Annotated in this window: 109 protein-coding genes and 7 tRNA genes (2 of these 116 cut by a window edge); 76 read left to right on the plus strand and 40 right to left on the minus strand. The window is 52.7% G+C overall.

Annotation, left to right across the window (positions count from 1 at the left end):
- A protein-coding gene (gene mutS / locus ADINL_RS05460) for a DNA mismatch repair protein MutS (RefSeq protein WP_051632586.1) crosses the window boundary here: on the minus strand, nt 1–1,766 show its 5' portion. It extends 796 nt beyond the left edge of the window; the window shows 1,766 of its 2,562 coding nt (coding positions 1–1,766); its start codon is at nt 1,764–1,766; its stop codon lies off the left edge, out of view.
- Between the two features lie 151 nt (nt 1,767–1,917).
- Between mutS and pncC the strand changes: the two genes are divergently transcribed.
- The 12 genes from pncC to ADINL_RS05520 all read left to right on the plus strand — a co-directional run bounded on the left by pncC (nt 1,918) and on the right by ADINL_RS05520 (nt 12,441).
- Nucleotides 1,918–2,412: a nicotinamide-nucleotide amidase gene (gene pncC / locus ADINL_RS05465; protein ID WP_036544690.1), complete on the plus strand. Its 495-nt coding sequence runs from the start codon at nt 1,918–1,920 to the stop codon at nt 2,410–2,412.
- A gap of 74 nt (nt 2,413–2,486) precedes the next feature.
- Nucleotides 2,487–3,530 (plus strand): recombinase RecA, encoded by a 1,044-nt coding sequence (gene recA / locus ADINL_RS05470; RefSeq protein ID WP_036544692.1) that lies wholly within the window; start codon nt 2,487–2,489, stop codon nt 3,528–3,530.
- Nucleotides 3,531–3,641: 111 nt separating this feature from the next.
- Nucleotides 3,642–4,100: a regulatory protein RecX gene (locus tag ADINL_RS05475; protein ID WP_036544695.1), complete on the plus strand. Its 459-nt coding sequence runs from the start codon at nt 3,642–3,644 to the stop codon at nt 4,098–4,100.
- 99 nt (nt 4,101–4,199) lie between these two features.
- The gene (alaS, locus tag ADINL_RS05480; RefSeq protein ID WP_036545531.1) at nt 4,200–6,788 is read left to right on the plus strand and encodes an alanine--tRNA ligase; all 2,589 of its coding nucleotides are present in this window, start codon (nt 4,200–4,202) and stop codon (nt 6,786–6,788) included.
- Between the two features lie 56 nt (nt 6,789–6,844).
- Entirely contained in the window at nt 6,845–8,080 is a 1,236-nt protein-coding gene (locus ADINL_RS05485; protein WP_036544697.1) for an aspartate kinase, read from the plus strand.
- A gap of 76 nt (nt 8,081–8,156) precedes the next feature.
- A complete protein-coding gene (gene csrA / locus ADINL_RS05490) occupies nt 8,157–8,345 on the plus strand; it encodes a carbon storage regulator CsrA (protein ID WP_036544699.1) in 189 nt (62 codons plus the stop codon).
- 59 nt (nt 8,346–8,404) lie between these two features.
- Nucleotides 8,405–8,494 (plus strand) — tRNA-Ser (locus tag ADINL_RS05495).
- A 12-nt stretch (nt 8,495–8,506) separates the two neighbouring features.
- Nucleotides 8,507–8,583 (plus strand) — tRNA-Arg (locus ADINL_RS05500).
- Between the two features lie 38 nt (nt 8,584–8,621).
- Nucleotides 8,622–8,698 (plus strand) — tRNA-Arg (locus ADINL_RS05505).
- Nucleotides 8,699–9,025: 327 nt separating this feature from the next.
- The gene (locus ADINL_RS05510; RefSeq protein WP_036544701.1) at nt 9,026–9,286 is read left to right on the plus strand and encodes an OadG family protein; all 261 of its coding nucleotides are present in this window, start codon (nt 9,026–9,028) and stop codon (nt 9,284–9,286) included.
- A 38-nt stretch (nt 9,287–9,324) separates the two neighbouring features.
- A complete protein-coding gene (gene oadA, locus ADINL_RS05515) occupies nt 9,325–11,127 on the plus strand; it encodes a sodium-extruding oxaloacetate decarboxylase subunit alpha (RefSeq protein ID WP_036544703.1) in 1,803 nt (600 codons plus the stop codon).
- Between the two features lie 12 nt (nt 11,128–11,139).
- Nucleotides 11,140–12,441, plus strand: a complete 1,302-nt coding sequence (locus tag ADINL_RS05520) for a sodium ion-translocating decarboxylase subunit beta (RefSeq protein ID WP_036544705.1) — start codon at nt 11,140–11,142, stop codon at nt 12,439–12,441.
- Between the two features lie 57 nt (nt 12,442–12,498).
- Here ADINL_RS05520 and ADINL_RS05525 read toward each other — a convergent pair whose 3' ends face one another.
- The gene (locus ADINL_RS05525) at nt 12,499–13,593 is read right to left on the minus strand and encodes a TRAP transporter substrate-binding protein (RefSeq protein ID WP_036544706.1); all 1,095 of its coding nucleotides are present in this window, start codon (nt 13,591–13,593) and stop codon (nt 12,499–12,501) included.
- Between the two features lie 86 nt (nt 13,594–13,679).
- Complete coding sequence (locus ADINL_RS05530) at nt 13,680–14,603, minus strand: DMT family transporter (RefSeq protein ID WP_051632587.1); 924 nt, start codon at nt 14,601–14,603, stop codon at nt 13,680–13,682.
- Nucleotides 14,604–14,772: 169 nt separating this feature from the next.
- Here ADINL_RS05530 and ADINL_RS05535 point away from each other — a divergent pair, with 169 nt between their 5' ends.
- From ADINL_RS05535 to ADINL_RS05545, 3 genes are read left to right on the plus strand one after another with little or no spacing between them, the layout of a single operon-like run.
- Nucleotides 14,773–15,513, plus strand: coding sequence for a sulfite exporter TauE/SafE family protein (locus ADINL_RS05535; RefSeq protein WP_036544708.1), 741 nt, complete (start codon nt 14,773–14,775; stop codon nt 15,511–15,513).
- Nucleotides 15,514–15,544: 31 nt separating this feature from the next.
- On the plus strand, nt 15,545–16,093 hold the full coding sequence (locus tag ADINL_RS05540) for a TRAP transporter small permease subunit (protein ID WP_036544710.1): 549 nt from the start codon (nt 15,545–15,547) through the stop codon (nt 16,091–16,093).
- 2 nt (nt 16,094–16,095) lie between these two features.
- The gene (locus ADINL_RS05545; RefSeq protein WP_036544713.1) at nt 16,096–17,490 is read left to right on the plus strand and encodes a TRAP transporter large permease; all 1,395 of its coding nucleotides are present in this window, start codon (nt 16,096–16,098) and stop codon (nt 17,488–17,490) included.
- A gap of 59 nt (nt 17,491–17,549) precedes the next feature.
- Here ADINL_RS05545 and ADINL_RS05550 read toward each other — a convergent pair whose 3' ends face one another.
- On the minus strand, nt 17,550–18,473 hold the full coding sequence (locus tag ADINL_RS05550) for a histone deacetylase family protein (protein ID WP_036544715.1): 924 nt from the start codon (nt 18,471–18,473) through the stop codon (nt 17,550–17,552).
- Between the two features lie 231 nt (nt 18,474–18,704).
- Nucleotides 18,705–20,045: a DEAD/DEAH box helicase gene (locus ADINL_RS05555; protein ID WP_036544717.1), complete on the minus strand. Its 1,341-nt coding sequence runs from the start codon at nt 20,043–20,045 to the stop codon at nt 18,705–18,707.
- A gap of 183 nt (nt 20,046–20,228) precedes the next feature.
- Between ADINL_RS05555 and ADINL_RS05560 the strand changes: the two genes are divergently transcribed.
- Nucleotides 20,229–20,735 carry an NlpC/P60 family protein gene (locus tag ADINL_RS05560; protein ID WP_036545535.1) on the plus strand — a complete coding sequence of 169 codons (507 nt, stop codon included), beginning with the start codon at nt 20,229–20,231 and terminating at the stop codon, nt 20,733–20,735.
- 46 nt (nt 20,736–20,781) lie between these two features.
- Here ADINL_RS05560 and ADINL_RS05565 read toward each other — a convergent pair whose 3' ends face one another.
- Together ADINL_RS05565 and ADINL_RS05570 are read right to left on the minus strand one after the other, a co-directional pair.
- Complete coding sequence (locus tag ADINL_RS05565; RefSeq protein WP_036544719.1) at nt 20,782–22,119, minus strand: DUF1329 domain-containing protein; 1,338 nt, start codon at nt 22,117–22,119, stop codon at nt 20,782–20,784.
- Between the two features lie 15 nt (nt 22,120–22,134).
- Nucleotides 22,135–24,081 carry a DUF1302 domain-containing protein gene (locus tag ADINL_RS05570; protein ID WP_036544721.1) on the minus strand — a complete coding sequence of 649 codons (1,947 nt, stop codon included), beginning with the start codon at nt 24,079–24,081 and terminating at the stop codon, nt 22,135–22,137.
- 228 nt (nt 24,082–24,309) lie between these two features.
- Here ADINL_RS05570 and ADINL_RS05575 point away from each other — a divergent pair, with 228 nt between their 5' ends.
- From ADINL_RS05575 to ADINL_RS05600, 6 genes are all read left to right on the plus strand, one after another.
- Nucleotides 24,310–25,365, plus strand: coding sequence for an AraC family transcriptional regulator (locus ADINL_RS05575; protein ID WP_036544723.1), 1,056 nt, complete (start codon nt 24,310–24,312; stop codon nt 25,363–25,365).
- Between the two features lie 105 nt (nt 25,366–25,470).
- A complete protein-coding gene (locus ADINL_RS15915; RefSeq protein ID WP_051632588.1) occupies nt 25,471–28,254 on the plus strand; it encodes a bifunctional diguanylate cyclase/phosphodiesterase in 2,784 nt (927 codons plus the stop codon).
- A gap of 39 nt (nt 28,255–28,293) precedes the next feature.
- A tRNA-Ser gene (locus ADINL_RS05585) sits at nt 28,294–28,381 on the plus strand.
- A gap of 22 nt (nt 28,382–28,403) precedes the next feature.
- Nucleotides 28,404–28,479 (plus strand) — tRNA-Asn (locus tag ADINL_RS05590).
- Nucleotides 28,480–28,498: 19 nt separating this feature from the next.
- Nucleotides 28,499–28,574, plus strand: a tRNA-Lys gene (locus tag ADINL_RS05595).
- Between the two features lie 18 nt (nt 28,575–28,592).
- Nucleotides 28,593–28,668: transfer RNA gene (locus ADINL_RS05600), tRNA-Lys, on the plus strand.
- 40 nt (nt 28,669–28,708) lie between these two features.
- Here the strand turns inward: ADINL_RS05600 and greB are convergent.
- The 3 genes from greB to ADINL_RS16635 are packed head-to-tail and all read right to left on the minus strand — an operon-like array spanning nt 28,709 to nt 30,795.
- Nucleotides 28,709–29,185 carry a transcription elongation factor GreB gene (gene greB, locus ADINL_RS05605; protein WP_036544725.1) on the minus strand — a complete coding sequence of 159 codons (477 nt, stop codon included), beginning with the start codon at nt 29,183–29,185 and terminating at the stop codon, nt 28,709–28,711.
- Between the two features lie 30 nt (nt 29,186–29,215).
- On the minus strand, nt 29,216–30,328 hold the full coding sequence (locus ADINL_RS05610; protein ID WP_036544727.1) for a GGDEF domain-containing protein: 1,113 nt from the start codon (nt 30,326–30,328) through the stop codon (nt 29,216–29,218).
- Nucleotides 30,325–30,795, minus strand: a complete 471-nt coding sequence (locus tag ADINL_RS16635; RefSeq protein ID WP_239644337.1) for a hypothetical protein — start codon at nt 30,793–30,795, stop codon at nt 30,325–30,327. The genes ADINL_RS05610 and ADINL_RS16635 overlap by 4 nt, the downstream gene beginning before the upstream one ends.
- Nucleotides 30,796–31,009: 214 nt before the next feature.
- Between ADINL_RS16635 and ADINL_RS05620 the strand changes: the two genes are divergently transcribed.
- A complete protein-coding gene (locus ADINL_RS05620) occupies nt 31,010–31,435 on the plus strand; it encodes a hypothetical protein (RefSeq protein ID WP_036544729.1) in 426 nt (141 codons plus the stop codon).
- A 16-nt stretch (nt 31,436–31,451) separates the two neighbouring features.
- Here the strand turns inward: ADINL_RS05620 and ADINL_RS05625 are convergent, their stop codons facing one another.
- From ADINL_RS05625 to ADINL_RS05660, 8 genes are all read right to left on the minus strand, one after another.
- Nucleotides 31,452–31,832 carry a hypothetical protein gene (locus ADINL_RS05625; protein ID WP_152547615.1) on the minus strand — a complete coding sequence of 127 codons (381 nt, stop codon included), beginning with the start codon at nt 31,830–31,832 and terminating at the stop codon, nt 31,452–31,454.
- Entirely contained in the window at nt 31,810–32,112 is a 303-nt protein-coding gene (locus ADINL_RS05630) for a hypothetical protein (protein WP_036544733.1), read from the minus strand. The genes ADINL_RS05625 and ADINL_RS05630 overlap by 23 nt, the downstream gene beginning before the upstream one ends.
- Entirely contained in the window at nt 32,109–32,945 is an 837-nt protein-coding gene (locus ADINL_RS05635; protein ID WP_036544735.1) for a putative RNA methyltransferase, read from the minus strand. The genes ADINL_RS05630 and ADINL_RS05635 overlap by 4 nt, the downstream gene beginning before the upstream one ends.
- On the minus strand, nt 32,942–34,081 hold the full coding sequence (dapE, locus tag ADINL_RS05640) for a succinyl-diaminopimelate desuccinylase (protein ID WP_036544737.1): 1,140 nt from the start codon (nt 34,079–34,081) through the stop codon (nt 32,942–32,944). Before dapE ends, ADINL_RS05635 begins: the two co-directional genes overlap by 4 nt.
- 16 nt (nt 34,082–34,097) lie before the next feature.
- Nucleotides 34,098–35,129, minus strand: coding sequence for a 2,3,4,5-tetrahydropyridine-2,6-dicarboxylate N-succinyltransferase (dapD, locus tag ADINL_RS05645; protein WP_036544738.1), 1,032 nt, complete (start codon nt 35,127–35,129; stop codon nt 34,098–34,100).
- The gene (locus ADINL_RS05650; protein ID WP_036544740.1) at nt 35,122–35,478 is read right to left on the minus strand and encodes an ArsC family reductase; all 357 of its coding nucleotides are present in this window, start codon (nt 35,476–35,478) and stop codon (nt 35,122–35,124) included. The genes dapD and ADINL_RS05650 overlap by 8 nt, the downstream gene beginning before the upstream one ends.
- Nucleotides 35,479–35,493: 15 nt before the next feature.
- Nucleotides 35,494–36,690 carry a succinyldiaminopimelate transaminase gene (gene dapC, locus ADINL_RS05655; RefSeq protein ID WP_036544742.1) on the minus strand — a complete coding sequence of 399 codons (1,197 nt, stop codon included), beginning with the start codon at nt 36,688–36,690 and terminating at the stop codon, nt 35,494–35,496.
- Nucleotides 36,691–36,790: 100 nt separating this feature from the next.
- Entirely contained in the window at nt 36,791–38,164 is a 1,374-nt protein-coding gene (locus ADINL_RS05660; protein WP_036544744.1) for a class II fumarate hydratase, read from the minus strand.
- A gap of 144 nt (nt 38,165–38,308) precedes the next feature.
- On the opposite strand from ADINL_RS05660, the gene ADINL_RS05665 reads away from it, so the two are divergent.
- On the plus strand, nt 38,309–39,295 hold the full coding sequence (locus ADINL_RS05665) for a hypothetical protein (RefSeq protein ID WP_036544746.1): 987 nt from the start codon (nt 38,309–38,311) through the stop codon (nt 39,293–39,295).
- Between the two features lie 10 nt (nt 39,296–39,305).
- Here the strand turns inward: ADINL_RS05665 and ADINL_RS05670 are convergent, their stop codons facing one another.
- Complete coding sequence (locus ADINL_RS05670) at nt 39,306–40,007, minus strand: hypothetical protein (protein WP_036544749.1); 702 nt, start codon at nt 40,005–40,007, stop codon at nt 39,306–39,308.
- Nucleotides 40,008–40,107: 100 nt separating this feature from the next.
- Here ADINL_RS05670 and pdxH point away from each other — a divergent pair, with 100 nt between their 5' ends.
- Nucleotides 40,108–40,761 (plus strand): pyridoxamine 5'-phosphate oxidase, encoded by a 654-nt coding sequence (gene pdxH / locus ADINL_RS05675; protein ID WP_036544751.1) that lies wholly within the window; start codon nt 40,108–40,110, stop codon nt 40,759–40,761.
- A 53-nt stretch (nt 40,762–40,814) separates the two neighbouring features.
- Here pdxH and ADINL_RS05680 read toward each other — a convergent pair whose 3' ends face one another.
- Together ADINL_RS05680 and ADINL_RS05685 are read right to left on the minus strand one after the other, a co-directional pair.
- The gene (locus ADINL_RS05680; protein ID WP_036544753.1) at nt 40,815–41,075 is read right to left on the minus strand and encodes a hypothetical protein; all 261 of its coding nucleotides are present in this window, start codon (nt 41,073–41,075) and stop codon (nt 40,815–40,817) included.
- Nucleotides 41,076–41,481: 406 nt separating this feature from the next.
- The gene (locus tag ADINL_RS05685) at nt 41,482–41,682 is read right to left on the minus strand and encodes a hypothetical protein (protein ID WP_036544755.1); all 201 of its coding nucleotides are present in this window, start codon (nt 41,680–41,682) and stop codon (nt 41,482–41,484) included.
- A gap of 190 nt (nt 41,683–41,872) precedes the next feature.
- Here ADINL_RS05685 and ADINL_RS16765 point away from each other — a divergent pair, with 190 nt between their 5' ends.
- Nucleotides 41,873–42,004: a hypothetical protein gene (locus ADINL_RS16765; protein WP_275574401.1), complete on the plus strand. Its 132-nt coding sequence runs from the start codon at nt 41,873–41,875 to the stop codon at nt 42,002–42,004.
- A gap of 106 nt (nt 42,005–42,110) precedes the next feature.
- Here the strand turns inward: ADINL_RS16765 and ADINL_RS05690 are convergent, their stop codons facing one another.
- Entirely contained in the window at nt 42,111–44,948 is a 2,838-nt protein-coding gene (locus ADINL_RS05690; protein ID WP_036544757.1) for a valine--tRNA ligase, read from the minus strand.
- A 180-nt stretch (nt 44,949–45,128) separates the two neighbouring features.
- Between ADINL_RS05690 and ADINL_RS05695 the strand changes: the two genes are divergently transcribed.
- Nucleotides 45,129–47,069: a methyl-accepting chemotaxis protein gene (locus ADINL_RS05695; protein ID WP_036544760.1), complete on the plus strand. Its 1,941-nt coding sequence runs from the start codon at nt 45,129–45,131 to the stop codon at nt 47,067–47,069.
- Between the two features lie 17 nt (nt 47,070–47,086).
- Here the strand turns inward: ADINL_RS05695 and ADINL_RS05700 are convergent, their stop codons facing one another.
- Both ADINL_RS05700 and ADINL_RS05705 read right to left on the minus strand, forming a co-directional pair.
- A complete protein-coding gene (locus ADINL_RS05700) occupies nt 47,087–47,524 on the minus strand; it encodes a DNA polymerase III subunit chi (protein WP_036544762.1) in 438 nt (145 codons plus the stop codon).
- Complete coding sequence (locus ADINL_RS05705) at nt 47,524–49,053, minus strand: leucyl aminopeptidase (RefSeq protein WP_036544764.1); 1,530 nt, start codon at nt 49,051–49,053, stop codon at nt 47,524–47,526. The genes ADINL_RS05700 and ADINL_RS05705 overlap by 1 nt, the downstream gene beginning before the upstream one ends.
- 97 nt (nt 49,054–49,150) lie before the next feature.
- On the opposite strand from ADINL_RS05705, the gene lptF reads away from it, so the two are divergent.
- Complete coding sequence (gene lptF / locus ADINL_RS05710; protein WP_051632589.1) at nt 49,151–50,260, plus strand: LPS export ABC transporter permease LptF; 1,110 nt, start codon at nt 49,151–49,153, stop codon at nt 50,258–50,260.
- Complete coding sequence (lptG, locus tag ADINL_RS05715; protein ID WP_239644338.1) at nt 50,257–51,318, plus strand: LPS export ABC transporter permease LptG; 1,062 nt, start codon at nt 50,257–50,259, stop codon at nt 51,316–51,318. The genes lptF and lptG overlap by 4 nt, the downstream gene beginning before the upstream one ends.
- 1 nt (nt 51,319) lies before the next feature.
- On the opposite strand, the gene ADINL_RS05720 is transcribed toward lptG, so the two are convergent.
- Both ADINL_RS05720 and ADINL_RS05725 read right to left on the minus strand, forming a co-directional pair.
- Nucleotides 51,320–51,781 carry an RDD family protein gene (locus tag ADINL_RS05720; protein WP_051632590.1) on the minus strand — a complete coding sequence of 154 codons (462 nt, stop codon included), beginning with the start codon at nt 51,779–51,781 and terminating at the stop codon, nt 51,320–51,322.
- A gap of 63 nt (nt 51,782–51,844) precedes the next feature.
- A complete protein-coding gene (locus ADINL_RS05725) occupies nt 51,845–52,645 on the minus strand; it encodes a tetratricopeptide repeat protein (protein WP_036544766.1) in 801 nt (266 codons plus the stop codon).
- A gap of 288 nt (nt 52,646–52,933) precedes the next feature.
- On the opposite strand from ADINL_RS05725, the gene ADINL_RS05730 reads away from it, so the two are divergent.
- The 6 genes from ADINL_RS05730 (at nt 52,934) to ung (ending at nt 57,787) form a co-directional block, all read left to right on the plus strand.
- Complete coding sequence (locus tag ADINL_RS05730) at nt 52,934–53,263, plus strand: phasin family protein (protein ID WP_036544768.1); 330 nt, start codon at nt 52,934–52,936, stop codon at nt 53,261–53,263.
- Nucleotides 53,260–53,790: a flavodoxin FldB gene (fldB, locus tag ADINL_RS05735; protein ID WP_239644339.1), complete on the plus strand. Its 531-nt coding sequence runs from the start codon at nt 53,260–53,262 to the stop codon at nt 53,788–53,790. The genes ADINL_RS05730 and fldB overlap by 4 nt, the downstream gene beginning before the upstream one ends.
- A 70-nt stretch (nt 53,791–53,860) precedes the next feature.
- On the plus strand, nt 53,861–54,295 hold the full coding sequence (locus ADINL_RS05740) for a c-type cytochrome (RefSeq protein ID WP_051632591.1): 435 nt from the start codon (nt 53,861–53,863) through the stop codon (nt 54,293–54,295).
- A 138-nt stretch (nt 54,296–54,433) separates the two neighbouring features.
- Nucleotides 54,434–55,528, plus strand: a complete 1,095-nt coding sequence (gene prfB, locus ADINL_RS05745; RefSeq protein WP_036544769.1) for a peptide chain release factor 2 — start codon at nt 54,434–54,436, stop codon at nt 55,526–55,528.
- Between the two features lie 42 nt (nt 55,529–55,570).
- On the plus strand, nt 55,571–57,073 hold the full coding sequence (gene lysS, locus ADINL_RS05750) for a lysine--tRNA ligase (protein ID WP_036544771.1): 1,503 nt from the start codon (nt 55,571–55,573) through the stop codon (nt 57,071–57,073).
- Between the two features lie 24 nt (nt 57,074–57,097).
- Nucleotides 57,098–57,787, plus strand: a complete 690-nt coding sequence (gene ung / locus ADINL_RS05755) for a uracil-DNA glycosylase (RefSeq protein WP_036544773.1) — start codon at nt 57,098–57,100, stop codon at nt 57,785–57,787.
- Between the two features lie 4 nt (nt 57,788–57,791).
- Here ung and ygfZ read toward each other — a convergent pair whose 3' ends face one another.
- From ygfZ to rsgA, 4 genes are read right to left on the minus strand one after another with little or no spacing between them, the layout of a single operon-like run.
- Entirely contained in the window at nt 57,792–58,835 is a 1,044-nt protein-coding gene (ygfZ, locus tag ADINL_RS05760; RefSeq protein WP_051632592.1) for a CAF17-like 4Fe-4S cluster assembly/insertion protein YgfZ, read from the minus strand.
- A 30-nt stretch (nt 58,836–58,865) separates the two neighbouring features.
- Complete coding sequence (asd, locus tag ADINL_RS05765) at nt 58,866–59,729, minus strand: archaetidylserine decarboxylase (protein ID WP_036544775.1); 864 nt, start codon at nt 59,727–59,729, stop codon at nt 58,866–58,868.
- Nucleotides 59,726–61,354, minus strand: a complete 1,629-nt coding sequence (locus ADINL_RS05770) for an HDOD domain-containing protein (protein WP_036544777.1) — start codon at nt 61,352–61,354, stop codon at nt 59,726–59,728. Before ADINL_RS05770 ends, asd begins: the two co-directional genes overlap by 4 nt.
- A 34-nt stretch (nt 61,355–61,388) precedes the next feature.
- Nucleotides 61,389–62,414, minus strand: a complete 1,026-nt coding sequence (gene rsgA, locus ADINL_RS05775; protein ID WP_036544780.1) for a small ribosomal subunit biogenesis GTPase RsgA — start codon at nt 62,412–62,414, stop codon at nt 61,389–61,391.
- Between the two features lie 134 nt (nt 62,415–62,548).
- On the opposite strand from rsgA, the gene orn reads away from it, so the two are divergent.
- Complete coding sequence (orn, locus tag ADINL_RS05780; RefSeq protein ID WP_036544782.1) at nt 62,549–63,091, plus strand: oligoribonuclease; 543 nt, start codon at nt 62,549–62,551, stop codon at nt 63,089–63,091.
- Here the strand turns inward: orn and queG are convergent.
- Entirely contained in the window at nt 63,045–64,181 is a 1,137-nt protein-coding gene (gene queG / locus ADINL_RS05785; protein WP_051632593.1) for a tRNA epoxyqueuosine(34) reductase QueG, read from the minus strand. The genes orn and queG overlap by 47 nt on opposite strands.
- Before the next feature lie 35 nt (nt 64,182–64,216).
- Between queG and ADINL_RS05790 the strand changes: the two genes are divergently transcribed.
- The 11 genes from ADINL_RS05790 (at nt 64,217) to ADINL_RS05840 (ending at nt 76,888) form a co-directional block, all read left to right on the plus strand.
- Nucleotides 64,217–65,734: an NAD(P)H-hydrate dehydratase gene (locus ADINL_RS05790; protein WP_338036391.1), complete on the plus strand. Its 1,518-nt coding sequence runs from the start codon at nt 64,217–64,219 to the stop codon at nt 65,732–65,734.
- Nucleotides 65,706–66,200 (plus strand): tRNA (adenosine(37)-N6)-threonylcarbamoyltransferase complex ATPase subunit type 1 TsaE, encoded by a 495-nt coding sequence (tsaE, locus tag ADINL_RS05795; RefSeq protein WP_036544784.1) that lies wholly within the window; start codon nt 65,706–65,708, stop codon nt 66,198–66,200. Before ADINL_RS05790 ends, tsaE begins: the two co-directional genes overlap by 29 nt.
- Before the next feature lie 9 nt (nt 66,201–66,209).
- Nucleotides 66,210–67,619 carry an N-acetylmuramoyl-L-alanine amidase gene (locus tag ADINL_RS05800; RefSeq protein WP_036544786.1) on the plus strand — a complete coding sequence of 470 codons (1,410 nt, stop codon included), beginning with the start codon at nt 66,210–66,212 and terminating at the stop codon, nt 67,617–67,619.
- The gene (gene mutL, locus ADINL_RS05805; protein WP_036544790.1) at nt 67,619–69,478 is read left to right on the plus strand and encodes a DNA mismatch repair endonuclease MutL; all 1,860 of its coding nucleotides are present in this window, start codon (nt 67,619–67,621) and stop codon (nt 69,476–69,478) included. The genes ADINL_RS05800 and mutL overlap by 1 nt, the downstream gene beginning before the upstream one ends.
- Nucleotides 69,468–70,409: a tRNA (adenosine(37)-N6)-dimethylallyltransferase MiaA gene (gene miaA, locus ADINL_RS05810; RefSeq protein ID WP_338036392.1), complete on the plus strand. Its 942-nt coding sequence runs from the start codon at nt 69,468–69,470 to the stop codon at nt 70,407–70,409. Before mutL ends, miaA begins: the two co-directional genes overlap by 11 nt.
- Nucleotides 70,410–70,526: 117 nt before the next feature.
- On the plus strand, nt 70,527–70,766 hold the full coding sequence (gene hfq, locus ADINL_RS05815) for an RNA chaperone Hfq (protein WP_036544792.1): 240 nt from the start codon (nt 70,527–70,529) through the stop codon (nt 70,764–70,766).
- A 9-nt stretch (nt 70,767–70,775) separates the two neighbouring features.
- Complete coding sequence (hflX, locus tag ADINL_RS05820; RefSeq protein WP_036544794.1) at nt 70,776–72,080, plus strand: ribosome rescue GTPase HflX; 1,305 nt, start codon at nt 70,776–70,778, stop codon at nt 72,078–72,080.
- Between the two features lie 72 nt (nt 72,081–72,152).
- The gene (gene hflK, locus ADINL_RS05825; RefSeq protein WP_036544796.1) at nt 72,153–73,373 is read left to right on the plus strand and encodes an FtsH protease activity modulator HflK; all 1,221 of its coding nucleotides are present in this window, start codon (nt 72,153–72,155) and stop codon (nt 73,371–73,373) included.
- A gap of 1 nt (nt 73,374) precedes the next feature.
- On the plus strand, nt 73,375–74,247 hold the full coding sequence (gene hflC / locus ADINL_RS05830; RefSeq protein ID WP_036544798.1) for a protease modulator HflC: 873 nt from the start codon (nt 73,375–73,377) through the stop codon (nt 74,245–74,247).
- Between the two features lie 142 nt (nt 74,248–74,389).
- Nucleotides 74,390–75,562, plus strand: a complete 1,173-nt coding sequence (locus ADINL_RS05835; protein WP_036544801.1) for an ATP phosphoribosyltransferase regulatory subunit — start codon at nt 74,390–74,392, stop codon at nt 75,560–75,562.
- A gap of 33 nt (nt 75,563–75,595) precedes the next feature.
- Nucleotides 75,596–76,888, plus strand: coding sequence for an adenylosuccinate synthase (locus ADINL_RS05840; RefSeq protein ID WP_036544803.1), 1,293 nt, complete (start codon nt 75,596–75,598; stop codon nt 76,886–76,888).
- Nucleotides 76,889–76,963: 75 nt separating this feature from the next.
- Here ADINL_RS05840 and ADINL_RS05845 read toward each other — a convergent pair whose 3' ends face one another.
- Nucleotides 76,964–77,764: an inositol monophosphatase family protein gene (locus ADINL_RS05845; protein WP_036544806.1), complete on the minus strand. Its 801-nt coding sequence runs from the start codon at nt 77,762–77,764 to the stop codon at nt 76,964–76,966.
- A 242-nt stretch (nt 77,765–78,006) separates the two neighbouring features.
- Between ADINL_RS05845 and ADINL_RS05850 the strand changes: the two genes are divergently transcribed.
- The 13 genes from ADINL_RS05850 (at nt 78,007) to ADINL_RS05910 (ending at nt 89,002) form a co-directional block, all read left to right on the plus strand.
- Nucleotides 78,007–78,705: a class I SAM-dependent methyltransferase gene (locus tag ADINL_RS05850; RefSeq protein WP_036544807.1), complete on the plus strand. Its 699-nt coding sequence runs from the start codon at nt 78,007–78,009 to the stop codon at nt 78,703–78,705.
- The gene (locus tag ADINL_RS05855) at nt 78,702–79,295 is read left to right on the plus strand and encodes a class I SAM-dependent methyltransferase (RefSeq protein WP_036544809.1); all 594 of its coding nucleotides are present in this window, start codon (nt 78,702–78,704) and stop codon (nt 79,293–79,295) included. Before ADINL_RS05850 ends, ADINL_RS05855 begins: the two co-directional genes overlap by 4 nt.
- Nucleotides 79,296–79,439: 144 nt before the next feature.
- On the plus strand, nt 79,440–80,249 hold the full coding sequence (locus ADINL_RS05860; protein WP_084154409.1) for an RNA methyltransferase: 810 nt from the start codon (nt 79,440–79,442) through the stop codon (nt 80,247–80,249).
- Complete coding sequence (gene cysE / locus ADINL_RS05865; protein ID WP_036544811.1) at nt 80,242–81,018, plus strand: serine O-acetyltransferase; 777 nt, start codon at nt 80,242–80,244, stop codon at nt 81,016–81,018. The genes ADINL_RS05860 and cysE overlap by 8 nt, the downstream gene beginning before the upstream one ends.
- Nucleotides 81,019–81,132: 114 nt before the next feature.
- The gene (iscR, locus tag ADINL_RS05870; RefSeq protein WP_036544813.1) at nt 81,133–81,618 is read left to right on the plus strand and encodes a Fe-S cluster assembly transcriptional regulator IscR; all 486 of its coding nucleotides are present in this window, start codon (nt 81,133–81,135) and stop codon (nt 81,616–81,618) included.
- 35 nt (nt 81,619–81,653) lie between these two features.
- Nucleotides 81,654–82,811, plus strand: coding sequence for an IscS subfamily cysteine desulfurase (locus tag ADINL_RS05875; RefSeq protein WP_051632595.1), 1,158 nt, complete (start codon nt 81,654–81,656; stop codon nt 82,809–82,811).
- Between the two features lie 29 nt (nt 82,812–82,840).
- Nucleotides 82,841–84,277 carry a Fe-S cluster assembly protein SufB gene (gene sufB / locus ADINL_RS05880; protein WP_036544815.1) on the plus strand — a complete coding sequence of 479 codons (1,437 nt, stop codon included), beginning with the start codon at nt 82,841–82,843 and terminating at the stop codon, nt 84,275–84,277.
- A 39-nt stretch (nt 84,278–84,316) separates the two neighbouring features.
- Nucleotides 84,317–85,066: a Fe-S cluster assembly ATPase SufC gene (gene sufC / locus ADINL_RS05885; RefSeq protein WP_036544817.1), complete on the plus strand. Its 750-nt coding sequence runs from the start codon at nt 84,317–84,319 to the stop codon at nt 85,064–85,066.
- Nucleotides 85,066–86,364 (plus strand): Fe-S cluster assembly protein SufD, encoded by a 1,299-nt coding sequence (gene sufD, locus ADINL_RS05890; protein ID WP_036544820.1) that lies wholly within the window; start codon nt 85,066–85,068, stop codon nt 86,362–86,364. Before sufC ends, sufD begins: the two co-directional genes overlap by 1 nt.
- Entirely contained in the window at nt 86,357–87,610 is a 1,254-nt protein-coding gene (locus ADINL_RS05895) for an aminotransferase class V-fold PLP-dependent enzyme (RefSeq protein WP_036544822.1), read from the plus strand. The genes sufD and ADINL_RS05895 overlap by 8 nt, the downstream gene beginning before the upstream one ends.
- 21 nt (nt 87,611–87,631) lie before the next feature.
- Nucleotides 87,632–87,991, plus strand: coding sequence for a HesB/IscA family protein (locus ADINL_RS05900; RefSeq protein ID WP_036544824.1), 360 nt, complete (start codon nt 87,632–87,634; stop codon nt 87,989–87,991).
- The gene (gene sufT, locus ADINL_RS05905; protein WP_204368199.1) at nt 87,991–88,524 is read left to right on the plus strand and encodes a putative Fe-S cluster assembly protein SufT; all 534 of its coding nucleotides are present in this window, start codon (nt 87,991–87,993) and stop codon (nt 88,522–88,524) included. Before ADINL_RS05900 ends, sufT begins: the two co-directional genes overlap by 1 nt.
- A 46-nt stretch (nt 88,525–88,570) precedes the next feature.
- The gene (locus tag ADINL_RS05910; protein ID WP_036544825.1) at nt 88,571–89,002 is read left to right on the plus strand and encodes a SufE family protein; all 432 of its coding nucleotides are present in this window, start codon (nt 88,571–88,573) and stop codon (nt 89,000–89,002) included.
- A 10-nt stretch (nt 89,003–89,012) separates the two neighbouring features.
- Here the strand turns inward: ADINL_RS05910 and ADINL_RS05915 are convergent, their stop codons facing one another.
- Together ADINL_RS05915 and ADINL_RS16340 are read right to left on the minus strand one after the other, a co-directional pair.
- Nucleotides 89,013–89,285 carry an EscU/YscU/HrcU family type III secretion system export apparatus switch protein gene (locus ADINL_RS05915; protein ID WP_036544828.1) on the minus strand — a complete coding sequence of 91 codons (273 nt, stop codon included), beginning with the start codon at nt 89,283–89,285 and terminating at the stop codon, nt 89,013–89,015.
- Nucleotides 89,282–90,421, minus strand: coding sequence for a flagellar hook-length control protein FliK (locus tag ADINL_RS16340; RefSeq protein ID WP_152547617.1), 1,140 nt, complete (start codon nt 90,419–90,421; stop codon nt 89,282–89,284). The genes ADINL_RS05915 and ADINL_RS16340 overlap by 4 nt, the downstream gene beginning before the upstream one ends.
- Here ADINL_RS16340 and ADINL_RS16345 point away from each other — a divergent pair.
- The 12 genes from ADINL_RS16345 to ligA all read left to right on the plus strand — a co-directional run bounded on the left by ADINL_RS16345 (nt 90,405) and on the right by ligA (nt 102,864).
- On the plus strand, nt 90,405–90,932 hold the full coding sequence (locus ADINL_RS16345; protein WP_152547618.1) for a hypothetical protein: 528 nt from the start codon (nt 90,405–90,407) through the stop codon (nt 90,930–90,932). The genes ADINL_RS16340 and ADINL_RS16345 overlap by 17 nt on opposite strands.
- Before the next feature lie 514 nt (nt 90,933–91,446).
- Nucleotides 91,447–92,082 carry a cytochrome c biogenesis heme-transporting ATPase CcmA gene (ccmA, locus tag ADINL_RS05925; protein WP_036544832.1) on the plus strand — a complete coding sequence of 212 codons (636 nt, stop codon included), beginning with the start codon at nt 91,447–91,449 and terminating at the stop codon, nt 92,080–92,082.
- 5 nt (nt 92,083–92,087) lie between these two features.
- Nucleotides 92,088–92,822, plus strand: a complete 735-nt coding sequence (gene ccmB / locus ADINL_RS05930) for a heme exporter protein CcmB (RefSeq protein WP_051632626.1) — start codon at nt 92,088–92,090, stop codon at nt 92,820–92,822.
- A 28-nt stretch (nt 92,823–92,850) separates the two neighbouring features.
- Complete coding sequence (locus tag ADINL_RS05935; protein ID WP_036544834.1) at nt 92,851–93,594, plus strand: heme ABC transporter permease; 744 nt, start codon at nt 92,851–92,853, stop codon at nt 93,592–93,594.
- Nucleotide 93,595: 1 nt separating this feature from the next.
- On the plus strand, nt 93,596–93,775 hold the full coding sequence (ccmD, locus tag ADINL_RS05940; protein ID WP_036544835.1) for a heme exporter protein CcmD: 180 nt from the start codon (nt 93,596–93,598) through the stop codon (nt 93,773–93,775).
- Nucleotides 93,772–94,236: a cytochrome c maturation protein CcmE gene (gene ccmE, locus ADINL_RS05945; RefSeq protein ID WP_036544837.1), complete on the plus strand. Its 465-nt coding sequence runs from the start codon at nt 93,772–93,774 to the stop codon at nt 94,234–94,236. Before ccmD ends, ccmE begins: the two co-directional genes overlap by 4 nt.
- A gap of 2 nt (nt 94,237–94,238) precedes the next feature.
- Nucleotides 94,239–96,206, plus strand: a complete 1,968-nt coding sequence (locus ADINL_RS05950; protein ID WP_036544839.1) for a heme lyase CcmF/NrfE family subunit — start codon at nt 94,239–94,241, stop codon at nt 96,204–96,206.
- Nucleotides 96,199–96,738 carry a DsbE family thiol:disulfide interchange protein gene (locus ADINL_RS05955; RefSeq protein ID WP_036544841.1) on the plus strand — a complete coding sequence of 180 codons (540 nt, stop codon included), beginning with the start codon at nt 96,199–96,201 and terminating at the stop codon, nt 96,736–96,738. The genes ADINL_RS05950 and ADINL_RS05955 overlap by 8 nt, the downstream gene beginning before the upstream one ends.
- Nucleotides 96,735–97,247 carry a cytochrome c-type biogenesis protein gene (locus ADINL_RS05960; protein ID WP_036544843.1) on the plus strand — a complete coding sequence of 171 codons (513 nt, stop codon included), beginning with the start codon at nt 96,735–96,737 and terminating at the stop codon, nt 97,245–97,247. Before ADINL_RS05955 ends, ADINL_RS05960 begins: the two co-directional genes overlap by 4 nt.
- A complete protein-coding gene (gene ccmI, locus ADINL_RS05965; RefSeq protein WP_036544845.1) occupies nt 97,244–98,488 on the plus strand; it encodes a c-type cytochrome biogenesis protein CcmI in 1,245 nt (414 codons plus the stop codon). Before ADINL_RS05960 ends, ccmI begins: the two co-directional genes overlap by 4 nt.
- A gap of 51 nt (nt 98,489–98,539) precedes the next feature.
- Nucleotides 98,540–100,483, plus strand: coding sequence for a cell division protein ZipA (gene zipA, locus ADINL_RS05970; protein ID WP_036544847.1), 1,944 nt, complete (start codon nt 98,540–98,542; stop codon nt 100,481–100,483).
- Nucleotides 100,484–100,503: 20 nt separating this feature from the next.
- Nucleotides 100,504–102,864, plus strand: coding sequence for an NAD-dependent DNA ligase LigA (ligA, locus tag ADINL_RS05975; RefSeq protein ID WP_036544849.1), 2,361 nt, complete (start codon nt 100,504–100,506; stop codon nt 102,862–102,864).
- A gap of 6 nt (nt 102,865–102,870) precedes the next feature.
- Here the strand turns inward: ligA and ADINL_RS05980 are convergent, their stop codons facing one another.
- The 3 genes from ADINL_RS05980 to ampD are packed head-to-tail and all read right to left on the minus strand — an operon-like array spanning nt 102,871 to nt 106,060.
- The gene (locus ADINL_RS05980; protein WP_036544852.1) at nt 102,871–103,518 is read right to left on the minus strand and encodes a CBS domain-containing protein; all 648 of its coding nucleotides are present in this window, start codon (nt 103,516–103,518) and stop codon (nt 102,871–102,873) included.
- Nucleotides 103,519–103,572: 54 nt separating this feature from the next.
- Nucleotides 103,573–105,501: a bifunctional tRNA (5-methylaminomethyl-2-thiouridine)(34)-methyltransferase MnmC2/FAD-dependent 5-carboxymethylaminomethyl-2-thiouridine(34) oxidoreductase MnmC1 gene (mnmC, locus tag ADINL_RS05985; protein ID WP_036544854.1), complete on the minus strand. Its 1,929-nt coding sequence runs from the start codon at nt 105,499–105,501 to the stop codon at nt 103,573–103,575.
- Complete coding sequence (gene ampD, locus ADINL_RS05990) at nt 105,488–106,060, minus strand: 1,6-anhydro-N-acetylmuramyl-L-alanine amidase AmpD (RefSeq protein ID WP_036544856.1); 573 nt, start codon at nt 106,058–106,060, stop codon at nt 105,488–105,490. The genes mnmC and ampD overlap by 14 nt, the downstream gene beginning before the upstream one ends.
- Before the next feature lie 76 nt (nt 106,061–106,136).
- Here ampD and nadC point away from each other — a divergent pair, with 76 nt between their 5' ends.
- Nucleotides 106,137–106,979 carry a carboxylating nicotinate-nucleotide diphosphorylase gene (gene nadC, locus ADINL_RS05995; RefSeq protein ID WP_036544858.1) on the plus strand — a complete coding sequence of 281 codons (843 nt, stop codon included), beginning with the start codon at nt 106,137–106,139 and terminating at the stop codon, nt 106,977–106,979.
- A gap of 17 nt (nt 106,980–106,996) precedes the next feature.
- Here the strand turns inward: nadC and ADINL_RS06000 are convergent, their stop codons facing one another.
- Nucleotides 106,997–108,097 (minus strand): malate dehydrogenase, encoded by a 1,101-nt coding sequence (locus ADINL_RS06000; RefSeq protein ID WP_036544860.1) that lies wholly within the window; start codon nt 108,095–108,097, stop codon nt 106,997–106,999.
- Nucleotides 108,098–108,288: 191 nt separating this feature from the next.
- On the opposite strand from ADINL_RS06000, the gene ubiU reads away from it, so the two are divergent.
- Together ubiU and ADINL_RS06010 are read left to right on the plus strand one after the other, a co-directional pair.
- Nucleotides 108,289–109,284 carry a ubiquinone anaerobic biosynthesis protein UbiU gene (gene ubiU / locus ADINL_RS06005; protein ID WP_036544862.1) on the plus strand — a complete coding sequence of 332 codons (996 nt, stop codon included), beginning with the start codon at nt 108,289–108,291 and terminating at the stop codon, nt 109,282–109,284.
- 9 nt (nt 109,285–109,293) lie between these two features.
- Complete coding sequence (locus tag ADINL_RS06010; RefSeq protein WP_204368200.1) at nt 109,294–110,202, plus strand: U32 family peptidase; 909 nt, start codon at nt 109,294–109,296, stop codon at nt 110,200–110,202.
- Here ADINL_RS06010 and ubiT read toward each other — a convergent pair.
- Nucleotides 110,183–110,689: a ubiquinone anaerobic biosynthesis accessory factor UbiT gene (gene ubiT / locus ADINL_RS06015; RefSeq protein WP_051632597.1), complete on the minus strand. Its 507-nt coding sequence runs from the start codon at nt 110,687–110,689 to the stop codon at nt 110,183–110,185. The two genes, ADINL_RS06010 and ubiT, sit on opposite strands and share 20 nt — an antisense overlap.
- A gap of 83 nt (nt 110,690–110,772) precedes the next feature.
- Complete coding sequence (locus ADINL_RS06020) at nt 110,773–111,369, minus strand: helix-turn-helix domain-containing protein (protein ID WP_036544866.1); 597 nt, start codon at nt 111,367–111,369, stop codon at nt 110,773–110,775.
- A 392-nt stretch (nt 111,370–111,761) separates the two neighbouring features.
- Here ADINL_RS06020 and ADINL_RS06025 point away from each other — a divergent pair, with 392 nt between their 5' ends.
- Nucleotides 111,762–112,940, plus strand: the 5' portion of a protein-coding gene (locus tag ADINL_RS06025) for an FAD-dependent oxidoreductase (protein ID WP_036544868.1). 63 nt of this gene lie beyond the right edge of the window; 1,179 of the gene's 1,242 nt are visible here — the first part of the coding sequence; the start codon lies at nt 111,762–111,764; its stop codon lies off the right edge, out of view.

A 112,940-nucleotide genomic window follows, 5' to 3' on the forward strand; every position in this document is an offset into this window, starting at 1 on the left:
TTTGATACAAAGGGCGTGTCGTTGACCTGTTCTACGACCGGGTGTCGGCCACCACGTATCTCAAGCAATGCATCCTGCACCAACAGTGGACGACAATATTGCAGGGTTTCCGCACGTTCAGCCAGGCAGCAGAGCAGATCCAGTTCAGCCAGGGATGCAGCGGATACTTGCAGATCGGCAAGTTGTTCTGCCAGTTTTTCCAGCAGCTCGTCGTAGAGCAGTTTTTCCCGCGCCAGGGCCCGGCCTCTTGCACTGAGAGCCTTGTCTTCAAAGGTTTTCAGTTCCGGTGTGATAAAACGCTCGGCATTTTTCAGTGTTTGCCTGCGAATATAGTCTGCGGGTACAGTTTCAGCCTGGCTACGACTCAGTTCAATATAGTAGCCATGTACCCGGTTATAGCCAACCTTGAGGGTGGCAATGCCGCTGCGTTCGCGTTCACGTTGTTCCAGTTGCAGCAGGTACTCACCAGCATTTTCACTGATGCCGCGCAGTTCATCCAGCTCGGTGTCATAACCTTCGGCGATTACACCTCCGTCGCGAATCACTACCGGTGGTGAGTCGATGATGGCGCGTTGCAACAGCTCGGCCAGCTCTGGAAAGGTATTGATTTCACTGGCCAGCATCAGGATGCGTTCGGCATCTGTGCCCGCTAGGAGCGATTGAATACCGGGCAGGGCCTGTAGTGCATCACGTAAGCGCTCCAGGTCCCGAGGACGGGCAGATCGCAGTGCAACACGGGACAGAATACGTTCACAGTCACCGACGGGGCGCAGTGTCTCTGCCAGGGTTTCATGGCGGTAATCTTCCAGCAACCAGCGAATCGCATCCTGGCGCAGTTGCAGGCGGTTGAGATCGCGTAGTGGTCGGTGCAGCCAGCGCTTCAGCAGACGACTGCCCATGGCGGTTTGGGTGCGATCCAGCACCGACGCCAGAGTGTTGTCTCGTCCGCCATTCAGATTCAGATCCAGTTCCAGGTTACGGCGGGTGGCGGCATCCATTAATAGTGCTTCGCTGCGATCTTCAACCTGCAGACGTCGAATGTGAGGCAGGCTGCTGCGCTGGGTATCTCGCGCGTATTGCAGCAGGCAGCCAGCGGCAGCAATTGCCAGTGGTAAATGTGTACAGCCAAACCCTTCCAGATTGCTGACACTGAACTGCTGGCACAACAGTCGTTCAGCTGTATCAGGTTCAAAATACCAGGGTGGCTGGGCATGCAGGCCTTTTCGTTGTTGCAGTGCGGGTGGTAGCCCGTGGCTGTCATTATAAAGAATTTCAGCAGGTTGCAGTCGCTCGACTTCGGCGATCAGGTCTGCTTCACTGTCCAGCTGTAGCAGACTGAAACGCCCTGAGCTCAGATCCAGCTGTGCCAGCCCAGCCTGATGCTGGTGGCGACACAGGGCGACTAACAGGTTATCAGTACGTGCTTCAAGAAACGCCTCATCTGTCAGTGTACCCGGCGTGACAATGCGTGCGACCTGGCGCTCAACGGGACCTTTGCTGGTCGCCGGATCACCCACTTGCTCACAGATAACGACCGACTCTCCCTGACGAACCAGTCGTGCGATATAGCCTTCAGCGGCATGGTAAGGCACACCTGCCATGGGGATCGGTTGACCGCCGGACTTTCCACGAGCCGTTAAGGAAATATCCAGCAGCTGTGCTGCGCGTTTGGCATCATCAAAGAACAGCTCATAAAAGTCTCCCATGCGGTAGAACAGCATTTGGTGTGGGTGCTCTGCCTTGATGCGAAAGTACTGCTGCATCATGGGGGTGTGCTTGTCGAGAGAGGATTCGCTGGCGCTAGCAGTGCTGGAAGACACAGAAACTCCGTAATGATTGCAACTGAATGGACACTGGTTTTTAATGCCTTCTATTCTACGTTAAATACAATAGGCTCCGAAACGGGGAAAACAGAGAATGAGAGATCTGGCAGCAGAAGTGGGGCAGGCGTTGTTGAAACGTCAGGCACGTATGGTCACTGCTGAGTCGTGCACTGGTGGCTGGGTAGCCGAGCTGCTCACTCAGATACCAGGTTCCTCTGCCTGGTTTGATGCAGGGTATGTCACTTATTCCAATGCCGCCAAGCAACGAATGTTAGGCGTCAGCGCAGAGGTGCTTGAGGACCGGGGGGCTGTGTCTGAAGCTGTGGTGGTGCAGATGGCTGAAGGTGCCTTGCGTCATGCGGGGGTAGATATTGCCGTGGCAATCAGCGGTGTCGCCGGGCCGGATGGTGGCACACCTCGTAAGCCGGTAGGTACTGTATGGTTCGCCTGGGCCATACGCGATCATGCCACCGTGACCTGTCTGAGTTTTTTCAGTGGTGACCGTCAGTCAGTTCGTGCTCAGGCTGTTGAGCAGGCCCTGGAGGGTATCTTGGCCTACCTGCCTCAGGAGACTTGCATTTCAGTGTAAATGTGAAATAATACTGTTCAGATATACAGTATTTCGGTCGGTGTACTATCGCCAAAACCAGAGGTCACGAGTCAATGGATGAAAACAGGAAGAAAGCGCTGGATGCGGCGCTGTCACAGATAGAGCGTCAGTTTGGTAAGGGTGCAGTCATGCGTATGGGGGATCAGCCGCGAGAGGCTATTCCTTCTGTATCGACAGGCTCTTTGGGGCTGGATATTGCGTTGGGTCTGGGTGGTCTGCCGTATGGTCGTGTAGTGGAAATCTATGGCCCTGAGTCATCCGGTAAAACCACTTTGACACTACAGGTTATCGCTCAGGCACAAAAGCAGGGTAAAACCTGTGCGTTTGTCGACGCCGAGCATGCGCTGGACCCGATTTATGCGGAAAAACTGGGTGTTGATGTTGATGCTTTATTGGTCTCTCAGCCGGATACCGGGGAGCAGGCGCTGGAAATTACCGATATGCTGGTGCGCTCCAACGCGGTTGATGTGATCGTCGTGGACTCGGTTGCTGCGTTGACGCCTAAAGCAGAAATTGAAGGTGAAATGGGTGACTCTCATGTCGGTTTGCAGGCGCGTTTGATGTCTCAGGCGCTGCGAAAACTGACCTCAAGTGTCAAAAATGCCAATACCCTGTTGGTCTTCATTAACCAGATTCGTATGAAGATCGGGGTGATGTTTGGTTCACCTGAAACCACTACCGGTGGTAATGCATTGAAATTCTATGCGTCTGTGCGACTGGATATTCGCCGGATCGGGTCGGTTAAGCAGGGTGACGAAGTGGTCGGTAACGAGACTCGCGTCAAGGTTGTCAAAAACAAGGTTTCCCCACCCTTCAAACAGGCCGAGTTCCAGATCATGTACGGTAGTGGTATTTACCATATGGGTGAGGTGATTGATCTGGGTGTGAAAGAAGGGCTGGTGGATAAATCCGGTGCCTGGTATGCCTACAAGGGCGATAAGATTGGTCAGGGCAAGGCTAATGCAGCCAAGTACCTTGAAGAGCACCCGGATGTTGCGGAAGAAATTGAGCTGGAAATTCGCCGTCGCCTGCTTTCTACGCCGGTCAAGCCTTCGGCTGATGATGTGACTGAGGAGCCTCAACTGGATTTGTCCTGAGGCTTTGCTACACTGCATTCAAGGATGAATGCAGTTCGGTCTTCACGCTTCGCAAGTTTATCATTTGTGTGAGTATGATACCTTCACCCAATAACAGGACGTTGATACTTCATGAAAACTCCTCTGGATGCTGCTGCATTGAAAAACCGGGTGATCGGTTTGCTGGCGCGTCGCGAATACTCCCGTCTTGAGTTAATTCAGCGTCTCAGGCAGCAGGCTGCATCTGTCTCAATATTAAATAATGTTCTGGATGCACTGGAGCAGGATGGTTATCTCAGCGATCAGCGTTGTGCGGAAAGTTTTATCCGTCAGCGCCTGGGTCAGTACTGGGGTCCAAAACGTATCCGCTATGAACTGCAGCAGAAAGGCATTCCTGCCAGTCTGATTAACCGGCTGCTTGAAGAGGCAGATCCTGACTGGGATGCGTTGGCACTGAATCTGGCGACTAAGCGTTTTGATCTGAGTGGCCGAGCTGATCTGAAAGAACAAGCAAAGCGCTTGCGTTACCTGGTGAATTACGGCTTTAGTTACGATCAGGCACAGCGTGCGCTTAAAACGGATTTGATGTGAAATTGCAAGGAAAAATATCGTACATTTTAGAGTTATTCTATATAATCTTCGGTCATTTTTGGACCCGTAGCAGGTAGCAGAAGGTTAACTATGCAATATATGACCAGCGCAGAGATACGTCAGGCGTTTCTTGAATACTTCAAGGAGCAGGGGCATACCATCGTCAGCTCCAGTTCGTTGATTCCGGGCAATGATCCGACCTTGCTGTTTACCAATGCCGGTATGGTTCAGTTCAAAGACGTCTTTCTGGGTACGGAAAAACGTGATTATCTGCGCGCTACGACTTCGCAGCGCTGTGTGCGCGCGGGTGGTAAGCATAATGACCTTGAAAACGTGGGCTATACTGCGCGTCATCATACGTTTTTCGAGATGCTGGGTAACTTCAGTTTTGGTGACTATTTCAAACAGGATGCCATCCGTTTTGCCTGGACTTTTTTAACCGAAGTGCTTCAGTTACCCGCTGAGCGCTTATGGGTAACAGTCCATCACAGTGATGATGAAGCAGAAAAAATCTGGAAAGAAGGTATTGGCGTTGATCCTCAGCGCTTCTCCAAGCTGGATGAGGATAACTTCTGGTCGATGGGGGATACGGGTCCATGTGGTCCGTGCACGGAAATCTTTTTTGATCATGGTCCTGATGTTGCCGGTGGGCCACCAGGCAGTCCGGATGAAGATGGTGATCGCTATATAGAGATCTGGAACATCGTGTTCATGCAGTATAATCGCTCGGCAGATGGTTCCATGACGCCGCTGCCCAAGCCTTCTGTCGATACTGGTATGGGGCTGGAGCGTGTTGCTGCAGTGATGCAAAACGTTCACAGTAACTATGAAATTGACCTGTTTCAACGTCTGTTGGCTGCTGCTGCTACTGCAGTCGGTTGCGAAGAAGCCGGTCAACAGTCCCTGCGTGTCATTGCAGACCATATCCGCTCCAGCTGCTTCCTGATTACGGATGGCGTGGTGCCCTCGAATGAAGGGCGTGGCTATGTGTTGCGGCGCATCGTGCGTCGTGCAATACGCCATGGGAACAAGTTAGGTGCCAAGGGCGTATTCTTCCATCAGCTGGTACAGGCTATGGCTGATGTCATGGGCGAAGCCTATCCCGAACTGCGTAGTCAGCAGTCCCAGATTGAAAAAATTCTGCTTAAAGAAGAGCAGCAGTTCGCGCGTACGCTTGATAATGGCATGAGTATTCTGCAACAGGCGATTGAGTCCTTGCAGGGGGATGTGCTGTCGGGCGACACGGTATTTCGCTTGTACGATACCTATGGCTTCCCGGTTGACCTGACCGCGGATGTAGCGCGTGAGCATGGGTTGACACTGGATATGGATGGCTTTGAGGCGGCCATGGAAGCTCAGCGCGAGCGTGCCCGTTCCGCCGGACAGTTCAATGTCGACTACAACGATCAGATTCAGCTTGAGGGTGCAACCTGCTTCAATGGCTACAGTGCATTGCAGGATCGCAGTCGTGTTGTGTTGTTGTTGAAAGACGGTGAATCCGTGAAACAGCTGGCAGCAGGTGAGAAGGGTGTTGTGATTCTGGAGAACACGTCTTTTTATGCTGAGTCCGGTGGTCAGGTCGGTGATGCCGGCGTACTGCGCTGGGATCGTGGACAGTTTCAGGTAGTGGATTGCACCAAAGAAGGCAAGCATCACCTGCATCATGGTGAGGTGACCGAAGGTGTACTGTTGCTGGATGATCAAGTAGTGACTGAAGTTGATGCGCAGCGTCGTCAGGCAACAGCATTGAACCATTCTGCAACACACCTGCTGCATGCCGCATTACGCAATATTCTCGGTGACCATGTGCAACAGAAAGGTTCTCTGGTCGATGCTGAGCGGCTGCGTTTTGACTTTTCTCATTTTGAGGCGGTGACACCTGAGCAGCTGGAGCAGATTGAGCAGCAGGTGAATGATCAGATACGCGCCAATATGGCCGTTGAGACAGAATTAATGTCACTGGATGCGGCCAAGGCCAAGGGGGCTATGGCGCTGTTTGGTGAAAAGTATGATGCCGATGTCCGGGTGCTGAGCATGGGTGATTATTCACTTGAACTGTGTGGTGGCACACATGCCGGTCGTACGGGCGATATCGGTGTGTTCCGGATTGTCAGTGAGGCCGGTATTGCTGCGGGCGTGCGTCGAATTGAGGCGGTTACAGGTCGCCAGGCGCTGGCGTACATCGCAGAGAATGATGCCTTGGTATCTGAAATAGCAGCACTGGTTAAAGGTTCGCGTGTCAATTTGCTGGATAAGGTGCGCCAGGTTGCAGAGCGTAACCGCCAGCTTGAAAAAGAGTTGGAGCGTCTGACTGCCAAACTGGCTACAGCTCAGAGCGGTGATCTGTTATCCCAGGTTCAGCAGATCAATGGCATTGCGGTTCTGGCAACAGAGATTGAAGGTGCAGATCCGAAATCCTTGCGTGATTTGATGGACCAATTAAAAAACAAACTTGGCAGTGGTGTGGTGGTGCTGTTGGCGCGGACTGATGACAAGGTCAGTGTGGTTGCAGGCGTCACCAAGGACTTGACTACGCGTGTAAAAGCGGGTGATCTGGTACGTGAGCTGGCTGTTGTGCTGGGCGGTAAAGGTGGTGGTCGCCCTGATATGGCTCAGGGCGGTGGTACCGATGCTACGGCAATCCCTGCAGCGTTGCAGCGTGTGCCGGAACTGTTAAATAACGCCTGATTTTGTGTAAATGACTGGTCGGGTGATGCTTTGCAGACCCCGCGCGGAGAGATGAAATGGCATTGTACGTACAAAAGTACGGCGGTACATCGGTCGGGTCAATCGAACGGATTGAAGCTGTAGCCGATAAAGTAAAGGGTTTTCGTGATCGTGGCGATGATGTCGTCGTGGTGCTGTCGGCAATGAGTGGTGAAACCAACCGTTTGATAGGTTTGGCTAAAGCAATCAGTCCCGATCCCAGTGCTCGTGAGCTGGATGTGTTGGTGTCTACCGGAGAGCAGGTCACCATTGCATTGTTGTGTATGGCGTTGCAAAAACGTGGCATTAGTGCACGTTCTTATACCGGCAGTCAGGTGAAAATTCTGACTGATAGTGCCTTTGGTAAGGCGCGTATTCAGGATATTGAAACTGGAAAGATGCGCCAGGATTTGTCTGCAGGCCGGGTGGTTGTGGTTGCCGGTTTTCAAGGGGTTGATGCCGAAGGCAATATTACCACGCTTGGACGTGGGGGCTCTGATACCACTGGTGTGGCACTGGCGGCTGCATTAAAAGCAGATGAGTGTCAGATCTATACTGATGTCGATGGTGTGTATACTACTGATCCTCGTGTTGTAGAAACCGCGCGGCGTCTGGAGAAGATAACCTTCGAAGAAATGCTGGAAATGGCGAGCCTGGGGTCTAAAGTATTACAGATACGCAGTGTTGAGTTTGCTGGCAAATATAAAGTACCCCTGCGTGTCCTGTCGAGTATGGTTGATGGGCCTGGTACATTGATTACAACAGAGGAAGACAGTATCGTGGAAAATCCGGTTATCTCAGGTATTGCATTTAATCGTGACGAAGCCAAACTCACTGTAGTGGGGGTGCCTGATATTCCAGGCGTGGCATCAAGAATTCTGGGGCCGGTCAGTCGCGCAAATATTGAAGTCGACATGATTGTTCAGAATGTGGCAGGAGATAAGACCACAGACTTTACCTTTACCGTGCATCGTAATGACTATGATAAAGCCAAAGCGATTCTGGAAAAGGTAGTTGTTGAGTTAGGTGCCAGAGAGTGCACAGGGAGCAATAAAATAGCCAAGGTATCCATCGTGGGTGTCGGGATGCGCTCACACGCCGGAGTGGCGAGTCGAATGTTTGATGCCTTGGCTAATGAAAATATAAACATTCAGATGATCTCAACTTCCGAGATTAAAGTATCAGTAGTGATAGCGGAAAAATATCTGGAGTTGGCCGTGCGTGCACTGCACTCTTCGTTTAATCTTGAAGCTACAGATACAGTATCTGAGTAACCATTAACTGCTGAGGACTCAAGGCCGTTATTGTAAGGGTCAGGATCTTATCAGCGACAAGGACCAGGAGATTCAAATGCTGATTTTAACTAGACGTGTTGGTGAAACCTTGATGGTAGGTGATGATGTCACCGTAACTGTTTTGGGTGTTAAGGGTAATCAGGTTCGCATCGGTGTCAATGCACCGAAGGATGTATCTGTTCATCGCGAAGAGATTTATCAGCGAATTCAGCGTGAAAAGGGTGAGGAAACAGGAAAAGAGTAATTTTTTTAAATTTCTCTTTTCATTGGGGATTTTCCCTTGTATTATATGCGCCGTTGTTAGGTGAGTTGGCCGAGTGGCTGAAGGCGCGCCCCTGCTAAGGGCGTATAGGGGAAACTCTATCGAGGGTTCGAATCCCTCACTCACCGCCATTTTGATGATATGCGCCCGTAGCTCAGCTGGATAGAGTACCTGGCTACGAACCAGGCGGTCAGAGGTTCGAATCCTCTCGGGCGCGCCATCATCAAATAGACAACGGCAGCATAAAAAGTAAGATGTGCGCCCGTAGCTCAGCTGGATAGAGTACCTGGCTACGAACCAGGCGGTCAGAGGTTCGAATCCTCTCGGGCGCGCCATTACTTCCTCTCTTGTTTTAAGACTTCTTGCTCCTCATTTGTTCTATCTCCCAAATCCTCATGTTCACGATGATTCTGGTCTTTTGCCTGTATCTGGTATCCAAATTTACGTAGTCTGGTCTATTCTTGTAAAAAAATTACATCTGTTACTGAGTATTGCTGCTCGGTATAAATTTAGTTTTAATGGGGTTATCTAAAAATTGGTACCTGTAGCGATGAGTCGTTCAGGTCAACTTAACCCGTTTGCCATCACATCCTTAAGAAGGGTGTCAGTCGTCAAAAGCACAATGGCAGATGTACCTGTTTTAACAGATGCAGGAGCGTTCGATGGATGACTTGTTAGCAGAAGGCCTGTCGCTGATGGTGTTCGGCATGGGCTTCGTTGTGGTGTTTCTCACTCTCTTGGTCATAGCTACCAGCTTGATGTCTCGTCTGGTTATGCGCTTTGAGCCAGCTCCCGTTCCCGTTACTGCAGCCAAAAAAGGCAGTGCGCCTGCTGCGCCATCAGGTCAGCCAGATGATCAGGTGTTGATTGCTGTGATGACAGCCGCCCTGAAAAAATTCCGCGCTGATCGTAACGATCAATAATTCATTTTAAATTACATTTAACAAGAAAGGTTAGCCCTATGTCAGACGCACAGAAAACGCTTGGCATCACGGAACTCGTGTTACGTGATGGCCATCAGTCTTTGTTGGCAACACGCATGCGCCTTGATGATATGCTCCCGATTGCCGCTAAAATGGATCAGGTGGGTTACTGGTCAGTTGAAAGTTGGGGCGGTGCTACATTTGATGCATGTATCCGTTACCTGGGTGAAGATCCCTGGGTGCGTATTCGTGAGCTCAAGGCTGCCATGCCGAATACGCAGCAGCAGATGCTGCTGCGTGGGCAGAATCTGCTGGGTTACCGTCACTATGCTGACGATGTCGTCAGTCGTTTTGTTGAGCGCGCTGCGACAAACGGTGTGGATGTCTTCCGCGTTTTCGATGCCATGAATGACCCGCGTAACCTGGAAGCAGCGATCAAGGCAGTGAAGGCTTGTGGCAAGCATGCGCAGGGCACAATGTCCTACACCACCAGTCGCGTCCATACGCTGGATATGTGGGTTGATTATGCGCGTACGCTTGAGGATATGGGAGCGGACTCGATTGCGATCAAGGATATGTCAGGCATTCTGACACCTTACGATGCCTACGATCTGGTATCTCGCTTGAAAGCGCAGACCGATCTTGAGGTGCAGCTGCAATCCCATGCGACATCGGGTCTGGCTGATATGACCTTACTGAAAGCCATTGAAGCCGGTATTGATCGTGTTGACGCCTCAATTTCCTCCATGTCCATGACCTATGGCCATACCGCTACTGAAACGGTCGTAGCGGCATTGCAGGGTCTGGAGCGCGATACAGGTCTGAATCTGGAACTCTTGGAAGAGATTGCTGCATACTTCCGCCAGGTGCGTAAGAAGTACGCCAAGTTTGAGGGGTCTCTGCGTGGCACAGATTCACGCATTCTGTTGGCGCAGGTACCAGGTGGTATGCTGACCAATATGGAAAGCCAGTTGAAAGAGCAGGGCGCAGCAGACAAGTTTGATGCGGTGCTGGCTGAAATTCCTAAAGTACGTGAGGACCTGGGTCTTATCCCGCTGGTAACGCCGACATCGCAAATTGTCGGCACTCAGGCGGTGATCAATGTGCTGATGGGTGAGCGTTACAAGAGTATATCCAAAGAGGTTCAGGCAATTCTGAAAGGTGAGTATGGTGCTGCACCTGCGCCTTACAATGCTGAACTGCAGGCACGTGTGCTTGATGGTGCTGAGCCGATTACTTGTCGTCCGGCTGATCTGTTGGAACCGGAAATTGAAAAGTTGACAGCTGAACTGAAAAAGCTGGCGCAGGAAAAGGGTATTCAGCTGGTTACTGGTGATGGCGAGATTGACGATGTGCTTACCTATGCGCTTTTCCCGCAAATCGGCTTGAAGTTTCTTGAAAATCGTAACAACCCCGCAGCATTTGAGCCTGTTCCGACGGGTGAAGAGGCTGCCCCGGCTTCTGCCGCATCGGTACCGGCAAAGTCTGCTGATAGCGGTGTGTATACCATTACGGTGAATGGTCAAAGTTACGTTGTGCAGGTTGCTGAAGGTGGTGATATATCCGCAGTGACTCCAGTAGCACCTGTTGCGGCGACAAGTGCGCCTGCGGCAGCTCCAGCTGGATCTGGAGAGCCTGTTGCTGCACCGCTGGCCGGTAATATCTGGAAAATCATGGTATCACCAGGACAGCAGATCAAGGAAGGCGAGGTGCTGATCATTCTGGAAGCGATGAAGATGGAAACTGAGGTCCGCGCAGCACGTGATGGTTCGGTTGTTTCTGTCGATATCAAGGAAGGTGATTCCGTTCAAGTTGGCGACAGTCTGCTAACGCTTGCATAACAGGTGCGATAAATGGAAAAGCTCTTAAGTATCTGGTATGCCTCCGGAGCCTACAACCTGAGCCCAGGCCAGGTTGTCATGATCTTTGTTGGGGTGCTGTTGCTGTATCTGGCGATCAACAAAAAGTTTGAACCCTTGTTGTTGGTGCCGATTGGCTTCGGCGGTATTCTGGCCAATATTCCCCAAGCGGGCATTGCCTATTCTGCTGTCGAAAATGCGTTTTACCATGGTGGGCCTGAGTTGTTGGCTGATCTGGCATTACTCTTGGGAAGTTCTACGGCTGATATGGGAGAGTTGAAGCATCTGTATGCTGAGGCAATTCCATCGATAAAGGCAGCTGCCACACTTCTGGCGCAAGACGCTGGCTTTAACAATGGCATGCTGTATAACTTTTACAGCATTGCGGTGAAGTCCGGTGCTGCACCACTGCTCATTTTCATGGGTGTTGGTGCGATGACAGACTTCGGTCCTTTGCTGGCTAATCCGCGCACGCTGTTTTTGGGTGCTGCCGCTCAGTTTGGTATTTTTGCGACTGTCATCGGGGCGGTAGCATTAACCAGCATGGGGGTGATGAACTTCAGTATTCAGGAAGCTGCAGCCATAGGTATCATTGGTGGTGCTGATGGCCCAACGGCTATCTGGGTATCAACCATGCTGGCACCTCACCTGCTGGGCGCTATCGCGGTTTCTGCCTATGCCTACATGGCACTGGTACCGATGGTTCAGCCACCCATCATGCGGTTACTGACGACGAAACGTGAACGTAAAATCGTCATGAGTCAGCTGCGTCATGTGTCCAAGCGTGAAAAGATACTTTTCCCTGTGGTGCTGTTGTTCCTGGTTGCCTTGTTGCTGCCTGATGCTGCTCCGCTGCTGGGTATGTTCTGTTTTGGTAACCTGATGCGTGAGTGTGGTGTGGTGGATCGCTTGAGTGATACAGCACAGAATGCGCTGATCAATATCGTGACAATTTTCCTCGGGCTGTCTGTCGGTTCAGTATTGATTGCTGATAAATTCCTGGATTTGCAGACTCTGGGTATCATGATTCTTGGTATTGTGGCGTTTGCTGTAGGTACAGCTGCAGGCGTGATCATGGCCAAGATTATGAACTGGATGATGGGTGGTAATGCCATTAATCCGTTGATTGGTTCAGCTGGTGTATCGGCTGTTCCGATGGCTGCCCGGGTGTCCAATAAGCTGGGTCTGGAGGCTAATCCGCAGAACTTCCTGCTGATGCACGCCATGGGCCCTAACGTAGCGGGCGTAATCGGCTCAGCTGTGGCTGCCGGTGTGATGATCAAGTTTGTAGGTTAAACAAGGGTTGAAACGAAAAAGGGCTGCTGAGCAGCCCTTTTTTTATGAGGTGTATGATCAATCCAGCTTGAAGTACTTGGCACGGGCTGCCAGGAAGGCCTGATCCGTGTTGTCTGTACGGGTGCGCAGGGTGTTCAGTGCGCTGACAAAGCTTTCAGCTGTTTTCTTGGTCAGAGTGTCACCGCTTTCGCGAATTTCGGTCAGCAGCTCCATGGATACTTTGGCACCGGCTTCCAGAATTTCATCCGGGAATTGGTGTACGCGAACGCCATGCTGCTCGACCAGAGTTCTCAGTGCGATTGGGTCGTTGGCGTAGAACTCGGATGCAACCTGGTCATACTCGGCCTGACAGGCGGACTCGACGATCGCCTGCAGGTCGGCTGGCAGTGCAGAGAACTTGTCCTTATTTACAACCAGTTCGGTTGCCAGGCCTGGTTCAATAAAGCTTGGGAAGTAATAATCTTTGCAGATCTGGTGGAATCCGAGCGCCAGGTCGTTGTAGGGTCCAACAAACTCGGCAGCATCTAATGCTCCCGATTGCAGGGCAGCGTAGATCTCACCGCCAGCCATGTTGACTACCGTTGCGCCCATTCGTTGCCAGACTTGTCCGCCGAGACCCGGGGTACGGAAACGCAAACCCTGAATGTCGCTGAGCCCGGTCAGCTCTTTACGGAACCAGCCACCTGCCTGAGTGCCGGTATCGCCTGACAGGAAGCCTTTGACGCCGAACTGGTCATAGACCTCATCCCAGATTTCCTGTCCACCCATGTAGCGCATCCAGGCGGCCAGCTCGCGAGAAGTCATCCCGTAGGGTACACCGGTGAAGAAGGATGTAGCCTGGCTCTTGTTCTGCCAGTAGTAGGCTGCACCATGGCTCATTTCTGCTGAGCCTTCAATGACTGCATCGAAGGTGCCCAGCGCGGGGACCAATTCGCCAGCGGAGAATACCTGTACGGTCAATCTTCCGTCAGACATGGCGGTAATGCGATCAGCGAGACGCTGTGCACCTGTACCCAGACCAGGGAAATTACGTGGCCAGGTGGTGACCATGCGCCAGGTAATACGACGTTGTGCAATGGCGGGTGCGGCGACAGTTGTGGCAGCGACTCCGGCGCCTATGGCGGCCCCCTTGATAAAACTACGACGTTTCATGGTTAATCTCCATTAGAGTTATTGTTTTGCAGGTTTACTCTAGAACAGTGTTTATGAAATAGCGACTGCTCCGTTAGTGGTAATTTTTATCGAGCTGCGGCCTGTGGTACTGATGTGCGCTTGAGGCTAGCCAAAGCGATGCCGCTGAAAATCAGTACGATACCCAGCCAGTGAAACCAATGCATCCGCTCACCCAGTGTCACGCTGGCCAGCAATAGCGCCCAGACTGGAATGAGATGGATGAAATTGCCAGCCCGGTTCGCTCCCAGAATCTCAACGCCACGATTCCAGAACAGAAATGCAAACACGGACGCAAACAAGCCTACATAGGTAATGCTGTAAACGGCATTCAGCGTCCAGGGCATCTGCTCATTCTGAATCCAGTGCTCATGGAGATAGAAGGGGGTGATGCAGAGCCAGCCAAGAATGACGGTGATCGCGAAGAAAGCCTGTCCATTGAAGTCCGAACTGCGCTTGCGCAATAGTACGGAGTAGAGTGACCAACTGATGACTGCAGCCAGAATCCAGAGGCTGCTGGCAGCGCCTTGAAAAATAGCTGCCAGATGCGTAGGAACGCCACCGGTAATAATAACCAGTACTCCGCTTAGAGACAGGGTGATGCCGACAAGTTGCTGCCGCGTGATGGGCTCATGGAACAGCAGTCGCGAGAAAATCAGGATGATAACGGGTGTCGCAGAGAGTAAGAGTACCGCATCGGTGGCTGTTGAGGTTTGCAGGCCCAGGTAAACAAAGGTATTGAAATTTGTAACGCCGAGTATGGAAACCAGTGTCAGAAACTTCCAGTGCTGACGAATGGCCTGTCGAACCGACCAGAGGCTTTGAAGGGTAAAGGGTAATATACATACTAAAGCGAATAACCAACGCCACCATGCAAGAGCGACGGGAGGTATTTCTGCTGACACCGCTCTGCCAACAATAAAGTTGCCGCCCCAGAACAGGGTGGTGGCTGCCAGTAACAGATAAGCCAGGTGTTCGGATTTTAAACGCATCAGTGTATCTTTATCGTTATAAGGTAAGCTATTTGAACCTGTATTGAGAGGTCTTTCAAGCTGGTAGGACCAGTTTTCCGGGATTATATTTGACCAAAGCTTTTTATACCGGTATAAACGCGCCACTTTGGCGTAAATCCGTATCCCTGAATCTGCTGGAGCCTGATCCATGCTTGAGTTGAGTGTGTTACTGTTGGCGGGCTACTTTGCCGGTGTGCTCAACGCTGTAGCGGGTGGTGGCAGTTTTTTGACATTCCCTGCACTGGTTTGGGCGGGTTATCCACCGATTGTCGCTAATGCTACCAGTGCCGTTGCCGTATTGCCTGGCTATGCCGGTGGTTCTCTGGGGTTTCGGCATGAGTTGCGTCAGCTTAGCGTGCAGCGACATCTGCAGTTATCTGCAATTGCTTTGATCGGAGGGCTGTGCGGAGCGCTTTTGCTGTTGGTTACACCTGCAACTGTCTTTGCCTTTGTGGTGCCGGCCCTGTTGCTGTTTGCAACGGCCATGTTTGCGTTGGGACCACAGCTGATGGCCAAAGTGCGCAAAAGTGGTTTACCTTTACCCTTATTGCCAGGCCTGTTCCTGGTGGCAATCTACGGTGGGTATTTTAACGGTGGTCTGGGTATTATGCTGCTGGCACTTTTTGCTGCTGCCGGTATGCAAAACCTGAACCTGATGAATGGACTCAAAAACAGTCTGTCGTTTGTGCTGTCATTTATTTCGGTGGCTGCATTTGCGTGGGCTGGAAAAATTATCTGGACAGAAGGCATGCTGATGATGCTGGCTGCAACGCTCGGTGGTTATCAGGGTGCTGCGCTGGCAAGGCGTTTGCCGGTTATCTGGGTAAAGCGTTTCGTGGTGTTGGTAGGATTAATCATGACGATGATTTTTGCCTATCGTTTGTTGTAAATAACATAAAAACATAAAAACGAGAGGTTGTATGAAAATGCTCTCATTGTTGATCCGGCTGATTTGTCGGATCAATCTGCTACTGGGTCATCTGTTTTCCTGGTTTTCGCTGGGAATCGTGCTGGTCTGCTTTACCGTGGTGGTGCTACGTTATTTCTTTTCAACCGGGTACGTCTGGATGCAGGATCTTTACGTCTGGTTGAACGGTATGATGTTCATGGGAATAGCAGGCTTTACGCTGTTTCAGAATGGCCATGTTCGTGTGGATATCTTTTATCGACCTGCTGGTATACGCCGTAAGGCGTGGATTGACCTGATCGGTGCGATTATTTTTATAGCCCCGTTCCTCTACATTATTACCACCTATAGCTTGCCTTACGTACAGCGGTCCTGGCGCTTTATGGAAGGCTCCAGCAACTTCGGTGGTATGCCCGGCCTCTATGTCGTGAAGTCCTTCATTTTGGTTTTCGTTTCAGTCGTAGCGCTACAAGCGCTTGCCATGGTGATGCGCAGTGTACTTATTCTGACACATCATGAAGAGCTGGTTCCTGAAAACTACCGTTATAAGGAAGGGGGTTGAGCATGGATCCGGTTTTATTGGGTGAAATTCTCTCGTTATTGATGTTCTTTACCATCATCGGTGTATTGATGATGGGTTTCCCGGTGGCTTTTTCGCTGGCAGGGACTTCGGTTATTTTTGCTGCAATAGGTCACGCTCTTGGAGTGTTTGATCTGTCAAACTTTTCCAGCCTTGCTCCGCGTTACATTGGGGTGATGCTGAATGAAGTGCTGGTTGCTGTGCCCTTGTTTATCTTCATGGGTATGATGCTGGAACGGTCGGGTATTGCTGAGCAGTTGTTGATCACCATGGGTAGGCTGTTTGGCAAACTGCGTGGAGGCCTGGGACTCTCAGTGATCGTAGTGGGTGCCTTGCTGGCTGCCTCAACCGGCATTGTGGGTGCCACTGTTGTGACCATGGGGCTGCTCTCCCTGCCTGCGATGATGCGGGCAGGCTATGATCCCAAGCTGGCGACGGGGGTGATTTGTGCGTCCGGTACCCTGGGGCAGATCATTCCGCCTTCCACGGTGCTGATTTTCATGGGTGATATGCTTGCCGGTGTGAATCAGCAGGTGCAGATGTCCAAGGGGAACTTTGCCCCAACGCCTGTATCGGTTGGAGACCTGTTTGCCGGTGCCTTTATTCCCGGATTGATGCTGGTCGGTATCTATATGCTGTTTATGATCTACAAGGCAATCCGTCATCCGGAAACCTGTCCAGCACTGGAGGTGACAGATGAAGAGCGCAAGCGCTTGCTGCATGATGTCATCTTCACGTTGGTGCCTCCGCTGGTTCTGATTGTGGCAGTACTCGGCTCCATTCTGGCGGGTGTTGCGACACCTACAGAATCTGCATCAGTTGGTGCAGTGGGTGCGATTATCCTGGCAGCGCTGCGCCGCAGGTTGACCTTTGCAAACTTGCGTCAGGTGATGTTTGCAACAGCCAATACCACGACCATGATCTTCATCATCCTGATTGGAGCCTCGGTTTTCTCGCTGGTTTTCCGGATGATGGGAGGCGAAGAGCTGGTCAGTGATTTCCTCAACAGCTTGCCGGGTGGCAAGGTGGGCGCCATTATCTTCGTGATGCTGCTGATGTTCCTGTTGGGCTTTATTCTGGATACCTTTGAGATTATCTTCCTGGTGATCCCGATTACAGCGCCGATCCTGCTGATGATGGATATCGATCCTATCTGGTTGGGGGTCATGGTTGCAGTGAATCTGCAGACCAGCTTCCTGACACCGCCTTTCGGTTTCTCGCTCTTTTATTTAAGGGGTGTGGCGCCGGATGCGATTACCACACGGCATATCTATCAGGGCGCTTTGCCCTTTGTGGTGCTGCAGGTTCTGGCGATTGGTTTGCTGATTGCCTTCCCGGGGCTGATTACCTGGCTTCCGGATCTGATCTACGGACGCTGATCAGTCAACGCAACGGGGCTCTTCGAAGCCCCGTTGCTTTTTCTGAAGGCTGGTGCAGATTAAAAGCCGGCCAGTACTTCGAGGTGTGCCTGGACACTAAAGGCCAGTGATACCGGATTATAACCGCCTTCCAGTACGGAAATGACACGACCCTGGCTATGCGTGTTCGCTATTTTCAGGATCTGTTGTGTTACCCAGCGATAATCCTCTTCATCCAGATTCAAGTCTGCCAGCGGGTCTTCTTTATGCGCATCAAAACCGGCAGAAATAAAGATGATGTCAGGGCGATGAGCCTCAAGGGCAGGCATCCATGCATTTTCGATCGCCTGACGGAAGAGTGTATTGGCCGAGTGCGCCGGTAGTGGGCAGTTGATGATGTTCGGGCGATCAATCTCGCAGTAACGCTCGGGGTAGTAAGGGTGTTGAAATGTGGAGCAGACCAGTACTTCCGGACGATCTTTAAAAATGTCTACAGTGCCATTGCAGTGGTGCACATCAAAGTCCAGGACAGCGACACGCTCTATGCCGGGCTGAAGCAATGCATGGCAGGCGCCAATCGCTACATTGTTAAAAAAGCAAAAGCCCATCGGCAGGTTGTATTCAGCGTGATGTCCGGGTGGTCGCACAGCGCAGAAGGCGTTGTTGGCCTTGCCAGACAGTACGCGATTAGTTGCCAATATCACGGCACCTGCCGCAAGTTGTGCGGCATCCAGAGAATGTGGGCACAGGGCTGTATCTTCATCTGTATAGACGACACCTTCCCTGGGCAGCTTCATTTCCAGTTTTTTCTGGTGCAGTTTGGCATGAGCCAGTTGAATTTGCTCAGGCGTTGCCGGAACTGCAGTTAACTGATCCAGGTGATCCATCAAACCGGTACGTTCGAGTACCTTGCGGATCGCTTGTAGCCGAACAGGACTTTCGGGGTGATCCGGTCCCATGTTGTGCAACAGGCAGTCTTCATGGGTGATATAGGCGGTTGTCATGGGTTATTTTTCTCCTCATCTCTGAGCCTATTCTAGAGGAAAACCGCGGACTAGAGCGTTAGGCGAAAGTTGTATTTGGCGAAATAAAGCGCCACTCACCAGTTTGTTGATCTGAGTCAACTTGAGACCTGGGTGATAGCGCTAGACTTCAAAAACAGCATAGAACTGTACCTTTAGCACCTGATGTTTCACCCAGCATCAGGTGCTTTTCTTTTTCAGGAGCTCTTCTTTTTAAGTGCTCTTCTTTTTCAAGGGTGCGAACCCCTGATCGACAGGTTGCTCGCCACTGGGTGGAATGTTGGGCTGTCGGCGCTTGCCAATGGTTTTCTGATCACGCAAGCGCTTCTTGACCTTGGGCTTGGCCTCTGGCTTTTTACTGTCAGTGCGCTTCTTTTTACCGACAGCTTTACCCGATGATTTGGTACGTGTCGGACCGTTAAAGCTGCCTTCCAGTCCAGCCAGGGTGCGGCGTTCAAATTTTACTTTCAGGTAACGTTCAATGCTGCACATCAGATTCCATTCGGCGGCTGATATCAGCGAAATGGCGGTACCCTGTTGCCCTGCTCGGCCTGTTCGACCTATACGGTGTACATAGTCATCGCCACTGCGAGCCATCATATAGTTGATCACCAGGTCGACGCCTTCTATATCCAGTCCACGTGCTGCGACATCAGTAGCAACCAGAATCTGGATGGCATTGTCCCGAAAGCGTTGCAGAACCAAACGACGCTGGGGCTGATCCATATCGCCATGCAGTACGGCTGTACGGTGCTTGTGATAGCGCAACAAGTGGCCCAACTGGTCGGCAGCGACTCGGGTATTGGTGAAGATCAGTGCACGTTGAAACGGAGTCTCTGTCAGCAGCTGGTTGAGCAGGCGCTCTTTATGCTTGGCATCATCTGCCAGGACAATTTGCTGGGTGATGGCGGTTACCCGGGTGCGGGCATCGCTCAGGAGCAAAGCCTCGGGGTCTCGCATTACCTGCTGAATAAGGTGACCTATTTCACGAGTGTTCAGTGTTGCGGAGAACAGGAGTGTTTGGCGTTCGCTGCGACAGGCAGTGGCGATTTTCAGCACATCTTCGCTGAAGCCCATATCAAGCATTCTGTCCGCTTCATCCAGTACCAGTGCTTCGAGATCGGACAGGTCGACACTGCCGCTTTCCAGATGCTCCAATAGCCGTCCTGGTGTGGCGACCAGTATTTCAGGGTTTTTGCGCAGGCGAGCTGCCTGTTCCTTGAAACCTACGCCACCAAACACGCTCATGGATTTGATCTGGGTAAAGGCTGCCAGTTGATCACAGCTCTTACTGACCTGCTCTGCCAGTTCGCGTGTCGGCACCAGAATCAGGGCGCGTGTCGCTGAACGTGGAGCGGGTGTATCAATAAAGCGCTGAAGCAAGGGCAGGAGAAATGCATAGGTTTTACCGCTACCCGTGACAGCACTGATCATCAGGTCCTTGCCCTGTAGCGCCGGTTCCAGAGTTGCTTGCTGTACTTCGGTTGGGGTGTGAATTCCTTGGGCATCGAGCGCTTTTTGCAGTCGCTCATTGAGTTGGATATCGGTAAACACTTAAGCCTTATCTCCTAGGGTTGTATCTGTTAATCCTAACAGAAAATCACCGGGCTGTCGGATAAAAGATAGGTGGATGAACCTGATGAGGATCAGCCGTCTAAACGTCAAAAAGAATTCACTTGTTCATAGCCGGGTTTTAGGTTAATTTTGCCGATTAATTTTCATACGATTCTGAAGCTTATGCGTATAATCTTAGTCTTGGCTTTATTGTTGTTCTTAACCGGTTGTTTTTCAACTGGACGTCAGGTTACTCAACCTCTGGCACCAGCGCCGGTGGTCACAGGTGTACAGGGTGATCTTCGCCTGGTACTGGAGCAGCAGTTTGAAAACTGGGCGGGTACGCCTTATCGTTTGGGTGGTCAGGATAAGCGTGGTGTAGATTGTTCCGGACTGGTACAGAATATCTTTACTGATGCATTTGATATTCAGTTGCCGCGCACCACTTCTGAGCAGGTTTCTTTAGGGCAGCCGGTACAACGCCAGGCGCTGCAACCGCTGGATCTGGTCTTTTTTAATACCGGAAGAACACAGCATGTTGGTATTTATCTGGGGCAGGGTGAGTTTTTACATGCGTCTACCAGTCGTGGTGTGATCATTTCCAAGCTGGATAATCCGTATTGGAAGCGTAATTACTGGACCGCTCGGCGCCCGGTTGAACCGACCCAGATTCAGGTCGCCAGTCTATAAAAAATGCCCGCATAGCGGGCATTTTTGTATCTCCAGTCTACGATTCTTATCGACCCATGCGGCGGATTGCCTGTGGAGTAAAGTCGCGGAAGTCAAAGCGCTGAGTGAAGTCATAGCCAACACCTTCTTCGTTTGTCAGTCCTCCTACCAGGTAGCGGCCGGACTGCAAATCATAGAAGGTTTCGGCGACTGCCCAGGGAACCTGAACATCACGGTACTGGAATTGGTGCATTTCACCGACACGCCAGAGTTCGCCACGACCATCATAATGGTCAACAGTGGCAATCTGCCAGGTATCTTCATCGATATAGAAGGTACGCTTGCCATAGACGTGACGTTGGCCGTCTTTCAAGGTGGCTTCAACTTTCCATACCCGGTGCAGCTCGTAGCGTGTCAGGTCCGGGTTCAGGTGACCCGCCTGCAGTATGTCACTGTATGACAGGTTGCGGTCTGCCAGCTTCCAGCTGTTATAGGGGATGTACAGCTCTTGCTTGCCAACCAGATTCCAGTTGTAGCGATCTGGCGCACCATTGAACATATCCAGATTGTCTGTAGTACGTTGGCCGTCAGTTGCTGTTCCTGGTGCATCATAGGCAATGTTGGGCGCCAGACGTACGCGTCGCTGTCCGGAGTTGTAAGTCCAGGCCTGGCGAGGTTGTTGTACCTGGTTCATGGTTTCATGTACCAGCAGAATGTTGCCGGTCAGACGAGCAGGTGCTGTAACTTCCTGAACAAAGTAGAACAGAATATTGTCATGACGTTCGCCGTCTGCAGAGCTTTTCAAATAGCTTGGCCAGGACAGTTTTTCATTAATGCGAACCGGTGTGAAGCTGCCATTTGCTTGTACAGGCACCTGAACAAAGTTACGTTCCAGTGCACCGCCGCGGTAGCGGGTCATGTGATTCCAGATGACTTGCAATCCATTTTCCGGGATGGGGAAAGCCAGGGCTTCGTTGAAACCCAGCAGTCCGTTACCATCTTCGGTCAGGCGAGCTGAGTTCAGGTTGTTTTTGGCCGCTTCATAGATATGTTCGGGTAGTGCTGCTGTTCTGTGTGTCGGGTATACCGGCATCCGGAAAGTATCCGGGTAGCGCTGGAACATGGCAACCTGTCCATCGGACAGACGATCACGGTAGTTTTGATAATTCTCTGCAGTGATGACAAACAGAGGCTGTTCATCCGCAAACGGGTTGGTATAGCGGTCTGAACTTTGAGAAATACCTCCGTCCCAGGCTGGAATCGTGCCGTCAGCATTCCCTGCGCGTTCAGCACCGACAGGTGTTAAATCCTGTGTCAGCCGCTCGGCATTGGCCTGCAGCCCCCCTGCTAATGTCAGCAGCAGGGCGGTGCAGAGTAATTTTTTTGGAAGACTCAGTTGTATCATTCTTATTCTCCAACCTTAGAAGGCAATTGAGGCATTCAGTGAAATATAGTCACGGTCTTTCTCGGCATTGAATGAGCCGCCAAAGAAGCTGGTGTAAGAAGCACCAAAACGATAGCGATTCATATAATCTGCCGTCAGACCTATATTGATCGCTTTTTCATTTTCACGGAAAGCCGCGCCGGGTTCAGGGCCATTACCCTTGACGCCATGACGGAAGTTCAGTTCTGGAGTCAGTGTCATACCGGCAAATGCATTGGGATATTCGAGTGCACCACGCAGCACGTAGCCGTAGGAGTTTCGAGTCACGAAACCACTGGTGTCACCTGCCTCATAACCAAAAATGCCGGAGCGGCCATATTTCATGGCATCAGCACCTTCATCCAGTCCATGAACATGGGTCCAACCCAATTCTGCGATGGTTGTCAGTCGGCTGGCGCCCATCACATTATCAAAGAATTTGATAAATGTAGTCTGGGTCTGAGTGACGTCAAACGTGCCGTAGCCCTGAATAACACCACCTGGTCCGGCTTGCTGTACCAGTTGATCAGCTGCTGTATTGCCTACGCCACCGATGTTCTGACGCAAGATAGCACCAACCAGCAAGGGGCCGTTGACCTGAATTGGTACGTTACGCTTATGGCTGATTTCACCAGACCAGGCTATATCACCCAGATTGGTGCTGAAGCTCAGGCCTGTCATATTAATGCCGTTGGGGTAGTCAATATAATATTCAGAATCGAAGGCGGCGATAAGCGGGAACAGAGCCATTGTTTCGGGTGGAAGTTGCCCGCCTGCAACCAGTCCTGCCGCCGTCGCCGCATCAATGACGCCTAGTCCAGGGATAAAGATTTGAGTGTCACCTGGGTTGCGTGATGAGTTGATCCCGCTGATCATTGGCAGACGGCTGTTATAGCGAGCAAAGTAAAGGCCAAATTCAGTGTTGTTCAGGTTTTCGGCGAAATAGCGAAAACTGAGACCAAACTGGTCTTTGTCGCTGCCTTCACGACGCCCATCCAGGTTTCTGCGTACTACCGGGTCGATGCCGTTCAGTGCCCACTGGCCGCCAGATGCCAGGTTGAAATAATCCTGATCACCGACTGTCAGGTCGATGAGTGGTTGCCCGAGTTGAGAGAATACTCGAATACCGTCACATCCCTGAGGGGCGAAGTCGTTACTGGAGAAATAGGTACCGCAGCCATCTACAACCGTTGGCTCCCATTTATACTGATAGAAGCCTTCTACGCTGAGGTTGTCCGTCAGGCCCAGTGAGGCGAATACACTGCCAAATGGTAGCAGACCTTCCTTCAATTCCGCGCCAGGGCGGCGGAAAGCTGTTACATCTACAGGGTTGAAGGCATTAATGCCGCCCTGGATAAAGGTGCTTTCACCCCAGTTAATCGCCTGTCGGCCAATGCGAAGATCCAGGGGCATGTTGCCCAGATCAAATGCGCCATAGAAGTAGGCATCCAGAAGCTCAATGCCGCTGAATTTGGCAAAATCATTGAAATCACTGTCGTTCAGTCGGGTGTTGGGTGTGTAGCCGTTAGGAATGTGGCCATGAGCTCGACTGCCTTTTTCCAGTTCATAGTCGTACCAGTATTTCCCGCGACCAAAAAAGCCGACGTTTTCATAACGAAGCTCGAGATCATGTACGCCTTTGAGTACCGTAGAGAAGGGCTTTCCACGACGAAAGTTTTGGGTGCCATCGTCGTAACTGCCGGAACCCATGCTGGTACCATTGTTGGGCTGAGAGATCAGCCCGCTATCCGGATTGTCCAGGCGGATGCTGGTGCCAATTGAGATGTTGGAGTCAAAGCGGCCTTGTATTTCACCTAGCTGGAATTCCAGTGCTTGTGCCTGTGCAGTGAAGCCGGCAGCGAGCAGAGTGGTCAGCAGGGTGGGGGTCCATTTGTGACGACGAGGTACGTGCGTACCCTGAAGATACGGATTTTGAGTTGCCATTTCGTTCAATCCACCTTGTTATTATTGTCTTACTGAGGTTTAGTATTAAGCTAGGCTGTTGTAAAGAGCTGTCATTACCTCTTAATCGCAGCTTAGGTCGGAACTGCAATGACTGCCAGTCTCATGTAAAGCTGGCAAGTGAACAATAACATTAGAGTTCAATCCGGCTGACATTTTTGTGCGCTGGATCAAGATTTCAGCGATTGATCAAGGTGATAGGAGGTCTCAGTGGAGAAAACGATTACGGTGCCGACCGGCTATGTGCGCCATTTACTGTTTATGGCGGAATCACAGGGGTTCGATACCGATGATCTGCTTCGTCATGTTGATATCAGCCGTGAAGAAATGGCTGAGAATACCGGCTTGCCTGCTTACAAATTTGGATTGCTGTATCAGCATATTATGTGGATCGCCCAGGATGAATCCTTTGGTATGCTCAGTGGAGGACGGGTGCCGAATGGCACCTTCCGTATGATGTGTCACGCGATCATTCATTGTACAACGCTGGAGCGGGCGTTACGCCGTTGCAGCGACTTTTACGAAATCTGTCGTGGCTCGATGATCAAGCCGGTATTGGTCCGGCGGGGACGTTATGCCAAGGTGTCTTTTGCGCCGATTGAAAGTCTCAGTCCTGCCGATTTTGAGGCATTGATGGACAATGAATCACCATTGCAGATCCGTACATCGCTATCAATGTGGCATCACTTCATGAGCTGGTTGATTGGGCGCCGGCTGGAGTTGAAAGCGGCATATTTCCATTTTGCTGATCCGGGTGATGCGGATCAGTATGTCAAACTGTTTCAGTCAGAGGTGAAGTTCAGTCAGCACGAAGATGCGATCGTCTTTCCGGCACACTTTCTTGATCTGCCATTGGCTCAGAATGAGGAGTCTCTGAGAGGTTTTCTGAAAACGGCACCCTATCAGCTGATCGTGATGGTGGATGATGACAAGAGCCTCAAGGCCCGTGTGATCTCCATGCTGGGTAAGGACTTCAGCCGTGAGCTGCCGTCTGCTGAGGAGGTAGCGCGGGCATTGCACATGTCAGTTTCGACACTGCGTCGGCGTTTGCTGGAAGAGGGCACCTCGTACCAGAAAATCAAAGATGACGAACGACGCGCTGCAGCGATCAATTATATGAACTCACCTCAACTGTCGATTAATGATGTAGCGGGTTTGATGGGATTTGATGAGCCGTCAGCTTTCTTCAGGTCCTTCAAAAAATGGACCGGCATGACACCGGGTGAATATCGGCGCAGCACGGAATATACTGAACATTACCGTTAGATGATCGTTTTTGCAGGGCGCTCGGGTTAAAATACTACCAAACTATGTAGGCGTATCAGGGAGGTCGTTTACTTACCGAACCAGGCATTGCTATCAGGTATGGCCATGATCCGTCACTTTCCGTTATTTTCCCTGCGTCGCTCGATTCCGCTGTTGATCTTGGCCTGCGTGCTGTTGCTGTTGCTGGGTTCGCATCTGGTGCTTAAGCCATACATAACTCGGTTGTTTTACCAGACCGCTGAGACCAATCTTGCCTATACCCTGAACCGTCTTCAAGGCGGTATGGAATATTTGCTTTCCCGTGATGATCTCGAAGGTGTGCGTCGGGAAATTGCTGCAACCGGTGTACATGAGGAGATCCGCCACCTGCTGGTGATGGATGAGGCGATGATTATTCTTGCTGCAACACCTGCAGGTTTTGAAGGACAGCACCTGGATCAAGTGTCTCTGCATGTTGACCGGCGTTTGCCGTTTCAGGCTTTACAGGAGCAGGGGGCAATAATACAACTCGTTACCCGGGATGAGCATAGCTTGTATGGTCTGATTTCAATTCAGTTGCCTGATGGTGAGTATTCCTCACACTTGCAAGGCGACAGCGGTTTGATTCTGCTTGAACTGGATTTGAATCACGCTGCTCAGCAGGGATGGTATCACCTTGAAAGCGTGTTTTTATGGGTTTCTTTTGCTATTGGTGTGTTGGCAATACTGCTCTGGGTCTGGTCTGAGTGGTTTATTGGTCGCAGGCTGGGCGTTATTACGGAGGCTGTTAATCGTATTCGTGAAGGACATCTGGATCAACCGATTCCGTTGAGTGGTCGGGATGAACTCGGCGTGATCGCGGCTGCCTTGAATCATATGCAGGTATCACTACGCAGCAGTCGTGATGAACTGCTGCGCACTCATGAGCAGATGGACAGTATTCTCAGGCATATTCCCTCAATGGTGTATATCAAGAACCTGCAAGGCCACTACACCCTGGGGAATCGGCATTTTTACAACTATTTCGGCAGTGACCCTCTGGGTAAGCAGGTGTTTGATCTCCTGGAGCCACCTTACGCGGCAGAAATTCAGTATTACGATGATGAAGTCGTGCGTACCCGGCGTCCACAGCAGTTTGAGATCAGTTTTCCGATATCTGGCGTCATGCATAGCTGGTTCATGGTGAAGTTTCCTCTGTTTGATGATCGGGGAGAGCCTGAAGCGATCTGTTCGGTTGCGACGAATGTGACTGAGCAGGAACGTAATGCCTATATGTTGAATGTCTCAAAGCGTATTTTTGAGCATGCTGCCGAAGGGATTATGATCACGGATGCGCAAAATCGTGTGGTCGACGTCAATCCATCCTTTGAACGCATTTCCGGTTTTCAGCGCAAAGCGGTGTTGGGGCGAGATCCTGCTTTTCTGAAATCTGATCTGCATGACAGTGACTTCTATCAGTCCTTGTGGCAACAGGTCACTACTGAAGGGAGTTGGAAAGGTGAGTTGTGGAACAAGCGTCCGGATGGGACTGCTTATCCGGTCAGGTTGTCGATTAGCGGTATCCGTGACCGGCATGGCATGATCAGTGGCTATTTCGGTATTTTCGAGGATGTGTCTGAAGAGTATCAGGCGCGCACACGATTACGTAAGCTTGCCTATCGGGATTCCCTGACGGGGCTGTTTAACCGTCTGGCCTTCAAGGAAAAAGTGCATGAGTTTCTGGCTCGGGCAAGACGCTATCATGAAAATTTTGCACTGCTTTTTGTAGATCTGGACCTGTTTAAGGATGTCAACGATTCCTTTGGTCATGAAGCTGGAGATCTGCTGCTGAAGCAGGTCGCGGACCGTATCCTGTCTCAGGTACGGGACAGTGATATTGTCAGTCGCCTGGGGGGGGATGAATTTACTCTGCTGATATCGCCGGTTGAAAATGATATTGCGCTTGCGAGTATTGCCGAGAATCTGATTGATGTATTAAGCCAGCCGTTTCAGCTTAATGATGTGGAAGTTACGATCGGCTGCAGTGTTGGTGTTGTCAGCTATCCGCGTGATGGTGAGAATCTGGATCAGTTGATGCGCCATGCAGATGCGGCCATGTACCATGCCAAGGCGATGGGGCGAGGTTGTTATGCGTTCTTCGATGTAGAGCTGGATCAGCGTAATCATCGGTTAATGCAGATCAAACATGGTCTCAGGCAGGCACTGGCACGAGATGAAATGCATCTGGTCTATCAGCCGGAAATTAATTTACAGACAGGGCAAGTGTTTGGTTTCGAGGTGTTGATGCGCTGGCACAGTGACGAGCTGGGGTGGGTGTCACCGGCTGAATTTATTCCAGTGGCAGAAGAGTCAGACAGTATTGCCGATCTGACACGCTGGATGTTGATTAAGGCCTGTCGAGAGTTGTTACCCCGGCTGGAAACCGGTATGCAGATGGCGGTGAACATCTCGCCAAGGCAGTTCGGAGGTGATCGCTGGCTGGCACTGATCAGGCAGTGTATTGACGAGGAAGGACTGGATCCTACCCGGCTCTGTATTGAAATTACTGAAGGGGCCTTGATCCGTGATATGGATCAGGCAGTAGTGCAACTGAGTGAGTTGCGTAAGTTGGGTGTCAGTGTCGCTATTGATGATTTTGGCACGGGGTATTCGTCACTGAGCTATTTGAAGCGATTGCCAATCGATTACCTGAAGATTGATCGGACCTTTGTTGCAGACATTGAGCAGGATCAGGATGATCAGGCGATCATTCGGGCGATTATTAATCTGGCCGATAGTCTGGGTATCAGTGTCATTGCAGAGGGCGTTGAGTCGGAAGCACAGCTGGATTTTCTTAAATCACTGGACTGCGATATCGCTCAGGGATACTTTTTTGCCCATCCACAAGCGATTGATAAAATTAAGTGTTGACATGTTCGGCTGAGGCTGTAGAATTTGCGCTCATCCTTTGGAGGGATGGCTGAGTGGTCGAAAGCACCGGTCTTGAAAACCGACGAGTCGAGAGGCTCCCAGGGTTCGAATCCCTGTCCCTCCGCCAAAGGATGAAATGCAAGAGTTGTTCCCTGATAGCTCAGTTGGTAGAGCAGTAGACTGTTAATCTATTGGTCGCTGGTTCGAGTCCAGCTCGGGGAGCCATCAACTCAGGCAGATGAGCGGGTCGTTAGCTCAGTCGGTAGAGCAGTTGGCTTTTAACCAATTGGTCATAGGTTCGAATCCTATACGACCCACCACTCATCATCTGCCACCTCGGGTCGTTAGCTCAGTCGGTAGAGCAGTTGGCTTTTAACCAATTGGTCATAGGTTCGAATCCTATACGACCCACCATTTCCTTTTCTGTTTGATCTCAGGCGTCCTTGCCAACCGATTATTCCCGTTCGTACTCAATGGCTGTAATGTACCAGCAGGTGCGTCCTGCCGGTGTCTCCACCCAGGCTTCGTCATCAACCGATTTTTTAAGTAACGCGCGAGCCATGGGCGCATCAATAGAGATATAGTCTTTGCGTTCAAAAATTTCATCGTATCCGACAACCCGAAAGCGACGCTGTTCGCCAGCATCATTTTCAATGTCGACCCAGGCACCAAAAAAAACCTTCCCTTCCTGCTCGGGTGAGTAATCCACGATGCGTATCTGCTCCAGTGTTTTCAGCAGGTAGCGTACCCGCCGGTCAATTTCTCGCAGGCGTTTCTTGTTGTATTGATAGTCGGCATTTTCTGAGCGGTCTCCCAGGCTGGCTGCCCAGGTGACCTTGCGCGTGACTTCCGGACGTTCCTCTTTCCAGAGATTATCCAGTTCCTGTTTCAGCTTCAGATAGCCTGCACGGGTAATGAGTTTGCTTTTCATGAATCAACAGTTTCCAATGAGAGCGACTAATCAGGTGGATAGACAGTTGCGGCCATTGTGCTTGGCCTGGTAAAGCTTGCGATCAGCATCACGAATCAGTGCGTCGGCATTCGGGGTGTGAATGCCTGCGCAGCTGACACCGATACTGATGGTCAGGTAGGTAGAAGGGCTGCCCGGATTGGGGATTCTGAGTTGCTCGACGGCTTCCAGGGCCCGAAAAGCGATCTCTACGCCTTCTTCTGCCTCTGCGCCTGTCAGGATGACAGCCAGCTCCTCACCGCCATAGCGGTAAATGCGGTCTTCCTGACGCAGAATGTTGCGGATGGCCGCAACTACCTGTTGCAGGGCTTTATCGCCTTCAGCATGTCCGAGACTGTCATTATAGGGTTTGAAAAAATCGATATCACACATCAACAGCACAAAGCTGTAATTACCTGATGCTTTGCGTTCAAAGTGAAGATTCAGATCAGTATCCAGTGCGCGGCGATTGAGGGCACCTGTCAGTGGGTCATGGAGTGCTTGGCGTTTCCAGCGGAGTGTGTCGCGCAGATTGCGATGGTAGGCTTTGCGTTGCTGTTCGTGCATCCACCAGAACCCGATGCCCATCAGGTACAGAACCAAAGCCCCCCAAAGTAACATGCGCTGATGCAGGCTGACGCGTTCGGCTACTTCCATGGCCAGTGCAGAACGCTTATCCCATTGCCCCTGTTCAATTTCTGTCAGACACTCCAGGATTGGTAGCAGCGTATTGAGTGATTCCTGGGCAGTGGGTGGTGGCGTGGTGGCTAGACGATCAATAAACTGATCCATTTGGGCCAGGCTGGGCTGGGTGCAGACATATCCGTCACGATATACAGCAATATTGAGAAACCCCCAGGCCATATCCAGTTGGTTAATGCTGTTTTCTAACGACAAGCTGTTATTTTCGGCATGTTGTGCCAGATCAGCGAGAGCTGCTTGAAGATGATGGCGACTGCGGCTGGCCAGCTGTTGTCCCATCAGTGTACCGGCATCGCCAAAGTAGCGACGCATCTCTGGATAAAACCAGCGGGTTTCATAGGTGATCCATCCGAGAATGATACTGAAGCTGAGCAGGCTGAGCCACAGCCAGCTGGTACGCTGGCGTAAGCCGCTGTCACTCACTCCACAACCTCGATTTGCTTGATCATCCAGACCCAGTCATTGAAGTTGCGCAGGTTTTCAGGATTGCGTGTGCCCAGTTGCTTTTCAACCAGCTTGACCGGGCCGTGGTCACGCAGTCGCAAGGGCTGTCCTTGCTCGTGAGTCACCAGTAACCAGTTGTCCTGATTCCAGTCATTCAGCAGCGTGGCATAATCATCCGCTGCGACAAAGCGCAGAGCGCTGGCTTGAGTATGCGTTGCAGCAAAGTGTTCAATAAATCGTGGCAGCTCAATACCGCGTACGCTCAAGGTTTCCCGTTTGAATGGGTCATAAATCTCCAGGCTTTCACCGGCCAGATCGCGTAGCTGTTCTATAGTAATGGTTTGTTCACCTTCCGGGGTGATCAAGGTGATTGAAAGGCTTTCGGCAGATAGAAGGGTGCTGCAGATAAACAATAGCAGCCCCGCGAAATAAGCGCTTAAACGCATGGCTAAACCACTCCGGTTTTATTTTCAGTATCCAGACAGCAATGCTGTGTTTATCAGCATGCCAATGCTCAGATGAATAAAAAATGAACAGTCTTTTATTCTAGCAGATCTGTGTGGACAAACCAGCAGGTATCCACCTGATCAGGAACTCGATCTGAGCATTAAAGTTTATTGCTGTGCTGCCGATAAGTGAATGATTAACGAGGAGTATTGCATGGCGTTGAATCAGGCTGCGAACGATCTGTACATTCGGCGGGTAGAGGAGTACACCGCTGGCCTGCCGCAGGCCGTACGGGCGCCTGGAGGGGCTGAATTCAGCTTGCTGTTGAGTTTGATCGCAGCCAGTCACGAGCGTAGTCGGCCGCTTGAAAATACAGCCAGTGAGCCTGCAGTGATGCGCTATCCGGAACCTGATAGCCTGCTCAATGTGGATATGGTGTCACGCCTGAACCATGCGGTCACTCATGATGAGCGTGGTGAATACGCCTATTTGGTCAGCTATTTACGGGTCCGTAGTGAAACACCCTTACAGCGTCCATTGATGAATGACCGTTTTGCACAGCTGTCCCTGGCTTCTTTGGGAGGTCAGATGCTGGATCAGATTACGGCTTCCCGAGAGGGTTTCCAGGCTGTTGCCTGAGATCTACTGGCTGATGTCAGTCAGTCACCCACTGTATTTTGGTTTCTTGCCCTTTCTCGACGCGCCACCACTCATCCGGATCATCACCTTCCTGCCAGCCTGAGGCAATGCAGCGAACCTGGGCATTCAGTTTTTCAGAGGCTTCACGCGCGCATTCCAGGTCAATTTGCCAGGGGGTGTGTGCTGATTGAAACCAGACGCTAATCCAGGATTTTCCCAGAGCACGCTCATGAATCGCAACAGCGAAACGCTGTTGTTGCCAGCGGGCTTCGTATTGATGCAGCATGCCTTTGCTGGCGGTAGGTTCAAACTGCTCAAAGCGTGCAGACAGCCAGTCCACAATGCTGCTCAGACGGGTATTTTTAATATAAATTTCAATGTCGGGATGGTTTGTCATCATCAGAATCCAGAAAACGTAAAATCCGTAAAACGCTCAGCCCCAGATAGCCTGCAATCGCAAGCCCGCCGCCACTGATCATGAATATTAGCCCTAGCAGGGCTACCAGTTCGGCTGTCACCGAATCGGTCAGTAGAAACTGGGCAATACTGATGACCATCAAGCCCAGCATGAACAGTGAAAAACCGCACAACAACCAGATAAAGTTTTCCCGTGGGTTGTCTGCACGGCGGTGTAGTTGCCGGCGGATGGTTTGCAGGCGTTGTTTGATTGATATCATCGTTTGCGATATAGACTGAGTCGAATATCACCCTGAATTTCCAGTCTGTCCAGGGTTAAGAGTTGCTCGCGACGACTCTGGCTGAGACGTTGGCCATGCGGGGTCATCATCAGCAAATCACTTAAACTCTGAGTATCGCTGATGCCAAAGCGAAAACGCAAGGTTTGCGTACTGATCACCTCAAAGTATTCATGCAGTTGCGCGTCGGGGTTGAGGTCTGAATCGCGCACTTCTGTGTAAATCTGCTCCCGTAATTCACGCAGGTGGTCAGGTCCGGGCCAGACCACCAGAAAGTACCCGCCGGGTTTCAGTATACGGGCTGTAGGCTCAGGCAGTAGCCTTGCAAAGATCAGGGTGGCGGCATCTGATGAGGCCTCAGGGAGGGGGATGTCGGCACCTGTGGCGACCAGCCAGGTCGAGGTTTTGTCCTGCTTGCTGGCTTCGCGGATAGCGGCCTTGGAAATGTCTAATCCGATGCAGGTTGTATGATACAGTTGCTTTGCTATCTGCCGGGTGTAGTAGCCTTCGCCACAGCCAAGATCCAGCAGTTGAGGCTGCACAAGTGGTTGCAGGAGTGGTTGCAGTGTCTCGGTAATGGCGGTAGCGATGGGTTGGTAGTACCCCTGTTCCAGAAACCGCTGCCTGGCCAGAACCATCTGTTCATTATCACCAGGAGCACGACTGCGCTTGCGTTGTGCCAGCAGCAGATTCCAGTAACCCTGTTTGGCCCGGTCAAACGTATGGCCCTCTGCGCAGCGCAGACTGCGTGGATGGTCCGGGTGGTCCGGGTATAGGGTAGCGCTGCACACCGGACATCGCAGTTCAGGTGTCATCGGGCTAACAGTCGGATCAGGATCTGTTCATACAGGCTGGACAGCGTGTCCAGATCACTCACGCTGACGCGCTCGTCAATCTGATGAATAGTGGCATTGATCGGACCTAATTCCACAACCTGAGCTCCGGTGGGTGCAATGAAGCGACCATCTGAAGTGCCTCCTGCTGTCGACAGCTCAGTCTCCAGCCCTGTAACGGCCTGGATGCTGGTACGACAGGCATCAACCAGCTCACCCGCTGCAGTCAGGAATGCCTGGCCGGAGAGTGTCCAGTCGATATGCCAATCCAGCTGATGGCGATCCAGAATGGTGGCGACACGTTCACGGATCATCTGGTCGGTAATTTCGGTGGAAAAGCGCAGGTTAAACTCGACGTTAAGTTCACCGGGTACCACATTCGTGGCACCTGTGCCCGCATGGATGTTGGATATCTGAAAGCTGGTCGGCGGGAAAAACGCATTCCCCTGATCCCAGACCTCTTGTGACAGTTCTGCCAGCGCAGGCGCGGCCAGATGGATCGGATTGCGGACCAGGTGGGGATAGGCAACATGTCCCTGCTTTCCCTTGACCGTCAGTGATCCGCTGATCGATCCACGGCGACCATTTTTGATGACATCACCCACTTGAGCGGTGCTGGATGGCTCGCCAACAATACACCAGGTGATTTTTTCCTGGCGTGCTTCCAGGGTGTCTATGACACGGGTGGTACCATTAATAAATGGACCTTCTTCATCACTGGTAATCAGCAGGGCAATAGAGCCCTGGTGATCTGGATGTTCGGCAATAAAACGTTCCAGAGCAGTCATGAAGGCAGCAATGCTGCCTTTCATGTCGGCAGCACCACGTCCCCAGAGATAGCCATCCGCTTCGGTGGGTTCAAACGGCGGAAAGCGCCAGCGATCGAGTGGACCGGGTGGCACTACATCTGTGTGTCCGGCGAAGCAGAACAGTGGTCCTTCTGTACCACGGCGTGCCCAGAGGTTGGTGACCTCCTCAAAGGGCATCGGCTCAATGATAAAACCCAGTGCTTCAAGACGGGCGCTGAGATAGCTCTGACACCCGGCGTCCTCCGGTGTTACGGATGGACGACGAATCAGTTCCTTGGCCAGTGTCAGCGTGGCAGATTCAGCAGACATGTCAGCGGTTCCCGGATCAGTTGTGCTTGTGCAGTTCAGCGTTCAGCTCAATAGCAGACTGATTGGTTTTTACCTCAATCTGGCCTGTCTGTGAATTGCGACGGAATAGCAGATCGGACTTGCCTGCCAACTCGGCGGCTTTAACCACCGTAACCGGCTGATTGTGATCATCCAGCAGGGTTACTTTGGAGCTGCCGGTGACATACAGACCGGCTTCTACTGTACAACGGTCTCCCAGTGGCAGACCCAGTCCGGCATTAGCACCAATCAAGCAGTTCTCTCCCACCGAAATGACGACATTGTTACCGCCAGACAGTGTGCCCATGGTAGAACAGCCACCTCCCAGATCGGAACCGTTACCGACGACAACTCCAGCTGAAATGCGCCCTTCAACCATGCTGACGCCCAAGGTGCCTGCATTGAAGTTGATAAAGCCCTCATGCATTACCGTGGTGCCTTCACCCACATAAGCACCCAGGCGGATACGCGCCGCATCACCGATACGTATGCCTTCAGGCACTGCATAGTTAGCCATTTTCGGAAATTTGTCGACGCTGAATACTTCCAGTATGCGACCCTGCGCGCGGGCAGCCAGTTGGCGATTGGCCAGCTCATTGACCGCGACAGCACCTTCGGATGTCCAGGCAACATTGGGGAGCAGACCAAACATACCGGTCAGATTCAGGCTGTGTGGCTTGACCAGACGATGGGAGAGCAAGCTCAGCTTTAAATAAACTTCTGCCGTCGTTTGCGGTTGCTGGTCGCTTTCCAGGATACAGACCACCAGTGGCTGACGTGTGCCTTCGAGAATCTCTGTCAGCTCAGCCTGTTGCTCGGCATCGACAGACAAAAAAGCGACTTCCAGGGCTTTCAGCTGGCTCTCTGCCAGTTCAATGGTCTGGTTTCCACCGTTGTAGCCAACAATCTCGGCTACAGCCTGAATAAGGGTTTCAGGTGCGTTCAGCAACGGAGCATGGTAATAGACCTCCAACCATTGACCCGCGGCTGATTGGCTGCCAACACCTAAACCAAATGCAAAATTACTCATGAGGAACTCCGTTGATTAAATCGCGATAAAGGGTTTCGTTAAAGCCCACTGTGCAGATTGCCTGGTTTTCCAGGAGTGGGCGTTTGATCAGCGCAGGGTAGTCCACTAACAGCGCTGTGATCTCTGTTTCGGCACGCTGCCGATCAGCATCGGAGAGTTGACGCCAGGTGGTGCCTCGTTTGTTGATCAGTGTATCCGGTCCGATCTGTTGCAACCAGCGTTCGATATCCTGAGCGCTCAGGCCATCCTTGCGAAAGTCATGAAAACGGTAATCTATTGCCTGGCTATCCAGCCACTTGCGCGCTTTGCGGACCGTATCACAATTGGAGATACCATAGAGAGTGAACATCAAGAGTCTCCAGACTTAAAGTGATTCTACATAACGACGAATACGTGTGGCGGCTTCGACACACTCTTCAACAGTTGCGACCAGGGCCATGCGTACATAACCGGCACCGGGCAGCAGTCCATCCGTTTCGCGTGACAGGTAGCGTCCAGGCAATACCGTCAGGTTTTGCTGTTGCAACAGGCCGCGGGTAAAGGCTTCGTCATCAATCGGTGTGGCTGCCCAGAGGTAAAAGCTGGCTTCAGGCAAAGAGATATCCATTACCGGCGACAGGATTTCGTGTACGGCAGCAAATTTCTCCCGATACAGATCACGGTTTTCCATCACATGGGCTTCGTCCTGCCAGGCAGCTGTGGAGGCTATCTGGTGCTGAACCGGCATTGAGCAGCCATGATAGGTGCGGTACTTCAGGAATGGACCGATCAATGCCGCGTCGCCGGCAATAAAGCCGGAACGCATACCGGGCAGATTGGAGCGTTTGGACAGGCTGTGAAAGACGACACAGTTGCGATAGTCATCACGGCCCATTTCGGCGCAAACCTGCAGCAGTCCGACCGGTGGTGTGGACTCGTCCAGATAAATCTCTGAGTAGCACTCATCACTGGCGAGTACGAAGTTGTACTGATCGGCTAATGCGATCAGCTTTTTCAGTGTTTCTGCACTGTGGACTGCACCCGTCGGGTTGCCGGGTGAACAGATGAACAGTAATTGACAGCGCTCCCAAACAGACGCAGGCACGGAATCATAGTCAGGGATGAAACCGTTTTCCAGGGTGCAGTTCAGATACCAGGGTTCGGCTCCTGCCAGATAGGCGGCACCTTCATAGATCTGATAAAAAGGGTTGGGCGATACCACCAGGGTATCAGGCGCACGATTGATCAAGGCCTGGGTAAAGGCAAAAATGGCTTCCCGAGTGCCATTAACTGGCAGTGCATGCTGCTCAGGGTCCAAGCTGCCCTGGCGCAGATTGAAGCGGCGTGTTGCCCAATCGCAAATGGCCTGTCTCAGGCTCAGCAACCCTTTGGTTGTGGGGTAGTTGGAAAGGCCTGACAGATTATTGCGCACCGCATCCGCTACCAGTGCTGGTGCCGGGTGCTTGGGTTCCCCGATACCCAGTGAAATTGGTTCCAGATGCGCTGCAGGCTGAATATCACGTGTCAGCTCAGCGAGCTTTTCAAATGGGTAGGGTTGCAACTTGTTCAGATCGCTGTTCATGCAGGTATCCTGTGTTAACCCCTGATCAGATCAGGGTTTTAAGTCTGCCGGTTAGGCGCAGCAGTATACCCAATGCCGCGTTGGTCGCCAAATCCTGGTATTACTCCTGCGTTGCCAGCTGTGCTGGATCGAGAAGCTTTTCCAGCGCTTCAGGTGACAGCTCGGTCATTTCAGCGGCCACTTCAATCAGTGGTCGTCCGGATGCATAGGCGGCTTTGGCAATCTCTGCAGCACGTTCATAACCTATCACCGGATTCAATGCTGTGACCAGTATCGGGTTGCGCTGTAAGGCTTCCTGAATGCGTGATTCATTGACACTGAAGCCGGCAATTGCCTGGTCTGCCAGAGCCTTCGCCGCCTGGCTCAGCAATGTAATGCTTTGCAGCAAATTATAGGCGATCAATGGCAAGGCGGTATTTAGCTGAAACTGGCCGCGTTGAGCACAGAAGGTAATACTGGCGTCGTTGCCGGTAATCTGGCCAACAGCCATGATTACGGCTTCCGGAATTACCGGATTCACTTTGCCTGGCATGATTGATGAGCCAGGCTGTAGTGCGGGCAGGGTTATTTCACCCAGTCCGGCATACGGGCCTGAATTCATCCAACGCAGATCCTCAGCGATTTTCAGCAGGGCTGTAGCAGCTGTTTTGAGCTCACCGGATAATGCCAGGGCGGTATCCTGACACGCCTGGGCCGCAAAATGGCTTTCAGGCGGTGTCAGTCGATAGGTAGTGAGATTGCTCAAATGAGTACAGAAACGACGTGAAAAACCACGAGGTGCATTCAGCCCTGTTCCGACAGCGGTGCCACCTTGAGGCAGTTTCATCAGTTCACCCCGCAGAGATTCGAGACGGCTTTCAGCCATACGTACCTGACTACCCCAGGCGCGGACCTCGTCTTCCATACGCATTGGTACTGCATCCATCAGGTGAGTGCGCCCGGTTTTGATGATCTCAGAGACTTCCACTGCCTTGCGTGTGCAGCGGGTTCTCAAGTGCTCCAGTGCTGGCAGCAATAATTTGTCCAGTTGCTGCAGCGCACTCAGATGAATCGCCGTAGGAATGACATCATTCGAACTCTGGCTGAGATTGATGTGATCATTGGGGTGTAATTCCAGTCCGGCATCTTGCCTGACCAGTGAAACCAGCACCTCGTTGATGTTCATATTGGTGCTGGTGCCTGAGCCTGTCTGGAAAACATCCACAGGAAATGCTTTGCGATAGTTGCCTTTCTGCAGCTTGTCACAGGCTTTGACAATAGCCTGGGCGCTTTCCTTTGGTAGCACACCAAGCTCTGCGTTAGCCTGCGCTGCAGCGGCTTTGATCTGGGCCAGGGCCGTGATGAAGGGCGTCGGCATTTTCAAGGGACTGAACTTGAAGTTATCCACTGCCCGTTGGGTTTGTGCACCATACAGAGCCTCTTCAGGGACTTGTACATCCCCCATGCTGTCTTGTTCAATACGGTAGGCTTTCATGTTTCTGTTCCTTAAGCGGTTTCGACCTAAGTATACCGGGCGGACAGTGAACTGCCAGAAAAATCACCTGGCTGGAGCTGCAGAGTTGAGCTGTGTCAGTTAAGCTTCAGCCTGATTATCCACTGATGAAAAAGAGTAATGTCTATGAGCATACTGGCAAGCTGGCCGGAATCCCATCTTTGTCTTACCCGGCAGGAGCGTCAGGCGGCAGTCTCGGCGGTTGAGGCAGCCTTTGCGTCGGCGCTGGAAAACCTGCGGGTAGATATAGGGTTCCGTGAAATGGTTGAGCAGTTGTATGTACCGATGGGCGCCTGGATTGCCCAGCAGCAAAGTCTCAAGCAGCAGCCGTTGGTGCTGGGGATTAACGGTGCCCAGGGAGCCGGAAAGTCTACACTGTTCAATCTGCTGGAGGTCACTCTGAGCGAAGGGTTTGGTCTCAGAGTGGTTGGATTTTCAATTGATGATCTCTATAAAACCCGGGCCAAGCGTGCGGAGCTTGCACGTGAGGTGCATCCGTTGTTGCTGACTCGGGGAGTGCCGGGTACGCATGATGTGGAGTTGGGTATCGATATTCTGGAATCTTTGCTGAATGCACAGGATGATACGGTCACGTGTATTCCGGTGTTTGATAAGTCGATTGATGATCGTTGCCCGGATCATGTCTGGCAGGAGTGGACAGGTCGTGCTGATGTGATTGTGCTGGAGGGATGGTGTGTCGGAGCATCTCCGCAGCCTGATGTGGCATTACAGGAGCCGATTAATACCCTGGAGCGGGATGAAGATGAGGAAGGTATCTGGCGGCGTTATGCCAATGAGCAGCTCAAGGGACGTTATGCAGATCTGTTTGCACGGTTGGATCTGTTGCTGATGCTTCAGGTACCCAGTATGCAGGCAGTTTTTGAGTGGCGTTCGTTACAGGAGAAAAAGCTGGCAGAGCGGGTGCAGTATATCCAGGACCCGAAACAGCCCAATGACCACTTACGGATTATGAATGAGCAGCAGATTGTGCGCTTCATTCAGCATTATGAGCGTCTGACGCGGGCGATGCTGGAGCAGATGCCACAGACCGCTGATCTGGTTTTACGGCTGGACCAGAATCATAAAATTGCAGAAATCCGGATCAACTCCTGAGTGTTCAGTCTTAGATCGGAATCAGTGTGGCAGTTGCGACACTGATGACGGCTTTATTGATACCACGATTGGTTTTATCCGAGATGATTCTGGCCATCATGTCCTGATGGGCAATCAGCTTGCCGAACAGGCGCTCAAAGCTCAGGTTCTGAACGCCGTCCGGGCTGATGCCGTTACTGAGCAGGAACAGCTCCCCGTTGGTCATTTTGCGGTTGCTCAGGCGCCAGACAATAATTTCGAGATTACGTGCGCTGTCATGCAAGCGTTGTTGATCCAGCTCGCTGAGCATAAAGAACTCATCACGATAATGGTAAGACGCGTGCAGCATGCCACTGATACCGACCATCAGTGCAAATACCCGATCACCGTCAAAGGCTTCATCAAATGCCAGCGGAACAGCATCTACTCCATAGCGATAGTAAAGTTCCGGGTGGCTGAGCTGGCGGGGTTTGTCAAACAACTGCTGCAAGCGCATCTCAATGGTGGTGCCGCTGGGAGCCTTGCGTAATTCTCGTGGATTGCGGTGATAGAGTTTTACGGTCAGCTCCCGTAGCAAGCGCGTCGTTTCTTCAACATGTGCGTCGGCGACCATGTCGATGTCGGTCTTGGCCAGATTTTGAATGCGGAACGGACGGTCACTCGGCTGGGGGCCAGTACAGCCGGTCAACAATAAACCGATTAGCAACACTCGTAATACCTGTGCTCGTTGCACGTGAATATCCTTTTTTATGAACCAAACCCTGAGGCGGATCATATCGGCCGGGCAGTCATTTTCGCTATAGTATGCCCATTATAACAACCGGAGACAGCGCATGAGTCAAGACAAAGTCGATCTCAGTTCCCTGAGACGAGAATATGTAGTAGGTGATCTGAACCGCGAAGATCTGCAGGATAATCCGGTCGACCAGTTCGGTATCTGGTTTGAGCAGGCGTTGCATGCTTATGCGGACGAAGCGACTGCCATGACGTTGGCGACTGCTGATACGGAGGGTATGCCTTCGGCACGTATTGTGTTGCTGAAACAGTATGATGCGCAAGGGTTCAGTTGGTTTACGGATTATCGGAGCGAGAAGGGTGCGCACTTGGCACAGAACCCTCAGGCTGAGCTCCTGTTTTACTGGTCAGGACAATCGCGACAGGTGCGAATTCGTGGTCAGGTTGAAAAGTTGCCAGCGGAAGCTGGCCAGGCCTACTTTCAGCAGCGACCTGCCGGGAGTCGTCTGAGCGCAGCTGTTTCTTGCCAAAGTCATCCTGTTGAATCACGTGCCGTACTGGAAGCGGCAATTGAAGCATTACGTGCCCAGTTCCCTGAGGGTGATGTTGCCTGCCCGCCTCAATGGGGTGGCTACCGGCTACGCCCACAGCGTTTCGAGTTCTGGCAGGGGCGCCCCAGTCGTCTGCACGATCGCTTCATTTACCAGTTGAATGACAGTGGTCAGTGGACGATTCAGCGCCTGCAACCCTGATCCGCTTCTCAATCCTGTGTTACTCAGGTTCCTGAACCGGTCTCTGTATCGGTTCAGGAAACCTTTTCCCGCCACTGCAACTCCCCGATCTGTACATTCAGCCAATCAAATCCGATCCGCTTGGCGACTGCGGCTGCGCCATCCAGACTCTTGAATTCACGTTCTGTATTGGAGCGTTGCAGGTTCAATGTCAGTACTTCCTTGTCGCGAGTAATGAATTTCAGCGTCCAGCCGCGTGACATGGCAATCGGAATTGCCTGACAGGACTCAAACACCCCAGCCTTGAAAAGTAATCTTATTTCCTTCTCTTGCATCTTCATATCCTCATTAAGATGTATCGTTTACTTATATTGACAAGTATATATCTAGAAATGATGTTTCGCAATCATTTTTTGCAAAAATATACTGTTTAAGTTATTGAATAAAAAGAAGTTTTTAAATATTTTCCAATAAGGATGAGGTGTTTTGGCGAGGTTTTTAAGGTATTGATTTGTATTGGTTTTTTTGGGTTGATTTGAGAGGTTGGTTTAGACGTTTTGGCTATTAAAATATCGATATGGATAAATCAAAATACTATTTTTGATTTATCTTAAGATGAATCCGATGATGACGTCTGGTATCAGGCGGAATGTGCAAAGGGATGCGAGGTGTGCAGGGGGTAGGTGTAAGGGGGAGGTGTGCAGAACCGGGCAGCTGATTCAGCCGCCCGATAAGATGGTGTCAGTTGGACTGTTTGGCGTTCAAGCGCGCTTGCAGCAGCTGTTCAATGGCATCCAGCTTTTTCTGCGTGGCGGCTACCCCTGCATCTGTTTCATCCAGCTCGGGTGAAAACTTGATCATATCCAGGACTTCTACCATGAAGGTTTCTTCATTCATTTTGATCACTTCTTCCGCTGTCCAGCGATTAAATCGATTAGCCATGTTGTACTCCTGAGTTACATGAGAAATTAACGGTCTATTCTGAGTTTAGTGTTAATTCCCCGGGATGTGCCAGTCATAACAGGCAAAAATGATCATCCGAATGCGACCGGCAAAAAAGTTGAGCTGGGTCAATATTCCCTAATAAATAAGCGGGTAATCTAGTCTCAATTAACCGTTGAGAGGTGATGACATGTTTGGATTAGACGTACATAGTTTGGAAGTGCTGGTGCCCAGCATGATTGGCATTATCGGGATTACTGCCGTAATGGTTTGGGGTGGTCTGAAAATGCGCTCACTGATGAATGAAGATCAGAAAAAATAAACCTGTCTCTGTTGTGCAGAATGGGTGCTTTTTAATCGTTTCCAGTGCCTCATAAAAAACCTGCTGATGTCAGACTCAGCAGGTTTTTTATTTTTGAGATTCAGGCTCAGATATGCGCAATGCGCTGATACTGTTCCTGAAGGCGTGTAGCTGCTGATTGCATTTCACTCAGCTTGGCACGTTCCTTTTCTACCACATCGGCTGGTGCCTTGCTGACAAAGCCTGCGTTGGAAAGCTTGCCATCCAGGCGTGCTATCTCCTTGTTCAGCTTGTCCAGCTCTTTTTGCAGTCGCGCCAGTTCCGCATCTTTGTCGATGATGCCAGCCATGGGGACCAGTATCTCCATTTGTCCTACCAGTGCGGTTGCCGACATGGGAGCCTCTGCGCCTTCAGCCAGCAGGTCGATTTGCTCCAGCTTGGCCAGCTTGTTGAGCAGTACCTGGGTCTCTTTCAGGCGGCGTTGGTCTTCTGTTGAGGCATTACGTAACAGCAGGTTGATGGCTTTGCCTGGCGCCAGATTCATTTCACCGCGAATATTGCGGATCGCCAGCATCACAGACTTGAGCCATTCAATATCAGCATTGGCCTGAGGGTCCATTTTGTGTGGCTCAGCCAGTGGGTAGGGCTGCAGCATCAGGGTATCGCCCTGCTTGCCTGCCAGTGGTGCAACACGCTGCCAGATCTCTTCGGTAATGTATGGCATCAGTGGATGTGCCAGTCGCAAAATGGCTTCCAGTACTCGTACCAGTGTGCGCCGTGTACCGCGCAGACGTTCAGCTGGGGCGGATTCGTCCCAGAGTACCGGTTTTGACAGCTCCAGATACCAGTCGCAATATTCGTTCCAGACAAATTCGTACAGTGTGTTCGCAAGCAGATCGAAGCGATATTCAGCAAAGTGCTTATCTATCTGGGCTTCTGTCTCTTGCAGTCTGGAGATGATCCACCGATCAGCCAGTGTCAGTTCTACCGCTTCATTCTGAATGCCGCAGTCCTGGTCTTCGGTGTTCATCAATACATAGCGAGCCGCGTTCCATAACTTGTTGCAGAAGTTACGGTAGCCTTCCATGCGGTTCATATCAAACTTGATGTCGCGACCGGTGGATGCGAGTGATAGAAACGTAAAGCGCAGTGCATCGGTACCATAGGCTGCAATGCCTTCAGGGAAGTGTTTGCGTGTCTGGGCTTCAATTTTTTTGGCCAGTTGTGGTTGCATCATGTTGCCGGTACGCTTGGCCACCAGTGTTTCCAGCTCAATACCGTCGATCAGGTCCAGCGGGTCAAGTACATTGCCCTTGGATTTCGACATTTTCTGGCCGTCCTGGTCACGTACCAGGCCGTGCACATAAACGTGCTTGAAGGGTACCTGCCCAGTGAACTTCAGGGTGAACATGATCATCCGGGCAACCCAGAAGAAGATAATGTCAAAACCGGTGACCAGTACACTGCTGGGGTGGAAGGTGTTCAGCTCCGGGGTGTTTTCAGGCCAGCCCAGGGTTCCGAAGGTCCAGAGGCCGGATGAGAACCAGGTGTCCAGAACATCATCATCCTGTTTCAATGGCAGATCATGACTCAGCTGATACTTTTCGCGCACTTCGGCTTCGCTGCGCGCGACATACACATTGCCGCAGTCGTCATACCAGGCGGGTATGCGATGCCCCCACCATAGCTGGCGAGAGATACACCAGTCCTGCAGGTCGCGCATCCAGGCAAAGTACATGTTTTCGTACTGCTTGGGCACAAACTGAATGTCGCCTTTCTCGACAGCTTCAATGGCAGGCTTTGCCAGCTCTGCGACTGCAACAAACCATTGGTCGGTCAACAGTGGTTCAATGACTACACCGGAGCGATCGCCATAAGGTACCTTCAGGGCATGGTCCTCGATTTTTTCCAGTAAACCGGCGGCTTCAAATTCGCTGATGATCAGCTTGCGTGCATCAAAGCGATCCAGACCCAGGTAGGCTTCTGGCAGGCGGTCGTCCAGTTCGGTATTGAGGCTGCTGTCGCTGTTGAACACTTCAGCGCGTGGCAGGATAGCACCGTTGGGATCCAGAATGTTGATCATGGGCAACTGGTGACGCTTGCCAACTTCATAGTCGTTGAAGTCATGTGCAGGCGTTATCTTGACGCAGCCACTGCCAAACTCAGCATCAACATAGTCGTCGGCAATAATCGGAATACGGCGCCCAACCAGCGGCAGTTCGACAAACTGGCCAATCAGGTTGGTATAGCGCGGGTCGTTTGGATTGACTGCAACAGCAGTATCACCCAGCATGGTTTCCGGGCGTGTAGTGGCCACTACGATATAGGATTTGCCTTCAGCGGTCAGTGCGCCATCTGCTAATGGGTAGCGGAAATGCCAGAGGTGACCGCTTTGATCCTTGTTCTCAACTTCCAGATCGGAAATGGCAGTATGCAGTTTACAGTCCCAGTTCACCAGACGCTTGCCACGGTAGATCAGTTTGTCATCATAGAGACGAATAAAGACTTCCTGAACAGCCTTGTAGAAGCCTTCATCCATGGTGAAGCGTTCCCGGCTCCAGTCCAGAGAGGCGCCCATACGACGCAGCTGTCGGGTAATCGTTCCGCCGGACTCTTCTTTCCATTCCCAGATTTTATCGATAAATGCTTCACGTCCGAGGTCATGGCGGGTTTTGCCTTCTTCCGCCGCAACCTTGCGTTCAACCAGCATCTGCGTGGCAATACCGGCATGATCGGTACCTGCCTGCCAGAGGGTGTTTTTGCCCAGCATGCGCTGATGGCGTATCAGGCTGTCCATAATGGTGTCCTGGAAAGCATGACCCATGTGCAGACTTCCGGTGACATTGGGAGGGGGGATCATGATGCTGTAAGCATCACCTTGACCAGATGGTTTGAAGTAACCGCTCTGTTCCCATTTGTCATACCAGGTGCGTTCAATTTCATGTGGTTGATAGGTCTTATCCATGCTCATCTCGGTCATTTACATTCGGGACTGGGAAGGGAGAGCTAATCAGATGATTGCCGTGCTTCCGGAAAACCCGACATTATAACGATTGAAGACTGGAGGGTGTAGGTGTGTATGCGCGTTGTGGGCTATAGTTATTGCTGAAAACGTATAAAAGCTGTGGTTTACCGGAGAATAATAATGATAAAGCAGTCCAGCTTAAAGTCAGGCCTCTCGTTTGGTCAGAAACTCTCTCTGATGATTCTGGGAATTGTGCTCCTGTCCGTCCTGATCGTTGCGGGGGTTATTTTCAGTCAGTATTACCGCTCACACACTCAGGTGATTATCCACTCCCTGGAAGGGCAGGGGGAACGCTATGCCCAGTCCTTCAATGACTGGCTGCTGGCGCGTCAGGATGAAATGCTCTATCTCGCCAGTTTGCAGCCGGTGATAGAAGGCGAGGTGCAGGCGGTCAGTCACTTGATGGCGCAGATCGCCAATGCACAGGGTTACTACGATACGATTTTTCTGGTGACGCCTGAAGGGCGCGGGGCTGCTGGTATCTCCTATGAGCAGCAGCGTGCGCGTATTCTGTCTACTGATGAGTCTTATGCATTCAATGTACCGGATCGAGCCTGGTTCCAGCAGGCTGTTGGCGGGGCGAATGTGTTTTCGCAACCGGTTATATCTCGAGCAACCGGTAATCAGGTCAGTACAGTCGCATCCCCCGTGTATCGTCGAGGCCAGATTGTCGGAGTTATGCGAGGCGCCGTGACGCTGGATACGTTGATTGAGCGTATTCGGGAATTGAATCAGGATCCGGCGACCGATATTTTCCTGATTAACAGTGAAGGTGTGGCATTGACGCCGACAGCGTCTGTTGCGCGTGCAGATCAGGTGATTACGTCAGAAGCAGCACGCGGAATCGCCGCCATGCAGGCTGGGGCAGGGCGTTATGAAAATGCAGCCGGGGTGCCTGTCGTGGGCAGTTACGTACCGATTCCGATGTTGGGCTGGGGGTTGGTGCTGGAGCAGCAGGCAGATAAAGCCATGGCACCGGTTTATCGCACCATCTGGATCTTGCTGTTAGTGCTCTTGGTGATTCTGGTGCTGTCGCTGTTCATTGGTCTGGCGATTGTTCGCCGTGTTACCCGTACCCTTGGAGGTGATCCTGACTATGCAGCGAGTGTGGTAGGTGGTGTTGCTGAAGGTGATTTGACACGTCCGGTTGAGCTGCCGAAAGGCGGTGAAAAAAGCCTGCTGGGTTCAATCGAACAGATGCGTCAACAGCTGCGAGGCACGATAGAGCGTATCAAGGTGAACTCGGAAACGTTGGCGTCGGCGGCCACTGAGCTGAGCCAGATCAGTCAGCAGACGGATGCCGGTGTTCGCCAGCAATCGACACAGCTGGACAATGCGGCTACAGCGATTAATCAGATGTCGGCAACTGTTGAAGAGGTAGCGCGTAATGCGCAACTGGCGGCAGATCATACTGTGACTGCCAGTGAGCAGGCGACTACTGGCAGTCGGGTAGTGTCTTCAGCTGCAGGGTCTATGCAGGCACTGGCGCAGGATATTTCTGCAGCGGCGGAAGTGATTACTCAGCTGAAGCAAGACAGTGATCTGATTGGGCAGGTGCTGCAGGTGATTCGTGATGTTGCCAATCAGACCAACTTACTGGCATTGAATGCATCCATTGAAGCTGCCCGGGCAGGTGATAATGGCCGGGGTTTTGCTGTGGTGGCAGATGAGGTTCGTGGACTGGCCAGACGTACTGAGGAGTCAACTAATGAGATACAGCAGGTAATTGATCAGCTGCAGGCTCGATCTGATGGTGCCGTCAAGGCGATCAATCTGAGCGTCGATAAAACCCATGAGACCCTTGAACTGGCTGACCAGGCAAAAACTGCTTTGCAGGATATCCTTGAGGGTGTCAGTGCTGCGCATGACATGATTCAACATATCGCTACGGCGACGGAACAGCAGTCTGCTGTCGCCAAGGAGATCAATCAGAATATCCACTTGATCAAGGATGTGGCGGATCAATCCGCTTTGCATGTGGGTGAGTCGACGGAGGCAACTTCGTCACTGTCACGCCTGGCTGAGCAGTTGCGCGAAGAGATGGGGCGTTTTCGGGTGTAAGTCAGTGCCGGGCCGTATTAGCGGCCCGACGTACGCATATCGGTTCGATGCATGGTATAACCCAGCTCCCGGCAGCGCGTGTAGTTCTGCCTGGAGTGGGTCAGCAGCTCAGGCGCCTGAATGACAATCTCTGCAATGCGGTCAAATTCAAAGGCGGCTTCAGGCAGTTGAGACGCCGCGTTGATGAACAGCTGACGGTGTTCCGGCAGTTGCGACCCTTGACCGATACTAATGGGAGCTGCAGGCTGGTTTCCCAAAAGATGGTGTGGCAGAAAACTGTCTTCAGGGTATTGCCAGAGCATCCGATCCAGGCGTTCAGCCTGGATCGGATGCTCTGTATGGATAAACACCTGCAGTTGCTGTTGCAGGGCTTTCTCACAGACTCTGCAGATGAAGCGCAAACGACTGTCTTCATCTGCCTGAGGCAAAATATAAAAATCAGCGCGTCGAGACATCAGTGGTGGCTGTGCTCATGTGCTGATTCCGGTAGATCCAGCGTTTCTGCCTGATCGATCAAATACTGACACAGCAGGGAAACACAGCGTCCGGTAGCACCTTTTTCCTTGCCATTGCTGTTCCAGGCAGTACCGGCAATATCCAGATGAGCCCAGGGATAGGCTTTGGTGAAACGTGACAGGAAGCAGGCCGCAGTGATAGTGCCAGCTGAGCGTCCGCCAATGTTTGCCATGTCAGCAAAGTTGGAATCCAGCAGTTCCTGGTATTCATCCCAGAGCGGCAGTGGCCAGGCACGATCAGCAGCATAATCACCGGCGGTCAGCAATGCTTCTGCCAGCGTGTCGTTGTTTGACAGCAGGCCGCTGGCGTGATGACCCAGAGCAATAATACAGGCACCGGTGAGGGTGGCGACATCTATGACGCTGGCGGGCTTGAAGCGTTCGACATAGGTCAGAGCATCACAGAGTACCAGACGTCCTTCGGCATCGGTGTTCAAAATTTCTACAGTTTGACCTGACATCGTGGTAACGACATCGCCGGGTTTAGTGGCCTGACTGCCCGGCATGTTTTCAGCTGCAGCAACAACGGCAATCAGATTCAGTGGCAGGTGCATTTCTGCAACGGCCTCGATCGTGCCGATAACGCTGGCTGCGCCGCACATATCAAATTTCATTTCATCCATCGCCGCACCAGGCTTCAGGCTGATGCCGCCCGTGTCGAAGGTGATGCCTTTGCCGACCAGGACGTGAGGTGCATCATCTTTCTGACCACCCTGATATTCGATAATGATCAGTTTGGAAGGCTGTGCGCTGCCACGGCCGACGGACAGCAGGCTGTGCATGCCCAGCTTTTCCATCTTTTCTTCATCCAGTACCTTGACCTTCAGTGCTTCAAACTCTTCGGCGAGTGCCTTGGCTTTGTCTGCCAGATAGGTTGGCGTGCAGATATTGCCCGGCAGATTGCCCAGCTCACGAGCAGAGTTGATACCATTCGCGATTGCAACACCATCGAGCAGGGCGCTTTCTCCCAGCTCAGCGGCATCTTCTGGTAGCAGAATTGCATACTGCTCCAGTGTTGTCGGCTCGGCTTTTTTGCTTTTGGTCGTGTCATACTGATAGAAGTCAGCTGATGTCCACTCGGTCAGCAAGCGGGTTTGACGGTAAGGGTCTGGCTGGTCACTCGCCAGGCCATCCAGTGCGATAGCGACGCTTTTGAGTTTAAGTTTGCCCAGCGTCTGATTGATGCCTTTGACCAGTTTGCGGTAATGACGGTCTTTACGTTCATCAGTTTTTCCCAGGCCTATCAGTAGCAGGCGGGGGGCTGTCAGACCCGGCAGGTTGCGCAGTAATTGTTGCTCGCCTGCAGCACCACTGAGATCGCCTGAGTCGATCAAGTCCTGTATTGCTCCCTGCGTCAGCGTGTTCAGGTGAGAGGCTGTTGGGCTGAGTTTGCCATCGGCTTCAATACCTACGACCAGGCATTCGATAGACAGGGTTTCGGCTGCGTCGCTGAGAATTTCAAAAAACATGTTGGCTCCAAACAAGACATTCAAAAGCGATTAAGTAATAATGTCACTATAAACCATTTCCATCCCTCGAAACCATGTTGGTGACCAGGATTCTGCGTTGATAATATTTCGATATCTTACTCGTGAGGTGCTGGTCAGTACGCTGGCAGTGACAGCGGTATTAATGCTGATCATTACCAGTGCTCGACTGATCAAGTACCTGTCTGATGCTGCTGCAGGCAAGCTGGAAGCTGGTGCTGTGTTTTTGGTGCTGCTGTATCGTATGCCAGGCTTTTTGGAACTGCTCCTGCCACTAGGGCTGTTTTTGGGCATTCTACTGGCCTATGGGCGTTTGTGTCTGGACAGTGAAATGGTGGTGCTGCGTGCCACAGGGTTCAGTGACAACCGGCTGCTGAAGTTTGCGTTTGGACCTGCAGTGATCGTGGCGTTGTTGGTGCTGTCGCTGAGTGCCTGGCTGTCGCCACTTGGATTGCAAAAGGCGGATGAATTGCTGGCGGCTCAGGATGCCCGCAGTGAACTGGAGCTGGTTACGCCGGGGCGCTTTCTGTCACAGTCATCTGGACAGGTTACCTATGCAGAAGCCCTGTCAGGTGAACAGCTCAAGCAAGTATTTCTGTCTCGCCGGGGGGATGACGGTCGCCCGAATATTCTGATTGCGGAAGCAGCAGAGCGACGCCTCTACCCGGAAGCACGACAGCGCTTTCTGGTCTTGCTCAATGGTTATCGGTTTGATGGGCGCCCTGGCGAAGCTGAAGTGACCCGTATTCGTTATAGCGAGTACGGAGTGCAGTTGGATGAACCTGAGCTGGCTGCTGAAATTCGTGAGGTTGATGCCAAGCCGACGGCCATGTTGCTTCAGTCGACCGATCAGCGTGATCGTGCAGCCTTGCACTGGCGCTTGGCGTTACCTGCGCTGGTGTTGGTTGTAACGCTGTTGGCCGTCCCCTTGAGCTATACCAATCCGCGTCAGGGGCGTTTTGCCAAACTGATTCCTTCTATTCTGCTGTATCTGACCTATATGGCTTTCTTGACCACTGCACGTTCTAACGTTGAGTCAGGGACTTCTCCGGTGGCGCTGTGGCTGGTACATGTCGGCTTTATTTTTGTGGCGCTGAATTTGCTCTACCTGGGTCACCTTTGGCGTCGGGCCTTCGGATTTGTGATCATGATTGTTCGGCGACTGTTCTCCCGGAGGGTGGCTGCATGATGAGTGTACTGGAGCGTTATATCTTCCGGCAGGTGGCTCAATCAGTGCTGGCGGTGCTGCTGGTGATTTTGGGGCTGGATGTATTGATCGCCTTTCTGGATCAGATCGGCAATCTGAATGATCACTATACTCTGACCGGTGCCGTGCATTATGTAACCTGGACACTACCGCGTCGTTTGTATGAGTACATCCCGCTGGGTACTCTGGTAGGCGTGATGATAGGCCTTGGCATGATGGCATCTCAGAGTGAGTTAACCGTGATGCGGGCTGCCGGTGTGTCGACTGGGCGTATTGTTTTGACGGTGTTCAAGCCGGTGATGCTGATTGCCATCTTTGGTCTGGTGCTTGGGCAATTCATTGCACCGGTAACGGAACAGCGTGCTCAGAGTGTGCGTGCTGTCGCCATGGCTGGTGGTGGAGCCTATTCGGCCAGTGGTGTATGGCACAAAGAAGGTAATACATTCATTTTCATTAATGCCGTGGAAAGTGGTGAACGTATTCATGGTGTTACCCGCTACGAGTTCGGTGACGATCTGCAGTTGCAACGCAGCAGCTTTGCCCGGCGTGGCGAGTATCAGCAGGGTGCCTGGACGTTGTCTAATGTGCGTGAAACACGTATCCATGATGCTCACACTGAAGCAGCGAGTCTGGCTGAAGAGCGTTGGGACAGTGGACTGACCCCTGAACTGCTGTCAATCGTAGTGGTTGAGCCAGTGGATCTGTCGATCAGCGGCTTATGGGATTATTCGGCCTATCTGCAACGCCAGGGCGTCAGTGCGGATGTGTACCTGTTGGCATTCTGGGCCAAGTTGCTGCAACCTCTGTCGATTGCGGCACTGGTGCTGGCGGGTATTTCGTTCGTGTTTGGCCCGCTGCGAAGTGTTCCGATCGGTCAGCGAATCGTCACAGGAGTGATATTGGGTCTGGTGTTCAAGTTTGCTCAGGATTTGTTGGGACCAGCCAGTAGTGTGTATGGTTTTCCACCACTACTGGCGACCTTGTTGCCGATTTTGCTGTGTTGCCTGGGTGGCTGGTATCTGTTGCGCCGCGCAAGCTGATTCAGTCTGTGGTTGGCTTTTTCTTGGTCTTGGGAAGCTGTACGACGCAGCTTTCCGACAGGGTATCATGCCAGGCCAGTCGTTCATTATTGAACAGAATCCACAGGTAGCCCAAGCCAAGTGGAATCCAGGACAGAATAGACAGCAAAAAGCGCAGTAGCGCACGGCTCCAGCTTAAACGGTAGCCATCCAGAGTTTGTACCCGGATGCGCCAGGCCTGCATACCCAGTGTTTGACCATTGCGGGTCCAGAAAAAGCCAAAAAACAGAAAAGTGATGCAAAACAGGCTGGCATTGAAGAGCGGTCCTTCAACCGCTTCACCATCATTCAGTCCGACGGCGGCAAAGCCTGTCATCATCCAGATCGCCACAATCAGCATGAAATCATACAGCATCGCCAATAAACGTTTGACCAGTGAAGCGGGTCGAATGTCAGAGATGTCTGTGCGAAAGGGGCGTTTCATGTGGCGGGTCCTGTCAAAAGCATTCAGAGAGTTGCCCTGTAGAGGCTCTACAGGGCGGGGTGGTTACTGCGAAATGTAGCGTGCTTTGTAGCGTTCTGCCAGCTGCTTGGCGACTTCTACCTCGTCGGCGTCAAGCTTCAGCAGCAGACGTTCAGCGATAGGGCGCGCTGTACGATCTCCCAAGTCTGCGGCATTTTGTAACCAGGCGTAGGCGATGATGTCGCTGCTGTAGCTCTGATCCTGTCCATGGTCAGTGGCATAGAGTGTGCCCAGGAAAAACAGCGACTGGGTATAGCCGCGCTCGGCTGCCTGACGGTACCACTGTTCAGCGACTGCGTAATCCTGCTCGACACCGGTGCCGAAGTTGTAACTGCGACCAAGATTGTGCCAGGCGGACACTTCGCCCTGATCCGCTGCCAGCTGATACCAGTCGAAAGCGGCGTTCTTGTCTCGCTCAACACCCTGACCAAACTCCAGCATTTCTCCCAAGCGATTCTGGGCTTCGGCATTGCCGGCTTCTGCCAGGGGGAGTAAGCGTGCATACTCAATCGCATAGGCTTTATTCTGCAGCGCTCTCAAACTGGTAACGCTATCCAGGTGGCCTTGATTGGCGCCCAGTCGATACAGGCGTGCGGCTTCTTCTTCATCCGCTTCAACACCCCAGCCGTTTTCATACATTTTCCCGAGCAGGTTGCTGGCATCGGCATTGCCATCGCGAACGAGGGGGTGCAGCTGCTCCAGAGCAGTCGCATAGTTCTGAGATTCAATAGCACTTCTGGCGCTCTGCAGGTTGTTAGCAGAGACCTGGCCTACTTGCAGTGTCAGCAGAAGTCCTGCTGCTGCAAGGAATGTAGATTTTTTCATTCAAGCTAACCTTTCATCTTGACCGGGATAAATAGCAAATAGCCGTCACCCTGAGGTTTCGACCGTCTCAGAAGCAGCAAATCCCTGCTGTGTACACAACAGGGTGAACGTATTTTTTATTGGTGCGGCGAATCATATCAAAAAAAGCCTTTGGCGGCACCGACGAGTGTAATGTGAATTGCGTGTCGATGGTTGTGATCAGGATCACTGATCAGTATGAAAAAAGGCTGAAATAACGTTACACTTATATTTAATGCGGTAACTCATGTTTTTGCCGGGAGAATGACTATGTTTCAGGATATGAGCAAGCAAATGAGCGACTCTATGGAGCCTTTTAAAAACTTCGTAAACATTCAGACGCGCATGCTGGAAGATTTGACGCGGCACCAGATGGAATGCACCAAGGCGTGCCTGGAAGCCACCATGCAGCAGACCCAGCAGTTGCAACAGTGTAAAACACCTGTTGATCTGATGGAGCTGCAGCAGTCGTATGCCAAAGAACTGGAAAAAACCCTGCGTGCTGCCAATGAACAAAATATGAAAGCATTGCGTGATGCGCGTGATGCGATGGAAAAACTGGCACGAGGTTCATTGGATAATACGGCCGGTAAATCGTGAATTTGACAACAGACCTGCCGGTGGGAGTGTTCTATGCGAGCACCACCGGCAATACGGAACAGATCGCTGAAAAAATTGTCGCAATACTGGGTCCGACTGCTCATCTGCATGACATCGCCCGTGAAGGTTTTCAGGCTGTTGATGGCTACCGGTACCTGATTATGGGTATCCCCACCTGGGATTTCGGTGAGCTGCAGGAAGACTGGGCCTGTCATTGGGATGTGTTGACCGAGCTGGATCTCCAGGGCGTAACGGTGGCGTTGTTTGGTCTGGGTGACCAGATAGGTTACGGTGAATGGTTCCAGGATGCCATGGGGTTACTGCATGACCAGTTGCGTCAGTCAGGCGCCCGGCTGGTGGGTTACTGGCCTGTGGCGGGGTATGCGTTTGACGCGTCTAAAGCGCTGACACCTGATCAGCAGTATTTTGTCGGTTTGGCGCTGGATGAGGATGGGCAGTCAGGACTGACCGATGAGCGGTTGGAAAACTGGCTCACAGATGTTTGCAATGCCTTTCAGGATGCGTAAACTAAAAATCTATATTAGTTTGCACTGATGTTTATGGTGCTGCCTGTCAATGAAAAAAAGGGAAATACTCATGAAGAAAGTTGCACTGACCTGTTTGACCGCTTCACTATTGTTTGGCTCCGGGATGGCCCTGGCAGATGCTGCAGCATCTGTCGAGTATCGTCAGTCGGTGTTCAAGGTGGTTAAGTGGCATATGGACTCACTGGGTGCCATGGCGCGTGGTGATGTCGAGTTCAACGCAGATGCTGCCGTGCATCATGCTCGTCAGGTAAACGCCATGAGCTATATGGCTCAGGAAGGATTTGGTGAAGGTACTTTGGGTGGTGATGCCAAGCCTGAAATCTGGTCTAACTGGGATCAGTTTGCGGGCGGTATGGAGCGATTCCAGGAAGTCAGTGGTGCGCTGGTTGTTGCGGCTGAAGAGGGTAGCTTGCAGGCATTGCGTCCGGCGGTTGGTCAAATGGGGCAAACCTGTCGCACCTGTCATGACAACTTCCGTAATTGATCCTGTTTCGTCTTGATCTCTATTGAAGGCCGCTTTGCGGCCTTCAATGTTTAAAGCCCACACAGAACATTCAATCCCTATCGCATATCAGTTAGAATAGTGCTCTTTTTTCCTCAGCCCGGAGTTCTAAGTTCTAAAATGGAAATCAACCCGATTCTTAACAGCCTCAAAGACTATGCTGAGCGCACCGCAGTCCTCAAGCGGTATCTGGATTATGATGGTAAGCGTGAGCGTCTTGAAGAAGTCGAGCGTGAGCTTGAGAATCCGGCTGTCTGGAACAATCCGGAAAATGCGCAGCAACTGGGACGTGAGCGTAACAGTCTCAGTCATACCGTTACCACACTGGATGAGCTGACCAGTGGTGTCGCTGATGCGCGTGATCTGCTCGATCTGGCCGTTGAAGAGAATGATGAAGACACGGTCGCTGAAGTTGTCAAAGAAGTTGAAGTGCTGGGTAATCAGCTCGCTGATCTTGAGTTCCGTCGTATGTTCTCGGGTGAAGCTGATCCCAACAATGCCTTCGTCGATATTCAGGCAGGCTCCGGTGGAACTGAGGCACAGGACTGGGCCAACATGATGCTGCGTATGTATCTGCGCTGGGGTGAGGACAAGGGCTTCAAAACCGAGCTGATTGAAGTTTCCGATGGTGATGTTGCGGGTATCAAAAGTGCCACCATTCGTTTCGAGGGTGAGTATGCTTTTGGCTGGTTGCGCACTGAAACCGGTGTGCATCGTCTGGTACGTAAATCACCCTTTGATTCAGGTGGCCGTCGTCATACTTCCTTTGCATCGGTGTTTGTGTCTCCGGAAATTGATGACAATATTGAAATAGAGATCAACCCGGCGGATCTGCGCGTGGATGTGTATCGTGCGTCAGGTGCGGGTGGTCAGCACGTTAACCGGACTGAATCCGCAGTCCGTATTACCCATGAGCCTTCCGGTATTGTGGTTCAGAGTCAGTCAGCACGTTCCCAGCATCAAAACCGTGATGTCTGTATGAAGCAACTGCGCTCCAAGCTCTATGAGATGGAAATGCTCAAGCGTAACGCAGCGGCACAGGAACTTGAGGATTCTAAAGCAGATATCGGCTGGGGTAGCCAGATTCGTTCCTATGTGCTGGATGATCAGCGTATCAAGGATCTGCGTACCAGTGTGCAAACCTCGAATTGTGATCGTGTACTGGACGGTGATCTGGATCAGTTCATCGTGGCGAGTTTGAAAGCCGGTCTTTGATCAATCGATAACAGATAGAAACAGAATTAGGAAAGCATCTTCATGTCCGAAGTGAACCAACCGCAAGATGAAAACCGCCTGATCGCTGAGCGTCGGGAAAAGCTGCGCCAGTGGCGTGAACAGGGCCATGCCTTCCCGAACAGGTTTCGGCGTGACAGTTATGCGGCTGATCTGCTCGCTGCACATGGTGACAAGAGTAAGGAAACGCTGGAAGCTGAAGCCAATAGTGTTGCGGTTGCAGGCCGTGTGATGCTCAATCGTGGTGCCTTCATGGTGCTGCAGGATATGACCGGCCGTGTACAGCTCTACGTCAACAAGGATGCCCGTGGTTTTGCCAAGTCTGTGGATCTGGGTGACATTATCGGGGTGCGCGGTGTGCTGCATAAGTCCGGTAAGGGTGATCTGTATGTCGATATGGCCGAGTTTCAGTTACTGACCAAAAACCTGCGCCCACTGCCGGAAAAGCACAAGGGATTGCAGGATACCGAGATGCGCTATCGTCAGCGCTATGTCGACCTGATTACCAATGATTCGTCTCGCCGGGTGTTTGAGATGCGTTCTCGTATCGTGTCCGGCATTCGTCAGTACCTGTCAGCGCGTCGTTTTATCGAAGCAGAAACACCGATGCTGCATGGCATTCCAGGCGGCGCGACAGCACGTCCTTTTATCACGCATCATAATGCGCTGGATCTGGATATGTACCTGCGTATCGCCCCGGAGTTGTATCTGAAGCGTCTGGTAGTAGGGGGCTTTGAGCGGGTTTTCGAAATTAACCGTAATTTCCGCAATGAAGGCCTGTCGACCCGGCATAACCCTGAATTTACCATGATTGAGTTCTATCAGGCTTATGCGGATTATCATGATCTGATGGACCTGACCGAAGATATGCTGCGGACCCTGGCGCGCGATATCCTCGGTACGACGACCATCGTGAACACCGTGCGTAATGAAGAGGGTGATGTGCTGGAACGTTTCGAATACGACCTGAGCCAGCCGTTCCGTCGCATCAGTGTGTTTGATTCCATTCTTCACTACAACCCGGATATCAAACCGGAAGCGCTGGCTGATGAGTATGCGGCACGACAGATCGCTGAGCGTTTGCACATTGACCTGAAAGACAACTGGGGTCTGGGTCGAGTACAGATGGAGATTTTCGACAAGACGGTAGAGCATCATCTGGATCAGCCAACGTTTATCACTGAGTATCCGACAGAGGTGAGTCCGCTGGCGCGCCTGAATGACGATAATCCGCATGTGACAGATCGTTTTGAGTTCTTTGTCGGTGGTCGTGAGCTGGCAAATGGCTTCTCGGAGTTGAATGATCCGGAAGATCAGGCTGAGCGCTTCCGTCGTCAGGTGGAAGAGAAAGATGCCGGGGATATTGAAGCGATGCATTTTGATGCTGACTATATCAATGCTCTGGAATATGGTCTGCCGCCAACAGCGGGTGAGGGTATCGGGATTGACCGTCTGGTGATGCTGTTCACCGATTCACCGTCCATACGGGATGTTATCCTGTTCCCGGCCATGCGGCCGCGCGGATAAGGTTCTGCAGAACAGGAGGTTATGATGGCGTTGGAAAAGGCACCGGCCTGGAAGCCCTATCTGGATGCGGAGTTTCAAAAGCCTTATATGCAGGCTTTGAAGCAGTACTTGCGTGCTCAGAAAGATGCTCACAAGGTGATTTTTCCACCCTCTGCTGACTGGTTTCATGCATTGGAAGCGACACCTCCGGATCAGGTGCGTGTCGTGATTCTGGGGCAGGATCCCTACCATCAACAGGGACAGGCACATGGGCTGTGTTTTTCTGTCCGTCCAGGTGTGCGTATTCCGCCATCGCTGCAGAATATTTATAAAGAACTCCAGAGTGATCTCGGGATCACGCCTCCCGGCCATGGATTCCTGGACGCCTGGGCTGCACAGGGCGTATTACTGCTCAATGCTGTATTAACGGTTGAGCAAGGGCAGGCCAATGCGCATCAGGGGCAAGGCTGGGAAAGTTTTACCGACCGTGTCATCGATGTGGTCAACCAGGAGTGTGAAGCGGTGGTCTTTATGCTCTGGGGCAGTTATGCGCAAAAGAAGGGTGCTGGTATTAACCGGCACAAGCACCTGGTGCTGAAGGCGCCGCATCCTTCCCCGCTGTCTGCACATCGGGGGTTTTTGGGCTGTCGTCATTTCAGTCAGGCCAACGCCTGGCTGGAAGCACGCGGGCGGGAGCCGATTAACTGGCAATTACCCGCGACCATACAGCTCTGAATTCTCAGCGTTTGCTCTCGAACAGGCGCGGATCCAGGGTATAGGGCAGCTCCAGATGTTCGACAGGGCAGTGGTTCGCCAGCCAGACCCTATCCTTTTCAGCCCGCTCCTTCAGAATCACCGCCAGCAGTTCAAATACGCCTGTCTCGGCAGTATCTGCAGCCAGTACCACCTGCCCGACATTTTCCTTGTCATCACAGTGTAGTGACATACCGGCAAGAGGGCGCTCATCGCAACGAACTCGAACCCGGTACATCGGGCGCTTCAGTTGTCCGCGGTGCTGCAAGCGGGTAACGATCTCTTGCCCCGTATAGCAGCCTTTGCGAAAGCTGACGCCTTCAAATACCTGTAAGTTGGTCATTTGAGGAATAAACGCTTCAGACGTTTCGGGTCGCAAATCCGGGATGCCTGCTTGAATATCACCCAGTAGCCACTGTTGCAGCGGCATGGGGTGTGCCGAGTCAGATTGCAGCAGTGCCAGGTGAGGTTTGAGCTCGTCCGCTTCACCCCAAAGTTCATAGCGTCCAGGGCTGATGCAACAGAGTATCCAGTGTCCGGATATGCAGGTTGCTGAGGAGGTCTCCGGAATTTGCTCTGCAGACAGGCCGGTGAACTGGCGGATGACTTCAGCGGCTCCTGGCCCCTGAAAACCGATACCGCATCGCTGTGTATCAAGACTGGCAGTCGCCTTGGAAAAAATAATGTACTTTTTCAGCTGCGCCAGGGCCTTTTCAGCTAACCCCTGATGGGTCCTGAGCCAGAAGCATTGCTCATCCTGAGCGATCACCCGGAACAGGCTGATCATATGACCTTTGATATTGCAGTGTGCACCCAGGCGGCTGCCCTCGCGGATGACATCTCGCAAGTCACAGCTCAGCTGACCTTGCAGAAAAGTCATGGCATCGGTCCCGGTTACTTTCAGCATCTGTTGATGTAGCAGGGGGGTGTAGAGGCAGGATGCCGTATCTGGATTGAAGGGACCTGTAATGCCTTCAGCTGTCAGTTCAAACTGTGCGGGAAGTGTCAGTGATTGCCATGGTGACTGCATGATATTCATGTCCTCGTTCGCAATACAGGTTTAGACTCTCGGAGGATTCAGTTGTGCAATGCCCTGGCCTAGCGTCACCGGGCTTCCGGCTTGCAGATCCGTGCGCCAGTTGAGCGCGTCTTCACCGAACAGCAGGATGACCGTGGATCCCAGTTTGAAGCGTCCCATCTCTTCACCACGTGTCAGGGTGATCTGCTCTTCATAGCGTTTGCCCAAAACTTGCGGGGCTTTCAGGGGCGGAGCAACCTGCCCCTGCCACACCACTTCGATACCGGCCACAATCATGGCGCCCACCAGTACCATGGCCATAGGTCCGACTTCGGTATCGAACAGTGCCACCAGGCGCTCATTGCGTGCAAATAGCTGGTCAACACCTTCTGCAGTCACCTGATTGACGGACCAGAGATCACCGGGCACATAGACGGTTTCACGTAACACACCACTGATCGGCATGTGTACCCGATGGTAGTCTCGGGGTGACAGGTAGATGGTGGCAAACGCGCCATTTATAAAAGGTTCTGCACGAGCTGCATCTCCGCCCAACAGGGTTGTCAGCGAATAGCTGCGTCCTTTGGCCTGGAAAATACGCCCGTATTCAATTCGACCCAACTGACTGATGGCGCCGTCTGCTGGTGATACCAGGGTGTCCGGGTCCTGGTCAATCGGGCGGGCGTCAGGTTTGAGTGCACGCGTGAAGAACGCATTAAAGTTTGGATATGCCAGCGGATTTTCTTCTACAGCTTCCTGCATGTTGATCTGGTATTGACGTTGAAACCAGCTGATAAATCTGTTCTTGATCCAGGGTGTGCGGCAGTCTGCCAGTTGTCCGACCAGGCGTGACAGCAGGTGTTGAGGAACCAGAAGTTGAAACAGAATAAAAAGACGATTTTTCACGGTGATACCTGTGTTAAGTGTTTCAATGCCTGGGCGGTGGATGCCCCCAGGAAACGAAAGCGTTCAGAATAAAACTCGGTGATCGGCGGTGACTGTTCGCCCATGTCTGCATAGACCAGGGCAATGGCACCGTGTTGATCAAATAACGACATCATCAGCCAGTCATGTGTTGGCAGACAGGCTTCAAAGTCAGCCGGCAGTAATGGCTGCAGCCGTTCATAGGTACGACTATTGTACCAGACGCAGGTTGGCTTATCGCACATACGTTTAAACAGGCTGGGAATTTCCAGATTGTTTTCATAGCGGGTCATCAAGTGGCCTGAATCAAACCCTGTACTCAACAGGGTCTTCAACTGATGTTTGCCAGGGTTACGTTGCAGGATGCAGACCCGATTCAATCCCAGTCCTTCATGAAGTCCTTTTAGAAGCAGCTGCAAGAGCAGGGCCGGTTTGGTCGAAGATGCTGGCTGGCGTAGCTGTTCTACACAGCGTTCAAACTGGCCCTTGTCTTTGAAATCGTTCAGCAGTTCAATCGGGGCGCTGCCGGGTGTGGTCTGTGGACGTGCTGGAGGCGCCTGTGACAGGCAGACGGCAGGTGCTGTGTCATGTAGCTGCTGACGTTCCGCTTCGCGGAGTAATCCGGGAGTGGGTTGGCGGGACGGAATAAACAGCATCTCCGCTGCCGGCGACAGTACACCGGGCAGGTGATATTGCCGTGCCGATTCGGCACATTGGCTGTGCAGTCGAGCCAGTGCAGTGTGGCTGTCGAGTCGCAGGTAGTCGCTGATCACCTCCAGCAGGCGGTGAGCCTTGGGCGTGTTCCAGCCCCGGGTGACCGTGAGTGCCAGCCAGTTGGACAGTTTTACGGCGAAAAATGGCTGCTGCAAAAAATGGTTGATTTCTCGCAGTGGATCGCCTGTCAGTCTGGGATCGCCCATGGCTTTCAGATGAAGCTTGTTGAGCAGGTCTGAGCTGGGAGAGGTGTCGTGGCTGAGTGCTTCAATCGTGAGGGATGGCAGGTTCCATCGCTGAGCCAGACGAAACCCCAGCTCCTGGAGTGTACAGCCAAAAATGTCATGCTCGGCCAGGGCTACGTCGACACCCTCTTCCAATACTTTACGTTGATAGGCCTCTTTATGCAGTGGTGCATAGAGCCAGGCAAGCCAGTGGATAAACCCGTACAGCAAGGACGCCAGGCGGGCTTCTTCTGTAAAGCCGCTCTGTTTCTGGCTCAGCCAGTCAGTTACCTGGGTTGATGCATGATGACTGTCCGCTACGGCCCGCATGAACTGGGTGTGCTGTGTGCTGCCAGGGTTCAGGCGGAAGGGCTGTTGTGCGTCAAGCACCTCGCGAACGCGATCAAACCCGAGTGTTTGTATGGCATGCTCCAGGCTGGCGAGCTTGGCATCTTTCTCCTTCAGCAGTGCCTGGGCTGCGCGCGTAATATGCAGACACAGCACAGGGTCGGTGCGGACAATCGGTGCCAGGGTCAACAGATTGCTGGATGGGTGCTCCAGTGCCTTGTGCAAACGTGCCTGAGTACTGGCCCGTACCGGCAGGGTTTTGTCTTGAAAGAATTCAAGCCATTGGTTCAGGCCTACGGGCGACAAGATTTGACGAGGCATAAGCAGTTCTGATGGTCAGCTTAAAAAATTCAGTTTACAGCGTTTCCTGCATGGAGTTAAGAATCATGCGGTAACTGCGAAAGCGCTGTTCAGTAATGTCGCCACGCTCAACTGCAGCTATCAGGGCGCAGCCAGGTTCCTGCAGATGCTGGCAGTCCCTGAAACGGCAGTGTCCGATAAAAGGTCGAAATTCGACAAAGCCTTCCAGAACCTCATCTTCATCCATGTGCCAAAGTGCAAATTCGCGTATGCCTGGGGAGTCGATCAGATCACCGCCATCTGGCATGTGAAACAGACGTGCCGTCGTGGTGGTATGGCGGCCTTTACCGCTTTGTTCCGACAGTTCGCCTACTTTCAAATCCACGCTAGGCAGCAGGGCATTGACCAGTGAGGATTTGCCCACACCTGACTGCCCGACAAATACACTGATGCGGCCATTCAGTTGCGCTTTGAGCTCTCCGAGGCTTTCATCCCGCGTACTGGACGCATGCAGTATTCGATAGCCTATTTGCTGATAGATCTCCAGCATCGGCATCAACCAGGCGGCATTTTCATCATTGATCAGGTCTGTTTTGTTGAGCAGCAGTACCGGTTCAATACCGGAGCGTTCGCAGGCAATCAGATAGCGGTCAATCAGGTTGGCATGGGCTCTGGGTTCAGGTGCCAGAGTGATAATAATCTGGTCTATGTTAGCGGCAACAGGCTTTAACTCGCCCTGGTTGTTGGGGCGTTGTAACTGGCTGCGTCTCGGTGTCACTGCGACCACGACACCACCATCAGGTGAGCGGCGCCAGATGACCTGATCCCCTGTCACCAGCTGTCCAAGATGAGTGCGCAGATGGCAACGTACGATATTGCCAGCCATGTCACCCGTCAGGGCTTCGACATCGACCTGTTTGCCGAAGTGCGAAATCACCAGGCCGGTCTGCTCCGGCCCCAGTTCACCGCCGCTGAGCTGCTCTTCAATCTGTGATTCTCTGCGTTGTGCCCGCTCGGCACGTTCTGACTGAATTTTATCGATGCGCCAGGCCTGGCGGCGGGTCACTTTGCGTTTGCTCATCGGGGCGTCGGGATTCCTGAAGCTAAGTGTTGGGCTACGTTCTTTTGTGTGAATAAGGTACTCTATACGCCAAGTTTAATACAGATAGTTTAATTCAGTCAGTCAATGACAGCCTACACAGGGGAGAAGAGTGGATGCCACGTCAGCATGCCTTGCTTTGGATTGATCTGGAAATGACGGGGCTCGACCCGGAAAAGGATCGCATTATCGAGATGGCCGCCATTGTGACAGATGCGGATCTGAATCCTCTGGCAGAAAGTCCGGTGATTACGGTGCATCAGCCGGACAGCCTGCTGGCGCAAATGGATGAGTGGTGTACCCGTCAGCATGGCCAGTCGGGTTTGACAGCACGGGTTCGCGAGAGCCGTACTACTGAGGCAGAAGCCGAGCAGCAGATGCTGTCGTTTTTGCGTCAATACAGTGATAAAGGCATCTCACCCATGTGCGGCAACAGCATTGGTCAGGATCGACGCTTTCTGGTGAAGTATATGCCTGAGCTGGAAGCCCACTTTCATTATCGCAACATTGATGTCAGTACCATCAAGGAGCTGGCTAAACGCTGGAAGCCTGCCATTATGGAGGGTCTGAAAAAGAAAGGCGCTCATCTGGCGCTGGATGATATTCGTGACTCTATTGAAGAGCTGCGTCACTACCGTCGCCACCTGTTTCGCCTCTAAGTTGCTGCAGAGCCCACTGGATATGCTCACGCAGCATATCCGGACAATCTGCGTGTTGCAGGCGTTGTTCTAGTGCCTGTTCAACGTCACTTCCGCCTCGACTGTTACCCAGCGCAACAGCCAGGTTGCGTTGCCAGCCGATAAAGCCAGTACGACGAATAGCTGAGCCTTCAGTGCGTTTGAGAAAGGTGGCCTCATCCCAGCGAAACAGGGTCAATAGCTCAATATCATCGAGCTGATGGCGAGGTTTGAAATCGTCTTCCTGGCTGTGTTTGGCAAAGCGGTTCCAGGGGCAAACCAGTTGGCAATCATCACAGCCAAAAATACGATTGCCGATCGCACTGCGCAGCGATACCGGGATGCTGCCTTTGTTTTCAATAGTCAGGTAAGAAATGCAGCGGCGAGCATCCAGTACATAGGGTCTCGGAAATGCCTGGGTCGGACAGACATCCAGACAAGCTGTACATTTGCCACAGTGACTCTCCTGCTGCGGACTATCCAATGGCAAGGGCAGGTTGATGAACAGTTCTCCGAGAAAGAACCAGGAGCCTGCCTGGCGATTGAGCAGCAGGGTATGTTTACCAATCCAGCCCAGCCCTGCATTGCGAGCCAAGGGTCGCTCCAGAACCGGAGCGCTGTCGACAAAGGGGCGGAAGATGCTGTCCTGCTGTAGCTCCTGATTGATGCGTAATCCGAGCTGTTTCAGGCGGTTGCGCATCAGCTTGTGATAGTCTCGACCCAGTGTATAGCGGGCGATGTAGGCCTTGTCCGGGTTGTTCAGAATGTGCAGGGTCTGCACATCCGGCGGCAGGTAATCCATGCGCAGACTGATAATCCGTTGGGTGCCGGGGAGCAATTGACTGGCATCCAGGCGTTTCTCCCGGTGTTCTGCCAGCCAGTGCATCTCGCCTTGCATTCCCTGTTCCAGCCACTGATCCAGCCCTTCAGCCTCAGCGGACAGGTCTGTCCCGGTGATGGCACATTGCTGAAAGCCAAACTCCTTGGCCCAGTGTTTAATCTTTAGCGCCAGAGTGGCCAGATCCTCTGTGCTGGGTGGAGTTGAATTTTGCTTGCTCTGTTCGCTTGGCATGCCAGAATAGGAGTCATCAGTTAAGGAGAAAAAGCATGATGACACGAGCCACCTTGCCAGCCACAGTATACACGGCTGAGCAGTCGCGTGCGCTGGATCGTTTGGCGACCGATGTGTTTGGCATACCCGGGTTCCGTTTGATGCAGCGGGCAGGGCACGCAGTGTTTTCGCTGTTGTTACAGCACTGGCCAGGAGTGCGCAGTCTCACGGTGTTGTGCGGTACCGGCAATAATGGTGGAGATGGTCTGATCGTGGCGGGGCTGGCGCAGCAGCAAGGCTTGCAGGTGCAGGTACTGACGCTTGGACAGTCTCCCTTTGTTGAACAGCTTCAGGGTGAAGCGCTGGATGCCTGGCGTTGGGCTGAAGCTGTCGGCGTGACGGCGCAGCCCTGGACGGGTCATCAGGAGCTGTCGGGCGAAGTGATTATCGATGCGATGTTGGGTACAGGTATTAGCGGAGAGGTACGTGGCCCTGTTCGCGATTTGATAATCAGGCTCAATCATCAGGCGCGCCCGGTTGTGGCTGTGGATATCCCTTCAGGACTTTGCAGTGATACAGGCCAGGTGTTAGGTGTTGCTGTACAGGCTACCCTGACACTGACATTTATTGGCGTGAAACAGGGGTTGCTGACGCATGCGGGTGTTGACCACTGTGGTCAGCTGTATTTTGACAGTTTGCGTGTGCCGGATGAACTCTATGAGCGTGTGCCGGTCAGTGTGTTTCGAACCGAGCAGGAAGATCTGCGTGAGCTGCTTCCTGCACGCCCGCGTTCGGCCCATAAGGGGCATTGCGGACATGTGCTGGTGGTCGGGGGCGGCCTGGGTATGGGCGGGGCGGCGCTGATGGCTGCGCAGAGTGCGGCTCGTTCAGGTGCCGGTCTGGTATCCCTGGCAACTCGCCCGGAGCATGTGTCTGCGGCACTGGTCCGGCAGCCGGAGTTGATGGTCCAGGGTGTGGTGTCGGGTCATGCGTTACAGGCATTATTGCCGCGTGCAGATGTGTTGGTGGCTGGGCCTGGTCTTGGCAGTAGCGCCTGGAGTGATCAAATCATGCAAGTCGTGCTGAGCGCTTCCGTACCACAGGTGCTGGATGCGGATGCGTTGGCCTATTTGCCATCTCATTCGGTTGCACATGCCCGGCGTGTGATTACGCCGCATCCAGGAGAGGCCGCACGTCTGCTGGGATGGAGTGTGGATGAGGTGCAGCAGGGCCGATTTTCTGCTGTGCGCAGTCTGCAGCAGCGCTATGGCGGCGTGGTGGTTTTGAAAGGCGCGGGAACGCTCACCTTTGATGGTGACGTGATTCATCTCTGCAGTGGTGGCAATCCGGGTATGGCCAGTGGTGGCATGGGCGATGTGTTGTCAGGCATAATCGGCGCGCTGATGGCGCAGGGACTGAAACCGGTCGATGCTGCCCGACTGGGTGTCTATGCACATGCCCAGGCAGCTGATCTTTGTGCCCGTCAGCAGGGCGAGCGAGGCTTGCTGGCAACGGACCTGCTGACACTGTTGCGTTATGTATTAAATGACAAAGAGGAGTCCATCCTTGTCTGACAGTCTGTATCTGCCTGATGATCAGGCAACCGTCAGTTTTGGTCGGTTGCTGGCTGAAGCAGTTGGCTCCGAAGGGGCTGTAATTTTTTTGCACGGTAATCTGGGCATGGGAAAAACCACTCTATGCCGTGGTGTGATGGCTTATTGGGGACATCAGGGTGCGGTCAAAAGTCCTACCTATACCTTGGTGGAGCCGTATGAGTTTCCGTTGGTGATGGTTTATCACTTTGATTTATATCGGCTTGGGGATCCGGAAGAGCTGGAGTACCTGGGTATACGCGACTACTTTGATCAGCAGGCCTTGTGCCTGATTGAATGGCCTGAACGGGGTGAAGGGGTGTTGCCTCGGGCTGATCTGGAGCTGTCATTCAGTGAAAAAAATCCGGGTCGAATGATAAAATGGTCAAAAAACACTCAAAAAGGGTGTATGATTGCCGATAGAATAGTAAATAAATTGAATGGGTAAGCGCGTATTGTGAAAGTAAATACTCGCAGCCTCTGGTTGGGGCTTCTGCTGTTGCTGACTGGCCTGTTCCCGGTATCGGTGTTTGCCAGTGCTGAAATACAGGGTGTGCGCTCGTGGCTGGCACCGGATAACACACGTCTGGTGTTTGACCTCAGTGGCCCGGTAGAACATCGCCTGTTTGCACTTGAGGGGCCGGATCGGGTTGTTATCGATGTAACCAATACCCGTTTGAGAACCGATTTTGCCCATCTGACGCTGGATGAAAGCCCGGTTGCCAATATTCGTCACAGTCACAGTGACGGCACCTTGCGTATCGTGCTGGATCTGAAATCCCGTGTTCGTCCCAAAAGCTTTGATTTGCCGCCGAATGATCAATATGGGCACCGCCTGGTGATTGATCTGGAAAACCCTGCTCCGAGCTCAGCGGTCACTACAACCACAACGACATCTTCATCAGCCTCGGATTCAGTAGCTGAACCTGCAGCTGTTTCCTCGCCGCCAGCCAATGGCATGGGACAGTTGCGTGATATTGTCATTGCGATCGATGCTGGGCATGGTGGTGAGGATCCTGGTGCTGTGGGGCCGAATGGTACCCGTGAAAAGGATGTGGTGCTGGCCATTGCGCGCGAGCTGAAACGTATTATTGATGCTGAACAGGGCTATAAGGCTGTACTGATTCGTGATGGCGATTATTTTATCAGCTTGCGCAATCGAGTGCTCAGAGCGCGCCAGGCCAACGCTGATCTGTTTGTTTCCATTCACGCGGATGGCTGGAAAACACCCACTGCGCGTGGTGCTTCGGTCTGGGTATTGTCTGAACGGGGGGCCAGTAGTGAAATGGGACGTTGGCTGGCCAGTCGGGAAAACAGTTCCGATCTAATTGGTGGTGTTGGAAGTGTCAGTCTGGAGGACAAAGATGCCGTGCTGGCCAGTGTGCTGCTGGATATGTCCATGACTGCAAGCCGCACGGGCAGTCGTGAAGTCGCCGGGATTATTCATCGTAATATAGGGCAGTTTGCGCGGATGCATAAGCCTGAAGTTGAAATGGCCAACTTTGCGGTACTCCGCTCACCGGATGTCCCTTCGATACTGATCGAAACCGGTTTTATTACCAATCCTCAGGAAGAAGCGCAGTTGCGTACAGCAGCCTATCAGCAGCGTATGGCGCGTGCCATTTTCCAAGGTGTTCAGGATTATTTCTGGCAGAAACCGCCTGATATGACCTGGATCGCCTGGCGTAAAAGTCAGGGTGGAACTCAGGTGGCCGGCGGCGCTCGGACGCATCGGGTTCAGCCAGGGGATACACTCTCTGTAATTGCCGTGCGCAATGGCGTCTCTGTGTCTGCGTTACGTGCCGCCAATCAGATTAATGGTGATCGGATTCGTGTCGGTCAGGTTTTAAGGATTCCCGCAGGTTAATGCAAACATCGAATTCGCTCGTGCATACACCCATACGTTTACTGTCTCCACAGTTAGCCAACCAGATTGCTGCCGGTGAGGTCGTAGAACGCCCTGCATCAGTCGTCAAAGAGTTGCTGGAAAACAGCCTGGATGCTGGTGCGCGTTCTATTTCGCTTGAGGTGGAACAGGGTGGCGTACGTCTGATCCGTCTGAGAGATGATGGTGGTGGTATCCACAAGGATGACTTGCCGTTGGCGCTGAGCCGTCATGCCACTTCCAAAATTGCTGCGCTGGAAGATCTTGAGGCAGTGATGAGTCTGGGGTTTCGTGGTGAGGCCTTGGCCAGTATCAGTTCAGTATCACGCCTGACCCTGACTTCCAGGCCCCCTGATCAGTCAGAGGCCTGGTCGGTCAGTGTTGAAGGGCGTGATATGGCGCCGACTCTGGCACCCGCCGCACATCCGCCGGGCAGTACAGTGGAAGTGCGTGATCTGTTTTTTAACACGCCTGCACGGCGAAAATTCTTGCGTACAGAAAAGACCGAACTCAATCACCTGGAAGAGGTGGTGCGGCGTTTGGCGTTGAGTCGTTTTGATGTCAGCTTTACCCTGGCACACAATGCCCGCACGCTCTATCAATTGCGTCCGGCGATGTCTGAACTGGAGCGTGAGAGACGTTTGTCCCTGCTGCTGGGGCAGCCCTTTATAGAGCATGCGCTGGTGGTGGATATGGCAGCTGAGGCATCAGGTTTGCGTCTGCATGGCTGGATTACTCAGCCGACGCATTCACGTAGTCAGGCTGATCAGCAGTATTTCTTTGTCAACGGTCGTATTATCAAGGACAAAGTCGTCAGTCACGCCGTGCGCCAGGCATATCAGGATGTGCTCTTCAATGGCCGTCATCCGGCGTTTGTACTCTATCTGGAGCTGGATCCTACGCTGGTGGATGTGAATGTTCACCCGACAAAACACGAAGTGCGCTTTCGTGAAAGTCGTTTGGTACATGATTTTATTTATCGCTCCCTGCATCGGGTGATTGCGCAGATGACGCCTGCCAGTGTGATGGAATCAGCTGTATCAGCTCCGTCTGTGCCAGCAGGACAGCCCGTGCAATCCTATGAGCAAAACCGTTTTCATCTGCCGCCCCAGTCGGTACCCGCAGGGGCTGTGCAGCGTCAGATAGAACAGTACGCACAGCTCTATCCGCGTGAACCCCTGGCGCGGGAGTATCCGGTATCACCGCCCATGGGGGTGCGTGACGAAGCTGTGTTGCCGGAAACGCCAGCGGATGGCACGCCACCCCTGGGGTTCGCTCTGGCGCAGCTGCATGGCGTGTATATCCTGTCACAAAGTGCGCAGGGACTGATCCTGGTAGACATGCATGCTGCACATGAGCGGATTGTCTATGAGCGTATGAAACAGGCTTTGACCGAAGAGCGGTTGCGCAGTCAGCCGTTGCTGGTGCCGGTCAGCCTGACTGTCAGTAGCCGTGAAGCGGATCTGGCTGAGGAGCAGGCTGACGTGTTCGCCCGCTTAGGCTTCTCGTTGCAGCGTATGGGGGACGAGGCACTGGCTATCCGAGAGGTGCCGGTTTACCTGGCAAAGTCCGATGTGCCGCAGTTGGTGCGGGATGTGTTGTCGGACCTGTCTGAGCTGGGCAGCAGTCAGCGCATAGAAAATCATATTAATGAGTTGCTGGGTACGATGGCCTGTCATGGTGCTGTGCGGGCCAATCGTCAGTTGACCTTGGCTGAAATGAACGCCCTGCTGCGGGATATGGAGCAGACTGAGCGCAGTGGTCAATGTAATCATGGCCGGCCAACCTGGGTATGCCTCAGTATGAATGAACTGGATAAGTTGTTTCTTCGTGGACAATAACACTCAACCTTTGGTGGTCTGCCTGATGGGGCCTACGGCCTCGGGCAAGACTGACCTGGCAATACAGCTTGCTGATCAGTTGCCGGTAGATCTGATCAGTGTGGACTCGGCACTGATTTATCGAGGCATGGATATCGGTACAGCCAAGCCGGATGCGGATACCCTGTCACGCTACCCGCATGCGTTAGTTAATATTCTTGATCCATCACAGAGCTACTCAGCTGCTGAATTTCGGAACGATGCCTTGCAGTCTATTGAGCAGTCGCATGCTCAGGGGCGTTTGCCCCTGCTGGTCGGTGGCACCATGATGTATTTCAATGCGCTGTTGAAAGGTTTGGCGGATTTGCCCGTGTCTGATCCACAACTGCGTGCCGAGTTGGAGGCGCGTATTGCGGCAGAGGGTATCGAGCAGTTGCATGTGCAGTTACAGCAGGTTGACCCTGAATCAGCGCAGCGATTACATCCTACGGATACCCAGCGTGTGCAGCGTGCTCTGGAAGTCTATCTGTTGACGGGGCGGTCTTTGTCGGAGCACTGGCAAGCACAGGCTGTTTCAGCACTACCTTACCGGGTGCTGTGTCTGGGGTTGATGCCAGATGATCGAGCCTGGTTGCATCAGCGTATCGCACAGCGTTTTCAGTTGATGCTGGAAGCTGGGTTTGAAACAGAGGTGATGTCCTTGTATCAGCGCGGTGATCTGCATGAGGGGTTGCCGTCGATTCGCTGTGTCGGTTATCGGCAGATGTGGCAGTACCTGGAAGGCCGGCTCAGCCATGAGCAAATGTGTGACAAGGCGATTGTGGCAACGCGGCAGTTGGCAAAACGCCAGTATACCTGGTTGCGAAGCTGGCCTGATTTGCATCGCTTATCCCAAGATAAGCGCGATATGCTCAGAGATAGCTTGAAGTTGATAGAGGGTAACGTTATATAATGCTATGGTTTTTGTGCATTGCAGGTATCCGCAGGGTGTCAGCGCTATCTGTTATTGCTTAAAAGTATAAATACACTAATTTTTTATGACTGAATTTTTTCAGTGAAGGAGTAGGCAATGTCAAAAGGGCAGTCGTTACAAGACCCTTATCTGAATGTGTTACGCAAGGAGCGGGTTCCAGTCTCGATCTTTCTGGTCAACGGTATCAAGTTGCAGGGACAGATCGAATCCTTCGACCAGTTCGTCATTCTGCTGAAGAATACAGTCAGTCAGATGGTATACAAACATGCGATTTCCACTGTGGTCCCCTCACGTCCTGTGAAGCTGCCTCAGCCGGATGACAAGATTGAAGAGTGAGTGATCTGATTGTTTTTTGATCGTCCGGAGTCCGGAGAACGCGCCATACTGGTGCATATAGATCTGGCATCTGAAGCGGAAGCTGAAGATCCCAGAGAGTTGGAAGAGCTGGCCCTGTCGGCGGGTGCTGATCCGATCTGCTTTATGCAGGGTAGTCGTTCAGACCCTAGCCCACGTTTTTTTCTGGGTAAGGGTAAGGTCGAAGAACTGGCTGAGCTGGTGCGCATGCATGAAGCTGAGCTGGTCATCTTCAACCACTCACTAAGCCCTGCTCAGGAACGCAATATCGAGCGTGAAATCAAATGCCGTGTATTGGACCGAACGGGTCTGATACTGGATATTTTTGCTCAGCGTGCACGTACACACGAGGGTAAACTGCAAGTTGAGCTGGCTCAGCTTGAGCACATGTCTACCCGTCTGGTGCGCGGCTGGACTCACCTTGAACGCCAGAAGGGCGGTATTGGTCTCAGAGGTCCGGGTGAAACCCAGCTGGAAACAGACCGGCGTCTGTTGCGAGCGCGCATCAAGGCGATCCTGAAGCGTCTGGAAAAAGTGCGTCGTCAGCGTGATCAGGGGCGCCGTGCTCGTGTACGGGCGGAAATTCCTACCGTGTCCCTGGTGGGTTACACTAACGCAGGTAAATCGACGTTGTTTAACAGTCTGACCTCCGCCAATGTGTATGCGGCGGATCAGTTGTTCGCTACGCTGGACCCGACGTTGCGCAAAGTGCAGTTGCCGGATGCCGGCCCCATGATTCTTGCGGATACGGTTGGTTTTATCCGTCATTTACCACACAAGCTGGTCGAGGCATTTCGGGCGACGTTGCAGGAAACTGCTGAAGCCGATCTGCTGTTGCACGTCATTGACTGTCATGATGAAGAACGTGATGCCCATATTGAGCAAGTCAATGATGTTTTGCATGAGATAGGTGCAGATGACAGACCGGTATTGCTGGTCTATAACAAGATTGACCTGTTACCGGATTTTGCACCGCGTGTAGATCGTGATGAAGACGGTATGCCGGTGCGTGTCTGGCTGTCGGCTCAGCGTGGTGAGGGCACTGATTTACTGTTGGCTGCAGTAAATGAACGTTTGTCTGGTTCCATGTTTGAAGATACCCTGCATCTGAGTCCGGCAGAAGGCCAGTTCCGTTCCATGCTTTATGCGCGTGATGCGGTACTGGATGAACGGATTGATGAAGATGGGCGTATCAGTCTCAAGGTGCGGCTGCAGCTGAAGGACTTTCGTCAATTGCTGAGTCGGCTACAGATTCCGGCGGAACGTTATCTGTCTGTCGTGGTCGATAATGAATAGCGGTTGCATCCATGTGCCGCGCCTCATAAAATTTCACCCTTAAATTTTTGATGTTTCATAACGGAGAACACTATGGCCTGGAATGAGCCTGGCGGGAATGGCAAGAACCATGACCCCTGGAGCGGCGGCGGTGACAGGAATCCCGGCGGTGGTAAACGCAATGGCGGTGGCAATAATGATCAGGGTCCACCCGACCTTGATGAAGCGCTGCAGAAGTTGCAAGACCGTCTGAACGGACTGTTCGGCGGTAAAAAAGGTGGCTCGGGTTCCGGTTCCGGTGGTGGTGCCGGTGGTAAAGGCGGTAGTTTTACCCTGGTAGGTATTGCTGCAGTACTGGCGCTGGTTGTCTGGGCAGGTATGGGTTTCTATACCGTTGACCAGCAGGAGCGTGGTGTCGTGTTGCGTCTGGGTAAATTCCACAGTGTGGTGAACCCGGGTCTGCAATGGAATCCGCCGCTGATTGATGAAGTAAATAAGGTGAACGTGACACGTGTCCGTATTCATGATCACCGTGCGTTGATGCTGACAGAAGACGAGAACATCGTTGATGTTGATATCAGTGTGCAGTACGTTGCTGAAAATCCTGAGCTGTTCATGCTGCGAGTTCGCAGTCCCGAGGAGAGTCTGGCACAGGCTGCTGAATCAGCACTGCGTCAGGTTGTCGGTGGTTCAGACATGAATTCAATCCTGACCGAAGGTCGTCAGGTGATGGCTATCTCCGTTCAGGAGCGTTTGCAGCGCCACATGGATACCTATGAAACAGGTATTCGTATTTCGGGTGTCAACGTTCGTAATGCCCAGGCGCCCAGCCAGGTTCAGGATGCGTTCGATGATGTAATCAAGGCGCGAGAGGATGAGCAGCGTTCCAAGAACGAAGCTGAAGCCTACGCGAACAGCGTCGTCCCTGAGGCACGTGGTGTGGCCCAGCGTATGCTGGAAGAGGCCAGTGCTTATCGTGAAGAGGTTGTCGCCAGAGCGAACGGTGAAACTCAGCGCTTTTTGGCACTGTTAACTGAATATCGCCAGTCGCCTGATGTGATGCGTGAACGTCTGTACATCGACACCATGCAGAGCGTTATGACAAACAATCCGAAAGTGCTGATGGATATGGAGAATGGTGGCAATAATGTCATGTTCCTGCCGTTGGATAAACTGATGGATCAGCAGCGTGGCAGCGGTTCTTCTGCCCGTGGCAGTAGCAGCAGTGCCGATCTGAATCTGCGTCAGTTGAATGACCAGATTACTGAGCAGGCGCGTAGTCGACAAGCCGGCAGTCTGAGGGAGGGTCGATAAGATGAAATCCAATTCAGTATTTGTGCTGGTTGTAGCGTTGATTGCTGTATGGCTGGTGTCCGAGTCGGTTTATATCGTCAAGGAAACCGAGCGTGCTGTGAAACTGCGCTTCGGTGAAATCGTTGAGCCGGATATCGAACCGGGTCTGCATTTCAAGATTCCGTTTGTGAATACAGTGCGTAAATTTGAAGCGCGTCTGATTACCATGGACTCACGTCCACAGGCGTTCCTGACGCTGGAAGCCAAGCGTTTGATTGTTGACTCTTTCATCAAATGGCGTGTCAAGGATGTGGAGCGTTACTATACGGCCACTTCCGGTGATGAAAACCGGGCGAACAGTCTGTTGTCCAGTCGTATTGAAACCAACCTGCGTAACCAGTTTGGTGAGCGTACCCTGAATCAGGTAGTCTCTGGTGAGCGTGAAGAGTTGATGGAGCAGGTTAACCGTGCGCTGAGTCAGGTTGCGGAACGTGAACTGGGTATCGAGATTGTTGATATCCGTATCAAGCGTATCGACTTGCCAACAGAGGTGTCTGCCTCTGTATATGATCGTATGCGTTCTGAGCGTTTGCGTCTGGCGCGTGAGTTACGTGCACGTGGTCTGGAGTTGGCCGAGGGTATTCGTGCAGATGCTGATCGTCAGCGTACTGTTATCACGGCGAATGCATTCAGCACGGCTGAAATCATTCGAGGTGAGGGGGATGCTGAAGCAGCCAATATCTATGCCAATGCTTTCAGTCAGGACGCGGAGTTTTACGCTTTTGTGCGTAGTCTGAACGCATATCGTGAATCCTTCAGTGGCCAGGGTGATATTCTGGTGCTGGAGCCGAACAGCGAATTCTTCCGCTATTTGCAGAACCCTTCAATTCGCTAAGCGAGTCAAACAAAAGCGGGTGCCATTGGCGCCCGCTTTTATGTTAGAATGGATCAACCGGGTCATTGCCCGGTTTTTTTATGTACAGGACGCAGGGTATGCCGCAGGTTCAGTGTTGCGGCGATGACGTGAGGAATGATGCATGGCATTGGCAGATAGATGGTTGCTGCCTGAAGGTATAAAAGAGCTGCTGCCGCCCCAGGCCCGTCAGGCCGAGTTGATGCGCAGACGCTTACTGGATTTGTACAACACCTGGGGTTATGAATTGGTCATGCCGCCTCTGGTTGAGCATCTGGAATCCTTGCTTACTGGTACAGGTCGTGATCTGGACTTGAATACGTTTAAAATCACCGATCGTATCAGTGGTCATGCGTTGGGCATTCGTGCGGATATTACGCCACAGGTAGCGCGTATTGATGCCCATCGATTGCGTACCGAGGGTGCCAGTCGTTTGTGTTACTGTGGCTCTATTGTACATACGCATCCTGCACACATGCTGGCAAGCCGCAATCCGCTGCAGGCCGGCGCAGAGCTTTATGGTCACGCCGGGCTGGACAGTGATGTTGAAGTCATTGCGTTGATGCTGGAAACCCTTCATCTGGCGGGTGTGAACGAATCGCTGACACTGGATCTTGGGCATGTTGGTCCCTTCCGGGCGCTGGTGCGCCAGGCTGGCTTGACTCAGGAGCAGAAAGATCAGTTCATCGAGTTGTTACAGCGTAAGGCGATGCCTGAAATTGAGGCTTTTATTGCTACCTTATCGCTGGATGATGCCCTGCATCAGCAACTGGCCATGTTGCCGCGACTGCATGGAACACTGGATGTTTTGGGCCGCGCCCGTGAGTGTTTCACGCATCCTGATGCATGTCAGGCCGTAGAATATTTGATGCAACTGGCTGAACGGGTGCAACAGCGCTATCCTGAAGTACGCTGTTATGTCGATCTGGCTGAGTTGCGTGGTTATCACTACCACACGGGTGTGGTATTTGCCGCCTATACACCCAGTTATGGACAAGCGCTGGCCAAGGGCGGGCGTTATGATGAAATTGGTCAGGACTTTGGCCGCGCACGTCCGGCGACAGGATTCAGTACGGATCTGAGTACGCTGATTGATCTGTCCGGTCTCACGGCGCAGTCTGAACCGGCTGTACTGGCGCCGGCAGTGCCTGAGGACACCTCATTACAGCAGGCAGTACGCGATCTGCGACAGCAGGGCGTGCGTGTGATTCAGATGCTGGAGGGGCTGCCTGTACCGGACAGCTGTGATCGTCAGTTGCAAAAACAGGGTGATGAGTGGCAGATCAAGCCGCTTTGATTCATTAACATAGTATGAGCACATGAGACAGCAATGGGTAAAAACGTCGTTGTTCTGGGCACCCAGTGGGGTGATGAAGGAAAAGGTAAAATCGTTGATCTGCTGACTGAGAAGATTGCGGCGGTAGTACGTTTTCAAGGGGGTCACAACGCGGGTCATACGCTGGTGATCGATGGCAAAAAAACCGTTTTACACCTGATCCCGTCCGGGATTTTGAGGGAAAACGTGCTGTGCCTGATCGGTAATGGCGTGGTGTTATCACCGGAAGCTTTGCTGAAAGAGATTGCTGGTCTGGAAGCGACCGGTGTGCCTGTCAGTCAGCGCCTGCGTCTGAGTCCTGCTTGCCCGCTGATCCTGCCGTCTCATGTGGCGCTGGATCAGGCTCGCGAACTGGCACGTGGTGATTCCAAAATCGGTACTACCGGTCGTGGTATCGGACCTGCATACGAAGATAAGGTCGCACGCCGTGGCTTGCGTCTGGGTGATATTCGTGACGCAGAAGGCTTTGCTGCCAAGCTGAAAGAGGTGCTGAAATACCACAATTTCATGCTGGAGCAGTACTATGGCGTAGCGCCTGTCGATTACGATCAGGTACTGGCTGAGTGTATGGCCATGGCGGACAAACTCTTGCCGATGATTGCTGATGTCACAGCGATTTTGCATGATCTGCGCCGTCAGGGTGCCAGTATCATGTTTGAAGGTGCGCAGGGCTCGCTGCTGGATATTGATCATGGCACCTATCCTTATGTGACCTCTTCAAACACCACGGCTGGTGGTACTTCAACCGGTAGTGGTTTTGGTCCCTTGTATCTGGATTATATCCTCGGTATCACCAAAGCTTACACCACCCGTGTGGGTGGGGGGCCTTTCCCGACAGAGCTTTCGTGTGATGTAGGTCGCCGTTTGGCAGAAAAAGGCCATGAGTTTGGTTCTACAACCGGTCGTGCACGTCGTTGCGGCTGGTTTGATGCAGTGGCGTTAAAGCATGCTATTGAGATCAACTCGGTTTCGGGTCTGTGTCTGACCAAGCTGGATGTGTTGGATGGTCTGGATCAGATCGGTATCTGTACCGGTTATGAGGATGCGGAAGGCAATCCGGTCTACTCGCTCAGTGGCAGTGAAGACTATGAGGCGATCACGCCTGTATATGAAATGATGCCGGGTTGGAGTGAGTCGACTGTGGGTGTGAAAAGCGTAGATGCTTTGCCTGCGAATGCGCGTGCTTACATCAAGCGCCTGGAAGAGCTGGTTGGAGCGCCGGTGGATATTATTTCCACAGGTCCAGACCGTAATGAGACCATTGTACTGCGAGATCCGTTCCACTGATTAGTGGGGCGGTATCCGCCACAAAAAAGGCCTGAACAGTTGTGCTGTTCAGGCCTTTTTTATACTCACGCAGATTCAGTCAGCTGTCTGGAGTGTTTTTACCAGCAGTTTGAACATCTTGGGATTGGCTGCCACCAGGCTGCCGGTTTTACGATGAGCGTTGCCGCCCTTGTAATCGCCAACCAGACCACCGGCTTCCTGAATCAGCAGCAAACCGGCTTCCATTTCCGCTTCACTCAGGTCAGCCTGAAAGAAGCCGTCCAGGCGGCCAGCTGCGGTGTAAGCCAGATTCAGTAATGCCGAGCCGCTGCTGAACAGGTGTGCACCGGCAGTTGTCAGACGGTATAGCTGTTTCTGGTGTTCAGCAAAAGCCAGTTCACGGTTGTTGCCTGACACAAATCCGCAGCCCAGTAGTGCCTGATGCAGTTGCTTGCTGCTGCTTACGCGCAGACGGCGACCATTCAGTTGAGCACCATTCCCGCGGCTGGCAGTGAACTCTTCACCTGTCACTGGATTAATCACGACGCAATGCTCGGTACGGCCATTGATGCGTCCGGTCAGGCTCAGTGCATATACTGGCAGCCCATTGGAAAAGTTAATCAGGCTGTCTACCGGGCTGATTTGCCAGTCACAAACCACAGGGCCTTCACCAGTGGCATTGTAGCGACCACTGAATGCGCCTTGCAGCGTGTGGTGAGGGTAAGCTTTCTGAATGGATTGAGCGATGGTACGCTCTACCTGAGAGCAGGTTTCGCTGATAAATTCAGCCGCACTGGACTGTTCAGATTTAATCAGGTCCAAACGTTCTGCCGCGCGGGCAATCTGTTCTCCGCCAAGGCGGGCAGCACGAAGTGCGATATTGACTATCGGTTGCATCAGGTTAAGCGTCCAAATTGTTCAAGAGCAAAAAGCCATTATACTGGAGTGGCGAGGGGTTATCTATGCATTTAGCCACTAACACTGTCTTGAAAGGTAGTGCGCGTCCGGCAATAACACATAGTGGCGGTATGCGCAAAATCGACGGTGTTGATTTCTCCAGTGTGTTTGAATACCTAGGTTTACATTCTCGCAAGGATTCCTGATAGGATTCAATTACTGTGTTGTGTGAGGACTGCAGGATGAATCCGTTCAGTGATGCAAAAGTGATCGATTCATGGTCAAAAAATGTGTCTCAATGGACGTCTGCTGTGCGGCTTGGACAGATTGAGACACGCCAGTGCGTCACGAATCAGGCGATTGTGGATGCTGTCCTGCAGCAGTCGCCCGAGTCGGTGATAGATATTGGTTGTGGAGAAGGGTGGCTGGTTCGGGCGTTGTCGCCGCATGCTGTGCAATTGTTGGGAGTAGATGCAGTGCCGTCTCTTGTAGAGCAGGCCCGAGCATTGGGTGGTGGTGAGTTTCGTGTGGCATCTTATGAGGCTATAGCACAAGGCGTTATTGATCGCCGGTTTGATGTGGCGGTCTGTAACTTCTCTCTTATCGGAAAGGAGTCGGTTGAACAGTTGATTGCCGCGACGCCCATGTTTCTCAAGCCTGACGGGGTGTTGATTGTACAGACACTTCACCCGTTGATGGCAGGTGGTGACTTGCCTTATTGCGATGGCTGGCGTGCGGGCTCCTGGGCCGGTTTTGATGCCAGTTTTATCGATCCGGCTCCCTGGTATTTCAGAACACTGAAAAACTGGTTTGCACTGCTGTCAGTCAATGGGCTCAGGGTAATCGATATTTCCGAACCGCTTGACCCAAAGACTCAGCAGCCTGCATCCATTATTTTTAGTGCAGTGTCAGCCGCTGGCAGTGAGGACGCTCCGTCATGAGTGAGCAGTTATATTATGATCGATCCATGGATGTGGATGTGTATCCTCATCTGAAACTGGCGCTTGAAATTCTTGATCCCGCATTGTCCCGGGTGGCAGTAGATGTTGGCTGTGGTGCCGGGCGCGATGCCTTGTTCTTGATTGAGCGGGGGTTCCATGTGTATGCATACGATAAAAGTGATGAGGCTATTGCGCGTTTGAGTGAGCAGGGGCGGGCACACCTCAATCAGAAGTTATTTCCTCAGGTGAGTCATTTTGAAGCGTTTGATTATCCTTCGGTATCGTTGGTAAGCGCCTGCTCGAGTTTGTTTTTTTGTCATCCGGCAGTATTTTCAAAGGCCTGGATGAATATCACCGAGTCACTGCTGGCAGGTGGTGTCTTTTGCGGTCACTTTATGGGTCCGAATGATTCCTGGGCAAGAATGGGACGTGGTGATCTAACCGTTCATTCGTTGGCTGAGTTGCAAGTGCTTTTACAACATGGGTTCCAGATCGTTGATTTGTATGAACATGATGCACCAGGGATGACACTGGTTGGGCGACAGAAACACTGGCATACCTACTCAGTCGTTGCGCAAAAAGTAGATTAAGCAGATCGGTATGACATCTGTTCTTGCGCTCGGTTTGGTTCTGATGGTCTATCCCAACACGTCCTCTTCCATCAGTAGCTCTGCACTTACGTAATGGTTATCTGGTATGATATTGGCCTTGTTTTTTGCCGGAAATGTTGAGCCATGTTGGACCAGATACGTATTGTCATGATTCATACCACCCATCCGGGCAATATCGGAGCCGTTGCCCGGGCCATGAAGAATATGGGGTTGGTGGATTTGTGTCTGGTGTCACCCAAACGTTTTCCCGATGAAGAGGCGGATGCGCGTGCCTCTGGAGCCACGGATTTACTGAGTTCGGCGCGAGTGGTGTCTTCCCTGGATGAGGCGTTGGAAGGCTGTCATCTGGTGGTGGGGACCAGTGCGCGTGGTCGTCATATACCCTGGCCAGTGATTAATCCTCGTCAAATGGCGGCTGTGGCATGTGAGTTGCGACCAGGTAAACGGATGGCCATTTTGTTTGGCCGTGAAGATCGGGGATTGACGAATGAAGAGTTGCATCGATGTCATCATCATGTCCATATTCCCACCAATCCGGATTTCAGTTCACTGAATGTGGCTGCTGCCGTGCAGGTGGTAGCGTATGAGTTGCGCATGGCGTTGATGGAGCAGCAGGCCGGGGATCAGCCTCAATGGGGTACTGACTGGGATATCGATCTGGCTGATGCGAGGGAAACCGAACTGCTGTTTGGGCATTTAGAGAAAACGCTGGTGGATGTCGAATTTCTTGATCCAAATAATCCTCGTCAATTGATGACGCGCTTGCGCCGGTTGTTTTTACGTGCGGTACCGGATCGCGTGGAAGTGAATGTATTACGTGGATTTCTCAGTGCCATTGATCGGGTGGTAGTACGAGCTGCACCTGACCGTGAAGTTGCAGAGAAGAGTTCAGAAGCGCTGGATGCGGCGCAGAAGGAGAGCGGAAATGTTTGAGCGTTTGCGAGAGGATGTACGTTCGGTATTTGATCGCGACCCCGCGGCGCGTAATTTTCTTGAGGTGCTGACCAATTATCCCGGCTTGCATGCAGTCTGGTGGCATCGCTTGGCACATGCGTTGTGGCAACGTAATTTCAAATGGCTGGCCCGACTGATTTCCAATTTTGCCCGCTGGATGACCGGAATCGAGATACACCCGGGGGCGCGTATTGGGCGGCGTTTCTTCATTGACCATGGCATGGGGGTGGTTATAGGCGAAACTGCTGAGGTGGGTGATGACGTCACCCTGTATCAGGGGGTGACGCTGGGAGGTACTACCTGGAACAAGGGTAAGCGCCATCCTACTCTGGAAAATAATGTCATTGTGGGTGCCGGGGCAAAAATTCTGGGGCCTTTTACTGTGGGGGCGGGTGCCAAAATAGGTTCTAACGCAGTCGTGACCAAAGCGGTACCTGCAGGTGCTACCGTGGTTGGAATTCCTGGTCGAATCGTGCGGCGCGCAGAAGAGGATGCCAGTGAAGAACAGCGGCGGCAGATGGCGGATAAGGTCGGCTTTGACGCCTATGGTGTGACCAATGAAGTGTCGGACCCCGTGGCCCATGCGATAGGTTGCATGCTGGATCATTTGCAGGCGATGGATAAGCGTATGGACAAAATGGGCAGTGTGCTCTGTGAACTGCGTCCTGAATACTGTGATGAGCAGTTGCCCGAGCTCAAGAAAGAGGATTTTGAGGGGGCTGTAGAAGAGGGTCTGAAATCTTCATGATGTCCTGATTTGTACAGTGATCTAAAATCTGAGTAAAATAGTAGGATATATAGTTGACTGAAACTGTTGGTTTTTGCATAATCCTTACGGAATGTAAGTCAAGTGAGGTGAATTATGCGGTTAACAACGAAAGGACGTTATGCAGTGACAGCCATGTTGGATCTGGCGCTGCATGAAGGTAAGGGGCCAATCAGTCTGGCAGATATTTCTGAGCGGCAGGGTATTTCACTGTCTTATCTGGAGCAGCTGTTTGCCAAGTTGAGACGTAATGACCTGGTGGCCAGTGTCAGAGGTCCCGGTGGCGGTTATCAGCTGAAGCGGTCACAGAGTGAAATTAATGTGGCTGAAGTCATAGATGCCGTGAATGAAAATGTTGATGCCACCGGCTGTAACAAGCGTGGTGACTGCCAGTCGGGTGAAGTCTGTCTGACGCATCACCTCTGGTGTGATCTGAGTGACCAGATCCATACGTTTTTGAATGGCATTACCCTGGCAGATCTGGTCGAGCGTAAAGATGTGCAGGCAGTCTCCCAGCGCCAGGATGGACGTCAGTCAGAACAGATGATTGCCAGTGATATTCGCATTGCCAGTGGATTGTAATCCGTCTGGCAGATCCTGAAACCAGTGTAGGTGTGATGAGAAAACCAATTTATCTGGACTATGCGGCATCAACCCCGGTTGACCCGCAGGTAGCTGAAAAAATGATGGCTTGCCTGACACTGGATGGGAATTTTGCCAATCCTGCGTCGCGCTCACACCTGTATGGCTGGAAAGCGGAAGAGGCGGTTGAAACAGCACGCCAACAGGTAGCGGAACTGATTCACGCAGACCCGCGTGAGATCGTCTGGACTTCAGGTGCAACGGAGTCCAACAATCTTGCGATCAAGGGGGCAGCGCATCAGTACCGGCGTAAAGGGCAGCATCTGATCAGTTCGGTAATCGAGCATAAAGCGGTTATCGATACGCTGAAACATCTGGAAACTGAAGGTTACGAAGTCACCTGGCTTAAGCCGGATGCGCAAGGGTTGATAGATCCACAGCAGGTTGCGGATGCGATACGTGACGATACCCTGCTGGTCAGTGTGATGCAGGTGAATAACGAGATCGGCACGATCAATGATATCGATGCTATCGGGCAAGTGTGTCGACAGCGAGGTGTGTTGTTGCATGTTGATGCTGCTCAGAGCCTGGGTAAATTGCCGATTGATGTACAGCAATTGCCTGTGGATCTGATGTCTTTTTCCGCACACAAGCTCTATGGCCCTAAGGGGGTCGGCGCACTGTATGTGCGTCAGCAGCCGCGTGTACGTCTGGAGGCTCAGATACATGGTGGTGGTCATGAGCGAGGAATGCGCTCCGGTACACTGGCGACACATCAGTTGGTGGGTATGGGAGAAGCAGCACGTTTGGCTTTCGAACAGCTGGCTGAAGAGTCCTCACGTATTCTGGGTTTGCGTAACCGGTTTTGGCAGGGGGTTCAGGATCTTCCAGGCGTCAAAGTACATGGATCCATGAGCCGGCGCGTTGCGGGTAACTTGAATGTTGGTGTGGCCGGTGTTGAGGGTGAGCTGTTGTTGATGGCGCTGAAAGATCTGGCCATCTCGACGGGGTCAGCCTGTACATCGGCCAGTGTTGAACCCAGCTATGTATTGAAAGCCATCGGGGTTCCGGATGCTCTTGCACATGCATCCTTGCGGATCAGCTTTGGTCGTTTTACCACTCAGGATGAGGTGGATTATGCCGTGTCGCATTTCCGGCAGGTGGTCAGTCAATTGGTCAGTATCACCGCCTGACCGCGGATAGAACAAGCAGAGGTAGGCTTATGTCTGAACAGGTTGAACAGTTAATCAAGAAAGAATATGCGGCGGGCTTTCATACCGATATTGAATCGGAAACCTTACCGCCAGGGTTGAATGAGGACGTGGTCCGTTTCATCTCTGCCAAGAAAAATGAGCCCGAGTGGATGCTCGAGTGGCGTTTGAAAGCCTACCGTGCCTGGCTGACGATGAAAGAGCCGGATTGGGCGCATGTGCACTACCCTGAAATCGATTTTCAGGCGGTGTCCTATTACTCTGCACCCAAGAGTCTGGCAGATCGCCCTAAAAGCCTCGATGAAGTCGATCCGGATCTGATCGAAACCTACAACAAGCTGGGTATCCCCCTGCATGAGCAGGAGATGTTGGCGGGTGTCGCGGTGGATGCGGTGTTCGACTCGGTATCCGTAGTGACAACCTTCCGTGGCAAGTTGGAAGAGGCAGGTGTTATTTTCTGTCCGATCAGCGAAGCGGTGCATAAGTATCCCGAGCTGGTGAAGAAATACATCGGTACCGTTGTACCTCAGCGGGACAATTACTATGCGGCACTGAATTCTGCAGTCTTCTCTGACGGCTCCTTTGTCTACATTCCCAAGGGTGTGCGTTGCCCGATGGAACTGTCGACTTACTTCCGTATCAATCAGATGAATACCGGACAGTTTGAGCGTACGCTGATTATCGCAGATGAAGGCTCTCACGTGAGCTATCTGGAAGGTTGTACCGCGCCGCAGCGCGATGAAAACCAGCTGCATGCGGCCGTTGTAGAACTGATTGCACTGGATAATGCCGAGATCAAGTACTCGACTGTACAGAACTGGTATCCCGGTGATGAAAATGGCAAGGGTGGTATTTACAACTTTGTTACCAAACGTGGTATTTGCCATACCCGCGCCAAAATTTCCTGGACGCAGGTAGAAACCGGATCGGCCGTTACCTGGAAGTACCCCAGCTGTATCCTCAAGGGTGATCACAGTATCGGTGAGTTTTATTCCGTGGCCCTGACCAATAATTGTCAGCAGGCAGACACTGGTACCAAGATGATTCACCTGGGTAAGCACACCAAGTCGACCATTATCTCCAAGGGTATTTCTGCAGGGCGCAGCCAGAATGCCTACCGTGGGCTGGTGCGTATGGGGCCGTCTGCGGCCGGTGCACGTAACTATACCCAGTGTGACTCCCTGTTGATCGGTGATCGTTGCGGTGCGCATACCTTCCCGTATATCGAGAGTGCTCATCCATCTGCGATAGTAGAGCATGAGGCAACAACCTCCAAGGTCAGTGATGATCAGATGTTTTTATGTCAGCAACGTGGTCTGGATGCAGAGAAGGCTGTGTCGATGATCGTCAATGGCTTCTGTCGGGAGGTGTTCAAGCAGTTACCGATGGAGTTCGCCGTTGAAGCGGGCAAGTTGCTTGAAGTGAGTCTCGAAGGGTCTGTCGGTTAACCGGTCGGTCCGCTGAATTTGCAAGCGTTGGAATCAATTATGTTAAAAATTAATGAACTGTGTGCCTCTGTAGAAGATAAAGCCATCATTCGTCAGCTCTCTCTTGACGTGGGGCCAGGTGAAATTCACGCCATAATGGGCCCCAATGGTGCCGGTAAAAGTACGCTGGGGAATGTGCTGGCAGGCCGTCCTGGCTATGAGCCAACCGCTGGCAGTGTGACCTTCAAGGGGCTGGATCTGCTGGATATGGATCCTGAAATCCGCGCGCGTGAAGGTTTGTTTCTGGCATTCCAGTACCCGGTCGAAATTCCCGGTGTCAGCAATATGGAGCTGCTGAAAGCGGCTGTTGATGCGCGTCGCAGCCATGCTGGCCTGTCTGAACTGTCTGCGATTGATTTTATGAAAATGGCGCGCGAAGCCTGTAAAGCTGTCGATCTGGATCAGAGCTTTCTTAAGCGTGGTGTCAATGAAGGTTTCTCTGGTGGCGAGAAGAAGCGTAATGAAATCATGCAGATGATGCTGATGGAGCCATCGCTGTGTATTCTGGATGAAACCGACTCAGGCCTGGATATTGATGCCTTGCAGGTGGTTGCGCGAGGCGTCAATGCGATGCGTGCAGCAGATCGCAGCTTTATTGTGGTCACACACTATCAGCGTTTGCTGGATTATATTGTTCCGGATTATGTGCATGTGCTGGCGAACGGCCGAATCGTGAAGTCCGGAGACAAATCGCTGGCGCTGGAGCTGGAAGCCAAAGGGTACAGCTGGCTCGAAGACGAGGTGGCCTGATGAGCGGTGAGTTTCAACAAGCGGCACTGACGCTGGCAGGTGCGCAGCACTTTCCGGCCTGGTTGACTGATGCGCGTGCACAGGGTGCAGCTGTGTGGCAGGGGTTGGCCTGGCCAACCCGTAAAACTGAGGCTTGGCGCTATACGTCGCTCTTGCCGCTGGAAAATGCCCAGTGGCAGCCTGCCCAAGCACGCCAGCTAACAGATCTGTCAGAACTGGTTGAGCTGGATGCCTATCGCCTGGTATTTGTAAATGGTCACTTTGCGGCGCACCTGTCAACTGAATGTCCAGCTGCACTGGTACGTTTTTCTGAAGCAGATTCAGCCCAGCAGGCGCTGATTCGTGAACACCTGAATCAGGTAGCTGATCAGCAGCAACATCTGTTTGCTGCACTCAACAGCAGCTGGTTGCAGGAAGGTGTGTTACTGCATCTGGGCGCCAACCAGCGTCTGGATAAGCCGGTGTATCTGGTTCAGGTCAGTGATCAGGCAGATGCTCAGGCGATGAATGCCCGTGTATTGGTGGTACTGGAATCGGGTGCTGAAGCGGAACTGCTGGAGCACTTTTATTCCACAGAAGCGGATGACAAAGGCTGGATGAATGCCACGACCGAGTGTGTGGTGGGTGCCAATGCCAGTCTGCGTCACTACCGTATTAATCTGGAATCCGAGCAGTCACTGCATACCGGTGGTGTGCATGTGCGTCTGGCTCAGGATGCACGCTTCAATGGCTTTACACTGGCCAATGGCAGTCGTCTGAAACGTCTGGATTATCATATCAAGCACCTGGGCAGTGGTTCGGATCTTCAATTGAATGGTATCTACCTGCCGCGTAATCAACAGCGGGTGGATTATCACACTCAGGTTGAGCACTGTGTGCCGCACTGTACGACCACTGAAGTGTTTCGTGGTGTGATTGCCGATTCAGCTCGCGCAGTGTTTAACGGCCGTATTCATATCCACCCGGACGCACAGAAAACGCTGGCGGAAATGAGCAACCGTAACCTGTTGACCTCTGATCAGGCTCAGGTAAATACCAAGCCTGAACTGGAAATTTATGCGGATGATGTGCGCTGTGCTCATGGTGCAACGGTCAGTCAGCTGAATGACGAGGCGCTGTTTTACCTGACCAGTCGTGGTATTTCCGAAGCTGAAGCACGCGTTATGCTGAGCTTTGGCTTTGTTAATGAGCTGGTGGAAGGTGTTGCGCTGGAGCCGCTGCAGCAGTGGCTGCGCCCACGGATTGCGCAGATGTTTGGTCAAAATGACCAACTGACACGACATATCATTCATGACTGAAGGCGGCACTGTGACTGACTCAATTCAACCCTTCGATGTTGAGCGGGTACGAGCGGACTTCCCGATCTTGCATCAGCAGGTCAATGGGCATCCACTGGTGTATCTGGACAATGGTGCGACTACCCAAAAACCTCAGGTTGTAATCGATGCCCTGGTCGATTTCTATACCGGTTATAACAGCAATGTTCACCGTGGCGCTCATACGCTGAGTGATCGTGCTACCGAAAAGTTCGAACAGGCGCGGGTTACACTGGCGCAATTCATCAATGCACCGGACGTGCGTGAGGTGATCTGGACTCGTGGCACCACCGAAGGCATCAATCTGGTCGCAGCCAGTTGGGGGCGTCAGTTCCTGAAACCGGGTGACCGGGTGCTGGTGTCGATGATGGAGCACCATTCAAACATCGTTCCCTGGCAGATGATTGCAGCGGCTACCGGTGCACACCTGGAGCCGATTCCGGTGACAAACCTGGGTGAAATCGATCTGGATGCCTATGCAGCCATGCTGGATGAGCGCGTCAAAATGGTCTCGGTTGGCCAGGTTTCCAATGCGTTGGGCAGTATCAATCCGGTTGCGCAGATGGTGGAGATGGCACATGCCGTTGGTGCGCTGGTGATGGTGGATGGTGCTCAGGCAGCCGGTCACTGGATGACCGATGTCCAGGCACTGGGCTGTGACTTTTACGCTTTCTCCGGTCACAAGCTGTTTGGTCCGACGGGTATCGGTGTACTGTGGGGGCGGTCTGAATTGCTCGAAGCCATGACGCCCTGGCACGGGGGTGGTGAAATGATTGAAAGCGTCAGTTTTCAGGGCACCACCTACAACCGTATTCCGTTCAAGTTTGAAGCCGGTACACCCAATATTGCCGATGCCATAGGTCTGGCGGCGGCAGTGAAGTATCTCAACCAACTGGACAAGGCCGGTGCCATTGCGCATGAAGACGCGCTGATGCGTGCGGTTCAGCAGCGTGCCGAGGCTTTTGAAGGCCTTCGCCTGGTCGGGTGTGCGCGTAATCGTGTCTGTGTGATGAGTTTTGTACTGGAAGGCATTCATGCGGCTGATATCGGTATGTTGCTGGACCAGCAAGGCATTGCCGTACGTACAGGTAATCACTGTGCTCAGCCGGTGATGGAGTACCTGGGTCTGGATGGTACGGTGCGTGCCAGCTTCAGTTTTTATAACACCCTGTCTGAAGTTGATCGCTTGTTTGAAGGACTGGAAAAGGCAAAGGCCTTTTTGCTGTGATCTAACCCTGGAGGTGAGTGCATGTCGGTAGAACAATTTGATCCGGCGACTCAGGCCGTTACGCTGTTGCCTGACGCGTTGGTGCATTTTCGCAAGCAACTGCAGGCCAAGCCTGAAGCGACGGCGATACGCTTAAGTGTCAAACCCAGTGGTTGCTCAGGTTTTATGTATGTGATGGATCTGGTTGAGTCACCGCAGGATGAAGATTTGCAGTTACAGGTCGAGGATGTGCGTCTGCTGATTGACAAAGGCAGTCTGCCGATTCTGAGCGGTACTGAAATTGATTATGTGCGTGAAGGCATTAACCGTCAGGTGAAATTTATCAATCCTAACGCCACCAGCGAATGCGGTTGCGGTGAAAGCTTTACGGTGAATGACTGATGGAACGACGCATGGTGGTTACCCTGACAGACTGTCCGGCTCGAATAGTACCAGCTGGCACCCCTGTCACCATTCCCAAGGATACCTTTGTCACCATCACCCAGTCATTGGGTGGAAACTATACCCTGACCTGGCATGGCCAGATGGTCCGGGTGGACGGGACCGATGCCGGCGCACTGGGGCTGGAGCCGGAGAAGCTCAGTTTTCCCCCCGCGGAAACGGAAGAGATACTGGAAACTCAGGTTTGGGAAGCCCTGCGTACCATTTATGACCCGGAAATACCGGTAGATCTGGTGAACCTCGGGCTGATCTATTCGGTACGAATTGACCAGCAGGCTAAACGTGTGGATATCGAGATGACCCTCACCGCTCCAGGCTGTGGCATGGGCCCGGTATTGGTGGGGGATGTTGAGTATCGTGTTGCCAAAGTACCTAATGTGCAGACAGTGAAGGTTGAACTGGTCTTTGATCCACCGTGGCAACGCGATATGATGAGTGAAGAAGCGCAACTGGCCACTGGCATGTTTTACTGAGCGCGATCCACCCGATAATACGATTGACAGGAACCCCCGCAGTCCCATGAAAACCTTTGGTACAGATATTACCGCCGACGATATTGTCGACAGCCTGGCTTTTTTTGACAGTTGGGAAGATCGCTACCGCTATATCATTGATTTGGGCAAAGAACTGCCGCCCATGGCTGAGACCTTGCAGACTGAGGCTAATCAGGTCAAGGGGTGTCAAAGTCTGGTTTGGCTGTCCGAACATCTTGAAAATGATCGGTTGTTTTTTGAAGCTGACAGCAATTCCCATATCGTGCGTGGCCTGTTGGCTGTGGTGTTGGCTGCGTATAACGGCAAATCACCGTCTGAGATTCAGTCGTTTGATATTGAACACTACTTTCAGGAGCTGAACCTGATCAAGCACCTCAGTCCCAGCCGGGGTAATGGTTTGAGATCGATGGTGTCACGTATTCGCGAAACTGCCGGGCGTGTAGCCAGTATGGCCTGATACCCAGGTGTCAGGCATGCGGTTGCTTAAGGCTGTAGGCAAACGCGATGACTTCGGCGATGGCGCGGTACAGAGTTTCCGGTATCTCTTCGCCTAACTCCAGGCGGATCAGTACTTCCAGAAGTTCAGGGTTTTCATGGATGTGTATGTCATGTTCTTGAGCCAGCGCCAATATCTGTTCCGCAATCAACCCCTTGCCCTTGGCGATAACCTTGGGCGCACTCCCTTGTTGTTGATCGTACTTAAGTGCAACAGCCTGTTTGGCTGGAATTGGCTCTTTCATGTGTGTACATCCACCAGACGTTTGCTCAACGGGGTGATTTCCGGGTTCGCCAGCTTGCCCAGACGCGCATTTAATGGCGCTACGTCAAAGCCCTTGGCTTTCAGCTCAGCCTCAAAGGGCTGCAGTCGTTCACGCAGGCGTTCCAGGGTGGATACTTTTTCTACCCAGAAACTGGCCTGCAGCTGGTAGCGTTCCTGCAGGCTGAGTTCTGCATCGACGGCCCCTTCACTATCCAGCTCAAAGTGTAAACGTACACTCCAGACGGTGACAAATTCCCCCTGTTCATTACGTCGACGGTGTTCGGTGATACGTAACTCAGCGTTATCAAAGCCCTGTTGTTGTTGAATCGGCAAGTCCAGCCGGTAATGACGTTCCTGGCCGCCGTCAGGTAGGTCACGCCAGCGCTGCAAGCTGCTGATCTGCTGTGCGGTTGAGCGTGCCAGCAAGGCGTTCACCAGTTGATTGAGCTGTTCTCTGGCCTGTGCGGGGAGGGTGTCAGCCAGACGTAGTAGCTGCCCCAATTGCTGTTTCAAGTCGGGTGCAGGCGGTTGTTGCGAACTGGCACGACTCAGTCCTGCTTCACTGAGCAGGCCTCCTTGTTGCAGGTTACGGGCGATGGCCTTATCGGCATCAGCGGCTCCGGGTTTGACGCTGAACAGACTGAGCATGGAATGAATTAACTGGTTGAGGGCACTGTGCTGACGTGCTCCCGGACGCTCACTGATTTGCATCAGTTGGTTCAGTCCATCGGCCAGAGGAAGTTGAACCGGCAGTACTTCGCGTAAAGCTTGCTGCATCACTGCCTGTACAGCGGGTTGTTGTGCGATCGGGGTTGCAGTGGGCAGAAACTGAATGCGGATCATGCCCTGTTCTGTACGGGTCACATCGACTTGCTGGCCTGCCTGAACGGGGCGAGGGCTGACCAGGTCCAGTACCTGTCCGGCTACCAGCACCCGTACCGGAAAACCTTGTGGACGTGCCCCTGCATCTGTATTGGCGAACGCCTGAGTGGCAGAGGGTGTTGGTGATGCCGCGGGTGCTGTCGTCGATGATACGGCCGCGGTTGCGGGCAGGGATACAGAAGTCGGTGCCTGAGCAGGTGCCTGGGCTGGTGCAGAGGTGGGCGTTGCCGACACGGCAGCTGCAACAGCGATGGATACAGGTGTTGGTGATACAGGTGCAGCTGTTGCAGGTGTCGTTGCCGCTGCACCGGGTGTAGTGGTCTGTGGAGCATTGATTGTAGATGCTGCGACGGTATTGGCCGGGTTTGTTGTTATGGCTGCCGTAGTGGTTGCAGGTGCTGTGGTTGCTGCTGTAGTTGCTACTGTAGTTGCTACTGTAGTTGCTGCTGTAGTTGCAGAAGGAGCAGAGCTGGGTGCTGGCGTACTGGCAGGGGCTGTGGTCGCAGGGGCGGGTGTGGCAGAGAATTGGGACGGTGTGGTTGCTGTCCCGCTTGCTGCTGCAGGCGTTCCACTTGTTGCCGGTGTGGCAGTTGGCGTTGTGCTGCCAGCTGTATTCGCGGCAGGTGTCGAACCAGTATTTGCAGGTGTTGTACTGGCGGCGGCTGTAGGCGCAGGCGGCTGTCCCGTTTGTGCCAGAATAACGCCACGCTGTGTCTGGTTAGTGGGCAGGTTAGCCGCCTGTTGAGTAGAGTTCAGACCGATCCGTAACAGCAGTGCTTCGGAATCTGCGCGTGCCTGTGCCGGTGCGTTCTGTAATCGTATAGTGTCGGCAGAAGTCTGAGGGGCGTTATTGACTGGCAGGCGCAGCTGAATACTGCCTTCCGCGTCACGGCTCAATAAAACCTGGCTGCCCTGCGGCAGAGGGCGAGGGATTACCAGCTCGAGTAAACGGTTTCCCAGCTGTAATTGCACCGTAAATTGTCCAGGTTGTGTTTGACTCTGGGTGACTTGCACCACCGTACCACTGGACTCTCGACCAGCAGGGAGTGCGCGAGCCAGGTCATTGCCGCGCAGGTTTGGGCTACCTTCGGTGCCGGTTTGGGTGGCACGTATGTTTAGATAGGTTTGCACGGTGTTACCTGGATACCCCTAACATGACTGTTCCGAACAGTTTATAATGATAGCCTCATTTATATCGGCAGCAATGACGAAACTTTCAGTATTGCTGTCGTTTTCCCGTATTTCAGAAAGGGTGATGTGTGGCTGAACCACTTCTACAGGTTGTCGATCTTTTTTGTGAGCGCGATGACAGAGTGCTGTTTGATGGGCTCGGTTTCAGTGTCTTCCCGGGTGAAATTCTCCAGGTCGAGGGCCAGAACGGCAGTGGCAAGACGACCTTGTTGCGCATTTTGAGTGGTCTTTCCCGTCACTATGAAGGTCAGATTCTGTGGCGGGGCAAGCCTGTCAGTGAGCAGGCTGAGTCATTTCGTCGAGAATTACTCTACTTCGGTCATCAGGCAGGTGTGAAAGCCATACTGACACCTGAAGAAAATCTGGCATGGTATGCTGCCCTCGACCCGGGTATTGATCTGCAACAAATCCCTTACGCCCTGAATGCGGTAGGCTTGAGAGGCTTTGAAGATGTGCCCTGTCACATGTTGTCAGCCGGGCAGAACCGGCGAGTCAGCCTGGCACGTTTGTATCTTAGCCGGGCACCACTCTGGATTCTTGATGAGCCCTTTACGGCGATTGACAAAAAAGGTGTGGCCGCGAAGGAGGCATTATTGCTGGAGCATGCGCGTCGGGGTGGAACGGTGATGTTGACGACACACCATGAGTTGGATTTGAGTCGTCATGTGCGGCGTATCAATCTGGATGAGCTGTCAGGAACTTAATGCCTATGTTAGAAACTAAGCTTCAGCCTTTGGCGGTACTGGAGCCAGACAGTGACACAGAGTATCGGCCTGGCCGTATTTTACTGCTGACACTCAAGCGCGAACTGAGGCTGGCGCTGCGTCGGCGTAGCGATTTGGTCAATCCGCTGATTTTTTTTCTGATGGTGGCGACACTGTTCCCCCTGGGCGTCAGTCCAGAGCCTTCGGTGTTGGCAACGCTGGCACCGGGGGTGGTCTGGGTTGCAGCACTTTTATCGACCTTGCTGGCAATGGACAGTCTGTTTCGATCAGATTATGAAGATGGCTCACTGGAGCAGATTCTGTTAAGTCCTCAGCCACTGTTTGTGGTGGTGTTTGGCAAGGTGCTGGCACACTGGATGATGACAGGTCTGCCTCTGACATTGATGGCGCCACTGATTGGTGTGATGTTGTTTTTGCCTGCTGAAGGTATGGGTGGGCTGGTGTTGAGTTTATTGATCGGCACGCCGACGCTGAGTCTGGTCGGAGCAATTGGTGCCGCACTGACGGTGGGACTGCGCAAAGGTGGCGTATTGATCTCATTGTTGGTACTGCCGTTGTATATACCGGTACTTATTTTTGGTACCGCCGCTGTAGAGGCTGCTGTAACCGGCTTGCCTGTAGCGGGGCATCTAGCGCTTCTGGGAGCGTTGCTGGCATTGGGAGCCGCCCTGGCGCCGCTGGCCATTGCAGCTGCATTACGAATTTCGGTGAGTGGATAGAGAGACGTTTATGGCAGGAAAAAATCTGATGCCCCGCTGGTTTTATCAGTTGGCTTCACCACGCTGGTGTTACCAGATTACCGGCAAACTCTTGCCTGGTTTTGCGATTGCAGCCGGGCTGCTGATTCTGTTTGGTACAGTCTGGGGGCTGGCGTTTGCGCCACCTGACTATCAGCAGGGTAACAGCTTTCGCATCATCTATTTGCACGTACCTACAGCTTATATGGCGCAATCCATTTACATGACGATGGCGCTGGCCGGGGCTATTGGTTTGATCTGGAAAATGAAAGTGGCCGATATGGTGGCCAAGTCATGTGCCCCTATTGGTGCCTCCCTTGCTGTTCTGGCACTGGCGACTGGTGCGATCTGGGGTAAGCCGACCTGGGGTTCCTGGTGGGTTTGGGATGCACGTCTTACTTCCATGCTGATTCTGCTTTTTTTGTATCTGGGCATCATGGCACTGAACTCTGCCATTGAAAGTGAGTCTACAGCTGCACAATCGACAGCGGTGCTGGCGTTGGTAGGCCTGGTTAACATCCCGATCATCAAGTATTCCGTAGACTGGTGGAATACGTTGCATCAGCCTGCCACGTTCAAAATTACGGAAAAACCGGCTATGCCACCGGATATGTGGATTCCACTGTTGATTTTGGTGATCGGTTTTTACTGCTTTTTCGCAGTGGTCCTGATGATGCGCCTGCGCAACGAAATTATTCGGCGTGAACGGCGTTCGGGTTGGGTTCGTGAACTACTGATGCAGCAAAGAGGTTGATGTGAGTTTCGACAGTTTTTCAGATTTTATCGCCATGGGCGGCCACGGACTCTATGTCTGGAGCAGTTATGCTTTGGGGCTGGCAGTCCTGCTGGCCAATATTATTTCCCCTATCATGGCACGTAAGCGACTGATTGCAGAACAGTTGCGTCGTATCCGCAGAGAGGAGGCTCAATCATGAATGCACAGCGTAAACAGCGTTTGACTCTGGTGCTGATCATAGTTTTTGGCAGTAGTCTGGCGGTTGCTCTGGTCGCTTACGCACTCAGTCAGAATATCAACCTGTTCTATTCCCCCAGTCAGATTTCAATGGGTGAAGCGCCTGCAGATACACGCATACGTGCCGGAGGTATTGTTGTCGAGGGCAGTATTCGTCGTGACCCTGAAAGCCTGAAAGTTCAGTTTGATATTACCGATTACGCCCATTCCACGACGGTTGAGTATGTCGGTATTCTGCCGGACCTGTTTCGTGAAGGACAGGGAATCGTCGCTCAGGGACAGCTCGACCACCAGGGGCGCCTGATCGCCAGTGAAGTACTGGCCAAGCATGATGAAAACTACATGTCACCCGAAATTGCCGAAGCACTTGCCGCCGCAGGCCAGATGCCGCACATGCCTGCTACTGCCGGTAAGGACTATTAAGCATGATTCCTGAGTTAGGTACCTTTTCTACGATTCTGGCGTTGTGCCTGGCCCTGATTCTGTCGGTTGTGCCGATGGTGGGCGCTTACACCGGTAATAAGCTGTGGGTCGATTATGCGCGTCCACTGGCGAAAGGGGTGTTCTTTTTTCTGACGCTGGCAATGGCGCTGTTGGCCTATTCTTTTCAGACTGATGACTTTTCAGTGGTCTATGTAGCGCAGAGCTCCAATACCAATCTTCCCTGGTATTACAAATTCAGCGCCATCTGGGGTGGACACGAGGGGTCATTGTTATTGTGGGTCTGGATACAGGCATTCTGGACCCTGGCGGTTGCAATCAAGAGCAAAAACCTGCCGCTGGATATTGTCGGGCGTGTGCTGGCAGTTATGGGGATGATTACTGTCGCTTTCCTGCTGTTCATCCTGTTTACTTCCAGTCCGTTTGAGCGTTTCCTGCCGAATGCGCCGATGGAAGGTGCTGATTTGAATCCGCTGCTGCAGGATTTTGGTCTGATTGTACATCCTCCAGCTCTATATATGGGGTATGTCGGACTGTCAGTGGCTTTCTCTTTTGCGATTGCTGCGCTGCTCAGTGGTCGTCTGGATGCGGCCTGGGCGCGCTGGTCACGCCCCTGGACCAACGTGGCCTGGGCATTTCTGACACTCGGTATCGCGCTGGGTAGCTGGTGGGCCTACTATGAGCTGGGTTGGGGTGGCTGGTGGTTCTGGGACCCGGTTGAAAACGCTTCCCTGATGCCCTGGCTGGTAGCCACTGCGCTGATTCACAGTCTCGCTGTCACCGAGAAACGTGGTGTATTCAAAAGCTGGACTGTGTTACTGGCAATTTCAGCCTTCTGTCTCAGTTTGTTGGGGACCTTCCTGGTCCGCTCCGGTGTGCTGACATCCGTGCATGCATTTGCGACCGACCCTGAGCGAGGGGTGTTCATTCTGGGGATGCTGATCTTTGTGATCGGTGGCTCACTGTTGCTCTATGCTATCCGTGCCGGTTCAGTGAAAAGTGAGTCCAGTTTTGCGCTCAGTTCGCGTGAAAGCCTGCTGCTGGTCAACAACATTCTGTTTACTGTTGCCTGCGCTATGGTGCTGATTGGTACCCTCTATCCTCTGGTGATGGATGCCTTGAATCTGGGAAAAATCTCGGTAGGGCCTCCTTACTTTAATGCTCTGTTTGTACCACTGATGTCACTAATGGTGGTGTTTCTGGGTATTGCCGCTTTCAGTCGCTGGAAAGAAACACCGGTTAGCCTGCTGTCATCCAAACTCTGGCTGCCGGGGGTGTTGTCAGTGGTTGCCGCACTGGCAACACATTGGCTCTACAGTGGCTCCATTGAATTCTGGGTGCTGCTGGCGCTGCTGCTCAGCTACTGGATAGTCTTTACCTGGGGACGTGAGTACCTGACTCGCCTCAGAATTCGTAAGGACTGGCTGGCAAACATGACGCGTCAGTCTCGCAGCTACTACGGTATGTTGCTTGGACATCTTGGCGTAGCGGTTATGATTGTTGGTATTGCAATGGTGACAGTCTTTGTCGAACACCGTGATGCTCGTATGGCGCCGGGTGATCAGCTGGAATTCCGGGGTTATACCTTTATCTTCGATGGTGCGCGCAAGGTACAAGGCCCGAACTATGTGTCTGATATGGCGAGAGTGCGAGTGTTGAAAGATGGGCAGCCGTTCCGGGAAATGTTCCCTGAAAAGCGCAAGTATACTGCACGCAGTATGGTCATGACTCAGGTTGCACTGGACCCCGGATTCACCCGCGATCTGTATATCGCCATGGGCGAAGAGCTGGAAAACGGTGCCTGGGCCATGCGTTTACAGTTCAAGCCGTTTGTGCGTTGGATCTGGCTGGGTGCCTTGCTCATGACTGCGGGTGGTCTGTTGGCCGCCAGCGATCCACGCTACCGCAAACAGGACAAGCGTGAAGCAGCCGAGCGGGGGAGTTATGCGTAAATTCTGGGTATTTACACCGTTTGTTGCCTTTCTGGTTATGGGTGTGTTTCTCTACAAAGGGCTGTTTATGGACCCGTCCAAACTGCCCTCTGCTCTGATTGACAGGCCCTTTCCGAGCTTTTCGTTACCATCGCTCTATGAGCCGGATCAACTGATGACTGAAGCCGACTTCAAGGGTGAGGTAGCGCTGTTAAATGTCTGGGCAACCTGGTGTCCGACCTGTAAGGAAGAACATGAGCAGCTCAACAAGATAGGGCTCAGAGAAGGCGTGCCAATTTATGGTCTGAACTACAAGGATGACCCACAGCTGGCGCGTGACTGGCTGCAGCGTTATGAAGATCCCTATACCAAGGTTGTGGTAGATCGTGATGGTCGTCTAGGATTGGATCTGGGCGTCTACGGTGCACCTGAGACGTATATTCTCGACAGTGACGGTATTATCCGATATCGCCATGTTGGAGAAGTGGATGAGAAAGTCTGGCAGAAACTTAAAGGATTGATGGAAATTATTGCAGCGGAGGGTGAGGCGTGAAACTGACGTTATTACCGTTGCTGCTGTGTTTGCTGAGCTTCCCTCTCTGGGCGTCGTTCGAAACCTATGAGTTTTCTACGACTCACAACGAGATGCGCTATTTTCATCTGTCCAAAGAGTTGCGCTGCCCAACCTGTCAGAATCAGAATATTTCCGACTCTGATGCACCCCTGGCAGCAGATCTGCGACGTGAACTACACCGGATGATCGAGTCCGGCTATGACGATGATGCCATTCTCGATTTTATGGTCAGTCGCTTTGGTGATTTTGTCCATTACCGTCCGCGTGTGGCACCGGAAACCTATCTGCTGTGGTATGGCCCCTTTGTGCTTCTGTTCGTGGGTTTTGGTGCCGTTTTGATGGTCGCTCGCAACCGCCGACTGCGGGCCGCGGCAGTTCAGGATGCCCAAGTCACTGATACGGCTGAGGAAAGTGCTGGTGTAACACCTTTGACACCACAAGAACGTGAACGGCTGGAAAACTTGCTGCGACAGGATAAAAACTTATGACATTGCTTTGGATCGGTATCGGTGTACTGACACTGATTGCCGTTATTATTGTGTTCTGGCCATTGTTACGCAGTCGCCATGAACAGACCGTTGTCGAAACAGAGGCTGACAGAACGGCACAGAATATCGCTATTTTCCGTGAGCGTCTGGAAGAGCTGGAAAAGGAAAAAGCTTCCGGAACTCTGACGGAGACCAGTTTTCTTGAGTTGAAAACCGAACTGGAAAAAAACCTGCTGATCGATGCCGAAGAGAATCGGCGCCAGGTGCCTGTATTACGTGTGGGCCAGTCACAGTTGATCACTATTACACTGCTGGCGTTACTGGTTCCCACTCTGTCTTTTGGTCTCTATGCTTATCTGGGTCGTGCCGATGATCTGGCCAGCAAGCTGGCAATGGATAGCTGGCAACAAGCACCGCTGACAGACATGACTATCGAAGAGGCTATTGCACAGCTGGAAAGTGAGCTGGAACGACGCCCTCAGAACGCTGAAGGTTGGTACCTGCTGGCCACCACGCGCATGAACATGAATCAGTTCGATGCGGCTGTAGAGGCGTTTCGTCAGTCACTCAAGCATCTGCCTGAGCAGACGCCTGAGTTCCCGATGGTTATGGGACAGCTGGCTCAAGCGATGTTTTTTGCTGCCCAGGGTGAGATGACTGATGCAGTCATTACGCAGGTTGAGGCAACACTGCGACTGGATCCTGATGAATTGACAGCCTTGGGCCTGTTGGGTATCGCTGCATTTGAAGTCGGTGAATACGAAGCTGCAATTATGCATTGGGAGCGCGCGTTGCGTTCAGCCGATGGTCAGTCTGCAGAGTCATTGCAAACCGGTATCGCGCGTGCGCGTGCGGAGTTGGGTCAGGATGGCCAGTCAGGTGTTGAACCTGAAGGGCCGGGTATTCGCATCGATCTGGATGTAGATCCAGCCATTGCAACCGAAATTCGCAGCGATCAGTTTGTCTTTGTCTATGCGCGTGCTCCTGGTGAGCGGATGCCGATCACTGTAGAGCGTATACAGGTTGGAGCCTTGCCAGCCGAGATTTTTCTGAGTGCATCGAGCTCAATGGTTGAGGGTGTTCAGCTGAGTGATTTTGAAAGTGTGGATCTGGTTGCCCGGATCAGTGTTTCTGGCACTGCAGAACAGCAATCAGGTGACTTTAAAGGTGAGCTCAGCAATGTTAAAGTGGCTGATGGTGATATGTCTGTCAGATTGGTCATCAGTGAGCGGGTAGAATGACCCGTTAAACAGCATTTATAACTTAGTTGTAGCTTGGGAACCGGTTAAATCATGGAGATCAGTCTTCGCGAATGGCTTATCATCGGCGGTATCTTAGTCATCGCCCTGATTCTGTTTGATGGTTGGCGTCGTATACGAGCCAACCGTAACCGGTTACGTCTGGATATTGACAAAACCCTGTCTGAAATCAGTGATACTGAACATCATAATCCGGAGCTGCCTAATGGTGGAGCACGCGTTCGCAGTTTGTCTGCGACGCCTGCTTTTGTTCCTGAAGCCGAACTCCGGTTCACGTCCGAAATTAATGAGCCCAGCCTGACCGCTGAAGATCAGGCTCCGCCTAAGCCCGCTGTTGTGGTGTCCGAAGCAGATCCTGAACTTGATCCCCCGGTTGAGCAAGCGGTTGAACAGGCCTGGCGCGCCGAACCTGACTTTGACCCTGTTGAATTACAATCCAGCATGCTTGATGACATAGGTTCTGCAGTAGAGCAGCCCGCTGTAACTGGTGAAAAACCCTGGATAGCCGAGACTTATTCCGGCGTTCGTAGCGAAGAGCTTACGAGTGAAGAGCTGTCTACTGAAGACCACCTTGCTGAAATGCCGCCGCTTGTTGAAGATGATGTGATTGTTGAAGCACAGGCAGAAGCCGCGTTTGAGCCCGAATATCAGAACAGATTTCAATCTGAAGAACCTGAGCCTGAGCCTGAGCCTGAGTTTAAGTCGGAGCCTGCATTTGAGGTAGAGAGTGAGGTAGAGAGTGAGGTAGAACCGGAATCTGCACCCTATTTACCGGAACAGGTTATGGATGAGCCTGCAGTATCACCGGCAGCTTTCCAGCCTGTTGAGTCAGAGCCGCTACAGGAAACAGAGGAAGCACCTGCTGAAGAAGAGTCTCTGGAATGGGACCCCGCGCTGGAGCAGGCTTTTCAGCTGGACGAACAGCCCGTGCGTAGAGAGCCACAAGAGCCATCAGCGGTTAAGAAAGAGCCCTCAGCGGTTAAGAAAGAGCCATCAGCGGTTAAGAACGAGCCATCAGCTATTGAATCAAAGCCATCAGCAACGAGTACCCGACAGCCTGAAACAACCGCACAGATTGATCTGTCTGATCTTGATCCCCTGTTTGATGATATTCCGGCGATGGAGTTCGAACCGCCAGTGTCTGCGGCTGCTTCAGCAGTTTCCGAGAAAGACACCGAAGAACCCAACCTCTATCTGGATCTGGACCTGGAGCAGCCTATCCACCAGATTATGGCCAATAAAGCGGCCGCCAATAAGGCTGCTGGTCGTGAGGTCACACGTCGCTCAGCTGAAAAAACACGCCGTCGCCCGACAGAAAATCCCAGCTTTACCTTGCCACTGGATACTCAGCATCAGGATCTGTTTGCTGTTGATGAATCCTTTGTTGAGGAGCCCTTTGTTGAGGAGCAGCCTGATTTGCCTGCACCCTCGGTCGAGGCACCTCCAGTGGCGCCGACAGCACCCGTGAAACCGGCCGCGAGTGAAGCGAGTCGGACGGCAGCGTCAGCGGCGCGCAAAGCGCTCACTGATCTGCCGGACCCGGATGAAGTACTGGTGATTACTGTCGTGGGCAAGGACCGTCAAACACTGCCTGGTGAGCGCCTGAGACGTGTGGTCGAGGCGTGTGGCATGGAGTATGGCGATATGTCCATCTTCCATCGTTTTGAAGGTGAGGGTATCCCTTCGTCATTACAGTTCAGCATGGCCAATGCCGTGAATCCGGGAACCTTCGACCTGTCGACCATGGGCGAACTGGAAACACCGGCAGTCTCTTTCTTTATGTCAATGCGTGAACCACGCGATCCGATGACTGCCTATGAGTGTATGCTGGCAACAGCAGAAACCGTCGCCAAAAACCTCAATGGTGATCTGCTGGATGAAGACCGTTCGGTCATGCGTGAGCAAACCAAAGAACACTACCGTCAGCGTATTCGTGACTTTGAAATGCAAAGTCGTCGTCGCAAGCTGAGCCGATAACGCCTCGATAATTTAGACCTATGACCGAATCTGATATCACTTCCCGGCTGACTGAGCTGCGCAGTCAGCTGGATCTGCATAGCTATCGCTATTATGTACTGGATGAACCGAGCATTTCCGATGCCGAATATGACCGGCTGTTTGCTGAACTCCAGTCACTGGAACAGCAGTTTCCCGAGCTGGTAACACCTGACTCACCCACCCAGCGAGTCGGCGCACGTCCGGATAGCGGCTTTGCTGAAGTGGCTCATGAGTTGCCGATGCTATCGCTTGATAATGCCTTCAGTGATGAGGATCTGGCGGCGTTTGTACGCCGGGTCGAAGAGCGGCTCGATCAGCATGAGCTGGCGTTTGCCTGTGAGCCGAAACTGGATGGTATCGCCATCAGTTTGCTCTATGAACAGGGGCTGTTGGTACGCGGTGCCACGCGTGGAGATGGCAGCACCGGGGAAGATATTACCCTGAACGTACGGACCCTGCGCAGTATTCCCTTGAAACTCAGAGGTTCAGACTGGCCCGAACGCCTTGAGGTGCGTGGTGAAATCTATATGCCACATGCCGGGTTCGAACAGCTGAATGCTCTGGCTCGCAGCCGTGATGAAAAAGTGTTTGTCAATCCTCGTAATGCGGCGGCAGGCAGTCTGCGCCAGTTGGATCCGAAAATCACTGCCACTCGCCCGCTGGTCTTTTGTGCTTACAGTACCGGTGTCGTAGAGGGTGGCAGCTTGCCAGACAGTCATTACGATACCCTGTTGCAACTGCAGCAGTGGGGATTGCCGATTAATCCTGAAATGCGTCGGGTGAGCGGTTTGTCCGGCTGCATTGAGTATTTCAACATCCTGGCGGAGAAGCGCTCATCCCTTGCGTATGACATTGACGGTCTGGTGTTCAAGGTGGATTCCCGTCCATTACAGCAGCAGTTAGGCTTTGTGTCCCGTGCTCCGCGTTGGGCGATTGCACGCAAGTTTCCGGCTCAGGAAGAGATGACACGGCTGAATGCGGTGGAATTCCAGGTAGGACGTACCGGTGCCATTACACCTGTGGCGCGCCTGGAACCTGTGTTTGTCGGTGGGGTGACGGTCAGTAATGCCACCTTGCACAATATGGATGAAATCGAACGCCTCGGTGTGATGGTTGGCGATCGGGTGATAGTGAGGCGTGCGGGTGACGTGATCCCCAAAATAGTCAGCGTGGTCACCGATCAGCGGGATACTTCCCGATTGCAGCCCATCCACCTGCCGACACACTGCCCTGTTTGCGGCTCAGAGGTTGAACGCAGCCTGTTGAATCGGCATCGCAGCGGCGTTCAGTCCAGCAGCAGTTCACAACCCAGCTACGGCAGTATCTATCGCTGTGTAGGACGTCTGGCATGTCAGGCACAGGTGAAGCAGGCGCTATTGCATTTTGTGTCGCGTCGGGCCATGGATATTGAAGGTCTGGGTGAGAAGAATATCGAGCAGTTGGTGGATCGTCAGTTGGTCAGCACACCTGCGGATCTCTATCACTTGAGTGTTGAGCAATTGTTGTCACTGGATGGTTTTGCCGAGGTATCCGCCGAAAAACTCTATACGGCCATTCAAGCCAGTAAGCAGGTGAGTCTGGAGCGTTTTATGTTCGCGCTGGGGATTCCTGAAGTGGGTGAAGAGACTGCCCGGGTCTTGTCTCAGAGTCTGGGGCGTCTGGATCGGATTCGCCAGGCCTTGCCCGAGTTGCTGGTCTTTTTGCGTGATATTGGCCAGGAAGTGGCTGCAGAAATTGTCCATTTTATGCAGGACAGCCATAACAGCTCGGTGATGGATGCTTTATTGCAGGCAGGCGTTCAGCCGCAGGCTTCCGGTGAGCTTTCAGCGGCATTGCGTGGTCGCATCAGTTTGGTCGATCTGTTGCGGCAGTTATCGATCCGTGGTGTCGGGCCAACTTCTGCAGCGCTACTGGCAGAACATTTTTCCAGTCTGACGGCACTGCTGCAGGCGGATGCGGCGCGTCTCTCTCAGGTACCGGGCTTGAGCAGCAAGGCACAACAGGGTGTCTTGTCCTGGTTGGCGGATACACAGGCGACTGAACTGGCTGTACGCCTGGAACAGCAGCTGGCTGAGTTTGGAATGCTGGAGGGTAGTGCTGACGCGCCGGCTGACGTCACCACATTACCTCTGGCGGATCAGACCTGGGCGTTAACCGGTACACTGGAAACGATGACACGCGATGAAGCCAAGGCTGCATTGCAGCAGCTCGGAGCCAAAGTCAGTGGCAGTGTGTCGAAAAAAACCGATGCTGTGGTCGCAGGCCCCGGTGCCGGCTCCAAACTGGCCAAAGCTGAAGCACTTGGTGTTCGGGTGCTGGATGAGTCAGAGTTGTTGGCGTTGCTGGAGTCCTGTCGTTGAACCTGTTTAGGCCCAGCTTTCCACCTGGGCATCATTGATCAGCAGGCGAACCAGGTCAGTCCGCGAGATAATGCCGAGCAGTTCGTCCTGATCACTGATGACAGGAATGGCTGCAATCGGATAGTTCACAAAGGTGGATGCAATCTGGGACAGTTCGGTATCCAGTGTGGCGGCAACCATCTGCTTCTGATAGACCACTGCCACAGTCACAGTTGAATCTGTACCGTGCTCGAGAATATCGGGACGGGAGATCAATCCCAACGGTCGCTCACTGTCATCAATTACCACCAGATGAGCGATCTGATACTCTTCCAATTGCAACCAGGCCTGACGCAGCGAGGCAGTCAGCGCGATGGTTTGCACAGGAAAGGTCATAATCTGTTGGGCACGCAGCGCCGGACGTGCCGTTTTTGGCTTGCCGGCAGTGCGTGTTTGCTCATAAGCGGCCTGGGGACCTGCCGTGGTGGTCGGGCGGCGGCCAGACTCAGGGTCGAGACGTATCAGGCGCTCACTGAAGCGCTGTAAATTTTCCTCGGAGCCCGGCAAGGTCCCGGACTGTTTACTGGCAGCCGTTTCATCGACACTGCGTCCTTTGAACAGTGCCTTGACCGGTGTTTGGATACGATTGCCTTGATCAATAATTATCAGTGACATAGTTCAGCGACTCCCCCTGCTTCTATGAGTATATCGTCATTTTGCTGAAAAGCATTAAATACGACGTCGACTGAGGTCACGCAGAATAAAGCGCCCTGGATCCAGGCGTTCAATCAACTCTGCCGGTAAGGGTGCAGGTAAGTCACAGAGCATGGCTGTGATCAGTGCGGCGCTGATCGGGCAGGAGATCAGTCCCTTGGAGCCATGGCCGGTGTTGACATAGAGTCCTGACACTCTGGGAATCTCCAGTCCTGACGCACGCCTGGCATCGGTACGCAGTCCGGCAAAGCGTTGCAGGGTTTCGTTATAGTCAGCAATCGCTCCAACCAGCGGAAGGTAGTCAGGTGTACTGCAGCGATATCCGGTGCGCCCGTTGCATTGTGCCGGTGTTAATCCCTCAAATTCAGGCAAGGCAGCTGCCAGGGTGTCCAGATTCTGCTGATGATCAGCGTCTCTCAAGGCCAGGTCTGTCTGGTGCAGGTCAAATGTCGCTCCGAAACAGTATTTTCCCCGGCGTGGTGGAGAGATATAGCCTTCACCACAGACAACCGTTTTCAGTTGCGGCAGTGTGTCACCGGCCTGGATTAAACTGGTTTGCCCCCGAATCGGCTTGAGTGGCAGATGTTGCAGTGGTGTCAGCTGACGTGCATCGGCAGCCGTGCAGATAACCACATGCGTTGCCTGGAAGGTATGTGTCGTGGTGCTGACGGTCCAGTGTGCATCGGCTGCCTGGTCGAGCTGCTGCACAGTCTGCTGGTAGTGGCAGCTAATTAACGGATGCTGCAGAAGGTAACGACAGTAATCCGCCGGTGCGACCCAGCCTGCATCCGGAAAAAACAGACCGCTGTGAGGTATTTTACTGCCCGCCAGGGTTGAGGCGGTTTCGGCGTTGACCGGTTGGAGCAGGGATTCCGGATAGAGTCCACTCGTCTCAATCTGTTGATGACGCTGCTGGTCACGTTCGCTAATAGCCAGCTGCAGTACACCACAGAGCGAGGCCAGATCGGACGCGTGTGCGGGCAGTTGGCGGAGCTGATTGACGCTGTAGCCTAACCCCTGCAGGTGAAAGGCGCTGTGGGGTGTGGGTTTGACCGCCAGTTTGGCATACAGGGCTCCCTGTGCATTGCCTGAACCCTGCTGTGCGGGTTCGGCTTCGCGTTCCAGTAATGTGACGGCAACACCGGCTTCTGCCAGCATACGTGCAGTGCTGGCACCGGCCAGTCCTGCGCCCACGACGATCACCTGCTGTGGGCGTGGAAAAGACTGTTGAGCTGACAGCGTGGCGTATTCACCACAGAGCATTTCCCGTTTACGGCCAAATCCCGGCTGTTTACTCAGCTGAAAACCGGCCTGCTGCAACCCCTCTCGTACACTGCGTGCCACGGTAAAGGTAGCCAGCGTTGTGCTGTCATGGCTACAGTCCGCCATTCCCTGAAACAGGCGTGGGTGCCACATCTCCGGGTTCTTGGCGGGCGCAAAACCATCCAGAAACCAGGCATCGACCCGTGCCTTTAACTGGGAAATCTGTTCCAGCAGGTCTCCCAGAACCAGTGTCAGTTGAATACGCTCCTGATCAAAAAACAGTGTATAAAAGCCTTCCATCGGTGCGGGGTATTGCGACAGAAACGCCTCCTGGCAATCGTTCAGCTCTGACCAGTCTTGCCAGATATGTCTGATATCCTGGCGTGACAAAGGGTATTTTTCAAAGCTGATAAAATGCAGTGTTGCCTGTGGGTTCGCCTGCTTCAGCCATTGCTGGCGGGTCACCAGAAAGTTGAGCCCTGTACCAAAGCCTGTTTCGGCAATGACAAAGTGTTCACCGGCACTGAGGCTAGCAAAGCGCTGAGGCAACTGGTTGCCCTCTATGAAAACATGCTGTGTTTCAGCCGCACCGCCTGTCTGGTTGAAATAGATATCCTCAAACTGTGTAGAGACCGGAACACCTGCCTGCCAGCGTAACTGAGCGTTCTTAACAGGTTGCATGCGCGTCTCCTGACCGAGGTGCCTGTAGCTGCTGCAGGTAGTAGGTCCAGTCAAAACAGGGGCCCGGATCTGTTTTACGCTCTGGTGCGATATCCGAATGCCCGGTAATCCGCTCTGCTGTGATCGCCGGGTAATGCTGCATCAGTAATCGGGTGACGGTGATCAGCTGCTGATACTGTTGATCAGTAAAGGGCTGATCATCTGTGCCTTCCAGTTCAATTCCGATGGAAAAGTCATTGCATTGCTCTCGACCGGCATAACAGGAGACGCCAGCATGCCAGGCCCGACGGTTAAAGGGAACAAACTGCAACAGGCTGCCATCACGCCGAATCAGCAGGTGTGCTGATACGCGCAGTGCCGCAATAGCAACAAAATCCGGATGAGCCGCCGGGTCCAGCCGATTACAGAACAGATCTTCAATATAGGGGCCGCCAAACTCACCGGCAGGCAGGCTGATATTGTGTATCACCAGCAGTGAAATTTCGTCTGCGGGGCGTTCATTGTGATTATCACACTGGATCTGTCTGGCGCTGCTCAGGCGATGGTCATGTATTTGCATAGGGACTGGCACAGAGGGTTCCTGCTGGTTAGAATGCTGCAACCTGTTATTGATCTGATCGGAAGTCTCTATTCTCATGCTTACACTCCCTGAACTGCAAGCCGTTATCCAGGATAATGTTACGACTGCCTTGCAGGAGGATGTCGGCGATGGTGATATTACGGCAGAGCTGGTGCCTGAATCACATCAGGCAACGGCACGGGTGATTACTCGCGAAGCAGCGGTTATTTGTGGTGTCGCCTGGGTTAATGAGGTTTTTCGTCAGGTCGACAGCCGGGTGCAATTGAACTGGCAGGTGGCTGACGGGGATCAGGTAGCCGCCAATACTGAACTGCTGCGCTTGCAGGGTCCGGCACGCGCTCTGTTAACCGGTGAGCGTGCGGCACTGAACTTTTTGCAGACACTCTCTGGAACCGCGACAGTGAGCGCACACTATGCCGCCCGGGTTGCCAGTACTCCGGTGAAACTGCTGGATACCCGGAAAACCTTGCCAGGACTGCGTCTGGCACAAAAGTACGCCGTCAGTTGCGGTGGTTGCTATAACCATCGAATCGGTTTGTTTGATGCGTTTTTGATCAAGGAAAACCATCTGATGGCCTGTGGTGGCATCACGCCAGCTATTCAGGCAGCACACCGTAACCATCCGGGCAAACCGGTGGAAGTGGAGGTGGAAACCTTTGAGCAACTGCAGGAGGCATTGCAGGCCGGTGCAGACATTATCATGCTGGATAATTTTACACCGGAGCAGATGCGTGATGCGGTGGCGCTGACGGCAGGTCGTGCTCAACTGGAGGCCTCCGGAAATATTACTGATGAGACCCTGCTGGACTATGCCTCGACCGGCGTCGATTATATTTCGATAGGTGCGCTGACCAAGCATTGTCGGGCGATTGATCTGTCGATGCGAATCACCCTCTGATTTTGGCTGCCTGAAGGTTACATAACCCGGTTTGTGCTGAGGTATTTAAAGCTTGCCTCCGGTCCTGTGCCGTCAGCATAGAGGGTGACTCCGGAGCGCAAACAGATTGACAGCTGCTGGTGCGAGGCTTCTGTCTCTGCGGGTAGCAGATGATTCACGGCCGCTTTTTCTTCCAGCAGCTCCTGCTCGGTATGCTTCATCATTTTCTGACTGAATGCATTCAGGTCCAGTCCTTTGACGATCTGGTAGCGGCCATAATTGCAGCGTACCGGGAAGGAATAGAAAATCCCCTTTTCAATACCATAGCTGCCATCACTGATAATCCCCATGCTCACCACCTGTCCTGGTGGAGTGCCGAGCGTCCAGTCACGCATATGGTGAATAATTGCCTGGGCCGCAGACGCCGCACTGGACACGCCACGGGCATCGATAATCTGGCTGCCGCGGGTTTGTACCTTGGGAATGAACTCTTGTTGATACCATTCCTGATCAATCTGCTCCATGACCGGTTGTCCCAGTACACTGGCGTGGTAGAGGTCAGGAAACTGGGTGGGCGAGTGGTTACCCCAGATGATAATGCCATCAATATCCAGTGGATTTGCACCGGTGTGGTTGGCCAGAATGCCTTTGGCCCGATTGTGATCAAGCCGGGTCAGTGCCGTAAACTGCGAAGGCGATAGTTTCGGCGCGTTACGACTGGCAATCAGTGCATTGGTGTTCGCCGGATTACCCACTACCAGGACCTTTACATCGCGGTTGGCATGATCGTTCAGTGCTTTCCCCTGGCGGGTGAAAATTTCTGCATTCACTTCCAGCAGATCGCGTCGTTCCATACCGGGCCCACGCGGGCGAGCCCCGATCAATAAGGCATAGTGTGCATTGTTGAAACCTTCTTCAACATTATCGTGCAACGTAATGGTATGCAGTAAGGGAAACGCACAGTCTTCCAGCTCCATGGCCAGACCACGCAGCGCTTCCATGCGTTCGGGCATTTCGATCAATTGCAGAATAACGGGCTGATCATCACCCATCATGCTGCCATCGGCGATCTGGAAAAGCAGGCTGTTACTGATGGCACCAGCGGCACCGGTGATAGCAATACGAACAGGGCGTCTCATATAAGGCTCTCTTTATTGTTGTGGTGACTTAAGTCTGCAGAATACTAGACTAAAGTCTATTGAATATAAATCCCTGCTAATGTTGCTGGTGGAAATAGACTATCCCTGTATGGCACCAACCGGATCATGACTCATATCAACTTATCACGGCAGTTGAACTGCTATGCTTGCCCAAATTTTTGGAGGTACGCATGGAGTTGGTCTGTCCTGCCGGAAATCTTCCGGCACTGAAAAAAGCAGTTGATGAAGGCGCGGATGCCGTCTATTTCGGTTTTCAGAATGCCACCAATGCCCGTCAGTTTATTGGCCTGAATTTTACCGACAAACGTGCAAATGAAGGGATTGAGTACGCCCAAAGCCGGGGTTGCAAGGTGTTTTGTGCGATCAATACCTATCCTCAGCCGAATGGTTGGCGGGAGTGGACCGCCGCTGTTGATCAGGCTGCCAGCCTGGGGGTGGATGCTCTGATTCTGGCGGATATGGGGCTGCTGGATTATGCGGCACAAACCCATCCGGATCTGTCACGCCATCTGTCTGTACAGGGTTCGGCGACCAGTCATGCCGCCCTGCGTTTTTACCAGCAGCAGTTTGGCATCAAACGTGCGGTCTTGCCGCGGGTACTGTCTATCAGTCAGGTCGAGGATCTGGCGCGTCAAAGCCCGGTTGAGCTGGAAGTCTTTGCCTTTGGCAGTCTGTGTATCATGGCGGAAGGGCGCTGTTACCTCTCTTCATACCTGACGGATGAGTCCCCCAATACCCGGGGTGCCTGTTCACCAGCCAAAGCCGTGCGCTGGCTGGAAACCGATCAGGGGCTGGAGGCGCGTCTCAATGGTGTGCTGATTGATCGTTTTCAGGCTGGAGAGAAAGCGGGTTATCCAACCCTTTGCAAGGGCCGCTTTGCCGTTGGCGATGAAACCTATCATGCACTGGAAGAGCCGGTCAGCCTGTCAACGCTGGATCTGTTGCCGAAGCTGAAAGCGCTGGGTATTTCAGCTGTGAAGATCGAAGGGCGTCAGCGCAGTCCGGCCTATGTTGCTCAGGTCACACGTGTCTGGCGTCAGGCAGTGGATGCGGCAGGTGCTGCTGAGCCGGATTCGGTGCGCATGCAGGCCTGGGCTGCGCAGCTCAGTCAACTCTCCGAGGGCAGTTTGACGACTCTGGGTGCTTATCACCGCAAGTGGAAATAGGAACATATGATGCAGTTATCTTTAGGCCCATTACTCTATTACTGGCCTGCTGAGCAGGTGGATGCCTTTTATCAACAGGCGGCTGAATGGCCTGTTGAAGTTGTGCATCTGGGAGAAACGGTTTGCTCACGCCGCCGGGAACTCAAGCTGGATGACTGGGAGCGTATCGGTAAACACTTGGTGGCTTCCGGTAAGCAGGTGGTGTTGTCGACGCAGGCGTTGATTGAATCGGAAGCCGATCTTAAACAGTTACGCCGTTTGCTGGATCTGGCTGCAGAGCAGGGCTGGCAGGTTGAGGCCAATGATCAGAGTGCACTGTATTATCTGACCGAGGCTGAGCTGCCTTTTACGACCGGACCTTCACTGAACATATACAATCTCAGAACCCTGTCGAACCTGTCCGCTCTGGGTCTGCAACGCTGGTGTTTGCCGGTGGAGTTAAGCCGGGAGACGCTGGCAGATCTGCAGCAGGGAATTGCAGAGCAGCAACTGGATCTGGAGACTGAGGTGTTTGCTTACGGGCACCTGCCTCTGGCCTGGTCATCGCGCTGTTTTACGGCACGCTATCATGACTTGCCCAAGGACCGTTGTGGATTTGTCTGCCAGCAGTATGCTGCCGGTTTACCGATGCGTACCCAGGAATCACGGGATGTGTTTGTACTGAATGGCATTCAGACGCTGTCTGGTGCCTGCTGCAATCTGCTTGATCAGTTACCCTTAATGCGTCGTCATGGGGTTCAGGTAGTGCGTCTGAGTCCACAGGCCGAAGGGATGGCAGCGGTGGTCAGTCAGTTCGACCGGATGCGTTCAGGTGAGTTGCCATTGGGGCAGGAAATCCCGCTGCATGCGCAGCAGGATTGTAACGGTTACTGGTTTGGACGTCCGGGCATGGACCGGGTTAACCCACTGATGGACTAAAGGGCCTCACTGCGCTGGGTAAACGCTGGCGCAGTGCCTCAAGTTGCAACAACAGCGTACCGATACGGGAGTCCGCCAGTGACCACTCCAGGCTGTCGAGCAGATTACGCACGCCCAGTCCCAGTTCAGTGTCGCCTTCCAGTACCAGTTTGCGTTGAAAGAACAGGCCATCCGCATCGGCTTGCTGGCGCGCCAGTTGGATAAAGGTCTCCAGGTCGCCACTGATAGTTACTTCACCTGTCTGTTGGCTGAGGCGCAGCTGCTCATTTTCCAGCGTGAGTGTCAGCTGTATCTGCAGATCCCGCAGTCGAAGCGTGATAAAGCGCTCTGCCAGCAGGTCAAACTCACCTTCACGGATATAGCGGCCAAACAGCTGATTCAGTTGCGGCTCTACCAGTTGGCATTTCAACGACCAGGGCACCCAGCGGTCCAGGCGTCGGAGCATGGGAGCAGGGGAGGGTAAGCGATCCGTTAACAACTTCAGCATGGCGGTTCCTCATCCGGGATATTCAGAGATGTCTAGGGTAAACGCCTCAGTGCATGACTGTGTTGATACGGATCAATCCGGCGTTACTGTGTGTCATCATAATGAATGACGGACAGCAACCGAATCGGCACCTCAATCAGGGCTTCAGGTCCATGTGGGACTTCAGCATCAAATGACAGGCTGTCACCGGGACCCATTTCATATAGGTGGTTGCCGTGCCGATAGAGAATGCGACCTTCCAGCAGGTAGATAAATTCCTGTCCGGGATGTGAGAAGGTTGGAAATACCTCTGATGCATCGTCCATGGTGATCAGGAAAGGCTCGTAGCTTTTCTTTTTACCACGCTGATAGCTGAGCAGTTGATAGGTGTGGCCTTTCTCGGTTCCACGACGTACCACTTCCATGCCTTCGCCCGAGCGTGTCAACTGGGCACCGCCTTCTGGACGGTCATAGTCACTGAACAGGGTGGAGATCGTCAGGCCGATGGCATCACATAAACGGCTCAGTGTATCCAGACTGGTAGAGACCTGGGCATTTTCGATTTTACTGACCATCCCCTGACTGAGTCCGGCAATACGGGCAACGTCGATGATCTTGAGTCCCTGTTCCACGCGTTTGCGCTTCACTTTCATGCCGATGTACTGCTCCAGGCGCAGTTTGGGGTCGTGTAAGTCCTGCATGTCTGTTTTCCTTTGGTGCAATTCAAGGTCAACACGCCCTGTTTGAGTGCGTTTTGATCCAGTCATAGTGAGCCCGGAGTGCGTGCTGTTGAGTGCTAAATATTTCCTTCCAGTATATAAAAATTATCATAAATAATAATTTCAGTCATTTAGCACGCTTTTAGGCAATTCATGCGCTCAATCTGCAGAAGCTGGCAAGCTTGTTGCTTTACTTAAAAGAAAATAACTTTCTTAAAAGTAAACGGATGGTTCGCGATGATGAAAAGCACTAGTCAGCGAAAGGGCTTTAAACAAGAGTTTACACCGATTAGCAAAGGTTTGGGTATGGCTGATCATTCGGTCATGCCTGCGTCAGTGGTTCTGTCTGCATTGCATCTGACCGGGAGAGCATCATGCCTTGGCGTTTGCTGAAACATGGCTTCAAATCCAGCCATGATGAACCACGCTTTTTCCCCGAGACCAAACCTTTAAAAAACCATTATGACGTGGTCATTATCGGTGGTGGTGGTCATGGCATGGCCTGCGCCTACTACCTGGCCAAAGAACATGGCATTACCAATGTGGCGGTACTGGAACAGGGGTACATAGGTGGCGGGAATACGGGCCGTAACACCACCATCGTGCGTTCCAACTACCTCACGCCGGAAGGGGTGAAGTTCTACGATACCAGCGTCAAGCTGTTTGAAGATCTGGCAGATGATTTTGATCTGAATATTTTCTACTCGACACGCGGTCATTTCACCCTGGCGCATACCGACAGTGCTCTGCGGACCATGCGTTGGCGTGCCGAAGTGAATAAGCAGTTGGGGGTTGCCAGCGAAGTGGTGGACCGTCAGCAGATTGCCAGCGAAGTCCCGTATATGGATCTTGAGTGTGGTGGACAGAGCCCGGTGATGGGCGCGCTCTACCACGCACCGGGCGCGGTTGCCCGACATGATGCGGTTGCATGGGGCTATGCTCGCGGAGCCTATAACCGTGGCGTGGAGATACATCAGAAAACCCGCGTGACTGCGATACGCACTCAGTCGGGTCGGGTCTGCGGTGTTGACACCAATCGTGGTTCGATCAGTTGTCATCAGGTGGTGTCGATGGTAGCAGGCTCAACACCGCGTATCACTGAAATGGTCGGCATCCGTACGCCGATAGAAATCTTCCCGCTCCAGGCCTGTGTCACCGAGCCAGTAAAGCCTTTCATGGATACCATCGTGGTCTCCGGCAGTCTGCATGTCTATGTCAGCCAGTCTTCACGTGGTGAGTTGGTCATGGGGGCATCGGTGGACCCGGCGGTACTGCACTCCACCCGTTCCAGCTTCGACTTTACCGAAGGTCTGGCCGACAAAATGCTGGATCTGTTTCCGTTTGTCAGTCGTCTCAAAGTGATGCGCCAGTGGGCTGGCATGAGTGATATCACGCCTGATTTTGCACCGATTATGGGGAAAACGCCGTTGCAGGGCTTCTATCTGGATGCTGGATGGGGCACCTGGGGCTTCAAGGCGACGCCGGTCAGTGGCAAAACCCTCGCCTGGACCCTGGCCAATGACCGCAATCATGAGTTGATCGAACCCTTCCGC

The sequence above is a fragment of the Nitrincola lacisaponensis genome, from assembly GCF_000691225.1.
In the GTDB taxonomy this organism is placed as follows: Bacteria; Pseudomonadota; Gammaproteobacteria; order Pseudomonadales; family Balneatricaceae; genus Nitrincola; species Nitrincola lacisaponensis.

Excerpts from the sequence above, each read along its gene's own strand:
- pncC (WP_036544690.1), top strand. The coding sequence starts at position 1,918 with ATGAGAGATCTGGCAGCAGAAGTGGGGCAGGCGTTGTTGAAACGTCAG.
- recA (WP_036544692.1), top strand. The coding sequence starts at position 2,487 with ATGGATGAAAACAGGAAGAAAGCGCTGGATGCGGCGCTGTCACAGATA.
- ADINL_RS05475 (WP_036544695.1), top strand. The coding sequence starts at position 3,642 with ATGAAAACTCCTCTGGATGCTGCTGCATTGAAAAACCGGGTGATCGGT.
- alaS (WP_036545531.1), top strand. The coding sequence starts at position 4,200 with ATGACCAGCGCAGAGATACGTCAGGCGTTTCTTGAATACTTCAAGGAG.
- ADINL_RS05485 (WP_036544697.1), top strand. The coding sequence starts at position 6,845 with ATGGCATTGTACGTACAAAAGTACGGCGGTACATCGGTCGGGTCAATC.
- csrA (WP_036544699.1), top strand. The coding sequence starts at position 8,157 with ATGCTGATTTTAACTAGACGTGTTGGTGAAACCTTGATGGTAGGTGAT.
- ADINL_RS05510 (WP_036544701.1), top strand. The coding sequence starts at position 9,026 with ATGGATGACTTGTTAGCAGAAGGCCTGTCGCTGATGGTGTTCGGCATG.
- oadA (WP_036544703.1), top strand. The coding sequence starts at position 9,325 with ATGTCAGACGCACAGAAAACGCTTGGCATCACGGAACTCGTGTTACGT.
- ADINL_RS05520 (WP_036544705.1), top strand. The coding sequence starts at position 11,140 with ATGGAAAAGCTCTTAAGTATCTGGTATGCCTCCGGAGCCTACAACCTG.
- ADINL_RS05525 (WP_036544706.1), bottom strand. The coding sequence starts at position 13,593 with ATGAAACGTCGTAGTTTTATCAAGGGGGCCGCCATAGGCGCCGGAGTC.
- ADINL_RS05530 (WP_051632587.1), bottom strand. The coding sequence starts at position 14,603 with ATGCGTTTAAAATCCGAACACCTGGCTTATCTGTTACTGGCAGCCACC.
- ADINL_RS05535 (WP_036544708.1), top strand. The coding sequence starts at position 14,773 with ATGCTTGAGTTGAGTGTGTTACTGTTGGCGGGCTACTTTGCCGGTGTG.
- ADINL_RS05540 (WP_036544710.1), top strand. The coding sequence starts at position 15,545 with ATGAAAATGCTCTCATTGTTGATCCGGCTGATTTGTCGGATCAATCTG.
- ADINL_RS05545 (WP_036544713.1), top strand. The coding sequence starts at position 16,096 with ATGGATCCGGTTTTATTGGGTGAAATTCTCTCGTTATTGATGTTCTTT.
- ADINL_RS05550 (WP_036544715.1), bottom strand. The coding sequence starts at position 18,473 with ATGACAACCGCCTATATCACCCATGAAGACTGCCTGTTGCACAACATG.
- ADINL_RS05560 (WP_036545535.1), top strand. The coding sequence starts at position 20,229 with ATGCGTATAATCTTAGTCTTGGCTTTATTGTTGTTCTTAACCGGTTGT.
- ADINL_RS05565 (WP_036544719.1), bottom strand. The coding sequence starts at position 22,119 with ATGATACAACTGAGTCTTCCAAAAAAATTACTCTGCACCGCCCTGCTG.
- ADINL_RS05570 (WP_036544721.1), bottom strand. The coding sequence starts at position 24,081 with ATGGCAACTCAAAATCCGTATCTTCAGGGTACGCACGTACCTCGTCGT.
- ADINL_RS15915 (WP_051632588.1), top strand. The coding sequence starts at position 25,471 with ATGATCCGTCACTTTCCGTTATTTTCCCTGCGTCGCTCGATTCCGCTG.
- greB (WP_036544725.1), bottom strand. The coding sequence starts at position 29,185 with ATGAAAAGCAAACTCATTACCCGTGCAGGCTATCTGAAGCTGAAACAG.
- ADINL_RS16635 (WP_239644337.1), bottom strand. The coding sequence starts at position 30,795 with ATGCGTTTAAGCGCTTATTTCGCGGGGCTGCTATTGTTTATCTGCAGC.
- ADINL_RS05620 (WP_036544729.1), top strand. The coding sequence starts at position 31,010 with ATGGCGTTGAATCAGGCTGCGAACGATCTGTACATTCGGCGGGTAGAG.
- ADINL_RS05625 (WP_152547615.1), bottom strand. The coding sequence starts at position 31,832 with ATGACAAACCATCCCGACATTGAAATTTATATTAAAAATACCCGTCTG.
- ADINL_RS05630 (WP_036544733.1), bottom strand. The coding sequence starts at position 32,112 with ATGATATCAATCAAACAACGCCTGCAAACCATCCGCCGGCAACTACAC.
- ADINL_RS05635 (WP_036544735.1), bottom strand. The coding sequence starts at position 32,945 with ATGACACCTGAACTGCGATGTCCGGTGTGCAGCGCTACCCTATACCCG.
- dapE (WP_036544737.1), bottom strand. The coding sequence starts at position 34,081 with ATGTCTGCTGAATCTGCCACGCTGACACTGGCCAAGGAACTGATTCGT.
- dapD (WP_036544738.1), bottom strand. The coding sequence starts at position 35,129 with ATGAGTAATTTTGCATTTGGTTTAGGTGTTGGCAGCCAATCAGCCGCG.
- ADINL_RS05650 (WP_036544740.1), bottom strand. The coding sequence starts at position 35,478 with ATGTTCACTCTCTATGGTATCTCCAATTGTGATACGGTCCGCAAAGCG.
- dapC (WP_036544742.1), bottom strand. The coding sequence starts at position 36,690 with ATGAACAGCGATCTGAACAAGTTGCAACCCTACCCATTTGAAAAGCTC.
- ADINL_RS05660 (WP_036544744.1), bottom strand. The coding sequence starts at position 38,164 with ATGAAAGCCTACCGTATTGAACAAGACAGCATGGGGGATGTACAAGTC.
- ADINL_RS05665 (WP_036544746.1), top strand. The coding sequence starts at position 38,309 with ATGAGCATACTGGCAAGCTGGCCGGAATCCCATCTTTGTCTTACCCGG.
- pdxH (WP_036544751.1), top strand. The coding sequence starts at position 40,108 with ATGAGTCAAGACAAAGTCGATCTCAGTTCCCTGAGACGAGAATATGTA.
- ADINL_RS05680 (WP_036544753.1), bottom strand. The coding sequence starts at position 41,075 with ATGCAAGAGAAGGAAATAAGATTACTTTTCAAGGCTGGGGTGTTTGAG.
- ADINL_RS05685 (WP_036544755.1), bottom strand. The coding sequence starts at position 41,682 with ATGGCTAATCGATTTAATCGCTGGACAGCGGAAGAAGTGATCAAAATG.
- ADINL_RS16765 (WP_275574401.1), top strand. The coding sequence starts at position 41,873 with ATGTTTGGATTAGACGTACATAGTTTGGAAGTGCTGGTGCCCAGCATG.
- ADINL_RS05690 (WP_036544757.1), bottom strand. The coding sequence starts at position 44,948 with ATGGATAAGACCTATCAACCACATGAAATTGAACGCACCTGGTATGAC.
- ADINL_RS05695 (WP_036544760.1), top strand. The coding sequence starts at position 45,129 with ATGATAAAGCAGTCCAGCTTAAAGTCAGGCCTCTCGTTTGGTCAGAAA.
- ADINL_RS05700 (WP_036544762.1), bottom strand. The coding sequence starts at position 47,524 with ATGTCTCGACGCGCTGATTTTTATATTTTGCCTCAGGCAGATGAAGAC.
- ADINL_RS05705 (WP_036544764.1), bottom strand. The coding sequence starts at position 49,053 with ATGTTTTTTGAAATTCTCAGCGACGCAGCCGAAACCCTGTCTATCGAA.
- lptG (WP_239644338.1), top strand. The coding sequence starts at position 50,257 with ATGATGAGTGTACTGGAGCGTTATATCTTCCGGCAGGTGGCTCAATCA.
- ADINL_RS05720 (WP_051632590.1), bottom strand. The coding sequence starts at position 51,781 with ATGAAACGCCCCTTTCGCACAGACATCTCTGACATTCGACCCGCTTCA.
- ADINL_RS05725 (WP_036544766.1), bottom strand. The coding sequence starts at position 52,645 with ATGAAAAAATCTACATTCCTTGCAGCAGCAGGACTTCTGCTGACACTG.
- ADINL_RS05730 (WP_036544768.1), top strand. The coding sequence starts at position 52,934 with ATGTTTCAGGATATGAGCAAGCAAATGAGCGACTCTATGGAGCCTTTT.
- ADINL_RS05740 (WP_051632591.1), top strand. The coding sequence starts at position 53,861 with ATGAAGAAAGTTGCACTGACCTGTTTGACCGCTTCACTATTGTTTGGC.
- prfB (WP_036544769.1), top strand. The coding sequence starts at position 54,434 with ATGGAAATCAACCCGATTCTTAACAGCCTCAAAGACTATGCTGAGCGC.
- lysS (WP_036544771.1), top strand. The coding sequence starts at position 55,571 with ATGTCCGAAGTGAACCAACCGCAAGATGAAAACCGCCTGATCGCTGAG.
- ung (WP_036544773.1), top strand. The coding sequence starts at position 57,098 with ATGGCGTTGGAAAAGGCACCGGCCTGGAAGCCCTATCTGGATGCGGAG.
- ygfZ (WP_051632592.1), bottom strand. The coding sequence starts at position 58,835 with ATGCAGTCACCATGGCAATCACTGACACTTCCCGCACAGTTTGAACTG.
- ADINL_RS05770 (WP_036544777.1), bottom strand. The coding sequence starts at position 61,354 with ATGCCTCGTCAAATCTTGTCGCCCGTAGGCCTGAACCAATGGCTTGAA.
- rsgA (WP_036544780.1), bottom strand. The coding sequence starts at position 62,414 with ATGAGCAAACGCAAAGTGACCCGCCGCCAGGCCTGGCGCATCGATAAA.
- orn (WP_036544782.1), top strand. The coding sequence starts at position 62,549 with ATGCCACGTCAGCATGCCTTGCTTTGGATTGATCTGGAAATGACGGGG.
- queG (WP_051632593.1), bottom strand. The coding sequence starts at position 64,181 with ATGCCAAGCGAACAGAGCAAGCAAAATTCAACTCCACCCAGCACAGAG.
- ADINL_RS05790 (WP_338036391.1), top strand. The coding sequence starts at position 64,217 with ATGATGACACGAGCCACCTTGCCAGCCACAGTATACACGGCTGAGCAG.
- tsaE (WP_036544784.1), top strand. The coding sequence starts at position 65,706 with ATGACAAAGAGGAGTCCATCCTTGTCTGACAGTCTGTATCTGCCTGAT.
- mutL (WP_036544790.1), top strand. The coding sequence starts at position 67,619 with ATGCAAACATCGAATTCGCTCGTGCATACACCCATACGTTTACTGTCT.
- hfq (WP_036544792.1), top strand. The coding sequence starts at position 70,527 with ATGTCAAAAGGGCAGTCGTTACAAGACCCTTATCTGAATGTGTTACGC.
- hflK (WP_036544796.1), top strand. The coding sequence starts at position 72,153 with ATGGCCTGGAATGAGCCTGGCGGGAATGGCAAGAACCATGACCCCTGG.
- hflC (WP_036544798.1), top strand. The coding sequence starts at position 73,375 with ATGAAATCCAATTCAGTATTTGTGCTGGTTGTAGCGTTGATTGCTGTA.
- ADINL_RS05835 (WP_036544801.1), top strand. The coding sequence starts at position 74,390 with ATGGCATTGGCAGATAGATGGTTGCTGCCTGAAGGTATAAAAGAGCTG.
- ADINL_RS05840 (WP_036544803.1), top strand. The coding sequence starts at position 75,596 with ATGGGTAAAAACGTCGTTGTTCTGGGCACCCAGTGGGGTGATGAAGGA.
- ADINL_RS05845 (WP_036544806.1), bottom strand. The coding sequence starts at position 77,764 with ATGCAACCGATAGTCAATATCGCACTTCGTGCTGCCCGCCTTGGCGGA.
- ADINL_RS05850 (WP_036544807.1), top strand. The coding sequence starts at position 78,007 with ATGAATCCGTTCAGTGATGCAAAAGTGATCGATTCATGGTCAAAAAAT.
- ADINL_RS05855 (WP_036544809.1), top strand. The coding sequence starts at position 78,702 with ATGAGTGAGCAGTTATATTATGATCGATCCATGGATGTGGATGTGTAT.
- ADINL_RS05860 (WP_084154409.1), top strand. The coding sequence starts at position 79,440 with ATGTTGGACCAGATACGTATTGTCATGATTCATACCACCCATCCGGGC.
- cysE (WP_036544811.1), top strand. The coding sequence starts at position 80,242 with ATGTTTGAGCGTTTGCGAGAGGATGTACGTTCGGTATTTGATCGCGAC.
- iscR (WP_036544813.1), top strand. The coding sequence starts at position 81,133 with ATGCGGTTAACAACGAAAGGACGTTATGCAGTGACAGCCATGTTGGAT.
- ADINL_RS05875 (WP_051632595.1), top strand. The coding sequence starts at position 81,654 with ATGAGAAAACCAATTTATCTGGACTATGCGGCATCAACCCCGGTTGAC.
- sufB (WP_036544815.1), top strand. The coding sequence starts at position 82,841 with ATGTCTGAACAGGTTGAACAGTTAATCAAGAAAGAATATGCGGCGGGC.
- sufC (WP_036544817.1), top strand. The coding sequence starts at position 84,317 with ATGTTAAAAATTAATGAACTGTGTGCCTCTGTAGAAGATAAAGCCATC.
- sufD (WP_036544820.1), top strand. The coding sequence starts at position 85,066 with ATGAGCGGTGAGTTTCAACAAGCGGCACTGACGCTGGCAGGTGCGCAG.
- ADINL_RS05895 (WP_036544822.1), top strand. The coding sequence starts at position 86,357 with ATGACTGAAGGCGGCACTGTGACTGACTCAATTCAACCCTTCGATGTT.
- ADINL_RS05900 (WP_036544824.1), top strand. The coding sequence starts at position 87,632 with ATGTCGGTAGAACAATTTGATCCGGCGACTCAGGCCGTTACGCTGTTG.
- sufT (WP_204368199.1), top strand. The coding sequence starts at position 87,991 with ATGGAACGACGCATGGTGGTTACCCTGACAGACTGTCCGGCTCGAATA.
- ADINL_RS05910 (WP_036544825.1), top strand. The coding sequence starts at position 88,571 with ATGAAAACCTTTGGTACAGATATTACCGCCGACGATATTGTCGACAGC.
- ADINL_RS05915 (WP_036544828.1), bottom strand. The coding sequence starts at position 89,285 with ATGAAAGAGCCAATTCCAGCCAAACAGGCTGTTGCACTTAAGTACGAT.
- ccmB (WP_051632626.1), top strand. The coding sequence starts at position 92,088 with ATGTTAGAAACTAAGCTTCAGCCTTTGGCGGTACTGGAGCCAGACAGT.
- ADINL_RS05935 (WP_036544834.1), top strand. The coding sequence starts at position 92,851 with ATGCCCCGCTGGTTTTATCAGTTGGCTTCACCACGCTGGTGTTACCAG.
- ccmE (WP_036544837.1), top strand. The coding sequence starts at position 93,772 with ATGAATGCACAGCGTAAACAGCGTTTGACTCTGGTGCTGATCATAGTT.
- ADINL_RS05950 (WP_036544839.1), top strand. The coding sequence starts at position 94,239 with ATGATTCCTGAGTTAGGTACCTTTTCTACGATTCTGGCGTTGTGCCTG.
- ADINL_RS05955 (WP_036544841.1), top strand. The coding sequence starts at position 96,199 with ATGCGTAAATTCTGGGTATTTACACCGTTTGTTGCCTTTCTGGTTATG.
- ccmI (WP_036544845.1), top strand. The coding sequence starts at position 97,244 with ATGACATTGCTTTGGATCGGTATCGGTGTACTGACACTGATTGCCGTT.
- zipA (WP_036544847.1), top strand. The coding sequence starts at position 98,540 with ATGGAGATCAGTCTTCGCGAATGGCTTATCATCGGCGGTATCTTAGTC.
- ligA (WP_036544849.1), top strand. The coding sequence starts at position 100,504 with ATGACCGAATCTGATATCACTTCCCGGCTGACTGAGCTGCGCAGTCAG.
- ADINL_RS05980 (WP_036544852.1), bottom strand. The coding sequence starts at position 103,518 with ATGTCACTGATAATTATTGATCAAGGCAATCGTATCCAAACACCGGTC.
- mnmC (WP_036544854.1), bottom strand. The coding sequence starts at position 105,501 with ATGCAACCTGTTAAGAACGCTCAGTTACGCTGGCAGGCAGGTGTTCCG.
- ampD (WP_036544856.1), bottom strand. The coding sequence starts at position 106,060 with ATGCAAATACATGACCATCGCCTGAGCAGCGCCAGACAGATCCAGTGT.
- nadC (WP_036544858.1), top strand. The coding sequence starts at position 106,137 with ATGCTTACACTCCCTGAACTGCAAGCCGTTATCCAGGATAATGTTACG.
- ADINL_RS06000 (WP_036544860.1), bottom strand. The coding sequence starts at position 108,097 with ATGAGACGCCCTGTTCGTATTGCTATCACCGGTGCCGCTGGTGCCATC.
- ubiU (WP_036544862.1), top strand. The coding sequence starts at position 108,289 with ATGGAGTTGGTCTGTCCTGCCGGAAATCTTCCGGCACTGAAAAAAGCA.
- ADINL_RS06010 (WP_204368200.1), top strand. The coding sequence starts at position 109,294 with ATGCAGTTATCTTTAGGCCCATTACTCTATTACTGGCCTGCTGAGCAG.
- ubiT (WP_051632597.1), bottom strand. The coding sequence starts at position 110,689 with ATGCTGAAGTTGTTAACGGATCGCTTACCCTCCCCTGCTCCCATGCTC.
- ADINL_RS06020 (WP_036544866.1), bottom strand. The coding sequence starts at position 111,369 with ATGCAGGACTTACACGACCCCAAACTGCGCCTGGAGCAGTACATCGGC.